The sequence below is a fragment of the Mucilaginibacter gossypiicola genome, from assembly GCF_900110105.1.
Classification (GTDB): domain Bacteria; phylum Bacteroidota; class Bacteroidia; order Sphingobacteriales; family Sphingobacteriaceae; genus Mucilaginibacter; species Mucilaginibacter gossypiicola.
In genome coordinates this window covers 749,731-865,073 of the sequence record NZ_FOCL01000001.1, presented here as the reverse complement: position 1 = coordinate 865,073, position 115,343 = coordinate 749,731, and the positions used below count along the sequence as shown (strand labels likewise).

Below are 115,343 nucleotides of genomic sequence, written 5' to 3'. Positions count from 1 at the left end.
TTTACATAGCGTCCCGTGAATTCAGCCGCGATATGTTGTGCATCGCTTGCGCTACCTCCATTACCAAAGAGCAGTAATTTTTTTCCGTTCTTAATGGTTTCAATAATCAATTCCGCAGCTTTTTCAAGCTTATTTAAAAACTCAGGATCTTTTAGCGTTGCAGCCGCCTCCAGGTGTTCCTGAATTTCGGCCTTCATGTGTTGGTGATTTTCCATAAGTAAGCTTTATTTGGTGGTTATTTTTGAACAATGCCTGCGATAACATTAATACTCAGCGCTACAATAATTGTGTTAAAGGAAAATGCCAGTAACCCGTGCAAAAGGGCAAGCCGGCGAATACGCCGGGAAGTTACTTGTACATCAGATACCTGGAAAGTCATACCGATCACAAAAGAGAAATAGGCAAAATCCAGATAATCAGGTTTTGGCTCATTCGGAAACTCTAAACCTCCTGGCTTAAATGCTTTGTTGTCCGAACCATCTTCTACATCACAGTAGTAAAAGTGGGCATAACGAAAAGTAAAAATGGTGTGAACTAATATCCACGAAGTAACAACGCAGGCTAATGACAAAAGCACATGAAAGGTTAGTTGTCGCAGATCGTTCTCTGTACCATTTTTTAATAATAATACAATGGCAAATAAACTCGCTACAGATGCAAATATGGCAAATAGGAAAACGAGGGTTTTACTCGAATCCTGGGCATGTGCATCATGGTGCATGGTAGACGGGTGAACTTTAAAGATCGTCAACGCAGAAAGTGTCAGTGATACCAGCGAATATGTCAGCCAGGTTAATAAGTACTGGTTCGAGATGGATACTGCCCCACGAACAGCAATCCAGCATATTGCTGCCAAAGTCAGCGCTACATATAATTTATGGTGGGCATCGAGCCGGGTAATATTTAATTTTATTGGTTTGGTCATTATTTTAATTGATGTGGTAATAATTTAATCGTCATCCCGATGGCCGCTGAAAGATTGGTAGGGTATAATAATTGGTCTCCTCGCAATTTAAGATCACTAAGGCCGGTAGAAGCATAAAGGGATAAGCGGTTGCTTAATGACAGGTTATAATTCAAACCGCCAATCAGGTAATTAGAGCTTCCTTTTAATGCTTTAGCAGGCTGATGGAATCTGAAGAAATTGACACCCAGGTATGGTGTTAAAATCAATGCATCAGGCGCTCGCTTGTTATGAATATCATAGGCTAAATGCAGACCGTACTGCCTATAATAGGTATTATTCGTCCCAAAATTCTTTGCAGCTTCTGCTTGCAAAAAACATTCCCGGTGTAACCGCACAGAAACGCCGAACTGCAAGCCGTAATTAATCCACGATAGGCGGCCGTCAGACTTCATTGTTGTTCTAACCGGAAATGCATTTAAAGCATAGGAAATACGGAAACGTTCTTCCCGTAAAGTATCTACTGATTGATGTTTTGCGGGATATTTTGTATGATCATTGGCTTGCGCCTGGGCATTTAAAGAAAAGCCAAGGAACACGAGCAAAATAAATGGGCTTACCCCGCCCCATAGCCTGGCTATGGGGTTCCGGGGATCTGCCTGAGCTCTAAACGTATGTGTTACCATTGACGGTGGTATTATCTTTCATATTTTGATTTCAACTGTACGATCATTTGCTGCTGCATCTTTAGACGCTGCCATACCTGGTCTTTTTCTTTAGTTGAGAGACCTACCTGCAAAAAACCGGCATTGATCTGATTCAAGTTTTCAAATACCTGAATCATCACCCACAGGTACAATCTTTCCCGATCCAAACCTTTGGGTTGCTGATACCTACTAAAATTTCGCATTGCAGCATCAACGGTCCGCTGAAACAAATCGGGTATTGGGGTGGCAGTTTGTTTGCAGGACGAAGGAAAAAGATCCGCCCGAAGCTGGTATTGTAATTGAACCATAGCTCGCGTAAATCCTGAATTTCCTGTACCGCTCTGTATTGCCGATTCCGTCATCGTAATCTTTAAAGCCCGGTCATAAATGGATCGGGTGATTTTAATGTAGTAGCTACGTGCGTTGTTGGGTGAAAATTTCAGCACCGAATCTGCTGTTCGCTGAATTTGTGTCAGGTAGTCCGGCAATGCTTTTTTGGACGTTAGGGGTTGCGCCAGCAAAGGATGGACTCCTAAAAACACAATGAGGAGGAACATTAATACAGTTTGGCAAACGTTGCTTGATTTAATTTGATTGATCTCCATCGGAAAAGTCGTTTTGTACCTGGTCTGTAAGCCATGATTTTAATTGACTGATATTCCTTTGTTTTACAGGTTCCCAATGCTTCTTCGCGTGAGCGGTAAAATAGGTATGATCGCTCAAGAATTGCAGATTTTGACGAACCCAATCCGAATTGCTATATTCTTTATCTAATACATTCGCCCATTCCATTCGGAGGCGTTCAGAATGAATCGCAAAATCAGGGAGTGCCAGATGACGCATGTCTGCATCACACATAATCGCCTGGAAATGGGTTTTAGGCTCTTGTGGCATCTGTGTGGCCCGTATACATTCATTAACCGGGTTAATGAACAAATCTTTTTTGCCCATACTCCGCAGAAAATCACCGGCAATTGTCATGCTAATTGCTTCATGCCCCTGATAGGTATAACAATATCCGCTATCATGAAACCAGGCCGAAACCATTAATATTTCCTGTTCCCATTCATTGAGGTGCATTTCGGTGCATAGGTCATTTACTGCAGCTACCATCAGCTGGGTATGATCGAGATTATGATAGACCATGCCGACAGCCAGCTTTTGTCCTAAAAGATTGATTATATATTCTTCAGTTTTTTTGATGAGTTCATTCATGGATGCATTGTGTTTAGTGTGCGGATGTCATTAAAAAGTACATAGCCGGATAATAAAAGGATTATCACTAATCCGCTGAGGGAGAAAAAGGCCCAAAATGTCCGGCTGACAGGTTTACGGGTAAATCCCTCGTAAATGAGTAATAACAAGATCCCGCCGTCCATCGGTGGTAGCGGAATTACATTGAACAGTGCAAGCGCAGTGGAAAGAAGTGCTACAAGCTCCCAAAACCTTTTGGGTTCAAAATTTCCGCTGAAAAGTGTGGCGATACGTACGGGTCCTACAAGTCCTTCGTTGGCTTTTACCTCACCTGATACCAGTTGGCTTAATCCGCTGGAGTTTTCAGATATGGTGTTCCAAACTTTATTAGTCCCTGCGGAGAGGGATTGACTTAATGTAATCCTTTGGGGTTTAACCAGAGGCAGTTTGTTATCCACGCTAAAGCCGATATGGCCGTCTTTCTCCTGATGGGCCAGCATAGTACTGGTTTTGCCGTCATGAATAACCGTCAGATAAAGCTGTCGCTGTTTATTCTCCTTTAATCGAATGATAAAATCATTATATGATTGTACGTAATCCCCATTAAGAGCGACGATATGCGATTTTTTAAAAGTCTGATTGTGGCGCAGATCGATGTTCGTGTAAATAGAATCTACCTGAAATCCTGCTTTTATCGAAAAAAATTGAGTTAACCCTTTATCTGCGACAAGCTGCATGATCTTTGGCGAGACGGCAACGTGCATGTGTATTTTTTCCTTGCCCTGATGACGGACAATGGATAAAACAGTATTACCCCGCATCAGGTGAGTACTCAGCAACTCGTCTTCATATAGAGAAGAGTCGGCATTGATCGATGTAACTTCATCGCCTGGCTGTAAACCGGCCTGTAACCCTAACTCACCAGGAAGTATGATTAAATCCCGGCCAATAGCAGTGACCTGGTTCCGGCCATAATAAAGAAAAATCCCGCAGTAAATAATCAGCGCCAGACAGAGGTTCATTGCGATACCGGCAGACATAACGATCAGGCGCTGCCAAACTGGTTTATCTCCATACCGCTGACCTTGTGGAACCTCCGCATCTTCATCGGCCTCATCCTCATCCACGGCTGTAAGACTTCCGGCCATCCGAACGTAGCCGCCAACAGGCAGCCAGCCTATACCAAACTCCGTTCCCTTATAATTGTATCGATACAATCGCTTATCGAAAGCATCGAAGAAAAGGTAAAACTTTTTGATCCTGATACCGAAAGCTCTGGCCGCAAGAAAATGCCCCAGCTCGTGGATGAAGACGAGCAGGCTCAGCCCAGCCAGAAATTGCGTGATCATGATCAGGATGTTCATAGGAGATCGCCAGTTTGTGTTAATTGAATTGCTCCATTAATTTGCTGGCTCACATCGGTTAACGACCGGATCAAAATTCCATCGTAATATCCTTGTGCCTTACCGCAGGTTAAATGGATGAATAATTCATTATTTTGAAGGAATCGCGGCATGAAAGGTGCCACCTCTGCCCGTAACAGGTTAGTAAGCGCTAATAAGCGTCCCGGGTGTAACAGGAAGATGGATACCTCGGAGGCATACTCACCCAAGCTATCTTCCGAAATACTACGGAGGGTCTTCAGATCTTTGAGGGCAACAAGGGCCATTTCAGGTGTGTTATTATTAACCGGTTGAAACCCTCGGTCGATACCCATTCCATTGAAATCATCTACCAATAACCGGTACCGGTAACTCACCTTGACAGATTGGGGCCATAACTCAACAATGATTGGTGAATAAGGAACCAGGGCATAGCAGTTCAGCCCCAGTGAAAGTCTGCGCGCCAGCGTCAGGTAAACCTGCAATTGCAGGTTACTATCCGTTATAGCCCGGTTATCCGGGTTGACTTTAATATGCAGGAATTGGTATGTACCCGCATCCTGGGTTACTTTAAACGGAAAATCCATATTTACCCCTCCAAATCTAAAAACCATTGTTGGGCCTGTTTAACGGCCTCCTTCTCCCTGGTACTTCCTTCCGGGATGTCGCTTTCTTTCAAATTCGCCTCAATCTCCAGTGCTTTAGATTTTACTTCAGGCTCCAGGTCTTTCAGTGGCGTTTGCATGTTTTTCGATTGATCTTGTTCCATTAGTTTTTATAATATTATGCCCAGAATTAGAAATATCAGGAAGCCTCCAAAGAACAATGCCGTATAAAAAGGCGAATCCTTTTCCTCATGTGCCTCGACTAAAAGTTCCTCGGTCACCAGGTACATCAGTGCCGCCGCTCCGAACGAAAGGATAAATTCCATTACCTTATCGGGAGCATTGTGCAACAGGAATAAGCCAGCTACCGCGCCAATCAAAAACACAATTCCAAGGCCTATCAATACCTGGTACATTTTACCCCTGCTTACTGCGGATGATTGAATGGTGGTAATGACTGCAATACCCAATGAAAAACATTCCAGCGCCAGCGCGAATGCCAGCAAAGTACCTTCCTTTTGGCCGGCAGCAAAGCCGATACCCAGTAAGATCCCATCGATGAGCAAGTCGATACCGATAGCGCTAAGTGCCGCCCATGGCAATTTGCCCGTCTTATCTTTGTTAGCCGCTTTTTCTTCCATTTTTTCAGTTACCTGCTTGACGATCAGCATTGATGCAATACCAAATACGAAACCAACCACGATCAGCAACGGGTCATGGATCTTGATCATATCCGGCAGCAACTCTACAGCTACGACCGAGAAAACTACACCTGCCGCGAAATGTAACGTCATACTTTTAAAGGCACTGCTGGCTGTGCGGAAGATGCCCAGGATTCCCCCAGCGATTAGCAGAACAACTGGGATTAAGGTAAACAGGATCTCTTTTTCTAATTGGCTCATAATTTTATATACTTATATAGTTCCGGAAACTGTTCTTCACTGGCCAGGCTGATCCGCACATAGGTAATACCCGCTGCTCCAGCGGCAATTGCTAAAGCAATTAATAATTGTAATGGGAAAAATTTCCTTTCCATTAACGCGGCCAGGTTAAGTCCGAGGCTGCATAGGGTCAGCATCACTTTTACCATCCAATGCCGTTTGCGCAAACAGAAATAGGCCAACAGGCACATACCTGTTACGACCGACCCGGTAACAAAGAGAATTTGACAACTTTCATAGGGTTTGGGATGGGCAAAGTTCAGTGACCTGCCGCATAATTCTGGCCAGAACCAACGCATAGCCTGGTTAAACAAAAGCAAAACAGCCGTAAGCAACAATCCAAACATGGAAAACCTGTTCAGCCAAAACATAAATCGCACGCGTTCTTTGTAGAGGAACATGAGAATAATTGCGCACCAATACGGAATCCAGTAGGGGACATTAATTAAATGAGGTGCCATGCTCCGAACCTGCTGCCATCTGACATACTGTACTGTTGTTTCCAACCAGCCATTTACTGCGCCAAGGTTTACATGAAAAACCGTAAAAATTACAGCGATCAGAAAACAGCTCATTGCTGCGATAGTAGCCCAGCAAACGATCTGAAATGTTTTTGAATCATATTTACTGAACTTCATTTGCTAAAAAATTCGAGGTAAATCAAAAAAAATGCTCCTGCTGTCATCACCAGCAAACAGAGTGTTCCCAAGACATTGGATAATGTTTTATTCGTGTACTCGCCCATGATTGTTTTGTTATTGGCGATGTGCAGCACAATTCCAATAATTACGGGACAAGTAACCCCATAAAGTATGGCTGTATATAGCAATGCATCTACCGGGTTGATACCGAAATAATTAATACCCAGACCCAGTAACACGGAAATAATCAGAATTACATAAAAGGCTTTTGCCTGATGAAATTTCTTATCAAGGCTGCCTTTTAAACCAAAAGTTTCCGTGACGATATAGGAAAGCGAACCACTTAACACAGGAATAGCAAGAAAACCTGTACCGATGATACCTACTGCAAACAACAGATACGACAGCCTTCCGGCAACAGGGGCTAATGCTTTTGCAGCTTGCTCGACTGTATCGATATTTCTTACACCATGCGAATAAAGCGCCGTGCCTGTTGCCAGGATGGTGAAGAACATGATCAGGTTGGACAAAAACATGCCGAGGTTAACATCAACGCTCATCTTTTGGATAAGCAAACCAAGTAATTTTCGCTCCCGTTTCTCACCATTATCTGGATGAGCCTCGCTCAGCGTTAACCTTCGTTTGTTAACGATCAATTGCCGTTTTACAGTTTTTACGTCCTCGGCTTCCATTGCCGTCTGCCAGAAAAAGAGATATGGTGAAATGGTGGTTCCCAATATCGCAACCAGCACGCCGATAAAATCTTTATCCCAACGAAAAGTCGGTATGACGGTTTGTTTAAGCACCTGCCACCAGTCCGGTTTTGTAAAAAACGGTACCGCTATGTAAAGCAGTAGGGTAAGACATAGGTATTTTAATACCGCAACGAACTTTTGGTATGGCAGATAAACAATAAAAAAAAGCAACAGACCTGTAAAAGCAATGCTGAAGTAAATGGGTGGCACTGATGGAATAAGCAAATTAGCGACAGCACCCATTGCAGCAATATCCGCTCCGATGTTCAGAATGATGGCAGGTACACTAAAAATCAACATCAGGTACAAAACAGGTTTGCCATAATGAGCCTTCAGCGTAGTCGTTAAACCCGCTGAGGTGATCAGGCCAATCCTGGCGCACATTTCCTGAATTGCCGCCATTAACGGGAAGGTGATGATAACAGTCCATAAGGTTGTTAAACCATATTTAGCTCCGGCCTGCGAATAAGTCGCTATACCCGAAGGGTCATCATCACTGGCCCCGGTCACGATACCTGGCCCCAGCGCCCCCAAAAACTTCCTGATCTTTTTGAGCATCTTATTTCTTTTTTCCTTTCGCCGAATTATTATGACCACTATCGTAAGCCAGCAAGCGAAGTGCGTTAAAAACCACCAGGAGTGTTGAGCCTTCGTGAGCGACAACCGCCGGGCCAATAGATGCAATTCCTAATATGGTCAGCGGGATCAGTACAGCGACCATTCCAAGGCTGATACACAAGTTCTGTTTAATAATGCCCCGCGATTTACGGCTAAGGCCTATGGCGAATGGCAGGCTTTCGAGTTTATCCCCCATTAATGCGATATCTGCTGTTTCCAACGCTACATCGGAACCGGCTGCACCCATAGCTATCCCCACAGTACTTTTGGCCATAGCCGGAGCGTCATTAACGCCATCACCAACCATCGCCACTTTTTTCTCTGATTTATCGAGTTTTTGAACAGCTGCAACCTTATCTTCCGGCATCAGGTTACCCCAGGCATCGGTTACGCCAACTTCTTTGGCGACGGCTTCAGCAACCTGCTGGTTATCGCCGGTTAGCATGACCATTTTTTTAATGCCCAGCTCTTTTAACTGGCTGATCACGTTTTTGGCCTCTTTTCTCGGGGTATCCATCAGGGCGATAATGCCCAGGAAGTTTTTTCCGGATTTCACTGTCATAGAGGTGTTGCCACCTTTCTCCAGTTCCTCAACCTGTTTCTTCAATTCCTCGGGCAGCGTTTTGCCAAAAAGTGCCAAATTGCCGATCAATATTTCGTGACTGCCGATCTTAGCCTCTACACCTTTGCCAACAATACCTTTTACACTGCTGGCTTCCGGGATTTTGTGGTTTTTCTTCAACCGCTCCATACCGCCCTTAACAATTGCCTCGGCAAGGGGGTGATCACTCAGGCGTTCCACTGCGATAGCAGTTTCCAGGAGTTCTTCTTCTGTAATGCCTTCAAATGGAATAACCTGTGTAAGTTTGGGTTTGCCTTCGGTTAGCGTTCCTGTTTTATCGAACGCGATGGCTTGCAGTTCACCCAAATCTTCCAGCGGACGTCCGCCTTTGATCAACACCCCTCCGCGCGCGGCACGGGCTACTCCGCTTAACACGGCACTGGGCGTACTAATAGCCAAAGCGCAGGGACTTGCTGCAACAAGCACAGACATAGCCCGGTAAAAGCTTTTGCTGAAAGGTTCGTCGATGACAAGGAAAGCAAAACACAGCGCTGTTACCAGTACCAGTACAGCAGGTACAAAATATTTCTCGAACTTATCCGTGAACAACTGCGTAGGGGATTTCTGCTTTTCTGCCTCATTCACCATTTTTACCAGGCGACTGATGGTTGAATCTTTAGCCTCACGAATCACTCTAACCTCTAATGCTGAACCACCGTTGATGGTGCCGGCAAATACGCGGTGCTCAGGTTTGATTGATTTCTCTGCACTGTAATCCTTATCTGGATCAGTCACGGGCCGTTTGTCTACCGGTACACTTTCCCCGGTTATCGGGGCTTGATTCACGCTGCCTTCTCCTTTGATCACGACACCGTCCGCAGGAATTTTGCTGTTTGGTTTGATCAAAATGATCTCGCCCAATTGCAGGTCTTCTATCAGGATTTCGGTTTGTTTCCCGTCTTTGATAACAAGCGCGGTTGGCGGTGCCAAACTGGTGAGCGCTTCTATGGATTTCCGGGCTTTGCCCATGGCATAATGTTCCAATGAATGGCCCAGGCTGAATAAAAATAACAGCAATGCACCTTCCAGCCAGGAACCGAGAATTGCGGCACCAACTGCTGCCACCAGCATCAGGAAATCGATCTCAAAGCCACCTTTCAATACGGTTTCTACAGCTTCTTTGGCTGTAAAGTACCCGCCGAAGAAGTAAGCGACGATGTAACAGGAAAGACTTACCCAATCCGGCAGGCTCTTAATGAAATGCAATCCCCAGCCTGTCCCCAGCGCCACACCGCAAAGGATCGCGAAAATGAGTTCGGTATTTTTTCCAAAAACACCACCATGTTCATGATCATGGCCTTCTTCATGTTCATGGTCTTTCTCGTTATGCTTATGACCCTTTTTTTCCTCTTTATCCTCTGGCCGACTGATATCTACCCTCGGAGTTTCGTGCTTGTGGCCATTTCGCTGGGCCGCATTTTTGCTTTCCTGTTTTTTCATCGTTTTTTAGGATTTTATTCTTCTTCGCTATTTTTAAGCTTACTCAAAAGGTCATAAGCACCTTTTGTAACTATTTGGCTATTAGCAGGTACTTCGGCCGGCAATTGCACCGCGATATAACCTCCTTCATTTACGCCGGTCGTAACCGGCGTCATTTTAAATCGGTATACTTTGGTATCACCATCTTTACGTTTTTCATTGGCGGTCCCTGTACTCAAAAACACATATTGCTTCCCTTCAAAATTCACAACGGCAGTTTCCGGAAGTGCAGGGGTCGCGTTTTTCCCGGTTTCAATAAATGCCTTTACGTAAGTTCCCGGCAAGAAATTAAAGCTGCCTTTGGCAATACTGTGAATGCGTATCGTCTTGTCCGCATTGATTTCTTTACCTACAAGGGAAACGATTGCCTGGCGCTCTGTTGAGTCGTTGGTTAAAGTAAAGCGTACGGTTTGGCCGGTTTTTACTTTTTCGGCATCCCGCTCGAATACATTTAATTCCACGTGGAGGTTATTGCTGTTTACTATTTCCAGCATGATATCATTTGGATTAACAAATTTACCTACGTTGGTATTCACCTTGGTCACGTAGCCGCCTATAGGTGCATAGATATTTACCGTACTACGTATGCCTGCCGGTGTCAGCTTTTCAGGGTCGATATTGATCAGGCGCAAACGTTGGCGCAAGGCCGCTTCGCGCGCCATTGAACTCTCATAACTGGCCTTGGCCTGTTGTAAAACCTTTGTAGCCGTTACATTTTGCGAGGCCAGGGTTTGCTGACGCTTGTACTCGGCTGAATTAAGATCATGCTGGCTTTTGCTATCGAGGTAGTCTTGTTGTAATTGTACATAATCCTGGTTTTCCAGTATGGCGATCACTTGCCCTTTCTTAACTACAGAACCTTGAAGCACCGGTATCGATTTTACAATACCACCCATTTGGGTGCTGATGCTCACTAAATCCTGTGGTGGTACGTCTATAAATCCGTTAACTTTCAGAACACCACTTAGCGCTTTCTGGCTTACTGTTTCCAGTTTAACACCCAAAGTATTATACTGCGCGTCGCTGATCTCAGCGACATTACTTTCTTCTTTCTTTTTCGTGGTATCTGCCGTAGCAGCAGTTTCTTTATTGCCACCACCACTGCAGCTGCTCATCGATAAGGCCAGTGAAACGATGATCATCAGGCCCGAAAATTTTATTATTAATTGCTTTTTCATTTCTTTTATTATAAACCGGTCAGGTATTGCAAGTCGTAAACAGATTGATTGTATTGATTAAGGGCTTGTAAGTAAGCCAAACGAATGTCCGATGCCGTTTTCAGCGCCTGCACAAATTCTACATAACTGATCTCCCCGTTTCGGAAGGCGATCTGCGCCTGTTTCAGGATCAGCTCTGCATTGGGCAGGGCGCTGCTTTCATAGTAGGATACCGAACGGTCACTTTTCAGTAACTGGTGGTAAGACTGCTCATATTGGCTGGAGAGGTTTTTCTCATACAGTTGCAATTGCGTCTGCGATACCTCCTTTTGAATGCGGGCCGCTTTTACGCGTGCTGCGAAAGGTTTAAAGAACAAAGGAATTGAAATTCCCGCCTGAAAGCCCTGGAAGCGGTTGGCACCGGTGAAATTTTGATCAGTTCCGTTAACATTTTGAATACCCATGATCGACTGGTTGAAATAGCCTACGGTAAAATCCGGCCCGGATTTCGCTTTCTCCAGGCTGATCGTACGGTCTGCTAAAATTACCTGCTGGCGCTGATACGCCAGTTGGGGATTTTGGTTAATGGCACTGTCCAAATGTTTAAACTCAGCGCTCGCCCTTTTCAGCGAACCGCTTACCAGCGATACGGAATCGCTTGTATTCATTAACCGTTGCAGTTCTGCACTTGCTGCGGCAATATCTCCGCTGTTCTTGCTGCGTTGGTTACGTACCTCATTTAACTGAGTTTCCGCGGTGGTCTTTTCCAGTAAATTGCTTTCACCTGCTTTAAAACGTACCGAGGCGGCGCGGAAGAACTCGTTATAAATCGAATCCTGGCGCAAATAAAGGTCGCTCAGTGCAGTAAAATAAGCGAGTTGCCCGAAGGCCTGCCGCACCTGGTAACGCAATTGCGATTGGGTAACATTCAGTCCGATCCTGGCGTTCTGCTCCTGCGCCTCATAAACCTGGCGCTGGCTTTTAAATAAACCGGGGAAAGGGATACTTTGCGTGATATTGATCTGATTATCCCGCTTGATACTGTTGAACTGACCGTATTGGAAGTTGAAATTAGTTTTGCCCAGGTCAACGGAACTACCTTTTAGTGCCGTTTGCTGGCTGATCTCCAGTTGTGAGGCCTTAACACCAAAGTTATTGGCAGATGCAGTTGAAATAGCCTGCTCCAGCGTAAGCGGTTGTCCGGGGGCAGGACGGTTTTGTGCTTTGGCTGAAGGCAGGCAAAATCCTAATAGCAATAATAGTGAGGCTACAACCTTTGCGGCTTTGCCACCTTTACGGTTTTTTCCGAAATTCTCGAAATACGTATATAACACGGGTAATACAATTAAAGTCAATATCGTCGAAGTGATCAAACCACCGATAACTACGGTTGCCAGCGGTTTTTGCACCTCAGCCCCGGCAGCAGATGAAATTGCCATCGGCATAAAGCCTAACGAGGCAACCGTTGCTGTCATCAGTACCGGACGGAGCCGTTCAGCAGTACCTTCGAGCACGATCTTTTTAAGATCGGTAAGGCCACTTTTCTTTAACCTGTTAAACTCAGTGATCAATACGATACCGTTCAATACCGCTACACCGAATAGCGCGATGAAGCCCACGCCAGCTGATATACTGAATGGCATACCGCGTAACAGTAAGGCAAATACGCCGCCAATAGCTGCCATTGGTATTGCGGAAAAGATCAGGACGGATTGCTTGATCGAGCCAAAAGAGAAGTACAATAATAGCAAGATGAGCAACAAGGCCACCGGTACCGCAACGCTTAATCTTGCAGTCGCTTCTTTCAGGTTTTCAAACTGTCCACCATAGGTGACATAATAACCGGCAGGCATTTTTATCTGTTGATTAACCTTGGCCTGTATTTCAGTTACTACAGATTGAATATCACGGCCACGTACATTCAGGCCTACCACGATACGACGTTTGGTATCCTCGCGCTGGATCTGGTTAGGGCCAACCTGGAACTGCACACTGGCCAGTTGTTCCAGTGGTACCTGGTTACCGTTTGGCGCTGTTACATAAAGGTTCTTCACGTCATCAATATTCTGACGGTTCTGATCCGAAAGGCGCACGACCATATCATAACGGCGCTCACCCTCGTAAACAAGCCCTGCGGATTGACCGGCAAAGGCGGCATTAATGGCCTGGTTAACGGTTGACACACTCAAGCCGTATTGGGCCACTTTATCCCGGTCAATTTTCACAACGATCTGTGGAAGACCTGTTGCCTGCTCAATATATAAATCTTTGGCACCTGAAACGCTGCTCACAATTTTGCCAACCTTTTGTGATAGCTCGGCTAATGTTTGCAGGTCGTCACCAAATATTTTGATACCAATATCCTGTCTAACGCCGGAGATCAGCTCATTGGAACGAAGCTGGATGGGCTGGGAAAATCCGAAGGTTACACCTGGTACGCTCTCCAGTTCCTTGGCCATCAGATTGGCCAGTTCTTCGCGATCCTGGGTGGTTGTCCATTCTTTTTTATCTTTCAGGATCACCGTTAAATCGCATGCGTCCATTGGCATAGGGTCTGTGGGAATCTCCGCTGCACCGATCTTACCGATCACTTCTTTTACTTCAGGGAATTTTTTTACCAGTATTTGTGAGGCCTGGTTTACCTTATCAATAGTTTGGGAAAGGGAACTGCCGGTCAGCAATCTCGTTTCAACGGCGAAATCGCCTTCTTCCAGCGTTGGGATGAACTCACCGCCCATGCGGGTAAACGTGAACACTGCTGCGACCAATAGTACAACAGAAACGATGATGATCGGCATGCGGTGATTTAAGGCACCTTTGATCATCGGCTCGTAGCGTTTATGCACCGCGTCCATCATTTTGTCTGAGAAGTTCTTGCCTTTTTTTGGTTTTTTACTCAGGAACATCGATGAAATCATTGGCACATAGGTCAAAGACAAAAGGAATGCACCAATAATGGCAAACGCAACGGTTTCAGCCATCGGCCGGAACATTTTACCTTCTATACCTACCAAGGCCAATATTGGAAAATATACAATCAGGATAATGATCTGCCCAAATGCTGCAGCACTCATCATACGCACAGCCGACGTTTCTACCTGGTCATTCATCTCCTGTTGCGTATAAGCTTTTGCGCGTTCTTTTGCATAAAGCAAATGCATCGTAGCTTCCACGATAATCACAGCGCCATCCACGATCAAACCAAAATCTATCGCTCCAAGGGACATCAGGTTACCGGATACCCCAAAAAGGTTCATCATACAGATGGCGAAAAGCATCGCTAACGGGATTACCGAGGCAACTACCAAACCGGCCCGAAGATTACCCAGGAAGATAACCAACACGAAGATTACAATAAGCGCACCCTCGATCAGGTTCTTTTCTACTGTACCTATAGCTCTTCCCACCAGGGCACTACGGTCAAGGAATGATTCTACAACTACGCCCTGCGGTAATGAGGTATTGATGCGGGCGATCTTTTCTTTCACCGCTTTTACAACGTTATTAGCATTAGCGCCCTTTAACATCATCACGATACCGCCAACCGCCTCACCACTGTTCTCTTTAGAAGCGCGGGTAAGCGCACCATAACGGATAGAATTGCCAATTTTAACAACCGAGATATCTCGGATCAGAACCGGTGTACCGTCCGTATTGTTCTTCACGACGATTTTGCCGATATCATCGGTAGATCCTACCAAACCTTCGCTCCTGATAAAGTAGGCATTGGGCTTTTTATCTATATAAGCGCCACCGGTATTTTGGTTATTCTGCTCCAGGGCATCAAATACATTGGTAATGCTGAGGTTGAAGCTGCGCAGTTTATCGGGATCAAGCGCGATTTCATATTGTTTTAATAGGCCGCCAAAGCTATTTACCTCGGCAATACCAGGTGTGCCTAATAGCTGCCGACGAACGATCCAATCCTGGATGCTCCGCAGCTCACGGGCGTTAAATTTAGTTTCATATCCCGGTTTGGCGTGAATCACATATTGATAGATCTCGCCAAGACCAGTTGAAATAGGGGAAATTTCAGGGTTGCCTAAACCGGCCGGAATATTGTTTTTGGCCTCTGCAAGTTTTTCGTTAACCTGCTGGCGTGCCCAATAGATATCCACATCATCGTGGAATACAATAGTCACCACCGAGAGACCGAAACGAGAGATAGAACGCACCTGTTCAATCTCAGGAATGGTGGCCATCGTTTGTTCGACCGGATAGGAAATAAGCCTTTCAACCTCCTGGGTCGCCAGGGAGGGGCTCAATGTAATAACCTGAACCTGATTATTAGTAATATCAGGAACGGCATCTATGGGTAATTTTTTGAGTGACCAGATACCCCAGGCAATCAGCCCGAGCGTAAATAACCCAATTACCAATTTATTGTTGATGGAAAAATGAATGATCTTATTCAGCATAAAATTAATCTAATGCTTGGATAAGATATGACAGTACCTCTGTATCATCCCTATGATCGCCAGTAACAAAACAATAGTAACGATGATTAGCGATATGGTGCGGATAATGCGCATCCATAGTGGCTTACGGGATTTTTTCTTCTTTTTATTTTTGTTGGTTACAGAGGTACGCTTAGCAGGTGTTAACCTGTTTGTTGCCATACCGGTACAAGTAAAACATAAAAAAATAAACTTGCCGCAGGAATACGTCAGTTATGACGCAAGCGGCTAACTCGAAATGTTTATGCGTTTAGCTTGGGCGGTTGCCAAATATTAGCTGGTCGGGTAACCGGCTTTTCCGGGATCATGTAAACAGTAATAGGTGTATACTTGCCTGCAACTGGCCTGAAGACCATTTTACCTTGTATAACTACCTGCATATTGCAGCAGCTACAATGGCACATCGGCGGGCATTGATCCTGAGTAGTATTAGATTGATGGTGTTTTGTGAAAATAGTTGAAACGAAAGAATCAGGCGCAGCACCGACCTTATCCTTGCATGGCTCTAAGTCCAGGGCAAGAAAAAAGATCGCAAATATGAAGCACATCCATTTCATTTCGATGCAAAGATATTAAAACAGTTTTTAAAAATATAATTAATAAGTTTGACTATTGTCATAACCAGATACGTAACAACTATTTATACGGTTTGTTTATAAGACTTTACCCTATAGATCTTGTTACATTTTTAACATCTTTTAACACTTCTCCATGACCTACCAGGCGGAACTGATAATTTTAGGCAAGATTTTACTGGCGGCGATCCTTGGTGCGGTCATCGGGTACGACCGTGAAAAACATGGCCGCGATGCTGGTATCCGCACTTACGCTGCCGTTTGTGTCGGTGCCGCTATATTTACGTCGATTGCTGCCCATCTTGGCGATACTGCCGCAGCCTCCCGTATTGTTGCCAATATCGTTGTTGGAGTTGGTTTTCTTGGTGCGGGTATTATTTCCCGAGATGCGTCCGGCAAAGGTTCACAGGGATTAACAACTGCGGCGACAACCTGGTGTACCGCCGCAGTTGGTGTTACGCTTGGCCTGAATGAATTTTTGATTGCGATAGGTACGGCTGCCTTATTATACTTTCTGCTGGCTCTTCATCATCATAAATGGTACGTTAATTGGAAGAGATCATTACATGAAAATGAACGCAAGGAAGAATAATAACAGTTGTTCATTCGATCTAATTATGATGTATGACAACAGATAATCAACAAAAGATCAATGCCAGTGACCATTTGGCCAATGAGCGTACCTTTTTAGCCTGGATACGTACAAGCATTGCCCTTATGGGTTTCGGGTTTGTGGTGGTCAAATTTTCGCTTTTTTTAAAGCAACTCACCATTGTTGTAAATGACAAGATGCCAGCTCCTTCCAGAGGTTTTTCGGTAATTATCGGAATTTCTATGGTTGCAATTGGGGCGATAACCGCGTTGATCGGTTACCTGCGTTATCAAAGGATTGAACAGCAATTGTTGAATGGCAAATTTAATCCCACCTCCAGGCTTTTATTTCTGCTGACCACGCTTCTTATTGCCGCCTCCATAGTTTTGTTATATTACCTCTTGTCAAACTTGTAATGTTCGCAATTGCATTCATTTTATGAGCCTAAACCGAGTTTGCTTAATTTAACCTCCAATAAAAATTTGCTACGAATCGCAAATTTTTATGATGTTTGTTCTGCTACCGGAAGACAATGAAATATAAAAATACAATTCGTGGCAAATTCTTCTCTGTGCTTGCGCTGACATTAATCTATTCGTTAGTCGCAATCACGCATATTTTCCTGCTTCCTTTACAGCATCAGCCAGTATTCCATACCAAAACTGTAAAAGGCAATTCCATATTTAAGAGAAAGCAAGAACAGGTCAGCGGTATTTTACCATCTAATAGCCTGGTCAAGCGCCTCGATAAATCCGTATTAGAAGATCGCAAGCTGGCTCATGGCCTCCCTTTTGTCTTACTTCATAAGTTTAAGGCCTTTCTGATCGTTGCGCAATTAAAACAGTTCCTAACACAATCACCAGATTGTTTTTTTTCTGCTTTAAGGACTCGTCAATTATTTCTCTCGCTCTGTACGATCCGTATCTGATCAACCTATAAGGTTGCCAATGCATCCTTCCAAAAATCTTACCTAAAACAATCTGATGATGGGAAAAAGCACCTATTGCTTGCTATCGTTTGTTAACTGTTACTCGCATTTTTGAGTCATCTAAGTCTATAGGTAGTCAATCAATCAGGGGAAAAATTAATCAACCAATTCAAGGTATGCAATTGATGATTTCTAAACAACTGCGTAAATTAAAGAACCGCTACGCACAATCCGTTCTAAAAGAAATTCCCGGTAAACCTGGGGAGTATTTGATCGACATCATTACTATACTATCATCAGCCACTCAACCGCAAACACAAAAAATGATTGCGGAACTTCTTGAGCTGGACAAGTCTCGTATAGCCGTTATTATCGATGCACTCAACACAAAGGGTTATACCTACACGTCTTTAAACCCGGCAGACCGTCGGGAGCATTTCGTTTTCCTTACCAAAAAAGGTCAGGCAATGCAGCCATTAGTTCAGGCAGCCATAGATAAAGTAAATGAAACGCTTTATAAAGGGATGACAACTGACCAGATCCTTCAATTTGAAGGTTTGCTGGTCAGGTTAAATAATAATTTAGTATAAATGAATCAAAGGGCTGGATAAAAATTCAGCCCTTTTTGTTTTATTCAATTTAGGAAACTCAGAGATAGTTTACCGTATCATAAATCCTCTTTGCGATTTAGTCTGTCCCCTGGCGATAAAATCTTTAACCGCACATTAACTACTGATTTAGTCAGTGGAATAATCCGGTAATTACAATTCCCGTTGTATCCGGATTTTATTTAAATAAGGCTCCCGAAACTTTATATCCAGATAAAAATATTTATAGGTAGTACCTGAAAGCTCCTGATATGCACCTTCCCGTTAACCTCACTTTTGGCTCCATGGAGCTGGAAGTGAGGTTTCGTTGTTTTGGAAAGTGTTCGTTATCTGTGGTGTAGTTCATCCACTTTAACCAGTTAACCTTTCTCAAGCAACTTCCCTAAACAGTAGCCTGCAATGGCGACGGTCGAATTAATATTCGGCATCATAACCTTGTAGGGTAGCTGAAATCTCCATCGAAAATTGATTGGGCTTCGCTGAATGCCATTGTCGCATCCAGCAAACGAAGCTCCTATCTGCCAACCGCAGATAGCACTGACGGCACTGTCCGCAGTTCTTTGACGTATGGGGATGAAGCATTATCCGGCCACTAACCGGAAATCAGGCGAAGGTGCGCGTAAAGCCGCAATAATCCGAAAACGCCTGGGCAGTTTAAAGACCGTGTTGTAGAACACGACGTGAGTAATCCCGAAAAAATACCGGTAGAAATGAATTTTCGGGTTCGTTACCCGCTGCCGGTACAAATAAGGTCGTTCGACATATATCATTTAGGATCGAACCAACTTTATCGTTCGCTGTGGCTTGAGTTACTCAACAATTATTCCGATCCACAGCCTTTCTGAAATAACAATTACGCAATTAATAATCATTACCATGAATGAACTGCATGAACTCTCATCAGCAGGGCCAGGTATTTCTATATCCCAAATCCTCAAATATGCCGGATTTAGGCAGGTTGAAACCTGTGGCCGAATTGTAATCTATGAAAATTGGTCACCATTGGCTGGCGCAAGTATAAAAATAGCTTGTGATGATCAATTGGAAGTATGGTACGATCAACATTATAAAAAAGGCGGTACGCTGGTTGATCTGGTCAAGCACTGGTGGCATGTAGACGAACAGGCCGCAAATCATAAAATTGCCCTGCTACAGCAAGATGCTACAAAGGTCAAACGTCCCCGTATTCAAGTTCCCGTAAAAATCCCCAATTATGTTATTGAAGATGTTAAGGATTTAGGTACGAACGACCTGATAACCAATTTCCTTAACCAAAATGGCCTGTTTGACACAGCCAGGCAATATTTTAAGGAGCTGTATTACTATACTGTCGATTTTTATGGCAATAAAAAAGATTTTTGCGCAGCCGCATGTCAGAACTCAAAATATGGCTGGCAGGTCATCAGCAAACACTTTAACGGTTGCATCGGAAAAGTAGGAATCACCATTCTTAAAAATGACCTTCGAAGGCTTGTCGTTTTTGAAAATCAATTCCGCTACCTGATTTGGAAGAAAGAAAATAGCTCAGTAAATCACTCGGCAGTGATCCTAAACACAAATGAAGGCCTTAACGAGGCCATCAGGATGGCAGCCTCATTCCCCGAGATCGGGCTATACTTTTCAACAACTGCCGCCGGTGTTGAAGCAGCAAATAACTTCGCCAGGGCATTGCCTTATGCGAACAATCATCTTGTTTACTAATATATTGTATCTGGATACAATTTGGTTTTTATCCTTGCAAGATGTCTTCGTGTCCGACAAAAACCTCCGGTATTTTGCCAGACACTCAGAATCTTGCCCCGGCCATTCACTTCGTTCGTTCCTCTCTGCGTGAAAGACCGGGGAGTATCGGAATTTCGCAACCTCAATTCCTCTTATGAAGGCAAAGCTGAAACTCGGGGGACGGCCACCAATGACCGATGGTAAAAGATCAAAAAAAATCGATGTCCGCTTTACAGAAGAAGAATACCGTATGATTCTTCAATGGGAAGAAACCATGGGCATCACTAAAACCGATTTGATACGCGGTCGCGTTTTACAGAAAACAAAGGAAGCCATTGTGAATGCAAAAGCATTGATTGAAGAAATTGATGCTATCGGAACTGAGTTAGGCCGTTGTGGTAATAATATCAATCAACTGGCGCGTCATGCCAATACTCTCAATAAAGCCGGTCGGTTAAATCCTTCGGTTATCAATGAGTTCAACCGGCTTTTTACGGATTATCTAAAACGGATAGAAACATTGGAAACCACCTTTCGGAAACTGATCCGCATCGCGCGATAATATATCCGGGGATAAAATACTCAGGTGGATTTTACCTGGAGACAATCGCCAATGTATCCCGATACACCGGCACAATGTATCTGGCTATCCAGAGACAAAGTTTAAAGGTATCAGGCTACAATATACCGGGGTATCTTGTACCCGGCTTGAATTTACCTGGAGATAAAAACAGAGATATGATGTAGCTGGAGATCATTCACTTTGTAACCGGATATGATCAATCCCGTATCTGGAAATTTTGTATCCGGATCTTTTATCTCTGGTTCTTAATGATCCCGGTACGATATAGCCAGCTCTCCAGGGGTAAACAAGCTAACTATGATCGTTAAGATATTGTCTTCAGCCGCCTCTTTTCCCGGTGTTGATTATAACACCAGTAAAATGGATAGGAATAAAGGTGAATTGATGGCCGTTCGGAATTTCGGGGCATTGCAAGGCCTGACGAACCTGCGCCCCGAAGATTATATCAATTACCTGAAAATGGTTTCTGCTACCAATAAGGCGGTATCTAAACCACAATTTCATGTGACGATTTCAACCGAGGGGCGACTTCATAATAAACATGAATTAACCGGCATTGCCGAACAATGGTTGGATAAAATGGGGTATGCTGCCCAGCCTTATTTGATCGTCTTTCATAAAGATACCGACAATAACCATATCCATTTGGTATCGACAAGGATTGATAAAAATGGTAAAAAAATCAATAGCGGCTTTGAGAAAAATCGCGCCATTCAACAACTCAATGAGGTTGTGGGTATTGCCCCCGTGCTTAACGCGAAATCAGATATTGAAAACGCTTTAAATTATAGTTATTCGACCAAAGCACAATTTATGATGATCCTGGAAGCACAGGGTTACAAATTCAGCGAGAATGAGGGGCTTCTTAATATCATCAAATATGGGAAAGTTCAGGCGCAGGTTAACACGCAGCAGGTATTGGCCCATATGGGTACAGAGCCGGATAAAAAACGTACAGCTCAGCTTAAGGCGATATTATATAAATACACACCACAACATGATCTGTCATCACTAACCCAATACCTGAAAAGCAAACATGGCCTCATATTGCTCCTTCACGCTAAAGGGGATCAGCCGCCTTATGGATATTCAGTTATCGATCATGCGGGTAAAAATGTATTCAAGGGCAGCGAAATATTAGCCTTAAAGAACTTGTTATCAATGATCAGCAATCCTCCGGTTGATCAGCGTGTTCTGGCCGAACCCGTCAAGTACCAGTTGGCGGACGACGACCCGGGACGCCGCACCTATTATAAGGCCATGCTCAAAGTGGCTACCAATAATTACCCTGACATCAGGCAGGGGCTCCATCAGGTAGGTATCGATATCTACGAACGCGACAATCGCTATTTTCTCATAAATCATAAAGACGGGGCTTTTATCCCCCTCGATCAGCTGCTTGAACCTGCTGATTATCACCGTACCCTTGAGGCGTTTGATGCCTCCGGTGAACTTGAATCGGAACTATCTCCCGAACATCTCTTTATTCCTCCGCCAATCATCGCGGAGTCCATCGACGACGAGGCCATTAACGGCCGTAACAGACGTCGCAAAAAACACCCGCGCACCAACAGCAGGTAGGACAAAAAAATCCCACACATCATGATTATAATTATCGGCAACCAAAAAGGTGGTGCCGGCAAAAGTACGCTTACTCTTTTGCTGGCCAATTACCTCACCATGGTCAAAAAAAGAAAAGTGACCGTCATTGATATGGACTATCAGCAGTCCATCGCACAGAAGTACGAAAAAGCCAAAGTGCTTGAAAATGAAGAGCCTTATGAGGTGGTAGCGGCCTCACTCGAAGACTACCCGGATTTACTGGAACTGATAAAATCCGACCCCGAAACCCTTGTATTGATCGACCTCCCTGGAAAACTGGATGATGATGGCTTGTTGCCGGTTTTCAAATCCGCAGATCTCGTGATTTGCCCATTTGCCTATGATGAGTTCAGCTTTGAATCGACCATACTGTTTTCCGTCGTTTTCAAAAAATTGTGCCCGGACTGCGAAATGATGTTCGTTCCAAACCGCATCAAAGCCAACGTCCGCTATGACACCCAATCCGACGTGGACGAGCAATTGAAAAAATTCGGTATGGTCACCGCTGCTATACCTGATCGGATCGATTTTCAGCGGACGAGTACATTTCAAACACCTATATCTGTGTTCCCCGCCGTCCGGCCGGTTTTCGATGGCTTGTATAAACAACACCTCAAAATGGAGCCAAATGCATGAAATTAAATCACTGGCTGATCAGCTCCGCAATCGCATTAACAAACCGGATGCGCCAGCGGTGGAAAAATCACCACCTCAAAAAAAGAAGGGGAAAAAGCAGCAGGTAGCAGCGCCGGTTCTTGAGCTGCTACGGGCTTATGATCTTGCCGACCACAAAAGCATGATCCATGTGCGGTTTGAAACACCTACAGCACAACTACTGCATCATCTCAAAATGGCCTCGGGTATCGAGGTCAATAAAGTGGTCGGCTATGCGGTGAAGCAGTTTTTAGAACAGCATCCCGAATTGAAAATTATCGTCAAGCAATACCTCCAAACTATTGAATTATGAACTGGACAACTTTTTTACTCTGGTTGGGGGCGATTTATGCCCTCTATTACACCGCAATCATTCTTTTTGAATCATTAAACCATAAAGATCCGGCTGCCACAAAGACTGCCGTGCACGAGCTCACCTTTTCTGAGCCGGTTGTACCGCTAAATGCGGTCGAACTGTTTGGAGGCAATACCGCCCCGTCAAGCCCGATATCGCAAGGGCCGAAATTAAGTGCCCCGGAAATGATTGCCTCGGGTGGGGTACTGCTGAAAGACGTCTTCAGCCTGGCAAGAAAGGAGGCCATCGTTTATCTCAAAGAAGTAAGTTTTTAACCAGCATGAACAAGCGCATCATACTGGTATCAGTATTGGTCGCGTCAGCTCTATCAACCTCCGCACAGCCCGGTATCGACGAAATCAACCAGGCCAAACAGCAACTAAGCTCAACTTTTTTTTCCGCTCTCGACTGTAGTCTTGTCCTTGCCGGAATCTTCGGCATCTTAGGCGCGGTGCGTATTTACCACAACTGGCAAATGGGACATCCTCGCATAGATCAGGCTGTGGCCGGTTGGTTCTTCGCGGCCATTTTTATGATACTGGCAGGCGGCTTTTTGCAGGCCCTGTTCGGTATCTGAATCTATCATTTTTCTAATCTAAACAACCCTGAAAGCGGCTCCGGTTCACCGGGCCGCTTTCTTTTTTTCCAACCCTTAATAACCTCATTTTCATGAATAAAATGAAACGTCTATGGGCCACCTTAACAGTGCTGGCCCTTGGCTCAGCTTCCGCTTTTGCCCAAAGTGGTGTAACTGGTATAAATACAGCAACCTCAACACTTAAAACCTATGTAGATCCTGCCAGCAATATCGCGCTCGTCATCGGCGGTATTATCGGTATCGTGGGCGCTATTCGCGTTTACTCGAAATGGAATTCAGGAGATCAAGATATCAATAAAGAGATTATGGGATGGGGAGGGTCATGTGTCTTTCTCGTGGTTTCTGCGCTGATTGTCAAGGCCTTCTTCGGCCTTAACTAATGGCTAAGCGATTCGCCGTTTACAAGGGGCTTCAAAAGCCCCTTGTATTTAAAGGCTTCCAGGGCAAATTTATTTACTGGGGTATTGCCATCCTGTTAATCGGCCTCGTACTCGGTGCCTTGACCATTGCCCTGATCAATATGTGGCTCGGTACAGCCGTGCTTGCCGGAAGCGTAACCGGTGGATTATTCTACATCGCTGGCAAGCAGAAGAAAGGATTACACTCCAAAACGCAATCCAGGCAAATCCTCATTCATCCCTCAAATCTTAAAAAACTCAAAATTTATGGCAGCAAAAACAGAGTTTAAGCTACCCTATATTGGTGTGGCCCGCGAGTCCGGCATCGACCTGCTTTATGGCGCGGATGGTGATTTTTCAGCAATCCTTACCGTTTCAAATCCTGTCCTGCAATACGGTGCGCAGTCCGAGGCCTACGATGATTATCACAACCTCTTACTGAACATCGTCAAAATATTAGGTGATGGCTACCTATTGCAAAAATTAGATGTCTTTTCAAAAGCCATTTATCCAAACAAACCTGCAAAGGAGTTTTTACAGCAAAAATTTAACGAACACTTCGCCGGCCGAAGGTATATCAAACTTGAAACACACCTCGTCATTACCCGGCAGATTAAACGCGGTGCCTTTTATGTTTTCGATCAGCGTGCGCTCATCGACTTCAGCCAATCGGTAATTAAAGTGTACGATCTTTTACTCGGCGCGGGTATGCAGCCCAAGATCCTCGAAGAAAGCCAGATCAATAAACTGGTTATGCAAATCCTTAGCATGAGTTTCAGTGAGCCAACTACAGTGCTTAACAATATTGCACCGAATGATACCGAATTGCTGATGGGTGACCGTGCTGTCAGGAGTATCAGCCTAATCAATATCGACAGTATGGATTTACCATCTGAGGTTGCCACCCATGTGGAATGGAATGAAAAAGATACCATTAAAGGGTTTCCGGTGGATGCGCTCCAATTCCTTTTTAAAGCTCCCGGCTGTGATTGCCTCGTTTATAACCAGGTGATCGAAATTCCGGGGCAAACGGCTACACTCCGTAAACTGGAGCTGAAAAAGAAAAGGCATTCCGGCATCCCAGACCCGGCCAATCAAACCTGCGTGGAGGATATTGACCACCTTTTGACGGACGTCGCCCGTGAAAACCAGCTCTTGGTAAACTGCCATTTTAATATCCTGATCGCGGCCGATAAAAGCGAAATACAAAAGGCGGCAAATTATATTGAAAGCAGCCTGTTTGGGTTGGGAATTATTGCCAGCAAAAACGCCTATAACCAGCTGGAGCTTTTCAGAACGGTATTACCCGGTAATGCAGTTGAACTGAAAAACTATGACTGGTTCCTGACCACCTGCGACGCTGCTTTATGTTTCTTTTTTAAAGAATCACTGCCAAAAGATGAGCCGTCAGATTATACCGTCCGCTTCACTGACCGGCAAGGCATCCCAATCGCTATCGATCCTTCTGATCTTCCCATGCGAACAGGGCGTATCAATAACAGAAACTCCTTTACATTGGGCCCATCAGGTTCGGGTAAATCTTTTTATCAAAATTCGCTGATAGAACAAAAAATGCTCTATAACACCGATATGGTGATCGTTGATACCGGTCACTCATATTCCGGGCTATGTTCATATTATAACGGCAAATACATTACCTATACCGATAAGAAGCCGATCACGATGAACCCTTTTGCGATTTCGCCGGAGGAATATAATATCGAAAAGAAGGAGTTTCTGGTTACACTGATCTGCCTGCTTTGGAAAGGTGCTGAGGGCATTATCAGCCAGGTTGAACGTGATGTCATCGCGCATACCATTAGCGCTTATTTTAACTATTGGTTCGACGACCACGAAGATGACCGTCTTTTGAACTTCAACACTTTCTATGAATTTGCCCTTAAAAAAATACCGGAAATCAAAGCCGAGGAGCAGATCGCGTTCGATCATGACGAGTTTAAATATGTACTTAAAAAGTTTTATCGGGGTGGTGAGTTTGAAACCATACTGAACGAGCAAACGGACAAATCGCTATTTAATGAGCGGTTTATTGTTTATGAAATTGATTCCATAAAGGAGAACAAGATTTTATTTCCGATAGTCACGCTCTCCATCATGGATTTGTTCATCCAGAAAATGCGCTATCGTTCCGACCGGCGCAAATGCCTGATTGTGGAAGAGGCCTGGAAAGCCATCGCCAGTCCGCTGATGGCGGGGTATCTTTTATATCTCTATAAAACGGTAAGAAAGTTTTGGGGTGAAGTCATCGTAGTCACCCAGGAACTGGCTGACATCATTGGCAATGCGGTAGTTAAAGATAGTATCATCAGTAATTCTGATACCATTACGCTGCTTGATCAGAATAAGTTTAAGGATAACTATAATGAAATTGCCGCTTTGCTTTCCATCAACGAGGTGGAACGCAAAAAAATCTTTAGCATACATCAACTGAACAATCAGGAAGGACGCGGCCGGTTTAAGGAAGTGTACATCCGGCGTGGTTCGACCGGCGAAGTTTATGGCGTTGAAGTTTCCTTATACCAGTATCTCGCCTATACCACTGAAAAGCCGGAAAAATCTGCGGTTGAAATCTATGTCAACCATTTTGGTACTTATCCGAAAGCACTTGAAGCGTTCGTGGAAGCCCTTAAAAGCAGCGGGCTTCAGCTTCAGCAATTTGTTAGCCGGGTCAACAATACCGGTGTGCCCTTAGCTGCTTAACCATTCCATTAAATTAAAACGACGACCATGAAACTGATGATTGTACTTTTTCCGCTGCTTTTTATGCTTTTGCATAAAGTTTGGGCCCAGGAATTGGTGGTTGATCCCACAACTTCTGCCGCCGTCGCGGTAAATGCCGGGGTGATCAACGGCCAGCTCAATACCACCAACAACAACCTCAGCCTTATCTCAAAGGGTCAATTGGCACTCACCGGCCAGTTGACCGTTGCCAATGACCTGCAAAACAATATTTATAAAGGGCTTAGCCAGGTAGCTTCCGTAATCTCCAATCTCTATACCATTAAGGACATCGCCGATTGCGGTAGTGACATTGTAACCGACGTGCAACAGGCTTTAACCTACGCAAAATCAAACCCCGTATTGCTGCTTTTTGCGGAGCAGGGTGCCCGCGACTTTGAATCAAGGGCCGTTGCCTTAGCAGCAGATGTAAGCGCGTATGTCATGAAAGGAGGCAATGCCAACCTCATGGACTCCGGTGAACGCGGGCGGCTGCTTAATCACATTGCTACCAACATGCAGGTTTTGCGTGGTATTGCTTATGGTATGTCCCGCGCCATGTACTGGGCCAGAATGAACGGGATATTTAGATCACTCAACCCATGGGCGACATGGCAGAATCAGGATGTCCGCATCGCTACAGACGTAATCAATAACGCTAAATACCTGAAGCAATGAAAAATCTCATCATGATCATCTGCCTCTTTTCCCTTAGCCTGCCGGTAATGGCGCAAAAGAATGCACTCGACTTGCCAGGTATGTACCAGCTGATTAACGAATCTCAGGATGAGCATAGCAGGCAGGTGGCCGCAAAAAATCAACAGGCTTTAAATACCGCTAATGAACAAGCCAACGAAACCCTACTGGACAAACTGAAGGGGGTTTACAGAACCATCCAGAACCGCTACAATGCCTTGGGTACGCTTATCAGCGCTGCTGATGTAGGCATATATGCTGTACCCGTCATCAATCGAATAGTCAATAATCAGCAGCAGATTATTGTGCTCGCACAAAAGAACCCGGCTATCATTCCATTGAGCTATCATACGGAAGTTGAATTTGCTGAAAAAGCGGAAGCCCTGTCGGGATATGTCGCTGGCCTGATCTTGTCCTATGGTGATGTAAACCAGATGAAACAATCCGACCGCAAATTGCTGTTCGACTACATCATTCAACAGCTCAGCCGAATACAGGAATTGTCCGGCAACCTTCTCAACCTGTTGCAATATTCTAACCTGGCATCAGTACTTAAATCACTTAACCCGTTTCAAACCTGGGTAGATCAGGATAAAAACATGGTTAACAACATTCTCCAAAACGCCAAATACCTCAAATAATGAAAAGTTTCTTAGTGTTTGCCCTATGCCTTGGCCTGTTACAGGCCAGGGCGCAGGAAATCGTTTTCGATCCGCAGCATTTTGCAGCGGTCATCGAAAATGGGCTGGTGCGCAGCTCGGCAGAATCCACCCACAATCAGTATTTAGGAAAAATCAACGGCAACCTGAATACGATGAATACAAACGTCAGTTCCGTCGTTCTGGCACAGAACATTATTTACAATGGATTGGCGAATGTAAACTCCGCATTGAAGGACGGGCTTGCATTCAAAAATCTCAGTGTCATCGTTGCCGACATGGTTGGTAACCTAAATCAATGCCTGGAAATGGCAAAAGCACAGCCAGAGCTTTTGCTCTTTACCCAAAATATCCAGCAGCAGATGCAGGCCCGGGCAATTGCGCTCGTCACTGATGTGTCCGGCTATGTTTTGAAGGAAGGCAATAATGTACTTGCGGACTACAACAGCCGGGATCAGTTATTACGCAAGGTTACGCAACAATTACAAATCATCGATGCGCTTGCCTATGGTGCTTATCGCGCGATGTTCTGGGCGAAAACCCGTGGATTGATCGCTTCTGTTAATCCCTATCAGGCCTGGGTCAACAAGGATCTGAACCTCGCCAGCCAAATTATTACCAAATCCAAATACCTGCAACAATGAAACAAATATTTATACTGTCAATCCTCTGTTGCTTATTCATTTTTAAAGCAAACGCACAGGAAGAGATCAACGATAAAGCGATCATTCATCAGGAACAGCGGATGGTGTACCTGCAATGGGATCAGAACAAATTCGATCCGAAAGCTGGCTTTCTAAGTCTCAACCCTTATTACTGGCTGATATGGGGGTTCTTTTATCCCAATTATCACAAAACTGATCTCAGGCCCCTGTCAGCCACCGGGCCGCAAACACAACGCCTCGCCCTGGTAGGTACGCAAAACAGCATCGATAACAAATACAAACTGCAATCCGACACCGTACGCAACACGGCACTTTCACAAATCGCCAGTCAATCCGGCCTGCTATCAGATACTGATCCGCTTTGGTTGCTCTACTATAACCAGCAGTTTAAGCCATTACTGAACTATTCAGCAGCATCGCTGCTCGGTGCGCTTCCCACGGAAGTCAGCGCCAAGCTGGTCACCGAGGGTACTTATAACTGGTATACCAACGAGCTGTCCATGCTCCAGCAAAGGTTAAACGGTGCCAGAGCGACCGACATGGATCGCGGGTCCCGTATTATGGCTTATTACCGGATGCTGAAAGATTATGAGCGCCTTGCAGGGGTTTGGAACATTCGCATCTCGGCCGCACAGAAGGATATCCAAATGGCAAGCCAGCAGCACCGTATCAAAACAGCAGCCGTAAACCCCGGCCCATGGTCGCCGCAAACGGATGTACAGATTGCCAATAAAGTATTACAGCACGCAAAATACTAACTCATGAAAAAGAAAATCATTCTACTATCCATGCTCTTCCTGGTCATGGCCACCGGAAGTTTTGCGCAGAATACCATCGACACAGCCAATTATAAACAATCAATTCAATTCCTTCAGGGTGACGGTATCTATGAAAACGGTATGATGACCTTTTTAGGTGGCCTTAAAGATTCCATTTGGTCGCACTTCGGTTTGTTCATCGGCGACGCGCAGGCGCTTGCAGCCATATTTATGATCATCTTCTTTTCTGTAAAATCTTACGAAATGATGGTCGGCGATAAAAAAATGGAGATCATGCCGCTGTTACGACCCTTCGCATTGGCCATGGTCATCATCTGGTGGGGCGCTTTCGTAAAAATGATCGCTTTTCCTACAGACCTCGTGCAGGCGCAAACAGATCAGATGTTCGAGAGTGAACAGCAAAATGTGGAAGGTTTACGGTTTCAACGTGCCAACCTCATCTTAGCGGTAGCCAATTCGCTCATCACTTACCAGGCACAAACCGAGGTTGCTGAAAAAGAAAGTGATACATGGTACGGACAGGCTTGGGATTCTGTTACCAGCACTGTAAAACAGGGTATCTCTGATGTGGTTTCGCCATTATTGGAGTTGAAAAACCGGCTGCAAGTGGGGATGCAATTACTCGTCACGGAGCTGCTCGAACTGCTCGCGATCTGGATTCTTAGGATAGCAGTCTACATCATCTTTATGATTCAGATTATCTATTCATCGATATTGGTGATACTCGGGCCGTTCTCCGTCGCAGCCAGCATACTTCCTGCTTTCCGTGACAGTTTCAGTACCTGGATCGCCCGTTTTATATCCGTGAACCTGTACTCCGGAATTGGTTACCTCATCATGTATCTCTGCGCCCTGATGCAGGAATACGGTATGCAATCGGAAATCAGTCGCTACCAGGTATTGGTTGGCCAGAATGGTGCCAGCGCCGACCTTGAAAAGCTTGCGTGGTTTGCAGGTAACGGCATCCTGTCCTTTGGAACGGTAATTATCGTTTTCCTGATCGGTGCCATCTGCATGTTTACCGTTCCGAGTATATCCACCTGGATCATCTCTACCTCCGGTATCAGCTCGGCCACCTCCAGCGCCAGCCGTGGTGCCGCTACCGTTTTCGCTGTCGGCCGCAGGGTCTCCGGCAGTTTTATTTAACCCAACTCCAATTTTATGATCATCAAGAACATTGAAGCCAAAATAAAGTTGGCCACTTTTTTAGCGTGGGGTAGTTTCCTGACTGCCATCATTATCGCTGTCACCGCGCTGGCATTCGCCAGCCGGCAGGCGGCCGATGCCCGCAAGAGTATATACATATTGGCCGGTAACATCCCCATCATGGCGAATCAAACGGATGTCGCCGTTAACCGCCCAGTGGAATACCGGGCAGATATCGAACGCTTTCATAGCCTGTTCTTTTCCCTTACACCGGATGATAAATACATCGATTACCAGCTGAAAAAAGCAATGTACCTGGTTGACGAATCCGGCGTGCAGGAATACAATAATCTCAAGGAAAACGGGTATTTCAACTCCATACTGTCTTCCAGTTCGGTACTAACGCTCACTACGGATTCGATCAGCCTTGACCTCAACCGTAAATATTTCAGGTACTATGGTAAACTTAAAATCGACCGCCGCAGCTCCACCGTGATTCGCTCACTGATAACCGAAGGCTACCTGAAAGATATCCCCCGAAGCGACAACAACCCTCATGGGGTTCTCATCTGTGGCTGGAAAACACTTGAAAATAAAGACTTGCAGGATGTTCAAAAAAATACGCTCTGACCGTGATCCCAGGGATACGGCCTATTCCGAACTTAAAAAAGAGTTCGCACCTTATCTGGACAGGGCAAAAAGTACAGCCAGCCAGTTCGCTGCTAAAAACACGAAAGCCATCTTTTGGGTAATGGTGGCCAGTATGCTGCTTTCGGTGATCATCATTCTAACGTCTCACAGATCGCCTCATATAACCTTACGCCCACATAAAACGGTTATTGCAAAATCGCCCGTTACCGGTGGATTTCAGCAAATCATGGCTACCGGTAACGCCATTCAGGAAATGCTTGCCCTCCGCAAAATGATCGACAGCCTATCAGAAAAGAAACAGCTAACCAGCGCGGACAGTGCCAGGCTCGATACCGCCCTTGACAGTTTTCAAAAACTCAACCACAAATTCAATCAAAGAAAATGAAAATCAATCTCCGACAACCCAAGTACATTCTTCCGTTGCTGGCGCTGCCTTTCCTTTGCCTGTTTTTCTACGTCTATCATAGCAGCGCTTCGAAAAACAAAAAGCAGGTGAAACACGAAGCTGGCTTCAACAGCACGGTGGCGGACGTTTCCCCCGACATCAAAAAACGCAACCTCGAAAACAAGCTCGACGCATACCGGGACAGGTACAAGAATGCGGATGGTAATTCGGCCGTATCGCCAATACCATCTGAAGCACCAGGCAATGGCGGTATGAGCACCGCCACCCGCCAGAAAAGACAACTGGATTCCATCGACAGCGTGATGAAACAACGCTTCATCATGCCGACATCAAAAACACAAATTCCCAAAAGCACCTATAATAGTCACGACCAGCAAATGGCCGATGCTTTAAACCTGATCTCACATCAGCAAAAATCCCTGCCACCGCTTAATAGTGGCACTGCGCAGCCCGGCGAGAAAGACCCGATGGAACTGTTCAAAAAGCAAATGGCCTACATGGATAGCATCAAGAAGTTAGGCGATCCAAATTACCAGAAGGAACAGCAGGAAGCCAAATTAAAAGCAGCGCAGAAAAAGGCCGAAGACCAAACGCTAAGTGTCGTCAAATTCAGCGAATCGACCGATGAGTTTAACACCATCAAACCGCAAAAGGATCAATCTTTTATCACGGCCATGATCGATGAAAGTATAACGGGTTACGCTGGTTCACGCATCCGGCTACGGTTATTAGAACCCATTGTAGCCGGAAAGGTGACCGTACCTAAAGACAGTTACCTTTATGCGCTCATCAGTGGCTTTTCCGGTCAGCGCGTGGTGCTCACGGTGAGGTCAATTCTGTATAATGGCCAGTTGCTCCCTGTTAAGCTGGATATTTATGACCAGGATGGGTTGCCGGGCCTTTATGTGCCCGATTCTCAATTCAGGGATTTTACCAAAGATCTCGGCACTAATTCCATACAAGGGGTATCCATCGACAACGGTTCCGGTTCCGGCAGCCAGTTTTTAATGAGCACCGCCAGCAAACTCTTTCAATCGACATCGACCGCCATCGCCTCGGCCATTCGCAAAAACAAGGCGAAAATCAAATACAACAGTTACATCTACCTCATTGACACTAAAAACTTAAATCAGTAATGAAAAATTTCCTGTTTACGCTCGCTGCTATCTTCATAGCGGCCCTGCATTCCTATGCCCAAAAAATCAATTTGCCCGAGGGCACCCGTAAATCAGACTTACCCGTAGTTTATTTACCCGACAGCCTTTCGGTACACTTTATTTCCCCTGAACCTATTCAATACGTGGATATTTCCTCTAAAAGTATTGTCGGAGATCTGCCGGTAAAAAACGTGCTGCGTATCCGTTATCGTTCGGATTCGTCAAAAATTGCTGGTCGTGAAGCCATAGTAACCATCGCCGGTGAAAAGTTTTTGGCGCAATACCGTATTGAATGGTCTGCGTCGGATGGGGGGGCCATCCAATCTGAAATAGAAATTCAACCCTCGGAGACGAGGCCGCTCGATATCGGGGTTAGTCTATCTCAGCCAGAACTTAAAAGGTTAAGCACGAACCTGCTTTGTTTTCGCCCGGAAGCCAACCTACGGCACGCCAAAGCATTCGATATCAAAGCCAGGCTTAATCATGTATACACGTTCGGCGATTATATCTTTCTTGATCTGGGCTATGTCAACCGAAGCAAGCTGAGCTATGAAATTGATAATTTTCGATTTACCATCGAAGATCAGAAAGTTACCAAAGCATCAACTGTGCAGGCCCTCGAAATAAAACCGGAGTTTATTCTTTTTGAGCAGACCCAATTCGCGCGTCATTACCGGAACATTTTTGTATTCAAGAAATTCACCTTCCCTGGCAATAAGCTATTGCGGGTTGAACTTAATGAAAAGCAGTTATCAGGCAGGGTTATTTCTCTACATATCCCTTATAAAGATATACTTAACGCTGACATCATCCCATCGGTCAGATAAAGGATATGCATTGCCAATTATCTACTGAAGTCCATTACCTCCTAAACAAAACAATATGCTAAACCCTCAATCATTTAGCGAAAAGGATTTACCATTAAAGAGCCTCGCAGCCGTAGACCTTGTTCAAGGTGACCTCATCTTTCTTGAACCCACCGATAAAAATGCCTTGTTAGGCGGACGACGGACACGCCTCGTTGAACTCCGAAACCTTGAATTTGCAGAAATGAAGATCGCTTCACTCCAGGCAAAGCTATCGCTCATCAGGAATCAACAAGGGGTACCCGTTTTATTGATTAGCCCCGTGTATTTACAAAGCACCGGCCCAAATCACCTGTCAAAGGAAGAAATGAATCTGTTGGAATCGCGCCGGCAACTGGTCATCGAAAAGCAGGTGACCGCTATTGACGGTTCACCCAAACACGTACTGATAGAATATGACCGGGAAACCAATCAGTTTTTGGAAACTGACGTGAACGATCTCATTGCACCGGAAAAGGTTAACGGCTATCAGTTATCCAAAGAACAGCAGGAGGATTATAAGCGGGGCAAGATCATTGAAATACCGGATAGCACCAGGCTGCAATTTACCGCCACAGATTCCCAGGGCATGCGGGCCAATAAAATGGAGCTGATCGCTACCATAACAATCAATGGCCAGGAAATTTATAATTCCTTTTATAACCTGAAGACGCTAAGGGATTACTCGCACGACTATCAGGAACACCCGCCAACTAATGCATATTTAAATGCCCTTGCTAACCTGCAGACGATTGAAATGGAACAACCCATAGTTCCTGATATTCAACCGGACGTTGAAACACCATCCAATACCTACCATAGGTCACGATGAACCTCTAAACGGAGTTAAGCAGGCTAATACCAGAAGATCGCCCTTCATAGCGATCAAATATCCTTCAATCCAAACCCCTGTTAGGGTGCGTTCAGCAGGTTACATTTCCCGGTAACAGTGCCCCGGCATCTGCTTTTCAAATTCTCAAATACTACAATTTCATGGAAGAAACACGTGAGCAACAACGCCTGCACGGCTTTTTGCAATGCCTGATCTATGTCTCTATCGCACTGGAATTTTGTGTGTTCGTTTATCCCCAAGCCCCATTCTGGGGCATCCTTGCGCATGCGCTCGATAAGATCAGCCAAATACCGATTTACCAGCAATTGCTTTACAGTAAACTCTCAACGCTACTGCTCATCTGCCTGGTCAGCGTGGGCACTTTAGCAAAGAAACAAACAGACCTCAATCCCAAATCCCAGATCCTTTATCCATTAGCTATCGGCCTGTTGCTATTTTTTGGTAGCACGATCTGCTACAACCGGGACTCTGCCGATGCATTCGGCCATACCAGCTGGTTTAATCTCATTTATATGGCCGCCTCTCTAACGGGAGCCATCATGATTAGCCTTAGCTGCGACAACATCTCCAAATTTATTCGCACCGGCCTCGGTAAGGATAAATGGAATGTGGAAGGCGAAAGCTTTATGCAGCCGCTCAAGCCGGTGGAAACGCCTTATTCGGTCAACATCCCGATGCAGTTCTACTACAATAAGAAAGTGCATAACGGGTACATACCTATAGCAAACCCCTTTAAAGGTGTGCTTCTTATAGGCGTACCTGGATCTGGAAAATCCTTTGGCATTGTTTGCCCATACCTGCGGCAAATTATCGCTAAAGAGTTTTGCGTCTGTCTATATGATTACAAGTACCCTGATTTAGGCAAGGTTGCATACTACCATTACCTGCTCGCCAAACAGCACGGCAAATGCCTGAAGCATAGTTTCCACGTCATCAACCTGACCGATCCCGAGCGAAGCAGGCGTATTAATCCCTGGCGAAGCGATTACCTTCAATCTCTCGCCGATGCATCTGAAAGCGCCGAAGGTTTGGTAGAGGCGATGAAAAAAGGTGATAAATCAGGCGGCAGCGACCAGTTTTTTACGCAATCGGCCATCAACTTTTTGTCTGCCTGCATTTACTTTTTCAGTAAGCACCAGACCGGTAAGTTTTCGAGCTTGCCGCATGTGTTATCGTTTTTAAATCATTCCTACGAGGATATTTTCAATACCCTCTTTTCTGAACCGGAGTTAGTATCGTTACTGTCGCCATTTAAGAGCGCTTTTATGGCAAAAGCTTTCGACCAGTTGGAGGGCCAAGTCGGCACACTCAAAATCTTCATCAGCCGGTTAGCGACAAAGGAAACTTTTTGGGTATTCTCCGGGGACGATTTTAACCTCAAAATATCCGAACCGGAAACACCTGGAATGTTGGTGATCGCGAATGATCCTAATACGCAAAATATCAATTCGGCCTGTTATTCAGTAGTCATTAACCGATTGACCAAACTACTTAATAACAAAGGCAATCTCCCGTCAGCGCTGGTCATCGATGAAATTCCCACCCTGTATACTCACCGCATCGAGAATATTTTGGCAGTTGCGAGATCCAATAAGGTGGCCATTTTAATGGGGTTGCAAGAGTTGCCGCAATTTAACCAGCAGTATGGCAAAGAAACAGCGGCAACAATTACCTCCGTAGTGGGTAACGTACTGGCCGGTGCGGTACGAAATAAAGAAACATTGGATTGGCTCGAACGCCTGTTTGGTAAATCCAAACAGATCGGCGAAAGCCTTTCCATTGACCGTAACAAAACATCTACATCGCTACAGGAAAAACTGGAAGCCTTGATACCAGCAGGTAAAATGGCATCCTTAAATACCGGCGAAATGGTCGGCCTCCTGGCGGCGGACGTTCAGCAGACCTACACTGGTCAGTTTGAAACTTCGGCAATTAATTGCCGCGTTAACCTGAATGCGGAAGAAATAGCACTCGAAGAAAAGAACTATCGTGACCTTCCGGTTTATTATCATTTCGGCGATAAAAAGGATGAAATCCTCCGCCAGAACTTCAACCGCATAAACAGCGAAACAGAAGCAATTGTCAAACAGTTCCGCCAAAAAAGTGCGCCTCCGGCTACAGCGCCCGAGAAAGAAACTCAATCAGTCATTCAGAAAAAATAACCATGAAGCGAACCTGTTACCTGGTCTTAGCTGCTTGCTTAGCTATGACTGGCCCCGCTTATGCGCAAGTGAGTTTACCATTGAAACACCTCCGCGTAACCTCATCCTTCGGTAACCGCATTCATCCATTAACTGGCAAAGATTGCTTTCATGAGGGTGTAGACCTCCGTGCCCATAGCGACACCGTTTATGCAGCCATCCCAGGTCGGGTAGCTTCAGTCGGTTATCATCCTTTTATCGGCATTTTTATTAAAATACAAAATGGCCCGCTATGCGCCATCTATGGGCACCTTTCGATGTGCCTGGTTGCCACCGGTGATTCATTAGCCTGCGGCATACCCATCGCCATCAGCGGTGCCACGGGCAGGATCACCGCTGAACACCTTCATTTTTCCATCCGGTACTATAACGGGTATATCAACCCGCTGACTTTTCTATCGGCGGCATTAAAAAATCAAGAAACAATTAATCATTAATCCCATGAGCGAAAATCAAAAACCGCTATCAGAACAGGTTGCCGAAAAAATGGCTGGCCTGTTAAATGAAGACAGATCGATCTTCACTAAAGCCATCAGAGAAGATGGTACATCTCAGTTTAACACGCCGATCAATGCGCGTACAAAGCAACCTTACCGGGGTGCGGCAGCACTTGTATTGATGATGCAGAACCGTCGCGATCCCCGTTGGCTTACCTATGACCAGGCAAAATTCAATCGCACTCCGGTAAAGCGCGGTGCCTACGGAGTCGATATTGAGTTTAACTCAACGCGTGAACTACGCCAAAAGACTGAAAACGGCCAGCCCGTAGTTAAAGAAAACGGCGCACCAAAGATGGAGCGGGTCAAATTGGATGAACCGGTCGCGGTAACAGCGAGGATGTTCAACGGCAAAGACCTGATGAACCTCAAATCCGGCGAGGTGAAACCGCATGAAAAGACCCCGATGGAGCGGGCACAGGTCATTATCGATAACAGCCAGATCAAAATTGAACCGGCGGGCCTCATGACCACTTACGACCGGGAGAAGGATGCTATTCAAATTTCATCGATGGAAGATTTCGACAGACCAGAGTTATATTATGCCGCCGCTTTACGCGAAGTTGCCGCAGCAACCTCCCATGAAACCAGGCTTAACCGTCCGGAAACAGATCTGCCGCAATCAGATCAGATCGTCAGAGAATCACTCCGCACCAACATCGCCGCAGTTTTCATGAGCGCACAGCTTAACCTGCCTTACGAGCTTGGCGAACATGCCAACATGACAAAGGATTGGGCCAAACTGATTGCCGAAGAACCGGGTGAGTTATTTAACGCGGCAAACGACGCCCAGAAAATCGCCGATTACGTCATGCTCTACGAGCGTCAGCCAGCCCAAAAGCAGGAAGTTAGTCAGGATCAAAAGCAAAACCAATCCCAATCGGGTAAACTGGAAGTAGGCCTGGAAATCCCCTACAATAACACCACTTACAGAATCATCGAAAAACAATCGAAAAATGCGGTCAAGATTGAAGACTTGACCAGCCATCAGAAAATCAGGATCACTCCTTCGATGGGGCTTTATAAATCCTTGCTTAAAGAGTTAAATAGTCCTGGTAGCGCCGAAACGCTCGACCTCAAACAAGATCAGCAGCAGGGCGAAAAACGAGAGGAACAAACTAAGCAGGAAGGCAATAAAGAAGGCCAGCAACAGGAAAATGAACCTGTGGTTGCTCAGGATATCGAACACAATGCCGGAAACCGTTTTAAAAGATAAGCTAAATGAAACAACAACTTTATGAAGCGCAACAGCTTCCATACAATGAACTGGAAAAGGTAGGTCTGGCCAGGGAAGGAAAGTTAACCATTGACCAGGATAACCTGATGACTTTATTATCCGGCAGGCGCACGGAAATGCTGCGCCTTAAAAATCAGTTCGCGCCGGAACTTAACCTGCCCGAGTTTGATGCCAAACTCTCTGTTAGGCCTGCTAAGGAAGGCGGCCTGGAACTCATGGTTCATCCAATTTATAAAGAAGCGCCACAGCTGCCTTATCTGACGGATACCGAAGCCCTGAACCTCGAAGAAGGGCACGTACCCAACATTGAGAAAATGATTTTTGACGATGAAGGTGATCCACAGGATATCCTCATTGAGTTTGATGAAGAAACCAATGAGTTTATCGTAACTGATCAGAGCCGTATCCTGGTACCTGACCGCATTAATGGCGAGGATCTGTCACTCGATCAAAAGGAACGGTACCGCAAGGGTAAAGAAGTCGAATTGCAGGACGGCACAAAGGTTCAGTTTTCAGCGAAAGAAAAGGAAGGTTTGCGCTCCAACAAAATGTTGCTGATCGCCTCGGTCATTATGGATGGCGGGTTGACGTATGCCGTCTATCATGGCCTGAAAGCACTGTTCGGGCACAAAGAACATGATGCCAAAGCTACAGAGAACAGCAAAGGCTATTACAGCGATCTTGAACAGTTTCAAAAACAAGATCGCCGGGAAACCATGGCGCAAAAGCCTGAAAGTAACAACAAGGAGTACGAACGCTCGTACTCCCGAACCGGCTCCCGATAATGCATCCTTACCTCGACTGGCTTGGAATAAACCCGCAAATTCAAGCCTGGCTGGCACCATCTTTTCAGTCTGATGCTGCCGGAAATATCCTGTTTAAATATGGTAACGAGGCCGAAACTTACGGTATCGGCTTTCACCGGGTCCCGGTGACCGATGAATTTTGGCAGGCTGGCGCTCCAAACATTGCTACCATAAAAAAAATAGTGGTAAGCACGTCGGCAATGGAAGCCATTGCCTGGCTGCACTTCCATGCACCGGCATTTAACGACCTCGACAGTCTCCTGCTATTATCTACCGGCAGTGCTTTATCACTGATTCAGCGTGCCAGGCTAAGCACACTCGGTAAACACAAATCATATGTACTTGCAACCGAAAACAGCCTTTTAGGGTCGGTAATGGATTTAAGTATCGCTGCCGCGATCCGAAGAAAGCCGATTTCTATTCGTCATGAAGCGGGGCAACTCGACATATTTTTCAGGAACCAGGCTTACCGCGTTCAGGCTGATGTATTCAGCCTGAACGCTTTCAGTAAACAGGCAGGTTTTCGCTTTCGGTGTGGCACATCGAAACCAACAGAACATCTCAACTGGCTGCAACTTTTGCTTGCCGAAAAAAATCATTAACGGCTTAATTATGGAAACATCTGATTTTACACCACCCGAAACGCTGCTGATCCGACCGGCCGCGACCTTCGCTTTTATGCGGATATTTGGTTATCTGGTAACTGCCATCGTTATCTTGCTACTGGCCTGGCGCTTTTGGCCCGGATTGACCTGGTTCAGTCTGACTGCCATTCTTATGGCTGCCTATCGGTACTGGTACATCCGTCATATCAAATACCTGATCACCGCTGAATACCTTCAGATTTGCCAGGGCCTGATTTTTAAAAGAGTGGATACGGTCGAACTATTCAGGATAAAAGATTATGTGCTTATCCAACCTGTTTGGCTCCAAATCATGCGACTGATGGATTTGAACCTAAAGACCACCGATCCCGAAAACCGAAACCTCTGGTTACGTGGTATTCCGTGCTCTGACCTGGTAGAAACACTGCGCGAACTGGTGTTAGCAACACGGCGAAACAATGGCGTTTATGAGTTAAACTAATAAAAAAAAGCTTGCAATAGACTAATAAAATTAGTATTTTTAAGTATTGAAGCTATGAAAACATTTGTCTATTTTATCTTTACCATCTGTATTTCATGCGGCCTGATGATGGCCGCAACGAATACTAAGCAGTTCTCTGCCAAAGCCATATTTTTTTTAATTGCTTTTGGAATCTGGGTGCCTTTTTTCAGAGGTTGGAACAACCGCATGAAGAGATACCAGCAGCGTAAATCCGAAGAACGCGGGTTCCAGGAATACATGCGTAATAAAATGCGAAACCAGCGTTATTAAGGATTTTATAAATTTTTATAACTTGCAAGTTCTTAAATGTCATTTGAGACATTTATTGTGATAAGGTTTAGGTTTAAAGCCCCATGCAGCGAGTGCTATGGGGCTTTATATTTTCTAACCTTAGTCATTACCCATTTCCTTACAATGGTATCGCAAGTCTGCGAAACCTCTCTCTCCAAATAAGCGATATATTTTCCCGCAAGAATTAATATGACTTTCTACAGCTTATAAATAGTCATGCAAGATTCTACCTCCGATTATTAAATCTAAATTCGGGTAACCCCAAAAAATCAGCTTAATTTTGCAAACTCAATTTATACCATGCCAGAATCAAATAATAAGTTTGTTTTAGATCTTACTAAATTAGAACCAGGAGATATTTTATTAACGATTTCAAGTCGTGAGCTAAGCGCGCTGATGAATCGTGTAACCGGATGCAAATATCATCACGCCATTTTATATGTAGGTGACTCCAGCTATATCCATTCTTACGATTTAGGAGTGCAGGCAGATAACCCAATGCGCGACCTGTATGAATTAGAAGACGATGTAATAGCGCTTCGGCTCAAAAGTAGCGACGATAAAGTTATTCAAAATGCGATGAACAGCGTGCGTAAAAAAGTCGGTACCCAATACTCATTAGCTGAAGCCAAAGCGGTACTGAAAAAACCTGATATTGATGCTACTGAAGCAAATCGGCAATTTTGCTCGCGTTTAGTTGCACAAGCATACGCTGATGCCGGTGTAGAGTTGGTTCCTAATTCTGACTATTGCTCTCTGAACGATCTGATGACATCCGATAAAGTAGAGATCATTGCGAATGTTTTAAGGGAAGGAACTGCAGCAGAGATAGCTCATGCACTTGAAGGAAGCCCTGAGCTTGAAGAGCAAAAACATATTCAGAATTCAATATTGGAAAACGCCAGAAATATAACTGGCAAGGATATCCAAACATTTGATCAGATAGAGCAAATAATCATCAGTTATCCTGAATTTGATGTACCGATAACCGATGTTATAAAGGCCTCTGGGTACTTAGATCACTGGAAAAAGGAAATGGCGAAAAATCCGCAAAACTATAGTTTCAAGGATTTTGCCAATCATTACCCGAAGCACGTATGGCCAGGAGTCATCCAAGCCTACTATAGCACTGGTTATAGGCATTATCATAGCTATAGAATACAACTTGAAGTGTTAGAAAGTGCTTATAAAAAGCAGCCATTAGAGTATAGCAAAGTCCATATCGAACTACTCAAAAATTTGATGATCATGTTTGGTAAAATGATGGAAACTATGAACGAGGCAACCATTGAGTTATTAGTGGATAACAAATAGTATTCGTTCCATTATATTACCTGCTGTCTTAAGCTATCGCCAATAACACGTAAATCATCAACGTTAAAATAAGGTACGCCTAAAGTTTGATAAGCGCCATCTTTTTTCCTGGAGATATAACCTTTGAAACAACCTCCTTCAGAAATCATGAAACATGGGCCGATTTCGCCTGGCATAGCCTTTTTATCGAATTGCAACTCTATTTCCTGACCGGCAATCAGGCATTTAATGATTATTCTATCCATTGTTATATTGCGTTTAAGAAATTACGGGATTTGGGAAGATTGGCAGTTTGGCAAATTTGAGCACTTCTAAACTGGCAAACCCAAACTCTGCAACAACTTTCCCAAGTATCAAATAACATCCGGCCCCACGAAATGGATAAGTAGGGGTATTGTTAGGAAAGTGTACCGTGTCGAATGTGTTGCCTTCTACATCGAGAAAGTTACCAAACCACATTTTTTGATTGTATTTCGTATGAACTGTTTTTTCACATACGTACAGGCCTACCATTTTTACCTGCTGGCCAACATGATTGATCAGATCATTCGCACAGATTTCACCTCTGTAATCTGTTTGCAAAAGTTCAAACATGGTCATGCTAACGGGAAAACCCAGCAACTCCAGTTCATGATACGCATTCTCTAACCGCGTATTGACCAAAACAGGAAGGGAGTAATTCTTAGTTTCAACCTTAAATAACTCCGCATTATTATTAGGCTTTGTTTTCGCACCTAATAACAGGTGTATCGCCCAAAGCAGTTCCTTTTTACTTTTTCCTGTAAATCGTAGCGCACCAACACGAATCAGCGTGATCGTTTGCTCTAAACCAATCCCCGTTCTTTTTACAAAATCTTCTAAGCTTTGATATGACCCATTTTGACGGCGTTCTGCCGGGATCATTTCAATAAGTTCCTCATTTAGGCCGTGAATACCGACAAATCCCAGATAAACATCGACTCCTGAAATATTCACCAGGCTGTCACTGTTATTCACGCATGGCAAATGAACAATGCCTCCCGACCTTTGCAACTCCTGCACGTACAACGCCCGGTCATAAAATCCCCCGTAATTATTCAGCACTGCAACCATGAACTCCCGCGGAAAATAGGTCTTCAGGTGAAGGCTTTGATAGCTTTCTACAGCAAAGCTGGCCGAATGTGCTTTGGAAAAACTGTAACCCGCAAAAGAGGCAACCTGCCGCCACACCTCTTTAACTACTGCCTCCGGACGGCCCAAATTCAACGCACCTTCATGGAAACGCTCCACCAACCGGTCAAATTCTTTGTTTGAACGGTATTTGCCGCTCATGCCGCGCCGGAGGATATCCGCATCCGTTCCGTCCATGCCTGCGAAATGAATACAAACTTTAATTACATCCTCCTGGTACACCATCACACCATAGGTCTCTTCAAGCTGTTCTTTCATCACCGGATGCAGGTATTTCACTTGGTCCGGTGCGTGATGATTTTTAATATACTCGCCCATCATTCCGGAACTGGCTACGCCTGGCCGGATAATCGAACTTGCGGCGACCAACACGAGATAACTATCACACCCCAGCTTACGGTTTAGCTGGATCATTGCCGGAGACTCGATATAAAAACAACCTTTCGTGTTTCCAACCCGCAAATTGGCGTTGACCACCGGATCTTTCATGAAATTTTTGACCTGGTGAATGTCAATCTTACGTTGTTGATTTTCCTCAACCAGTTGAACCGCCATTTTAATATGTCCGATTCCCCGCTGACTGAGGATATCATATTTGTCAAATCCAATCTTCTCCGCTTCGTACATATCCCACTGTACGGTAGCCATCCCTTTTGGAGGCAGATCAAGCGCGGTATAATAAGTAATGGGTTCTTCTGTAATCAGCACGCCACCGGCATGAATCGAGCGCTGGTTAGGCATATTGGCCATCCGCTCATAAATGGCGGTGATCTTTTTAAAGGCATCGTTATCACGATTGAAAGCCAGCCTGGTTGGATCAGTAAAACCATCAATTTCAGCTTTGGGCAGGCCCATTACTTTGCCAATTTCGCGGATAATGCTCCGATCTTTGAAAGTTGACATCGTGCCTAATAAGGCAGTATGCTGACTGCCGTAGCGCTTAAATATATAATCCTGCACATCTTCCCGTTCATCCCAGGAATAGTCGATATCAAAATCAGGCGGTGAGGTCCGTTGCGCATTCAGGAACCGTTCAAAATAAAGGTTCAGCTCAATCGGGTCCACATCAGTTATTTTCAGGCAATACGCGACAATGCTGTTAGCGCCAGAACCCCGGCCAACATGGTAATAGCCCTGAGAACTGGAATACCGGATAATATCCCAGGTGATGAGGAAGTAGGCGCAAAAGTCCAATTCATAAATAACCTTCAATTCATGCCTAACCCGGCGCAACGCCTCTTTGTCAGATTTACCATAACGGTATTCCATACCGCTCAAGGCCAGCTTCTCCAGCAACTCCCGGTCGTTTTTTTTGTTACCGGTGAATGTTCTCCGATTTAAATTGATGCGACCTTTGGGATAATCCATCACACAGCTGTTCATGAGGTTGCGTGTATTATCCAGTATAAAAGCATACCGGGCAAACTTAGCCTCTAACTGTCCTGGCGGAAGAAACATATCAGTTGGCGCACATTTATCGTCCGGTGTAACCTCGGTCAGTACGACGTTCAGATCAATACCCCGCAAATATTCATGTAAGCGATATTCGATCTTATCGTTTACGAACACCGGCTGTAGAGCCAGGAGTTTCTGTTTGATGCCTGTCAGATCAGTGTTAAACAACCGGTTAAGCTGATGGTAACGAATGCCCAGGTATTCATTTTCTTTCAGCGGTTCCTGGTGGCCGTATGGGTAAACGATATAAGCATTTGTAAACGCTGGTGCGAGGTCAGGTAGGGGCTTCTGCTCCAGGTTGTGTTCGGTCAGGTAATCATTCAACTCCTTCATTCCTTCCTTGTTCCGCGCAATGCCGAAATATAGCAGCTTTTTATCCCGCCTGAACTCCATGCCGGCAATGGGCTTAATGCCTTTCTCATCGCACTCCCGCATAAACTCCATAATACCCGTTGAATTGTTAATATCCGTGAGCACCATTTGCGTTACACCACGCGCAATAGCTTCCTCCACTAATGCCGGGATCGACATTGTGCCGTAGCGTAAGCTATATTGGGAGTGGACATTCAGATACATGGCTCACTATAAATTAAGATTGATACCTGACGCCAGCTTGATGGCATCGGGGCCAAACCGGCGACGGATTTTATCCATCGCCTGGCAAAGACTGTATTGTTCTTCTGATTCCGTGTATAAATCTATCTGTTCAAAGCCATTGACCAGATTGGATAACCGCACACCAACCAGACGTATAAGCAATCGCTTTTGATAAGCCTGTTTAAAAAGCTCTTTAACCTTTTTGATGAGCGGAGCATCCAAAGCAGTATAAGGGATAGTGGCCTGTTTCGTCACATCTTCCCGCGTCGAATAACGCACTGTCACGGTTACACAAGCGGCCTGTTTTTGCTTTTGGCGCAGCTCGAAAGCCAGATCCATCACCATAGAGGTTAGTAAATAATTAATCGATACCAGGTCGATACTATCATTTTTGAATGTGGATTGCGTACCGATGGATTTTTGCTCCTGGTAAGGAATGATCGGCGATTCATCGATACCCTGCGCTTTCTGTAACAGCCAAATACCATTCTTTCCCAGTATGCTGTTCATGTATTCGGGATGTACCTGCGCCAGTTCGTGAATCCGCTTGATACCCATATCACTCAGTTTCACAAAGGTTTTCTCGCCCAAACCGGGGATTTTCCGAATGGACAAAGGGTTTAAGAAAGGCTGTACAACAGCCTTTTCTATATTCAGTTCCCCATTTGGCTTACATTCGTTGGTGGCCATTTTGGAAACTATTTTATTGACCGATAACCCGAATGATATGGGCAACGCCGTTTCTTTCATGACCATGGCGCGCAATTCTTTAGCATAACGCAGGGTTCCGAAATGCTTGTCCATGCCGGTCATATCGATATAATGCTCGTCAATACTGGCTTTTTCAATCAGCGGCACATTTGCTTTAAGGATATCCGTGATCTCATGGGATGCTTTGGAATACTCATCCATATTGCCTCTGATCCAGATGCCATGAGGACAAAGCATACGGGCCATCCTTGCGGGCATGGCGGAGTGAATACCAAATTTTCGTGCTTCATAGCTACACGAGGCCACTACACCGCGATCCGACAAACTACCGATGATTACCGGCTTGCCTATCAGTTCAGGATTTTTGCGAACTTCGACGGATACGAAAAATGCATCCTGGTCCATGTGAATGATTTGGCGGTCTGTGCTCATTTATGCCCTTGAATTATTATTACACGATCAGTTTTTAATCACATCATGATTGATTTTGTTCGTTTAGAAAACGGAGAACAAAACTAATACTAAAAATATTAGCAAATTGTTTATATTTGAAAATAATTTTGGAGGATAGGCTAAATGGCTGATAACTTGTTTTATAATCCATTTTTACGCATCAAGGAGGATACGATCCGGAAACTGATGGCGATGGGTAAACCGCATGTGGTCATCCAGCGTTTTCAATGGCCTGGACAGCCCTTACAGAAAACGTTTCTGCTTTCCGCTTATGAACAGGAATATGAAGCGCATTTGCATGAACGTGAATTGCGTTCTAATGAAGGTAAAGCACAAAACCTGCTCGATCTCACTCAATATCAAAATATAATCAAACTGCTCAAGCCGGCTGAAGGTATCGGCGTTTTTTTTGCCGGTACCATTGATGCGAAACATGAAGCACGTTTGCAAAAAGCCTATGCCAAAGCCGTTTCAGCGTATATCCATCATATCCGCATGAAAAAGGAAGATCACTACGATGTGCGTATATTTGTTGAATACGGGCGATTAAAAGCGGAGATCAGTTCAGGCGATCAAAGTCACACGGCGCTCTTTTATGATATGATTAAATAAATTCTCATGTGCAGGGATATTAGCTTTCATTCAGAAATACAAATAGTCACCAAGGATTTCCAAGGAATCAAACTGTCGCCCGATCTGGCGCATTATCCAAATGATATGATCCATGTGACATGCGAGAGCTTTCCCACTCATCCAATAGTAGTTAACCGGCAGATGCTGGCATTGGCTAATATGAGTTGGGGTGTTGTGCCGATATTTGTTGACGATCCCAAGCAACGGCAAATACAACGAAGAAACTACGTAAATGCACGCTCCGAGCGTGTCATTGAAGATAAAAGATCCTATTGGTATAAGTTACGCAAGAACCGCTGCCTTATTCCGGCAACCGGTATCTATGAACATCGTAAAGTTCAAGGCTTTAAAAACAAAATCCCATATCATGTCAGCCTCGTTGGTCGTGAACAGTTTTATGTTCCGGCATTGTACCAGGTAAGTCAGGAGGTCGATCATTCTACGGGCGAAATATACAGTTTTGCTTCATTCGCCATGCTCACTCGCGGGGCTAACGAGAAGATGAGCTGGATTCATAACGATGGCGACAACAAACACCGCATGCCTTTATTTCTGACTAAAGAAATGGAACAGGCATGGGTATTGGATGACTTAAGCGATGATGATATTGATGAAATCTTTCACTATAGCATTCCATCGGATCAAATTAAGCACTATCCGGTATTCTCGATTCGGGGAGGTAAAGCACAGCCGGAGGGTAAAGAGCGGGACGCGTTCTACGATTGGGGTGGAAAGTTGCCTGTTTACGACCAGGATGAACCTCCTCAAGTGCAATCCAATTTGTTCTGATCACGTGCAACCCGAAGACTAAGCCCCATATTTTTTAAAATCATTACATAACTTCGACCTATGAACTTTGGGAAAGAAAATATAGATATTTCAAGCTTCGATTATCATTTACCGGCAGATACTAACCTGACCACGGCCACATTAGCAAGCGAAGAGAATGCCAACCCGTTTGTAGCGCATGTTGGGGCACCTAAGTGGGGGTATAAAAATTGGTCAGGAGTCATCTATCCCCATTACACCAAAGACAAGGATTTCCTACAATATTACGTCAGGCACTTTAATGCCATCGAACTCAACGCCACTTTTTATCAGACGATGCCGCCGGAACGAATGGCCGCCTGGAAAGAGTTGGTCAGGGACAGGGCAGATTTTAAATTTTGCCCGAAGTTCCCGCAGAGCATTACCCATATCCGCAGGTTCAAAAATGTAGAACAGCAAACGGACGAATTTTACACGAGCATCGCGGTGTTAAGGGAAAATCTTGGTCCTGTATTTCTTCAAATGGCCGAAGGTACTTCACCAAAAACCTTTTCCGACCTCAAAGCATACTTAGTTACTTTGCCAACCGACGTTCCGCTATTTGTTGAGGTCAGAAATAAAAACTGGATTGATCCCCGGCATAGAGGTGATCTTTTTAGTTTTTTGAAAGAAACAAACATAGGCGCGGTTATCACTGATACCCTGGGTAGAAGGGATTGCCTGCACATGGAATTACCTACGCCACATGCGTTTATCCGTTTTGTCGCCTGTGGTGATGATCGTATAGATTATCTAAGATTGGAAGAGTGGGCCAAACGTCTGAAAATATGGAAGGAAAAGGGACTTCAGTCACTATACTTTTTTATTCATGCCGGTGACGCACCTTCGCTATCCTTGTATCAATTTTTTATAACAACGCTCAATAACCAACTGGGCCTAAATATCAATCTGCCAGGAAACACCCTTGATTAAATAATAATGGAAGAGCAAAACCCAGCATTTAATTTTGATTTGGTTTATGCTGGAAAAGTCGTGAACTGTAAGGTAGTCATGCAGCCACAAGGTTATGAGGTGATTTTCGATGGCCGGTTTATGGCGACGATCGCTCATACGGATGATTGGACGTGGATACAGGAATCCGGGGTTATATTGCCGGACTCAATCATCGAAGAAATCGGCTTGCACGTCGAAAGTGAATACAAATAATTAAAGCAAATTCTTATGCCTGAAATTCCAGATTTGAACGTATTTAGCGCGAACCTGACCAAACGCCTTGTTGGTAAATCGCTTACCGCTATCCATATACTTGTTTCCCGCAAAATCAAAACGACTGAAGCCGATTTTGATGCAGCCCTTACAGGCCAAGTATTAACGGCAGTGAAACGAATCGGCAAACAGCTATTCTTTGAGTTCGGGCAAAATCACCTATTGGGACTACATCTGATGCTTTATGGCTCAATGCACTGGTATGAAGGCAAGAATGAAAACAAGTTTACTATCGTGGAATTGCTGTTTTCTGATGGTACCGGGTTAGCAATAACAGACTGGCAAAAATCAGTAATGTTAACCCTTGATCCGGTTATCTCCCCAGTGCCCGATGCCATGCAAATGCCGGATGGCTATCTGCAATCTGCTTTGAAAAAAAGTGCAAAGCCGATCAAAACGGTATTGACCGATGGTAAAACAGTTCAGGGTATAGGTAACGCTTATGTGGATGAAATCCTTTACGCCGCAAAAATATCGCCTTTTTCAAAAGCCAATAAAATTCCTGAGAGCAATATTGAAATCCTTAGTCAGGCAATCAGAGGAGTATTAACAGATGCTGAAAATCACATTCTTTTTCTTTTCCCGGACACCATCACTGAAAAAGAGCGCGATTTTTTACAGGTACACCGCCCGAAACAAACACTTACGCTTAACGGTGAACCTATTCTTAAAGCAGAACTTGATAAACGTAAGACATATTATACTGGAAGTCAGCAATTATTTGAGTAAAACGCGGTCAATACGATATACCTCAAACTAAGGCTTTTTAAGCATATCAGTTTCTTAACATAATACATAGTTGACGCCATCTCTTTGAGTGGTAAACGACCGTTTTATGGTAAGGGATGAATTGTCAAAACAACCTTAGAGTTTGTTTTGATTTTACTGCGCAGATAGACTGCGCATCTATTTACGTAATTTGTTCTATAATTTCAATCACCATGGAACAAGTTCAGTTAACCGTGCCTGACGGCATTTTTAAAGGTAAATTACATGCTGCGATTTGGCAGCTTCAAAATAAAAGTGATTTCGATAAGCAATTGATCGACGATTTGCTGCTAATCCTGAAAATGGATCTCAGACAGATTAGCGAAGAAATGCTCAGGGAAAATTATAAACCCGAAACGGTAGAGCGCTTTACTAAAATCGACATCATACCAATTACTAATAATAAAGAATTACTTGCCAGAGTACTGGATATACAAATAGTACTTAATCGCACACTGATTGGCAAACATCTCAAAAATGTCGCTGGCTACTATTATGATATTTTTTCGATCAAAGAAGATTTCGAGTATTTGGTTAGATACCTGGCAGTTATCAAACAAGCAAAGGCAATATTTAGTGGGCAGTTAACCGATATTTTTGACCGCCTTAAACCTATCCTTGTGAGCAAACCTTCTCCTTATTGGCTTTCCCGGATTTGTTTTGAGTTAACAATTGTTTTTGGCAAGGAAGAAAGCCAGAATCTGCTTAAAAATCTGTTAGAGAAACGTAAAGCTGAATATTTGTCAAAAAGGGAATATCAATCTGCAATTTGGTGTGTAGATGGGTTACAGGGCATAGGCGTGTTTAATGAGCAAGAACGCCATGTTCAAGCTGCACTTGTTTTGGAGCAGGAAGCTGATCAGATTGTTGCCGAACGTCAGCCCAATACATATTATCCAACACTTTCAAATAAATTGTCTGCTGCGCTGAATTTGGTTTTCGATGTTCAGGAAGGCCAGGAAGTAAAAAAACGTTTAATCGCGAAATTGGAAGCTGCACGATTGGATGACATCAAAATGGTAGCGGTTGGTGGTGCTAAAATAAGCCCGGAAATTGATTACGACAAACTTCTTGAAACCGTTAACCAGATGAATATTAATAGTTTTCAAGATGGTTGGCGAACGTTGTTAGGCATACCTGTTTTAACAGAAAGTCTTTTTAATCCTTCTGGCGCAAAGCCGGAACCCACATTTTTCGATCAATTTTTTGATACTTATATCCGATTGTCCACTAAAGGCAAGCCAATCGGTACAACTAAGGGCGACGCTGCTAAAATGAATGAAGCACGGTTAAATGCCAGAGAAATATTGATTATCCTCTTGAAAATGATCAAAAATAAGATGGATATTTTTGGTATCCCACCGGAAGAATTTATGCTACAGAATCTGGTGGATATAAAAAGTTCCTTTATACCCAATAGCCGGCTTAGGATTTATGCACGTGGTTTGGCTGCAGGTTTTGAAAACGATTTTTTATTGTCGGCTCACTTATTAGTTCCTCAGCTTGAGAATAGCTTTCGGCATGTGGCTGAGCTAAAAAAAATATCGGTAACGAACTACAACCAAGACGAAGAGTTTGAAAACACATTTGGCGGGGTACTGCAAAAGTTAACCGGCGTATTTGGCGAGGAGGTTATAGTGGAGTTACAAAGTTTTTTCCTTGATAGCTCCAATGTTAATTTTAGAAATGAATTGATGCATGGCTTCATGGATGAACGCCGTATCGAGCATTATGCCATCTATGCGTGGTGGTTGACTTTAAAATTTGTCTATCAAACCGAAGGGTATTTTAAAGAGGAATAATCAGTGAATTGAGACAATTGTTTTTACAACTGGTCAAACCTTTGCTATCGCTTGCGCTGGAAGAAAGGTTGGCCAGTTATACAAAGACGTACTAATCATTAGCAAAATTTTACATTTACGGCTGTAGTTCGGTTGCCAATATTGAAGCCTTGTAACACGCTTTTTAAAATGATGTGCGGATTCTTTTGAATATATGCCGCCAAACGATCCAATCTATCTGCATTGGGCACCTGGTTAATTACCTCAAATTTGTTTTTTGATGAACGGGTTACGGTAATGCTGAAATCAAACGATTTTGGTTCATCCTCTCCATCATTAATGACAGTTGCTTTGATCTTTTTCCCTTTATCTACTTCAATGATAGTTGTACTTTCTACCCGTATTTCTCTACCCACAAAGCCAGCAGCATATTTTAACCGCTCCGCAATCGGCTGATGATTGAGATGTTCATCAGCCAGCCAAAATAATTCATTAAAAAATTCCCGAATCAGCTTGTAAAACGGCTGTAAGAACTCGATGTTTTTGATACGCAAAACGTAGTAACGTTTAACCTCATCAACGGTCTCTGTCCATAAAGCAGCTTCGTCAAATTCCTGCTCCCAGTCAAGCATATGATTAGAGTCTTTAACGAATTTAGACAATTCGGTACCCTCAATATCCGGAAACTCGCCATTGTTGTGCATGATCTTATTTCTCAAAAGCCTTAAAGGTTGTAGTTTTTCTATGTAAGGTTTAATAGTCGTTACGTTCAGTCCGATCACTTTTTCAAGATACTTTACGATTCCATCCAGGTAGTTCTTTTGTACCAGATCTTCTACCGTCAAAATATGATTCCCTAACAGCCTCAATAACTCCGCAAATCTCCTGAACTGCCCCTCCAGTATAGAATACAGCATAGCAGTGGCAGATTTGTTATAATGGTCGATCATTTCTCGATGATTTCTATCGACAAATTCTTCAGCTGATTGCTCTTCTCCTTCAATATAGGCGAAATTGGCTTTGTGCGCTGCCCAAGCGTTCTTTTCGCTATCATCACCCGAGATTTCTTCATATGCTTCCTTGTAAACTTCATTAGCTGCTTTCCATTGCACTCTAAAAGTATTTTTAATCTTTTCTTTCTCACTTAGATATGACTGGCCATAAAGCGTCATTGTTGCTTCCACATTCCTTTCAAACGTATCAATCATGTCTTCGAGGTGGATCAATAAAGCATCAAAATCAGATTGAGGTTTTCCGTATAGGTATCGTAATGTTAATTCAAAATCCATGAGGTGTGCGATGATAGTTTACGAAGTTCGGTAGAATTCTTAATGTAGATAACGCAAATTTTAAGATTTAGCATTACCTAAAATCTTCGCGCATGCACCTGCTTCGAATTAAGGAAGACGAGAAAAGTGTTAGAGTGAAAAATAAATAAGGAAAAATAGAGCCAAGAAAATGTAATTAATTCACAACCGACTATCGGTTTTCAACGACACAATTAAAAATCCATTAATTCTTTAAGAGGTATGCCAAGTCCCTTAGCCAACTCACTCAAGCTGATAAAAGTCATATTGAACTCGCCCTTCTCATATTTTTTGATCGTAGAAAACTCCAATTCGCACTGCTGTGCAACCTTGCGATAAGACAACTTTTTCTTTTTGCGCAGCGAAGCAACATGCTTTCCAAAGCTTGTAAGAAGTAATTTATGTGCTTCGCTCTCCACTTAAAAAATTAAGAAAAGCGAAAATTGACTTTTTACTGCTTAAAAGTGTTGTAATATATTACAACACTTTTAATAATTTTGTAGGTATATTTAGAGACCAATTGATTAAACCCGGTATTCTAAAAACAACTGAATGCCATTCATTTAGCAAGGAATGAGGACTAAGGACGACAAAAAATTGCCGCCGACAATTGCCACAAAAACTGGCAATAAAAATCGTAGACAGCTATATTTTGGTATAGCTTTATTGTTATTATGGGGGCTAATATATATGGTTATTCATTTAGGTTGGATTAAAACCTAAATAGTGAAATTGAGTAATTCCTTCGGATCTACTTCAAGAGCCTTAGCAAGAAGTATTATTCGTGACAATTGCAAATCATACAATCCTCGTTCCCATTGAGAAATTTGGGAACCGTCTGCAAAACCACATTTGATGCCAAGAGTGTCCTGAGTTAATTTCTTCTTTTTCCGGACTGAAGCAAGGTTTTTTGCAAACTCTTTTTTTATGTTTTCGATGTCTAAATCCATCACCAATAATATGATGGGAAGTTCAGAAGTTTATTTCAATTAAAATTGGAGGTATAACTCCACTTTTAATTGAAATTATTATATTTGTTTTGCAATTCTTCTCGTAATAATTGAAGCAATTGCTTTTGTCTCGGAACAGAAACCCGCGAAATTTCTACCCGCGAGACGTAAGTGATAGCCCATACCATAGGTATATGCCATAGGTGTGGGCTCGCTTATCGTGGGTGGGTCCTTCGCGGGTACCTTGTTTCGGTAAGTTGAGTCCGCCCTATGGCATTTACATTCGACAAAACATTAACTGTTTAGTATGGGAGCAATAAATTTCGATAACAGTCCTTCCTTAGAAACACCTTTTAAAGATGTATTGGCTAATTTTTTTGTAGTCAATACTCCTGAAACCATGAAGGTGTTCGCCTGGAAAATCTTTCAATGCTGGACATTAAAAGATTGCAACCAGAAAGCGGAAATCTCCGACGAAAAGCTTGCCCTGTTCTTAGATCAGTTAATTGGCCTGGTGGCTGCTGCGTACAACGTTCACCAGGCTAACAATGCAGCCGAAACTAAGGAAGGGTTAACTAATCCCACGTAAAGCACAATCCGAACCTGGACGCTAATTATATATGAGTGGATAGTCAAGGCAGTTATGGTACTCAACGATGAAGAATTAAAGGTTTTAGTCATCGCGATAAAAAATGGCGACGAAATTGCCTTTGAAAAATTTTACGATATACATAGCCGCAATCTTTACAGCAGAATTCTGCGCATCATTAAGGATGAAGAAATCGTTCAGGAGATTCTTCAAGATGTTTTCCTAAAAATCTGGACAAAACGCGATACACTCGACCCCGAGAAACCAATAAAAGCCTATCTTTTTAAAATCGCCGAAAACTTAGTATATAAACATTTTAGAAAAATTGCTCAGGATCAAAGACTTATTGAGCAGTTAATAGAGAATAATATCGACTACGTATTACCAGTAGAAGATAAAATAATCGAAAGCGAAACCAAAATACTCATCAATAAAGCGATAGAAAGCTTGCCCCCTCAACGCAAGATTGTTTTCACCTTATGTCGCTTAGAAGAAAAGAGCTACAAAGAAGTAAGTGAACTGCTCGGGATCTCCGTTTATACCATCAACGACCACCTGGTAAAAGCCAACAAATCAATAAAGCAGTATTTTCTTGCCAATCAACATTTGGCTCTCCTGGTAATAATCCCTAAAATTTTCAACCATCTAAAATAATTTTTAATTCACAGCAGTGAGAATTAATTCAATTCGGATAATAGCATTAAACGACATTGAATAAAGTGGATTTAAAAGCCCTCCTTGATAAATATTTAAACGATCAATGCACCGCAGTTGAAGCAGCATTATTATTTAGTGAAATTCAAAAGCCCGAGAACGAATTATTAATAAGAAATTTCATAGCGGATGAATTAAAGGGTGATTCGGCTGCGGCTGACCGCCTATTTGTAAATGAGAAAGCTATCGAAACTGTAAAAATGTCGCTTTTGGCCTCGGTTAAAGATGTCAGCGGGAAGAGCAATAAGAACAATGATTTCAGTACCAGGTTTATTAAAATCTTTTTATCTGCGGCGGCAGTATTTATTTTGATGGCCAGCGCTACGATTTATCTCATTTACCGCTCTGAACTCACAGTAAATAAAACGATCAGAGCAGATTTCAAAATGCTGGCGACAAATATTGGTGAGAAAAAAAGAATACAACTTTACGATGGAACTACGATATGGCTTTGTCCATCCAGCAAACTTAAATACCGGGATCAGTTAATAGGTAAATTTCGTGAGGTTAGTTTGGATGGCGAAGCTTTTTTTCAGGTTGCAAAAGATAAGGCACATCCATTTATCATACATAGCGGAAACATGAAAACGGAGGTAGTTGGCACTTCCTTCGATATTACCTCTTATAGTAATCTCAAGATATTTTCAGTTTCTGTAGTTACCGGCATAGTGAAGGTAAGTTCCAATCAACCTCAATCTGCTCTTACTAAAAATGTTATCCTAAAACCTGGGCAAAAAGTCCTCTTTAACCGAAGCGATTTAGAGCTAACTGTTAGTTCGTCTAAAGTCCAGTCTGTTTTAAATAGAAAATCAGGTATACTATCATATAATGGCACACCTATTCAAGAGGTCATAACAGATTTACGACGATATTATGACGCGTCGATCAAACTTGGCGACAATACTTCAAGTTGCCTGTGTTTCGGAGACTTCGATACATCACAACCATTATCCGTCATTCTCAAGCAAATTTCCGTTTCTATCAATGGAAATGTCATTGAAGAGAACGGGGGATTTGTCATTAATGGTGGTTGTAAAGAGCCTTAAATAAAACGAAACCATAAGCTGCAATAGCCAGCACAGTACCACTTTTCCAGTCAAGAATTTAAAAACTAAAAAGAAATGAAAATTTACTTCATGGGAAAGCTATTGCCTTTCCATCCCTATGTGAGGCGGCCTCCGGCAGCCCTAAATCAAGTTCCCTATGCAATTTTCAAAACACTATTTAAACGCAACTTTAAAATGCCTATTAGACCTTTTTTACAATTAGCTTTTAAACGAATATGTCTTATTGCTCTATGTCTATTCGTTTTAATCCCTCTGACTCAGACTAACAAAGCTTTTGGTCAGGATCTCAGTAAATTAATTTCGGTTGATGTAACCGATAAACCACTCAAGGATGTTTTAACGATAATCGGAAAGAAAGCCAAAGTGGGTATTATTTATAGTAATGTAAGTGGAAACCTAAATGCGAAGTTAAGCCTGCATGAAACAAATCAACCATTAAAAAAAGTACTTACCGACTTACTTGTTCCACTTGATTTAGACTTCGACATAATTGGAAATCGAATTGTGATTAAGTCGAAAATTATAAATACTGAAAAACGTGATCTGTCTTCACAAAATTCTTCGCCAACAGATGGCCGGAACTTAAAACTTGTTCATGGCACTATAATAAGCGCAGAAACAAAGCTCCCACTGAACGGGGCATCCATTTATCTCGACAATAAGATAATCGCTCAAACAGATCCGTCAGGTGTATTTTACTTTCGTACCAGTGATACCACCGGAACTTTTCGAATTGTATTTATTGGCTACGCTTCACAAGAAATAAGTTTTGATCAACGGAAAACAGGGCCTTTCAATATTACTTTAATTCCTGATCAAACCTCCCTTAACGAGGTGGTTATTTCAACTGGCTATCAAAATATCCCAAAAGAAAGATCATCCGGATCATACGATCTAATTGATAACAAATTATTAAATAGAAACCCTGGCGATAATATTCTCAACCGCCTCTCTGGTATTGCAAGTGGCCTGCGTTTTAATGGTGAAGCTAATACCAATATCGCCACAGGTTCGGACTCCAGGTTTCTCGGCATTAATATTCGGGGAGTTAGTACACTCTCTGGTAATGTTAGTAGAGATCCACTCATCGTAGTAGATAACTTTCCTTATGAAGGAAATTTAAGTAATATCAACCCCAACGATGTAGAAAATATAACGATCCTTAAAGATGCCGCAGCAGCAAGCATTTGGGGCGCGAGATCAGGTAATGGCGTAATTGTAATTACTACTAAAAAGGGCCGTAAAAATCAGAAGATGTCAGTTGAGGTGAATGGAACACTGACATTTCAGAATAAACCAAATTTATACTACGATAGGAATTTTCTGCCATCATCGGATTATATAGCCTTGGAAACTGATCTTTTTAAGCAAGGCTATTTTAATACCGCCATAAATGATGTTTCTTATTGGACTCCCGTTTCTCCTGTAGTTGATTTACTCGCCGCAAGCCAGGCCGGCACCATTTCACAAGCAGATGCAGCAGCAAGGATTAATTCTTTAATGAATCAGGATGTTAGAAGGGATTACGAAAAATACATCTATCGAAAATCGGTTAATCAGCAATATTCCATTGGAATGCGAGGAGGCAGTGAGCAGAATGCATATACAATGTCTTTGGGCTATGTAAATAATCAAAACCCGTTGATCAGAAATGGATTTAACAGGTTGACGGTAAATGCACAGAACGTTTATACCCCAATTACAAATTTATCGATTACGACTGGTCTAAATTATAGCAGAAATGTCACTGCTCTAAACAATGCGCTAAATTATGGTACTGGAATCTCCGTCGGAGGCAATATTGCGGGAATATATCCTTATGCTCAATTTGCCGACAACGATGGAAATCACTTGGCCATTACGAAAGATTATCGGGCAAGCTATGCAACTAAAGCAACGTCCAGCGGTTTGCTTAATTGGCTTTATAAACCCCTTGATGAGTTAGGCTTCGGTGATAACACCACGACAGTAAATGATCTGGTACTCAATATAGCTGCTACCTACCGCTTTTTGAAGCATTGGAATATCAACCTCCAGTACCAAAATGAAAATCAACAAGTTGGTGGAAGGAATTATCAAAACAAGGATACATATGCCGCACGTACCTTGATCAATCAATTTACAAAATTGAATCCCGGCGCTTCACCAACATATCAGGTACCCGTTGGCGGTATATTGAATCTCTCCAATAATCAATTAATAGCCAATAATGGGCGTGCTCAACTAAACTATGATCAAACTTTTGATAATAAACATGAAATTACTGGTTTAGCCGGTGCAGAGATAAAACAGCTCCAAAATATTGGATATAATAGAAATTTACTGGGTTACGACGACGAATTTGGTACAGCTGTTCAAAATCTCAATTATAGCGACTATGTGCTGATCAATCCATCTGGTTACGGTGTTATACCATCTCCTGGCGGGAACATTTATGGCTCAACAAATCGGTATTTGTCCTATTTTGCAAACCTCGCATATACCTATGATAGTAAATACACGCTGACCGCAAGTGGTCGTAAAGATGGCTCAAACATCTTCGGGGTTAAAACAAATGACCGGGTGACGCCCTTGTGGTCAATAGGTGCAACTTATGATATCGCAAGAGAAAAGTTCTACAAAATAGATTGGTTGCCAAGCTTGCGTTTAAGAGCGAGTTATGGTTTTAACGGCAATGTTTACAATGGCTCAGCTTATGTTACAGGTAGGTACGGGGCAAGCCAAATTACGGGTGCAACAGCGATCTTAAACCTTACAGCACCGAACCCTGAATTACGATGGGAAAAAGTGAAGAATATAAATTGGGGCATTGATTTTGGGACAATCAATAACCGCGTTACAGGAACAATTGAATATTATATCAAAGATGGCAAAGACCTGATAGAAAGAATTCCGCTTTTTAGTTCAAGTGGCTTTTTAGCTTTTAACGGCAATGCGGCGTCAACAACAACAAAAGGGTTTGATATTACGCTAAACAGTAAAAATATTACTGGCAAGTTTCAGTGGATTACCAGTCTCTTATTTAGCACCTTAAAAGATAAGGTAGTCAGCTATGACCAATCGTTAACCAATACCTCTATTCAATCTGTATCCGGCATGCCCGTTGTTGGCCGGTCTATCTATGGACTATACAGCTACAAGTGGGCCGGACTCGATCCGACAAATGGCGATCCGCAAGGCTATTTAAATGGTAAGATTAGTAAAGACTATACAACTATCATTAATAACTTCAATTCCGATAGTTTAAAATACAATGGATCATTACGCCCAACTGTATATGGCTCTATTAGAAATGAATTTTCATACGGTCCATTATCCTTATCTGCGAACATCGGTTTTGAATTTGGCTATTTCTTTCGAAGACCTTCAACAAGCATCAATGCTGCAGATATCATCTCGGCAACCGGTTCTCAAAATATTGATTATCAACAACGATGGAAAAAGCCCGGAGACGAAGCCTTAACAAACGTACCATCAGTAATATATCCGTCAAATAACAATAGAAATACATTTTATAGATACAGCAGTGTATTGGTGGATAAAGCAGATAATATTCGACTGCTGGATGTTCGGTTTGCCTATGTATTAGATAAGAATACCTTAAAAACATTACCATTTAAAAAAATAGAGGTGTTCGCTTATGCAAGCAATCTTGGAATTATTTGGCGTGCAAATAAATATGGCATAGATCCCGATATCTCTGCTTTAGGATTCAATTCAATTCCTACACCATTTACTATGGCCATAGGATTCAATGCAAATTTTTAATCTTTTTTAAAATGACAATCTTATATACCTCAAAATATAAGCGGATACTTTTCAGTATATGCGTACTATCCCTTATTATAAATGCTTGTAAAAAGCAAGATGACTGGTTAAATGTAAAAAGCATAAAGTCTGATGTAACCCCAAAAACGATGGCAGACTTCCAAGCTATACTTGATAATGCTACCCAATTTAATACTTATGGTTCTATAATTGGCCTGATGGGTACTGATAACTTATATGTGCCTGATGTGAACCTGGATGCGGAACCTCAGTTGGAAAGAAATACATATTTATGGGCCAAAGATATTTATCAGGGAGCCACAGCGTATGATTGGTATTACTTATATCAATCTGTCGAATATGCAAACGTAGTATTGGATGGGCTCTCCAAACTTAAAAACCTCGACGGCAACCAGGTACAGGCAGACAATATCAAAGGACAGGCGCTGTTTTTTAGGTCTTTTGCATTTTACCAGCTATCTCAACTTTACTGCAAACCATACAATAAAGCAACAGCCACAGTTGACGCGGGCATTCCTGTTAGATTAACATTAGACGTAAATGTCAAAGTATCTCGTGGCAATGTTCAGCAATGCTACGACCAAATGATCGGTGATCTAAAACTCGCTATATCATTGTTGGCTACCTCACCGCTATATAAAACACGGCCAGCCAAACCAGTTGCCAACGGATTATTGGCAAAAGTTTATTTATCGATGGGCGATTATCTGAACGCGTTCAATTACGCTGATGCTGCCCTGAAACTCAATGGTGATTTATTAGATTTCAACACGCTTAGCCAAACGTCAACTGCACCATTCCCAACGTTTGCTCAAGGTAATGGGGAAATAGGCTTTTATGCTTATTGCTATGGCACCTCGATGACGGTCAATGCAAGTTATGCTTTAGGTAAAATTGATCCTAACTTTTATAACACCTACGACGATTCAGACTTACGAAGAGGCTTGTTTTTTACAACTGATGGAAAAGGCTTTTACAGACCCAAAGCCGGTTTCGCTGCGAGAGCAAACAACTTCTGCGGTATCGCTAACGATGAAATTTATCTGATCAGGTCCGAATCGGCTGCACGAACTGCCAATACTGTTTCTGCACTCGCTGATTTGAACCTGTTACTTCAAAAAAGGATTACTACAGCTGCATTTAAACCATTTACAGATACTGATCCCGAGGCATTACTTTCCAAAATTCTTTCTGAACGACGAAAAGAATTACCTCTTACAGGTAATATCCGATGGGAAGACCTAAGACGGTTAAATCAAGATCCCCGTTTTGCAAAAACATTACAACGAACTTATAAAGGTGTCACCTATACTTTAGCACCGAACGATAACCGCTATGTATTACCCTTACCAGTAGATGAAATTCTGCTTCAAGGGCTTCAACAAAACCCACGCTAAATGAAAAGGATATCAAATAAATGCAGACTTACACTGTTAATCATTATAACCGTCCTTTTATTGCCATTGTCGGCATTCTCTATTGACATTTGTAATGCTAAGAAAAGACAACTGGTTGAAATATCTGTGAAGTATCCGGAGGCGGAAAACGGCAATCAATTACGCTTAAGTATTTCGACTAATACGCCTATATTCAACTTAGCCGGAACAACAGAGTTTAAGGATATTGTTGCTGATGCCGATTATAAAGGACATTATAGATTTTATATAGATCTGACTCAAAAACAAAAAGAAGCCGGGCTATACATCTCAATCGTTGACTTGAATAATGGTACCGGCAAAAAAATTAAAGGCAATCGTACCTTCGCAATATTGTCGAATTATTATGCGCAATCGAGGGACTCAATAACCATAAAAATTGCCAGGAAACCAAAATACGGAAGTGGCTCAGCTGTAGTAGATAATTACCAGATTCGGTTCAAGGGAAAAGGAGCATTAAAGTATGAGTTGCGGGCCGGTATTGATTCAATTAAACAAAGTAAAGATTTAGCAAACGATTATTTGAATGCTGACTTGACCTACAATATGCGGAATGGGTTTAATGCGATTAGAGATGAATTAAGCACTAAACTTTCTCATTTTTCCAAACAAATTGATGATCAAGCCTTGGAAGAATTAAGGTTGCACGCATTCTATTCCGTTAAATCAACGGAGTTGGCTATAATAAACAATGCAGTAAGTAGACAGTTTCGGCAAGCCTCAGTTGCATCAAGATTAAAATTTGCTGAACAATTGGATAGGTGCGATACAGTAAAATGGTCATCTTTTCGAAGGAAATCCTTATATAACAGTTACGATTTTTGGGTTGCAGAATTAGAAAAATATCGTACTGTATCCCTTTTATGCTCGGGCAAATCTACACCCGACAGTACAGCAAAATATTTTAGAAGCATATCCGATAAAATGATTAAAGAACGGATAGCGTTAATCTCTGCAAATTATTTTTCAGCTTCTATGATGGACAGAGAAGCTTATTTACGAAGTATTTCTCCGCTGATTACAACAGCAGAGGGGAAGGAACAGCTTGACAAATTATGGAAAATTTCAATCGGTCAAGTGGCGTACAACTTCTCCTTGAAAGATATGAATGGTAAAAATGTAACGCTCAATCAATTTAAAGGGAAAATCGTATTTATGGATTTTTGGTACACGGGATGCGCGAACTGTATAAATTACTTCAATAATGCTTTAGCCAATGTGGAGGAGGAATTTAAAGGTCGATCTGACGTGATTTTTGTCTCCGTGTCCATCGATAAGAATGAAATACAGTGGAAGAAAAGTGTAAGATCAAATAAGTACACTTCAGCCAATGTGGTTAATCTTTACACTAACGGTCAAGGTATGTCAAATGAGACTATCCGATATTACGATATACATAGTTTTCCTTCGATCTTTATCATCGATAAAAATCAAAAGATTTTTAAAACAGGTGATAGCTTAAGGGACAAATCTGCCTTAATTACGGCAATTAATATGGCTGCTAATCAATAATGAAAAACCGGGATCAATTTAAACAACCGATCCCGGTTTTTTTTACCTCACAAACGTACCTTCGATTTCAGTTACCTGAGTGGGGCTTTTAGGAATCATTTTGCTTGCGTTCGGCTGCAATTCTGTTTGTATCTCGCAAACAGTGCTGCCAGAATTACAATGTGAGTTAGCAGTTAGCGCCGTAACCTGATAAGAGTTGGCGGTTGTTGCAACTACACCCCAGGTAGTACCGGCCTGGTGTTTAGGCGCATTCATAGCGTAAGCACCACCAACACTCATAATGGTTACGATAGCAACCATCGCAATTCTTGCTTTTTGTAAAAAGCTTTTTTTGTTGTTTAACATAACTTAGAAATTTAGATAAATTGTAATGCCTACTCTTTTCGCAGGTTTTCAGCTTTGCCCTGATTCGTTGCGCAGTGAATATCTTATAAAGCCGCTTTACTATAGGAGGCTTGGTTGGTTTGCTCATGTTTATGATAAATCCAAATGCCGAGAATGGCGAGTAGTAAAAAGAAAAGATTGAAAACCAGGTGCGCAGTCCAACTCATTTGTTGGAACACACCTGCACAGCCGCAGGGGACTCTCTCAAAAACGTTAAAAACCGCCAGGCTAACGTATATAGTAAAACTTAACATAAGAATGGCGGAGGCATATAAACCGAATTTCCTGGATTTAATGCGTAGTAGCGATACTCCGGTTATGATTTCCACCAATGGAACCCCGACAACAAGAGAAGGGTCAACTATTTTTGGAAATGGTTGGTTTCTGATCGCCTTGGTAAAATGATGCATGTCTACTAACTTGCTGAATGCTGTATAAAGGAACATTAGCGCCAGAAAATAAATGATAATTTCATACAGCCATTGAGATCGTTTCATGGTTCAGGTTTTTAATGTTGGATATTCTGTTTAGAACAGTAGCATGTACGGTTTGAATTGAAGGCCTGTCAGTTCTGTTATAGCTCAGGCATTTTAGGATGAGCTCCGTGAGTTCTTTTTCGTCAGTTAATCGAACCAATTTTGATTTTAGCTGATGATGGTTGGTGGTGATAAAGTCCCAGGTTTTGCAACCGGTCAACACAAAACATAATAAGGCTCCGAGGGAGTAAATGTCCTCTTTAGGATCAGGAACAGCATGCTGAACTTGCTCAGGTGCCACATACCCGAATGTGCCGAGTAGAAAAGGCGGGTTAGGTTCGCCTTTTTCAAGCGAGTAACTTAGCTCAAAGTCGATCACACATAACTTTCCATCATCCAATAGTATAAAATTACTGTCAGTTACATCGCGGTGAACAAAACCCGCTTCGTGGATGCTTTTAATCAATTCAATTGCCTGAAGAAAATAACCGAGTATCTTGATTTGGGTAGGATAATTAAGTTCTGTCCACTGCTTGCCAGCTAAAAAAGACCTGATAACGTTGCCGAGAGAATCACCGTCAGCGTAATTGAATACCAGGTAATGGTAATCGTTTGAGGTAAAATAGTCAATTACGTCAGGCGTATAAACTTTGCCTTTTAAATTTGCATGAACTTCTTTTTGCCATTCCAGCCGATCTTTCATATCTCGGTCGAAATGATCGTCCAGGGCAACGGGATTACCCTGCTTGATAAGGCACCAGTCAAACTTTAGTCCTTTTAGGTTAATAGCTTTGTAAATATTGCCTTTGGCTGCACTTCTTAATAACTGTATCGGCAGATAGGCTTTGCCAATCAAGCCCAGGCGATTTTTCTTTTTTCGGTATTGTTTTTTGTATTCAAAGGGGAACTTTTTAAGATCGGGTGCTGACAACACAAGTTCCTTGTTGTCATTGCGTACAACTTTTTGAATATAAATTACTTCACCGACGCGTTGCGCTTGTATAACTTCAGGTCCTTTATGAAATGCGGTTACAGTTTTTAACTCTTCTACCAATCCTATGGCCTCATTGAGGTTGTTCGGAAAAATAGTGATCACTTTACCGACTTCTTCATCACCGTAGGCTCCGGCATTTAACCGATATTGGTCATGCTGACCTTTTATAATCCGATAAGCGGCTTTGCTTTTCTTAAGTAACTGTAGGATGGCTTGTATAAAGGTTGGGGCATCCACAGTTCTCGAACTGATATGGATGACATAACCAGAGTCAGCCAACGGTTTACCAACTAACAGGGTTTTCTCATCCTCCTTAAATTTAATACCTGCGCTTTTTAATATCGGCACATAAGAAACGAGATGTACGGTAAATGCCTTTTCCATAGTAGCGATTCGTTTATGAATTCAAAACTATTCCGGCTGCGGGACAGAGATTGTCACTCTGTATTTTTGATGAAATATTTTTTTATTTTCTTATCATATAATATATCATGGCCCTTATCACGGAGGTTCTGAAGCATACGCTTAACAGTACGTGTACTGACATCAAATCGCTTGGCGACTTTTTCAATTGATCCAAAACGGCCTTTTTCGATAAGTTCTAAAATATATTCCAGGCGTTTTTCATAGGTTCTGTAATCCATAACCAATCCCTTTTTACAGTCGGTTTAGAACCGTAAAGATGAATCGCAATGGCCTAATGCGCAATAATTCAGGTTTTTAATTTATTAGTCCAGGTTTTTTGAAATGTCCCTGTAAACAATACCCTTAGCTAATGCCGATTCATGTTTTCCTTTTAACCGCTTGTTATTAGGTTTAAGTAGTTTGAAGAGCGTGTTTACATAACGCCCCAAATTGATACCTGACCCATACTTTGAAGGAGGCATTAACACGAAAATGGAGATTTCCAGTATTTCGGCAATTTCATATAACCTGGGAACCGTCAATACTGAGGTGCCGCGTTCGATATTGGAATAGGCGGGTTGTGATATTTCCAGCATAAACGACATATAGGTCTGCGAGTAATTCTTGATTTCCCTTTGGATGCGGATTCTTTCTCCTACACTATCTTTATGATGGGGCGTATTATCCTTATTAAAGCCGGTTGGTTCCATAATATTGTTTTATCCTATAAGCAAAAGTAATAAATCATAAGTTAAGCTTTTAGCTTCCCGGCGCACATCTGTCCAATTTTAGCCCGGTTCCTAATAGGGGGAATCACTAAAATTTTCAACGTATGAAAGACTTGACAGATGAACATGCTGATGAATTAAAGGGCGGCGCTGCCTCTGGTATGAGTTGTGGATACAACATCGTTGTATCTGCTTCTTTAGGTGGCTTATTTGGTGGCGCTGGTGCTGTAGTTGGTGCAGTGGTAGCAGCTACCGGGCCTTCGTGTCTTGGTTTGTGGTAACCAGCACGTGGTAAGTATTTAATACCCTGCCTGATCGCCGGCCAGAATATACTTTTGGCCGGCTTTATTTTTAGGATAATTTAGCAGGCCTTTTAAGATCATATAATCTACCAGTGAACTAACTGGTCATGAAATAATAGCAGGGTGAAAATTGCACCCGTGATGGCCGAATAAAAATGTAGCTCATTGTTAACCATCGGATTCTTTGTCCTGAACTGGTAAATAATAAACCCGGCGACGAACAAAAATGCACCATAAATATTTTGAATACTTCCGAACATCGGTAAGTAAAAAGCGGCAACATGGGGCTGAAGGATCATATATCCAAACATACTCCCAATGGCGCTGCCTGATGCACCGGAACTGGAATAATCGAAATCCTTATGATATCGAATAGCTATAATTACGGCTCCTCCTAACATACTGATGAGGTAAATCGATAGAAAAAGAAAGCTCCCTCGGGCATAATGGCCGTGTAAATAGGTTTCCAAAGTACCACAGGCAAAGAAGATAACCGTTTCATTGATAATCAGATGTATAGGGTCATTATGTACGAAGTCGGCTGTAATTAGCCGGTAAACTTGCTTGTGGTGAAAAATACTAAAAGGGTGAAGCATGAGGTTGAACTTGACTATCGGGTTAATAAACCCAATAACGCTCGTTACCATGATGAGGGTCATGATGGCTATTGTTATCGGCATAGGTAGTAGATAAGGTACGACTAATATTATAATAATGATTTATTTAAACCATAAGTTTAATTTATAACTTATAATTCATACAAATAGGACATTTCCCGCTGTAATCAGAATTTTACCAAAAAATGTTATAACGTGCATTGCAAAGGTAAAACGATTTTAATAGCATTCATCGCACTTTTATCAACCTCATTCGCTTTGATTGCTTTGACTAACCGCCTGATCCTCACACCGGATTTTTATAAAAGAAGCGGCGATCTCCTGGGTTATGATGACAATGCCTTAACCACCTATGTTAATGCGCAAAAATGGCTTTACTTTTTTGAGATCATCTATCTCGGAATAAAACTAAGCCTGATCTCCCTGGTGCTTTACACGACTTTATATATTGCCAGACAGCCAATCCGCTTCTCAAGTATACTCTGCGTGGTGATTATTGCTGAATTTACTTTTGTATTGTCGGCATTGGGAAAACTGTTATGGTTCCATTATTTTATACCTGATGGTTCGTTGAGCGACTGGCACAACACTTATCTGTTATCCGCACTTTCATTATTTCCTGATGCTCCCGTCGCTTGGTACTATCCGCTGCAAACCTTAAATGTATTTGAAATCGCCTATTGGTTCATTCTGGCCATGGGAATGACAAAAATTACCAGACTCAATTTTGATAATTCATTACTAATCGTCCTGAAGGGATATGTCCCGGCGCTGGTCGTCTGGATGGCCTGCGTAGTGTTTACTACAATGGTATTTTTCCCATCGCAGGCCTAATAAGAAACAACTTATGACCCCAATCGCTTTAATTAAAAGAATCTTTGTAAGGCAAACCACAGATCAGAATTGTGGCTTAGCCTGCCTCAAAATGATTTTTACTTGCTACAATCAAGTCCCCCTAATTGATTGCGATTTACCAGGGCCGAATGAAGCGCTTTCACTGGCACAAATGAAAAAAATATGTGTGCAGGCATCCTTTCCGGCAAGGGCTGTAGAAATGGATATGGATACCCTCATATCTGTCAATAAACCGCTAATACTACATACCAGGAATGAGTATGGCCTTGATCATTTTATAGTTTGTTTCAGTTGCCGGAAAATTAAGGGTAAGCTTTATTTTCTGATTGCTGATCCCGCCCAACAGGTGACCTACTTAACATTAGACGAAATCAACAGGATATGGATATCAAAAGCGGCTCTTTATTTTGAAAATGAACCGAATTTTAAATCTGATAATTATCCTTCGCCCTGGAAGCTATTGCAGGGTATTCGTGCTTTTCCACTAATTCTGATCCCTGTTTTTGGATTGCTTTCAATGATCGCTGCTGCTTTTGGTGTAGGTTTAACCTGGCTATTACAACGGGGACAGATCTACAATAATTTGATGCAGGGCACTCGCATGGTTAGTCTAATTGTATTATTGGTGATCATTTATTTCGCCCGCGCCCTGGCAAATTATCTGAAGCAATTTTTGCTTATTCGCATCAATATAGGCATGAATGCTAAAATGATGCAGGCTATCATCTCTCGCCTTTTTATTAAGCCGCAACAATATAAAGGTCAAAGCTATAATATCTCCAACACCCTTGCCGATATTCAAAGAGTTCAGGCTGCTATTTCTGCCTTTATTGCTGGTTTGTGCTGTGATGGTACCTTTATATTCGCCATGCTCGGGGCAATTTTTTATATGATGCCATACGCCGGGATGATTGATTTGGTATGCCTCATCATCTCGCTTATTTATATTTATAGGTTTTCGTCTAAATATTCTTTTGAAATGGCGAAGCTGAATGATTTCTCCAGGAAAGCAGAAAGTTCATTAAAGGATGTTTCCGGCCTGAGAACGCAAATTTCAAATCAGCAAATGAGCGATGAGATCGCTGGCCAACAACTGGATAATTTCCGGCGTACCATGGGTTATGCAGAAATCCACGGCATGAAAACGGCGCGATTAACACTTTGGCTGGAGATATTGCAAACCCTCAATATGGCCATCATTTTCTTTACCTGTTATCAAACTTTCAATAATGGAGGCACATCCTACGATACCCTAATGATCGTTGTGATCCTCAGTTACATTATGTCCTCATTATTGCCGAAGATATTGAATGCTTTGACAGTTTTAGCCGAAGGTGCTGATGCTGCCATTCAAATCAATACCGTCTACGGCAATTAACTATTTTTTATTCGATTCATTACCTCCGTGAAACACCGGAGGTGGCAACGCCATGCCCTTCACAAGCTTTTTATGTCATCTTACTTTGAACATCATCATATGAATTTAACGTTTGAAACCATCGAAGCCCAGCTGAGAGAGGAACTCCTCAGCTTGCAAAATTATCCGCCAGTGGAGCGTTACAATGCCTCCGTCATCCTGGTAAATAAGGCCATTGCAGACCTGAAAGAACACTTGAAAAAAAATGAGTTTACCAGTCCGCAAGAGGAGATCATCTTCTTCAAGGAGATAAGGCCTAAAATACTGGCTCATAAGCTGCAGGTTTCTGTCGAGTATAACATCAGTGTCAACGAACCAATAGGAACAAGTGATGTGCTGATTAATTACTTCGAGGAAGCGATAAAAGGTTTTCAGTCTCTCTTTAAGCTAAACTCCTTTTATTATCAATACTACAGAAATCATTTCAGCGAACTCGACCACCTTTACTTTATCCGGAACGCAGACCATTCGCAAATACCACTCCCCGAAATAACAGATCCTGAACACACCGATACCACACCAATGAGTGATCTGTTCGCCAAGTTTATCGCTTTTGAACAGGTAAACCAGGTAATTATTTACCGCATTGCCGCACTAATGAACAACTCACCAGTTATTCGCGCGGAAAGTGAATTTGAATTGCGGTGGACTGGCGATGTAATAAATGCAGTTGAACTGGCCTACGGTATTTGGCTGACTGGCCAGGTAAATGACGGCAACGCCAGCCTAAACCAGATAGTCCGATGGATTGAAGCAAACCTCAAAATTTCAATAGGCATTGCGCAACGGAAATTCACGGAAATATCCAGGAGGAAAAGATTGAGCATTACTAAGTTCATTGATCAAATGCGCGCTGCCATACTGGGCAAAGCCGATGAACATAATAGCTGAATTGCTAAAGGGTTGCCGGTAGCAAGGCAACCCTTTTTTTATAATCCATTGCACTCATTAAATTCTGTATGGATTGACTCCACTATAATTTATTTAGCGAATTCTTCAACTTATTATTTAGAGATACTTTATTAATTATTCAGTTTAATGATATTTGCATAAACGCCCTTATCATTATGCCTAAAGCAATACTCGAAATTCAAATATTTATATCTTGCCCAGGTGATGTAGAAGCAGAAAAAAACCGGTTAATTGAGTTTTTTGCAAGCACCGAAATTTCATTGACTAAAAAGGGCATTCCCGCCCATCTTAAGCCACTGTACTGGAAAAGTATTACACATCAATATGATGGTGTTCGCGGACAGACGATCATCAATAATGAATTTGATGGTTATGACCATTATATCGGTATACTGGCGACGCGTTTTGGAACGCCGACAACTGCTGAAGATGGTACCGTATATGGTTCAGGAACAGAGGAAGAATTTAGGGTAGCTGTAAAAGCAAAAAAAGAAAATCCCGACCTGGGCTTGTATGTGTTTTTTAAAAATGTAGAAGAGCCCACTGACCCCAAGCAGAAGGAAGAGTATGATAAAGTGGTTAAATTTAAACATGAATTATATAAAGATGGCTGGGTAAACCACTTTACGACTCCGACAAATTTAAGTGATAAGCTTAACGAAGATCTGATACCGATAATTGAAGAGACTATTCGCAGGCATAAAGTCGTAATTGTAAGTACCTTCAAAGCTGAAGCCGAAGCTAAGTTTGTGGTTACTCCAGAAGGCGTGGCAACAGCATTGGTAACGCTTACTGATGAAATCACCGTCGTTAAAATTGACCACCCTATTCCAAGGACGGTGACATTGGAGGAAGGTGACGAAATCAGCCGAATGTTCTTCAGTGATGATTATAAAAAAGAGCTGACGCAATTATTAACTGACCGAAACCATCTTGTTTTATTAGGTGACGCCGGTTCAGGTAAGTCAACTGAACTTGCAAAACTCGTCGATTTTTACAAGGCCCCAGGATCACTTTATATTCCAGTATTTAGCAAACTGAAGACTTATAAGGGAGGGCCAATAGCTGATTTGCTTCCTGAAGAATTTCAGCATGTTCCGGAGAATACTGCGCTTATAATATTGGATGGCCTCGACGAGGTGGAAACAGAATATTTTAATGATGCGCTGGAAGAGATAAAGAATTTCAGTGAAGCCTATCCATTATGCAAAATTGTCATATCCTGCCGGACAAATTTTTTCGAACTTTCCATCGGAGCAAATAAGGGCTACTTAGAAGACTTTACCATAACCCGTATAAATGAAATCACGCCGTTTGCTATCGTTCAGACAATGAATGAATATGGCATTGATGGTGAAGCATTTTATAATGAGGTAATAGATTGTGAGTATAAGGAGATTGTAACCAAACCTTTTTTCCTGAATATTCTTTCGTCAGTATACCAAAAGCAAGGCAACCTGCGCGGTGGCCGGGCTAAAGTATTTGCGGAAGCGATCAAACTTCGATTGGAGGCCGCTGCTGTAAAGGAGAATTTATCAGAGGCAGATTTAATACGTTGTGAACAATTGTTAACGCGCCTTGCATTAACAATGGAATATATGGGCAGGAATTACTTGACCAATGACGAGTTTGAACGGGTTGTTGCCGCTGAAGCTGATCGTATAATCATTACCAAGTGCTCAATTGTGGCCATTTTTAGAGGCAATTGGTCATTTGAGCATAATAATATTCAGGAGTATTATGCCGCCCGTGCCTTGAGCACGCTGCCTGTTAATTCTGTAAAATCGTTTGTCGCTTTTGCACCTGATTTTAAACTGATCAAACCAAGCTGGTTGAATACGATGTCATTTTTGATTAGTATTTCATCAGATGATCAACGTCAGCCGTTATTGGATTGGCTCATAGCAAATGAACCTGATACACTAATTAGGTTTGAACCTGATCGTATTGACGACGAAACCCGCAACCGAATTTTTTCGGCAATTTTTAAGGAATTTCAGGAAAATGGCTTAATCATCAGGTCTAATAAATTTACTGAAGCAGAATTAGGTCACTTCGCGGATACCCCTGAATCAATGGCCATTGTGAAAGAAGCAATCGGCCGAATTGGTAATAGCATATCTAATAAAATCACGGCACTTCGACTTCTGGAGTACTTTACCCTTAATAGTGAAGAAGAAAAACAGGATGTAAGGAAACTTATTTTGAATTTTATCGATCAGCATCAGGATAAGCCTGATGTAGTATATTCTGCTGTCCATATACTTGCACGATGTGAGCTGGCAGATTCAGAAACAGTTGACAATTTTGTCGCAAAACACAGAACACGTGAGGAAGATTATTACCGTGCAGCACTTTACACCATAATCACCAAAACAGGAAACGTTGACCGATATATTGACGTTTTTTTGGAAGGCATCATGATGATGGGTAAACGCGATCATCAGGCACACAAAAGCAGTTTATGGGATGAGACTGCACAATTGAAAAGAGCATTTGAGGCAATTAGAGAGCCGAGAGCAATTGACACGGCTTTAAGTTTTTTTGAAGAGCCTTATGACCAGCGTTATCGCTTCTATGGCGAAAAAAAGGACGTAATGGAAAGTTTAATAAAACAGGCTATTACGCTTTACCCGGAAGCAAATCAGTTTTACGATAGGATATTGAACATATTTATTAATTATGGCAAAACAAGCGACCGCGATATACTTCAACTTTGCAGAGAATTTTTTGAAAAAACTGGTACCTTGACAAAAGCCTACGATACTGTCTTTCATTTACAAGGTTTACACCAAATTCAAAAAAACCAATTATTGTCTTTAGCCCTTAACGCAGAAACGATTGATTTCATTATCAACGAAATTGAGTCTGGCCGGGTTAAACCTGAAGATATCGTTAGGTTTGCGGAGGAGGCCTACCACCATACCAGAAATACCAATTATGCTCCCGGAGCAAAAGAACTTAAAGAGCAACTGGAACAACGATTAAATATAACTTTTGATGATGCCCAGCTATTGGCGCGTCAGGATAAACGCCGGCAGTATGAACAGGATAGTTTCGATTTGTTGTTTGACGAACCGGCTTTTAAGGCGGAAGCCGACCGCTTTTGGAAAGCTTTAGGTAAGGATGCTGCATCCTGGTCAGATATTTGGGAATTTGCCAACAGCAAAGAATATCATCTTGACGAATATTTTCCGCGATCAGTCACAACCATTATTGGTGAACTTAGCCGGGATACAGGATATATAACAAAGGCTGACGCTGACGCCTTCATGAATAGTGGAATTTCATTTGAAATAGAACGAATCGACAGCATCTATAACCTCCTTAAAAATTCGGGATTAAAAGCAACAGACGAACAAATTGCGTATTTGGAGGATTGGGCCAACCGTACCGCAGCCAGACTTGATATTAAAAGGAGCATCGATGAACATGGCCGGTTTAATGGCTTGTCCTTGATGATCTGGTATTTTGTTAAAAATCAGCACATAAAATTACCGGATGACAAACTGCTTGATTTTACTTTGTTTTACGATTTTATTCAAGGTGATATTGAGAGTTGGTATACGCCCATGGTAGAACAGGTAGGTGAAGAGGCCTTTAATGCCCGTATCATTGAAAACCTGAAGTCAGGACTCAAAGTAGAGCATGTATGGTCGCTAAACGCTGAGTATGCTATTAAAAAAGGTTTGAAAGAATCTTTCGATGCAATAAAATCTGATTTGGTACGGATCAATGAAGTTACTTCTGTCAAGGAAAATATTGCTAAATTATACCTTGAGTCCACCAACGATCACGGGGGCCTTTTTGAAGTGTTGCAACAACTTTCTCCCCAGGACTTCCGATGGGAATTGGTAGATCTGCTATTTAACGGATTGAAGGAGAAAATACACGCTTACCTGTTAGAGATTTTACATTCGGACACCAGTAAGGAATATAAAATCGCCGCCGCCAAACGACTGACCGCTTTGGCTGATGAGGAAGGTTTTAACTATTATGCGGATCACGGTTTTAATAATCCGGATGTCGCTTATCGCGACGACCTATGGCTTAGCTATCTAACAGGTCTGAAAACATTGAACTTCCTGCCACGGTTAACCGCTTTGTTAGAACAAAGCCTGCGGCCCGAAAACATGAATGATGTGTTTAGAAGATATGACGGTAAAGTGCTGGAAGCTTTATTTAATATGGGCCTTCAATCGGAAAAAAACTTAAACGCGGTTACGGCCGCCGTCGGAAATGTAATTGCTAAACGTGCTCCGGAATTAAATTACCTGCTTAACTGGTTGAAACAACTGGACTTTCAGTATAAATTAAATCGTTCTCAGGATGTTAGCCTGGAGGCTGCAATTGTTGCGGTTAATGTTCTCGGTTACCTGTAGAACTATTTATTATTTAGGGATTTTGTCGTAATAATCATTAAGACACTGATCCCGGTAAATGTAAAACTTATGCATATGAGGCTGAAGGATAGCAAAATCTTTCAGCTTCGTTTCTGCTCTATCCCAGGCATCACTTTCCCTTTGATGTGTTAAGAGTGGATTTAGCCTGATTTCATTCGTGAGCGTTGGTTGTGATAAGTGGCCCCATTCATGAAATGAAGACCAAATGATCTCCATATAATCTTTACGATATTTTACACCAATGACCAAGTTTGCAGACCGCCCACCCAAGAGTGGAAAAGGTTCAAAGTGAGAAGATATAAGATGATCATCATATCTTACATGACCTCCACCTTTGTAGAAGGCAAAGAAGGGAAACCTTAAGACTTCCGCAAACGCTTTCAATAAAGCGTACCTTTTAAAAGTTTCTATAAAAAAATGATCGACCTTTTCGATGGCCTGCTCATCGGTCAAAATCTCCATTCCTAAAAATACAAAATCTACATATAAAAGCAATTTTCAGGCGCTGGGCATCCCCTGCGGGCCGGGTGTTCCGCTATATCTCCTCCGGAGGATGCCGCTGCCCCCCCTGATGCGGCTATCGCTGTAGCAAGTTCGCATTCCGCAATGCTCCATTGCTCACCCGCTTCGCTCGCACGGGAAATAGCCATTACAGCGACCGCTTTGCTCTGCACAATACTCGTCATTCCGCTGCCGCTATATTCCTCCCTTTGTGCAGCCGCCGTAAAGGCAATTCCCTTTTCCCTGACCGTGATATGATTTTGCAACGCTTGTTGTGTATTGCAGCGCAATATACACTGCGATGACCTGCCCGGCCTTTCGCTTACGGACGGTAACGGTAACCGTCAGGCGCTCGTGCCGTTCAGGTCGGTTTTCATGACCGCCGCAGCGCTGGTATTCTTCAGACGGCTATCGCCTCATTTGCCTTTTGTTACGCAAAGGAATCCCTCGCCGCGAGCCAAGGCCATGCGGAGTGCCGTCAAAAAAATCTTCCTGCAATTTCAAAGGCTGCGGCTGCGCCGCGATGTGTTGGCAGCGTATTTTTTAGCGTCAGCCTTGTCTCTTTTCCCCGCGCGCAAATAATGGGGTGCTTAACAAAAGGCAAATGAGGCGATAGCCGAATGAGCCAGGCGAAAAAAAAGTATCAAACAAATTTTTAACCCTTTAAAGCGCAGAAAATGAGCACAACAACCAAAAACAGCGGAACTACACAAGGTGCAGCAACCGCAAAAAACGACAGCAAAAAAATCGAAACCACCAACCGCCCGAGCATCCCCGGCAAAGACAATGAAAAAAACGATGGACTTGTTAAAAACGACCCCGCCAAAATTGAACCCGCTGCCCAGGCTGCGCAAGCTGCGCCCACACCGGCAACAGAAACTAAGGCCTCCGCTAATGAGCAACCGGCAACAGGCCATGAGCAACCTAAAACCGAAGAGGTGAAAGAACAGCCCGCAGGAGAAATTAAATTTCTTAAACCTGCCTTGAATTTGGAGCAGACCGTAAAATACGTTGAGGGCCTGCACCGCAAAAATATTCAGCGTTTAGCCTTAATCGCCCGGATCAAAACTTTAGAAGATTTTCAGATCAAACTGGCCGAAAATGCCGACCAACTGGAAAGCAATTTTTATCAGGGGTTGCAAACTGATCATTGAGGATGACAAGGGTAACAAGTTTACCACAAACACACCAAACCTCATTGCGATGACTGCACAGTTTGTTTACGATGCCTGTGTGTCTAAACTTTCAGAAATCGAGGCAGAAATCGTTTTTCCTAACTAATTAACTCTTGCCTCCCGGAACTACCGGGAGGCTTTTTTTTAACCAACCCATTAAATAGGAATTAAGATGTACGAGCTATTTATCGAGTTAACAAACCAGCTTTTTTGGGACGGCTACGCCGAACAGTTAGCAAAGGAAAACCCCGCAGTTTTCCAGTTTGAATTTGCCGAGTTCATAAACTCCTATCAATTATGAATAAGCATAACGACACCTTGTATTTGCTCATTAAAGTAACGGTAAACACGCCCTACAAGCACATACATAACGCCATTAGCGAACTGCAAAGGGAAACCAATTTGAGCATTACCAGCACCGAAAATGTGCAGGTGCTGAAAACCGAAATAATGGAATTGAAAACCAAATAACATTTACAATCATGCCAGATAATATAAATTTCAATCAACTAACAGGTAAACACGCTTTTATGAGCGTTAAGGAAAGAGCATGGCACGGCCTCGGGCAGGTCGTTGACCGTTACCTGACCAGTGCCGAAGCTATACAGGTAGCCGGACTGGACTATGAAGTAGAAAAATGGTCATTATACGCATACGATCAGCAGGGGCGGTATTCCGATGATCTTTTTGTGCCTGAAAAATTTGCTACCGTTCGCACAGATACAAATCAGGTTTTGGGGGTAATCGGTAGTGAATACGAAATTGTACAAAACCGGGATGCCTTTAAATTTTTTGATGCCATTGTAGGCGGTGGCGATGGCGTTTTATATGAAACAGCCGGAGCATTGGGTAACGGTGAACGTATTTTTATTACCGCCAAATTGCCGGGTTACATTCGTGTTGGTAATGACGACCTGATCGAAAAATATTTGTTCCTCACCACCTCGCACGATGGTTTTGGCAGTATCACTATTGCATTTACCCCAATTCGTATAGTATGTAACAACACGCTTAACGCAGCATTGCGAAATATGACCAATTGCCACAAAATCCGCCATACGGAAAGTGCCAAAGAACGTTTGGAAGAGGCACACAAAATTATGGGCTTCACCAACACCTTAGCCGACCAGTTGAGCGATGTATTTAACCGTTGGTCACAAATCCGCATCCGTGATAAGGAAGTGCTTAAACTGGTGCAATTGGCAATGGCACCAAGCAAAGAGGTGCTAAATAAAATATTGACAGACGAAGCACCTGACGAGTTTTCAAGCAGGTTTAAAAATACCGTTGAACGTATTTGTACCTATGCCTTCACCAATCCAACCCAACAAATGGACACCACCCGCGGAACTTTATTTGGTGCATACAATGCGATCACAGGGTATTTTCAAAATGTATTGGACTACAAAAGCGAAGAGCAAAAACTAAAGTCCGTCATGTTTGGCAATGGCCTGACAAAAACACAAACTGCATTTAATCTCTGCCATGACTTTGAAAAGTTTGGAGGCGGTGATTTTATACTCAATTAATAACAAGGCGGGGGCATTTGCCCCCGCCAAAATTCTACAATCATGAAACACGATTTTGAAGAACGTAAAGAAAACCGCATAATAAACGCTCACCGCTTAGCTAAAAAGAACACCCAGGAAGCGGAAAGCCTGTATACAACAGCCTCAGAAATGGCAAGCGTTATACCTATGGGGCAGCCTATTTTAATTGGCCATCACTCAGAAAAACGAGATCGTAATTACCGAAACCGCATCAGCAATAAATTTCAACAGGCAAATATCAAATTGGATAAAGCTGCCTATTATCAGGACAAAGCAAAAACTATTGAAAATAATGACGCCATATTTTCGGATGACCCTAAAGCCCTGGAAAAGCTGAACGCCAAATTAAATGAATTAAAAAAGGCACAGGAGTTTATGAAGTCTTCTAACAAATGTCTTAGGAAAGGCGATAAAGAATGTTTTTTAAAATTAGAGGCTGCAAGTGAAAACCTTTGGGATGAATTAAATAAAACCAGCCCCGGTTATGGCAAAGGATTTGCACATTTTAGCCTCTCCAATAATAACGCCAATATACGCCGTATTCAGCAGCGTATCGACCAACTTAAAAAGCTGGAGGTTAAAACAGCAATCGACGAGACAATAAACGATATACGCATTTTTGAAAACAAAGAGGCGAACCACTTGCAAATCATATTCCCCGGTAAGCCTGATGAAATCACCCGCAAAAAACTGAAATCTGCGGGTTTCCGCTGGTCACCAAGAGAGGGTGCATGGCAACGACACATCAGCCGGAGCGCTTATTTAGATGCTCAGATTATAGTTAAGAATATAACTTCAAAATGAGACATGACAATTTGTTATGAATTTGCATTCAGGTTAGCCGTCCGTAAGAAAAACGGACGGCTATTTAAAAATCACTCCGTTAACGGTATCGGATTCACTTTTCAAAATGCGCTTTGGGATGTTTACCATACCTTGAAAAAACGGAAAGCTGAAATTGTTACTATTTTAAGTGTGAGGCCTTTGCGGGTGGCATTTGCCTTTAATAGTCAACAACAATCAATTAAAATAAATATTGCAGATCACCCACCGGACATACCAGGCGATTTAAACCGGGAATTGGAAATGCTGCCCAAAAAACGCATAGAAGAACCCGTTAAAGCCTTCATTTGGGAGGAGGAACCAACCTTCTATTTTATTTTAAAAAGGCCGTATAACGGCTAATATAGGGGCTGAGGCCCCTTTTTTGATAGGGTTAGACTTCTTTTCTTTGTGATCAAAGAAAAGAAGCAAAAGAAATTATTTTAAGGTAACCTATACGTTCTACTTATAAATTACAACTATATATTGGTATTACCAGATAAGGATTTTGAATCAATTATACCTACCTTAGAAATACTAAACAGAACCGATATGATAGATGTCAAATTTAAATTCAATGATCAAAATCGCGATTTTGGCCTGACAACATTTGTCAACTATGAAAAGGAACGATTGGTTTTTTTCGTACAGTTGGATAATAGCGGCATACTGGTAATTGAAAAACTATCAGGTACTTCCTGGAAGCAAATCTCCGGAGGTACATTTGACGATGGTTTTAGGGATGTTATTATTGAGGCTATCAACAAAATCCACTTATCTAAAATTTGGGATGATGCCCGCCCACTTGAAGAATTGCCAGCACATTATTTAAATTAATTAGTTAGCACTTTAATCTTCTACTGATTCAATATTTAGCGGATTATAAAGATCAATGTAAAGCCGCTCCATCCGGTTATCCCGTTTAGATTTTAAATAAGTTTCTAATGTTGATTTTATGACCGGATGCTTTCTAAATGCGGCAAAGTAAAATTTAGTGGCATAGAGTCCAATCCATCTGACCTTAAATTTAGAATAATCAAAATTGGCAATGTCAAGTAACCAATCGTAATAATCACCGTAACCAAAGAAATTCAAATCGGTAATTTTTTTTAGGTCTATCTCCATTTTAAAGCAGAGATTAAGTAGCATATCAAACATCGGGTATTTATTTTCAGTCTCGCTACCGAGCATGGCCTGAAAATTTGGCCGGTTAGGATCTGGAACAGCCTGAGCAATGAACTTATCCAAATATTTAAGATCTAAGGGCAGATCATAAATACTTGCATAGTAATACTGATAGGCATCAAATTTATGATCAAGTCTCTTTTCCAGTTTATTGATAATCTTCTTTTGAAGGGTTGCAGGTAATATTGGATAAACATATACGCCAATATTATTTTCTCTTCTTTCGTCGTCCTTAGCATTACTATTCATTAAAACCTTTTCCTCAGCTTTTGAAACCTGCAATTTTATACCACGGAATTTTATGGCATTGGACACTATACTAATCCTCGCTTGCGCATAAGCATCTTTTTGGAGCAGTGAAAACCAGAAAAGTCGTTCAAGTGTCGATGAAGCTAACTGAGGATGTTTTTTGACGATAAATGAGTTGACATTTACGTAACAATCAGGTGAATGTAATGGCCCATTGTTAATACAACAAATGATTTGAGATATAACCGTTTCTGCTTCCAGATCGCTCATTTCTACAATCGAAGCTATACAAAGTGTGTTAGCGAATAAGGAGGGGTATTTGTTTCTCCAAAAAAAACCATCATCCGGGCTGTAATTTTTAAAGGCTTCATCTACCAAATGATTGTTTGCGAGAAGATTTTTAATTAACAAATGAAGGTTATCATCTTTTTCCCATGGTTCGTAGGCTATAGATGTAAGCCGGTACTTATTGAAATATCGCCAGATCATTTCCTGACTTCCGTCAAAAATCATCCGATGCAGATGATAATCGTTAATTTTCTGTGGTAGATTGGGGTTTTCGTCTTTCATAGCATAAGCAGCGAAAAGCCCTTCAGTCATTGCATCAATTAGTTGCTTGTATTCACCCCATCTATCAAAAACAATATAATTGCCATTTACAAAAGAATTAAGTTGAGCAACTGAATCAATCAGTTCATTGAAATGCCTGTTTCTGCCAACATTGCCGTCAATAAAAGATTGGTAGTTGTCCCTGATCTTACCAACCGCTTCGTGAATTTCATAAGCTGGCTCATTGATGAAATTTTGATTTTTTATCCATTTTGCAAGCTTCAGATTATGCCCTTTGGTGGCAGATCTTAAAACTACCTTATCCAAATCAATATTCTGATCCGAAGCAGCAGTATTTATAATATCGATATCATAATACCCCCCCTTTATCAATCTTCCCAGTTTAATCAGGTTAAACTGTGTAATGGCATAAATAACCGGCTTTTTCGCGATTTTTGCTTCTTTAGCAATTGTTTTTTGCATTTCAGCTGCTTTAACAAAATTACCTAATTGGTAATGCATGTAGGCAACCTTCATTTTATCAAGTAACCCTTCAGTAGGTTGATTATCAATTGATTTAATTGAACCTGGAATATCTAACTTGTAATACCGGCAAGCGACACAATCACATTCCTGATCCGGGAAATACCTCAATGATACATCCGATTTCCTGGAATCATTTCCAAGCCAATAAATATGATTTTCAGTAAATTTCTTTAAAACCAGCTTTGCTTTATTTTCCGCATCAACAACACCACTGATTAGTGATGGATTTTTAAATGTAATGGAATGGTCATCATTAACCTGAAAAGAGTCGAACAATTCTATCAATTCTTTATTATCAGTGGTTGCTTTGAAAGAATTAATGTATGGAATGAAACCATCAGCCTTTTTAAAAGGTTTATTTCGGATTAACAGGTGCCTTGGGAGATACCTGATCTCGTCATATAGGTATTCAAATAAATCATAAACCTGGTCTAATAATGGTTTCTTTTCGTCTACCTCAAAATCAGCTCCATTGGAAAAAATGGGGCTATCTTTATCTGTGGTTTTATAAAACTGTGTTGATTTAGATTCCCCGATCTGATCTAAAAACTTTTCAAAATTTTGTGCATTGAGTTGATGAGCCGGATTAATATAGATTTGCACACTTTCCTGATCATCACCAGCTTGATCAACTCTATCATCGACACTATCATCGAGTTGGATGGCGTGCCAAAAAACCTTTTGGTTAGGCACGTCGCACAACATAAACATGGTAGCAAAAGGTATCTCCTGCCGGTAATAACGAACATGCCGTAAAGAAATTTGAAATGATATTAAGCCTTTATTTTCCGTTTTAATTAAAGGTTTTACCGGGTCAAGGGTACCTTTATTTTGCAACTTAAATATCTCAAGAGTTTCGTTTTTAGCTTTTCCAATAATTTCAACCTGAAAATCGATTCCTCGGTCATCCTGGTTTTCCTCACTCACAACAGAAATATGAATTCCGGAATAGATATTTCCTATTTCATCGAAAGTCTTTTGGAGCAACAAATTGCCCTTTTTTCTTCCATCTATTGCTTTAAAGTCATCCGTGTAGTCCGTTTTCTTTTTTCCTGAAGTTTTCTTGCCCATAAATTGATAAAGTTTCTGGCGATTACTAAATTAACGATTTTCAAATATTAAAACACGCGTTGTCCATCTGCTAACACAGTTTAATTGCCTATTTAATGGAAACAACTGTTAACATTGTTTAGGATGTATTATTTTAGAATTTATATAACACCTTATTCCAATGGTAAATAAGCTCTTTGATGATTTTGAAAGAACTGACATCAACCGTGATAATTTCGTAGTTGAACATTATACATTTTTAAATACCTCAGCTATTGACGAGGCCGAAAGAGCAAGAAAAAAGATTAATTTATGGAGTGATGGATTTCCGGTTACTACTGAATTTCTGAAGCGGTTCCGGTCAAAAAATAACAAGCAGCATACCGCTGCCTTATTTGAGTTGTATATATTTCATTACTTTAGAAATAAAGGATTTCCTATTGAAGCATTGGATAGAGGTAAAGTTGCTACTCCAGATTTTAAGGTTAGTATTGATGGTAAAACCGTATATGTTGAATGTACATGTTCAAGCAACTCCGGAATAACTGATACTATAGAGGAATTACAATCAGTTATCCTGGATTCATTCAAAAAAATAGATAAACAGGAGTATTTTATCAATATAGAGTGGCTTACTTGCGCCCCAAATACTCCCTCTTTAAAAAAGATTCGTCATCATATACGGAACTATATAAACGATCAGCATCGAGCCAGGCAACTATTTATAGAAGATGGTGGCTGGAAAATCAACATCACCTTATTGTCAGCTTCGTCATCCGTTAAGCGAGGGATCGGATTTATGCAGAACCCTGCACAGGTTGTTACACCTCATTTAAATGTTCTCACAGCTTTAAACGATAAACGTCCGTCAAAATATGATTTAAATGGTCCTTACATTATTGCATTGAATAGTGAGGATATGTTTCTTGGCCATTTAGATATGGAACTGGCATTATTTGAGGGCGCAAGGTTTCAGGATAAGTTACCCTTGAAACTTTGTAGGGATTTCGGATTTTTTATCGCAAAGCAGCACTTGGTCAATTCATCGGTTTCTGCGGTTTTGCTGGTTCAAAGACTTTCACCATATAGTGATGAATCGCCTAAAATGATGTTGTATAATCATCCAGAACCAAAATACACCTTTGCAAAAGAAAAATTACCAATAAATCAACAATGGTTTGAAAAGATTGATGAAGAAAATTATCAGGTAATAAATACTCCTGAATTATTTTAATCCTTCGAGATATAAAATCGGATACTGTAATTGAATCTGATTAATTTTACCCAAAATCTTATGGTATGCCTGTTTCACCTTCACCTACCAAACATATAATTACTGAAGCAGAATGGCTCTCATGCCAGGCGTTAGGTTTTGTGTTATATGCGCCAGGAAGTAAAACATCATTAGTTGACTTTTTAAATGCCAACTTTGATGGTTTTGAATTGCTTCAATTCTTATCAGAGATTAACAATATGCTTAGTCCGATGACTTCAAAGAAACTTACCAAAGTGATTAGTTTTGACGAAAAAGATCCCCAGGAGCTAATTATTCAATATTTTTCGGAGGATCATGACGATCCCCAAAATGGCCTTGTTTTTTCCAGAACCTTTATAAAGGACAATAATGAAAAAACGGTAATGCACGATTTTTTCAGAATTCCAAAGACAGCTCGAAATCAGGGCCATGGTAAAACAATGCTGAAAATCGGTTTACAACAATATTTAAATATCGGCGTTGATTTGATTAAAGTTCACGCGGCATTAGAAGATGGTGGTTTTGTTTGGGCTAAAGCACATTTTACAGCGGTTAACAAACCTGAAATGAGCCTTATTCTGGCAAATGCAAAATTATCTTTGAAAGCAGAAGAATTTAAAAAGGTTAAAGAGGTATTTGACAATTATTACAATCAGGAACCAGACGGTAAAGCATTTCCAATTAATAAATGGAGTAGTATGCCTGAAATGGTGTCAATCCTGCGTAATAGTGACTGGCACGGTGAAATAAATTTGAATAATCAGGAACTTTTAACTAATTTTAATGATTATGTTACTGGATAGAAACAAATATACAGAGGCTGGTTACATCGGAGAAGAGTTGATTGGTGATACAAACAAACAGCTTGATCAACGTTGTTTAGCTGTTCAGCATAGTATGAAAGACAAAGACTTTTCAACTTATGAAGAGACGCTGGCTGCATATCATGTTACTGACGCTGAGTATAAATTGTTTATAGGTAAAACTGCTATTAAAAATATCTTCGTTAGCTTTTCTGGCAGCACTTCACCAATTTTTAAAAAGGATTTTCTTGAAATCTATGAAAATATGTTGTTCACATATTTTCCGAGCCCATCTAACCGGGTTATATCTATTGCAAAGGGGATCGAAGAGGAAGCGAACGAGGTAGCTTAATTAAATTTTCTAAATTTTATTACTCCACAATAAGGATTCAATAGATTATATTGAACCGTATTCTTGTATTTTCTGCTTTCTGCAATCATTTAAAATCCAAACTCATCCAATTTTCCTGATTTAGTTTTAGGTACTTCCTAAGTACTCCTGATAAAATTGTGTTCGATAACTCAATATTCGGGCTTAGAAAATTGCCTATGAAAGCTAAAAAAACAGGTACACTTTCTGTTGATGAAGCCATCATACAGAATATTGAAGAGGTTGAACAGCAAAAAGAACTAAAGCTGATCAATCTGATATCAGAAATAATTGTCAACGCAACTTTAAGAGAATTAAATGAAACGAGCGATCAGGTATCTGAGATTTAGTAATCTTGGACAAAGTAACGGATCGATAGAACGCCAGGAACTTTATACGGACCAATATATTGAATATAATAAAATCCTGCTTGTAGATAGTTTTATTGACCGTGGCCACAGCGCCAAAACTTTTGACAGGCCAGATTTTTTAAAACTTCAGCAATTTATAAAAAAGCATCAGGGCAATGTTGACTATCTCATTGTCGATCAGTTAGACCGGTTTAGCCGTGACGCCGGAGAGGCTATGACTTTGGTGAAAAAATTACAGCGCCAATATAGCATCCAAATAGTCAGCGTCACAGAAGGGATAGTTTTTGATTATGATACTCCAGGTAGCTATTTCAGAACGGGCTTGCAATTACTATTAGCAGAAGAAGACAATATCAATCGAAGCATAAAAATTCGTGGTGGGAATTATACTGCCAGAGCTAAAGAGGGGCGGTTCATGAGTAATCTTCCACCATTTGGCTACAAAAAAGAAGGCGAAGGAAAAGAACGAACCTTAATTATTGATGAGGAAAAGGCCAAAATTGTTCATTTTATCTACGAATCTTATCTAAGGGATATTCCCTTGAATGTTATTAAAGAGCAGGTCAGAAAAATGGGCTTCGACAGAGGGGGTAATATGGCCGTAGAACGAGTACTAAGTAATCCTGCATACGCTGGCATGGTTAGGGCAAAAGCGTTTAAAGAACATCCAGGCGGACTATTTCCGGCAAGGCACGAACCAATTATTGACATGACAACTTGGAACGTGGTTCAAAATAAAATGATGAAGCCTGATAGAAGCAAGAAAACCCTTGATGATGAAATACCATTAAGGGGAATCTTAAAATGTCATTGTGGTCAACCATTATCCGGTGCTCCATCGAAAGGCAAGGCTGGTACGTGGTACTATTACTATAAATGCAAACATTCGCGGCATAATAATATAAGTGCCACCAAAGCACATGAACAGCTGCTACAGGTTTGCCAGCTTATGAGTCTTAGCATACAGCAAGTTCAAGCCATCAAAAACAAGGCAGAGGCATCTTTAAACGAAAAGTTTAAAGAAAATCAAGCAATTGCTAAAGAGAAAAAAGAAGAATTATTAAAGATTCAGGAAAAGCTTTACGCAGTGGAAGAAAAATGGATTAGTAATCAGATTAACCGAGAGACATACAATCGCTGGTACGCTAACTATAATTCAGAGATTCTCACCTTAAACGCAACAATAGAAAGATATAGTAAAGATCCGAAATCTGGCTATAAACTCGTGTCGAACCATTTAACCATGCTTACAGATATGGAATACGTTTATAATCAGGCAACTACAATTGAAAAAAGAGAGTTTATTTCTATGGTGTTCGACAGCAACTTGTACTATGAAAATGGTATCTATCGAACACCAACAATGATGCCATCGCTATCTCATAACTACCTGATAATGAAAGAAAAAGGATTGCTTGAATTGACAAAAAAAAGGGATTTCCAATTGGAAATCCCTTCGGGTGGAGCCGGAGGGATTCGAACCCTCGTCCAAACATGGTATAAGGTAAGCTTTCTACATGCTTAGCTTCTGTTTAATTGTAGGGAAGGGGAAGGTCAGTCGCTTACCTATACCGTCTTCCTTAGGTGCTTTATCTCGTTCGCTATGCACACCTTAAGCAAACCAGTTTCATCTTTCGATGCCCCGATTGCCGATCCGATGAAACGGAAAACCGGCGGGACAAAAGCTATGCTAATTCTAAATTAGGCAGCTAAGGCGTAGTTATTTTCGCCATTTGTAAGTTTGAGCGTTCAGATTAAAGCGCTAATTCACCCAACGCGCTGCATGCTTACCTACTTATCTCCATCCTGTCAATTCCGGTCGACCCCATTTTTGAGTTTGCAGTTGCCGGTGGGCAGTTTGCAGTTATAAGCGGTTACAAATATACGGATTTAGTTTGCAGTTGCGACGAATAGTTCATGGATTTTAATTGTCATTGCGCCGAAATTTTATCCGGCAACATACTTTAGCAGCGGTAGTTTGCTCATCACAAATATCAGAAGACTGGATAACGAAAAAGTTAATAGCGCGACTAATGGAATACTGAAGACCGGGTTGAATATCTTATATGTAATATCATTAAGTTCAAGGACGTTTAAAATTAAAGCATGGCTAAGGTATAAGCCTAAGGTATACTTGCCTATATTACTTATAATGTTATTTACAACCGGATTTAAATTGACTTTAATAAATCTTGCCATTAAAAACGCGCCCGACGATAGTATAATTATAAAAGGACTAATCGGCTCGTAAAAGAAAGTGTTTAAGTCTTTGTTTTTCAGTAATATAAAATACGTACCTAAAGTTATTAGTAGAGCACATAATACAAATACCAATGCCGCAATTAAAGCTATGTTTTTAAATTTAAATGGCTTATAAGCAAGATAATAGCCAAGTACGAGGTATCCAATATAGCCGGTAAAGTTGTGGAGATCAATGCCCGGATCGAACATCGTTAAATAAGGCCGGCTTAAAATTACTGTCAAGAACCAGATGCCTAAAAAGTACAGCAACTCTTTTTCTGTTGCGTTGCGAACAAACTTGCTTATTACGGGTATAAACAGGTAAAGCCCCATTAAAAGATAAACATACCATAAATGATAGTAGCTGCCGGTTTGAAGTTGCTGTAATATGAGTTTTATATTGGGCCATATATTGTTTGATAATTCTATCTCTTCGTTGTAAAGTTTATAACCGATATAAGTCAAACTCCAAAAAATAAAAGGGGGAATGAGCCGGCCAAATCGCCTTTTTAAAAAGTCGCCAAGTTCATACTCGCGCTGTAATAGCAAAGCTCCGGTTATCATCACAAAAACAGGTACCGAAAAACGCACCACAGCATTGTAAACGTCGGCAGCAAGCCAATCGTTAATGGAGGCATCTTTAACCCGGAATAATAAGGGGGAGGCTGTATGTAGCACTACAACGGCAAACATCGCTATCAACCTTAAATTATTTATCCAGTTAATGTTTTGATGTTTGCCAGGGCTAATTGTTTGGCTAAATTTCATTGAAATAATGTGGGCTATTCTTTTGTGCGATTGATCGGTTAGGGTAAAAAACAGCAAAACCCGTTTTAGGAGCGGGCTTTGCGTTATGTAAAAATGGTTGAAATGAATTTAATTGCCAACTGCTAACTGCTCACTGGCAACTGTCCTGCCCGGGTAAACTTTTAATGCTTCTTCCAGGCATGCCATGGCTTTCGTCAGGTCGTTATTGTTTAAAACATAGGCCATGCGCACTTCATTTAAGCCGGCTCCAGGTGTGCTATAAAAGCCGGTGGCTGGGGCCATCATTACAGTTTCGTTATTGAAGCTAAATATTTCGAGCATCCACTGGCAAAACTTGTCGGCATTATCAATGGGGAGTTTGGCAACCACATAAAATGCGCCGCCAGGGTTAGGGCAATAAACACCATCCATTTTGTTCAGTGCACTTACCAGTGTATTGCGCCTGCTTGTATATTCCTTATTTACTGCTTCAAAATAGCTATCCGGTGTATCAACGGCTGCTTCGCCGGCAATTTGTTCAACCATACCGGCACTTAAGCGTGCCTGGGCAAATTTCAAAGCTGTTGTATGTAATTCCTTGTTTTTGGTGATCAAGCACCCTAAGCGGGCGCCGCATGCGCTGTAGCGTTTGCTTACGGTATCCATTATTACCACGTTTTCCTCAAGCCCGTCCATATGCATTGGCGATATAAATGAGCGGCCATCATAGCAAAATTCACGATAAGCCTCGTCCGAAAATAGGTAGAGGTCATGCTTTAAAACCAGTTGTTTCAATGCTTCCATCTCTTCTTTCGAATACAAATAGCCGGTAGGGTTATTTGGATTGCAAATCATGATGGCTTTGGTTTTATCCGTTATCAGTTTTTCAAACTCGCTGATAGGAGGAAGTGCAAAACCATTGTCTATATACGATAATATAGGTTTAACTACAATGTCGCTTTGGCTGGTAAAACCGTTATAGTTGGCATAAAAAGGTTCCGGGATAATCACTTCATCGCCAGGGTCAAGGCAAGCCATTAACGCTATGCTAATAGCTTCAGATCCTCCGGTGGTAACAATAATATCTTCGGGAGTTATGTTATAGCTCAGTTTATTGTAGTACTCAGTAAGCTTTTTACGGTAGCTCAATGTACCCTCGCTTGGGGTATAGGCCCAAACCTTAAAGTCGATGTTTTTAATGGCATTAAGCATGCCATCGGGCGTAGCAATATCGGGCTGACCGATGTTCAGATGATACACCTTTTTCCCATCCTGCTTAGCTTTATCAGCGTAAGGTGTTAATTTACGAATCGGTGATGCGGGCATTCGTTGCCCTTTTTCAGATATTTTTGGCATCCTGCAAAATTACTAAAAATGAAAATATTGTTTGTAAATCCTTTGTAAACGAAAAAAGACCCGGTTTCGGGTCTTTTAAATATTATTTAAATATCCCGGTTGATATACGGGATATATCAAGCATGCAATATTTATTTGCTCGCCGCGGGTTTAGCTACAACTTCACCAACAATGTTCAAATATTTTTCGGGTGTTACCGCGTTTGATTTAACAACTATAGTTTTGTTAAAAGGGGCAGCAGCAGCAGCATTGTAAGTAATTTTGATTGTGCCTTTATCTCCACTTTTTACTGGAGTTTTGGTGTAATCTGCAATGGTACAGCCGCAGGTTGGCCTTACTTCTGTTAAAATAAGTGGCTCTTTGCCAACGTTGGTAAATTCAAACACGGTAGTAACCGGAGTGCCTTGTGGTATTTTACCGAAGTCATGCTTTTCTTCGTTAAATTTAAACTCAGCTTTTCCGCTATCTTGTGCTGATGCGGTAAAGGCAAAGCCTAATATTACCGCGCAAATCATTAATATCTTTTTCATACGTTATATTTGATTATTACAAATATAAAAGGTTTAATGTAATTACAAAACTATTACTCAAACTCCGGGTTTTATCTGTTAGTTTGCCTAATACAGAATAGAATTTTATACTTTTACCGTCTAAACAAAATTTTATATGCCTGAAACTACAACACGCGCTACCAGTAAATTTAATACTGCCGAGCTAAGTTTTGATGATTTCAAGAAGATTGTTATTGATGATTATCGTATTGGTTATGAGAGCCGCCAGGCCAGTTTAATAGGCCGCAGGGAAGTACTTACGGGCAAGGCAAAGTTCGGTATTTTTGGCGATGGCAAAGAGGTTGCACAACTGGCAATGGCCAAAGCTTTTCGCGCAGGCGACTGGCGCGCGGGCTACTACCGTGATCAAACTTTTATGTTTGCTACAGGCATGAGCAACATGAAAGAGTTTTTTGCTCAACTATATGCTAACCCCGATATAGAAAAAGATCCCGCTTCGGGTGGCCGGCAAATGAACTGTCATTACGCTACCCGTTTTGTGAATACCGATGGCAGCTGGGTTAACCAGGTTGAAACGATGAACAGTTCGTCGGATATTTCAACAACTGCTGGCCAGATTCCGCGTTTATTAGGGTTAGCGTATGCTTCAAAATTATACCGTCAAAATAAAGAGCTGGATTACCTTAAACAGTTTTCAATTAACGGTAACGAAGTAGCATTTGGCAGTGTAGGAAACGGAGCAACTTCCGAAGGCTCATTTTTTGAAACTTTTAACGCTGCCGGCGTATTGCAGGTGCCTATGGCTATTTCAATTTGGGATGATGCTTATGCTATCTCGGTTCCGGCCAGTTTGCAAACTACTAAAGAAGATATTTCGGAAGTATTAAAAGGCTTTCAGCGCGAAAATGGAAGTAACGGTTATGAGATATTTAAAGTTCGAGGTTGGGACTATATTGCCCTTTGCGAAACTTATGAACGGGCTATCAGCATTTGCCGTGAAGAACATGTACCTGTATTGATCCACGTTACCGAAATGACCCAACCACAGGGGCATTCAACATCAGGCTCGCATGAACGCTACAAAAGTAAAGAGCGCCTGACCTGGGAAGATGAACACGATTGTCTGCTTAAAATGCGTGAATGGATGATTGCTTCTGCCATCACTACCGAAATAGAACTTGAGGAACTTGAGGCTGAAGCAAAAAGATACGTGCGCGAGTGCCAGCGGGAGGCAGCTAACGAACTGGCTGTTGTTATAAAGGCCGAAATAGAGGAAGCTGCTGATCTGATAGACGCTTTTGCCGAATCATTACCTTCACAAAAGGAAACTATATTAGCTTTATCAGAAAGCTTGCGTTCAAGTATAGATGCCGGAAGGCGTGAAATCTTTACGGCTATTCGTAAAGCACTGCGGTTAACGGTTCATGAAGATAATGCAGCTCGTAGAGCATTGTCGGATTGGTTAAAAACAGAAGGCGAGAAGAATGCCGAGCGCTACAACTCAAAACTGTTTACAGGAACTCCAGAATCGCCTCTTTATGTGCCTGTTGTAGCTGCTATTTATAGCGATGATGCAAAGGTAATGGATGGTAGGGAAGTACTGAATGCCGCATTTGATGCCAATTTTGCACGTGATAAAAGCATAGTAGCGTTTGGTGAAGATTTGGGCGCTATCGGCGATGTTAACCAGGGTTTTGCCGGTTTGCAGGCCAAATATGGTGAAATCCGCATCAGCGATACCGGTATCCGTGAAACAAGTATTATAGGGCAGGGTATGGGGCTGGCGATGCGTGGCTTAAGGCCAATAGCAGAAATCCAATATCTTGATTACCTGATTTATGCGATAACCATCATCAGTGATGATATTGCCAGTTTAAGTTACCGCACTATGGGCGGGCAAAAAGCACCGTTAATAATCCGTACCCGTGGTCACCGGTTAGAAGGGATCTGGCATTCAGGCTCGCCAATGAGTGTTATTTTAGGTTCGATGCGTGGGTTTCATATTTGTGTGCCCCGTAATATGACCCAGGCAGCTGGCATGTACAACACGCTGCTAAGGGGCGATGAGCCGGCTTTGGTAATTGAATGCCTTAATGGGTATCGCCTAAAAGAAAAATTGCCAGCCAATGTAGGCGACTTTACAGTACCACTTGGCAAGGCCGAAGTTTTAAAAGAAGGCAACGATGTTACTGTAGTTTCATACGGGTCAACATTGAGGATTGTACAAGAGGCCGCGGTTGAGCTCGAAAGCATGGGAGTTCACATCGAAGTAATAGATCCTCAGACTTTATATCCGTTTGATACAGAGAATGTTTGTGGTACTTCGTTAAAGAAAACCAGTAAGTTGCTGGTTGTTGATGAAGACTTGCCCGGTGCCGGTTCTGCTTATATCCTTCAAAAGATATTGGAGGCTCAAAATGGGTATTATGCACTCGATGCGCAGCCTAAAACGCTGACTGCTAAAGAGCATAGGCCACCTTACGGCTCAGATGGCGATTACTTCAGCAAACCATCAGTTGATGATGTAGTTGAAACCGTTTATGCCATGATGAACGAGGCTAATCCTTCAAAATACCCTGCTATTTATTAATAACTCATAATTACATGTTGGTGAAATTGGTGATTCATAAATTACTAATTTTGCCAACGGTTTTTTAATCTATTTATGGATAATACTTTTTTAACCGTCGCCGAAAATATCAAAACCCGCCGTACAGTAAAGCCAGCTATGATGAATGGTCATAAAGCTCCCAATGGCCATATTGCGGCATTACTTGAACTTGCTGACTGGGCTCCAACTCACGGGTTTACCGAACCCTGGCGCTTTATTGTTTATGAAAATCCGGAGCAATTTTGTGCCGAACATGCCGAAGTTTATAAAAAAAGTGTATCAGCCGAAGATTTTAACGAGGCTACTTATAATAACCTGAAAACGCTTGGCGACAAGGTTTCGCACGTTATTATTACTGTAATGCAGCGTGGCGATCTGCCTAAGATACCGCCATTTGAAGAGGTTGCTGCTGTATCAAGTGCCATTCAAAATATTCTGCTGGGGGCTACAGCTTTAAATATGGCTTCGTTCTGGAGCACTGGTGGTGCCATCCTGAAACCGGCTTTTAAGGAATTCTTGAATTTGAGAGAGGAAGATAATGTGATGGGTGTATTATACCTTGGCTACGCTGATCAATACCCAGAAGGAAAACGCACCGTTCCGCTTGAAGATAAAATTAAATGGGTTAAGTAAAATTAACCCACAACCTTTCCTTTTTTCGCTCCGTATAACAGTCGAAAATATTGCTTAGTTTTAAACTTATTTTCATTTAAGTAAAAAATTATATTTTACTGATTTGGAATTTACGTTTTAAAGTATATTTTTGTGTTGGCCTGTTAACAGCAGGTTAACACACCGTCCAGAACCTGTTACTATACCCTAATTATTTTAAATTAAATTAAACTCAGGCAAGCGTATGAGGAAACATTTTTTGTGGGTCACTATGTCGATTTTTTTTCTTTCAGCAACAATCTTAAGCTGGAAATCGGATGGTGCAAACAGATCAGTGAGCGTAAGGAAAAAAAATGCAGCGTTTACAACAAAGGAACTATTTGAGCAATACGTCAATAATTTATACGAATCCGCACATCTTAGTGAAACTGGTTTAGCTTTCAATGTATTTGAAAAAGCGGTTACAGGTTACACCAATTTAAAGCTCGCGCATGTGGTACCCCAAAGCAGCGATGTGCTTACCGTGGTTGATTTCAGCAAATCGAGCCGTGAAAAGCGTATGTGGATCGTTAATTTATTTAGCAAACAATTGGTGCTCAATACCTGGGTAGCCCATGGATCGGGTAGTGGCGAAGAAATGGCCAGCCATTTTTCAGACGCTAACGACTCTCACGAAAGCAGTCTCGGTTTTTATGTTACCGATAAAGTTTATAATGGTAAACATGGGCGCTCTTTATACCTTGATGGTATGGACGAAGGCTTTAATGGCAATGCCCGGATGCGCAGTATTGTTGTGCACGGTGCAAAGTATGTTGGTCCGGCCGCTATTAATGAGCAGGGTTATATAGGAAGAAGCTTTGGTTGCCCGGCTGTATCACCAAAAGTAATTAATAAAGTAATTAACACAATTGCCGGAAAAACTGTTATATTTATTAACGGAAACGACGATTCGTATTATTCAAAATACCTGGATGAAGCAGGGCCGCTTAATTTAATGGCGAGCGCTGACACTTCGTTCAATTTTGCTAAGTTTTAAATCCAATCCCAACTATAAACCAAATCATGAGGCCCGGCTTACTATCAAGTTTGCCGGGCTATTTTTTGTTATTTTGCCAGGAAATTTTGCAGGTGTGCGTAAAGCACAATATCCAACCCGTAAACATCAGGGCGATATTGAATAGTTCCATTTTCATCGGCCCAGCAGGTTACGTAGGTGATATAGATAGGCGTTTTCTTTGGTAAGCCAATATTAGTAGGCTCCGGTTTATTCACTATCATGTCATTTGCGATGGTGTCGATATCAGCGCCTTCGCCAAATAAATTCTTTGCCAGGCCAAGGGGATCGCCCAGGCGCACGCAGCCATGACTCACCGCTCTCATCGTTTTACGGAACGCAGCTTTATTAGGTGTATCGTGCAGGTAAACGCTGCTGCGGTTTTTAAACAAGAATTTGATCTTACCTAACGAGTTATCTTCGCCGGGGCGCTGTTTAAATTCGTATTCGAGGTTGTCAGGGGTTACTTGGGTCCAATCTATCGTTTCCGGGTCGGCTATCCTTTTGCCATCTTTAAACACATCGATGTTTTTATTCGCCAGGTAAAAACGGTCGTCTGCAGCTTCAACAATGATTTCTTTGGTAGCGATACTGCGCGGAATGTTCCAAACCGGGTTTACTTCAACGCTATGAATCACACTGTTCAATATCGGCGTTTCGCGCGGGAACGGTTTATCTGCCCTGGCGGTATCGTCAAAATGCTCCAATGTGTTTTGATTTTCCATATTCCGCCCCTGGCCAACACAAACCTTCATGTTTAAAACCGATTTGCCGCTGTCCATAACGTCAAGCCTGAAATCGGGAATATTTACGATAACATATTTCGGCTCGTAAGGCTTATTTCTCCAGCGCAGACGTTCAAGACTAACCAATAAATAGCGTTTGCTTTCTTCTCTTGATAGCCCCTCTATAGTGGTGCTGTCCCTGTATGCCTTTTGTAAGGCTAAATATTGCGGGTTTTTAGGTTGGATACTATCCAGGAATGTTTTATAATCGGCCCTTTCTAAAGTGGCAAGCATGGTTGTACTATCAGGGCGGCGGGTTGCCATAAAGTACCTTGAGTAGATCTTTTTAGGATTAATGACCCCATATTGCAATGCATTTGAATATTTTACCAGTGCCCCGGCTGTTAAAATTTCAAGTTTGGCGACGGTTTCATAGGCTTCATCAAGGCTTGTGATTGCTGTTTTATCTTTCAGTTTTGCAACAAGTCTTTTGATCTCTCCCGATGGGTATACGGTAGGGTCAAGGCCATGTTCATTGATCCTGTCCAGGTATTCGGGTAGGGCCTCAAGGTCGCCGTTGTTCAAGTGGTTTATAACTAAAAACGGTTGGTATTCGTTCTTTTTAAAAAATGATTCAATTACAAGAGGATTGGCGATTTTAGAGCGGTATTTTGTAAATACCCTTTTAAACACGGGAATGTATTCTTCAGTATCGGCCTTTTTAAAAATCTCATTTTGGGTGATCCTGAACATATCTTCAGCAATCATTTCGGGCTTTTTTTTGCAGCTTTGAAACACAAGCGGCAAAATAAAACACGTGGAAAGTATAATTGGGATAAAGTGTTTTTTAAACGGGATAGGTATCATATATACGAAAGATAGTTAAATATTGCATATGAATAGCAATAGCCATACCATAAAGGCCTGTGCTTTTTATTTATTTTTGAACACAGCGCTCTATAACCATTAACCAGGATAATCTGTTTTAATTAAAATGAAAAAACTGCTTCCAATTGCTTTAATCATATCATTGCCTTTCATGGCGTTAGCACAAAGTTTTAAACCAGTAAATAAAGAAGCATCGCCTGAGGTAAATAAGTTGCTCGCTTTCCTTTATAGTATAAAAGGCAAACATATTTTGTCGGGCCAGCAGAATTATAACAGTGACCGTGACGTTTTTTCAGACAGTGCTAAAGCCATTACAGGACATTATCCCGCGGTGTGGGGTTCTGATTTCATGCTTTGGGGAGATAAAGACCTGGGACAGGACCTGGTTAATGAAGCCAAGCAGAAATGGCAGGATGGTTATCTCGTAACATTGATGTGGCACCAAGGCCGGCCAATTGATAACCCTCCCTATGATTGGAAGCAAAGCATCCAGGGGAAATTGACTGATGCGCAATGGAAGGAGTTGACAACACCCAATACCGAACTGAATAAAAAATGGCTGGCGCAGATTGATGTAGTAGCGGGTTATTTAAAACAGCTCAGAGATGCCCATGTGCCTGTTTTATGGCGCCCCTACCACGAAATGAATGGTGTGTGGTTTTGGTGGGGAAACAAAAAAGGTAACGACGGTATCATCAAACTCTGGAAAATGATGTACGACCGCTATACAAATTATCATCATTTAAATAACCTGATTTGGGTATGGGGCCCTAATGGTTTGCGCGACCTGCCATTAGATGAAGCGTATGACTATAAGGACTTTTATCCGGGTGCCGATTATGTAGATATTTTAGGTGCCGATATCTATCATTTCGATTATGAACAACGGGATTATAACGATTTGCTTAAGGTTGCTAATGGCAAGATCATCGCGCTAACAGAAACAGGCGAACTGCCAAAACCCGAAATTCTGGCAGCCCAGCCCGAATGGGCCTGGTTTATGGTATGGACAAGCTGGCTGTGGACTGATAATACACATGAAAGGGTGAAAACTATATATGGTTTACCCCAAACATTAAATCACGAACAGGTGAAAACAATGCTAAATAAAAACTAATGTCTGTTCAAAAATTACCTGAAGTTTGGCTTCGCGGGCCGCTGGACGGTGTACCGGCCCTGCTTCAACCTGTTGCACATGCGCTTTTACAGGCAAGGGAAGAGCTTAATGAATTGATGACCGATTTTCCGGAAAAGCTGTTATGGGAAAAGCTTGCAGGTATGGCTTCACCGGGCTTTCATTTGCAACACCTTACCGGGGTACTTAACCGGCTTCTTACCTACGCAAAAGGAGAGGGACTTAGCGAAACGCAACTAAATTATCTTGCAACCGAAGGCAAACCTGGTGAGCATATCATTGGTGTAGCTGATTTGATAGATGCTTTTAATGTTCAGGTGGACAGTGCTATTGATCAGCTTAAGGCAACCGATACCGGCACTTTAACCAACTGGAGAGGTGTAGGCCGGGCGCAGTTGCCATCAACAGTAATTGGTTTGTATACGCATTCCGCCGAACATACCATGCGCCATCTTGGACAGCTTTTGGTTACAGTAAGGGTGCTTAAGCAACAATAGCGGCCGCGTCTTTAAGATTTTGTGAGCGATAGGTTACCCGGGCGTTTGGATGTTTATTTTCAGGATCGTATAGAAAAGTATCGATACCCAATTCGCTTGCTGCCTTTATTTCAGATTCGGGATCGTCACCAATAATGAGCACGTCTTCGGGTTTGTAATCGTATTTCTCTAATATCGACGCGAAAATATCTTTTTTTGTTAGTCGCGAAAGCTCTGGGTCAACAATGTGGATAGCTTCAAAATCGGCTTCGATATTCAGCATTTTTACCTTGCTCCATTGCAGTTTGGTGAAGCCCGTGGTAACCAAAAATTTGGTGATCTTAGTTTCACGGATATGCTTATAGTCATCAAAAGGCTGCATTGGCCGGTTGTATTCGATGTTATTTAATAGCTCGAGTCCTTTGTTTTTAACGAGATCGCTAAATTGATATTTGTCTGCCACCTTTTGATAGGGAATCCGCTTTAAATCCTCCTTTGCTTTATTAATATGCTCGATACCCTCGCCAGCAATATGCTGATCAAGAAAATTAAATAGCTCATTAAATAAGTGATCGGCAATGGAACTAACCGGATATATGGTATTATCAAGATCTAATATGATGGCTTTTTTCATGACAGCAATTTAAGGCAAAACGGGCACTCTTTTATTGATATGTATCGATCGTTTCATGATGAAATAACCAAAGGCTACAAACAGGCAAACGCCGCCTAATAGCCACCAAAGCATTTCAAATCCGCCATAGGCAATAACCTGGCTGCCTAAAAACGGGGCGATAATTTGTGCGCCCGACCACGACATGCTGTATAAAGCGGCATACTCGCCCCGATTACGTGCATTTGAACGGCTTATCCAAAAGGTATTCATGAAAGGCATAGAGAGCATTTCGCCCAAAGTAACCATACATACAATCAGTATTGCTACTAATGGCACGTGAGGCATGAGGTTAAGTAATACAAAGCCCGCCCCGGTAACTAAAATGCCTGAGATAATATAGGTTAAAGCATGGCGTTTGCCCTCAAGCCAGTTAATCAGGATCATTTCAATTAAAACAATAAGTACACCGTTTAACGCAAGTAGGAAACCGATAAAGCGCTCGTTAAAATGCCATTGTATTTTGTAGAATACAGGTTGCATAATAAAAAACTGGAAAAAGCAGGTCGCAAACAGCGTAGCTAATAAGATGAATAACAGATAAACCCCATCTTTATAAGCCGATGAAACCACTTCATCAAAACCGGCCACCGCTTCTTTAATTGTTTTTGCCACTTTTGAACGAGGCATCAACGTGAGCAATAGCACGCCTGCGGCAATATTGGTACAACCATCTACCCAAAAAAGCAAATGATAATCTATTGACGACAGTAGCCCTCCTAAACCGCCACCAAAAGCCCAGCCCAGATTAGTAGCAAGTCGATTAAGTGAATAGGAACGCGTTTTGTTTTCTTCGGTACTGTAATGGGCAATGGCCGTAGAGTTTGCAGGCCTGAACGATTCATTACAGATGCTTAGCACAAAAGTAAAGATAGCCATGCTGACAAAACTGCGCTGGTAGCCTAATACCAGGAACAGCAATCCGCCGGTAAGTAGTGCGCCAACCTGTAAATCATAAAAGCCTATCTTGTTAATCAGCTTACCGCCAATAAAACCACCAGATACTGCACCTACACCAAAAATGGCCATAATATATCCCGACTGCTCAATTGTAAAGTGCAGTTGCCTGATGGTATAAATGGTCATGAAGGGTACAACCATGGTACCGCTACGGTTAATAAGCATTACGATGCTCAGGTACCAGCTGTTTTTTGAAAGTCCGCTATAGGCTTGTTTGTATAATTGGATAATTGAGGTAAGCATGAGGATGATGTGCAAATGTGCGGATATGCAAATGTGCAAATTATGAAATGAATACAGATGTGCGAATTAAGAGATAATCTGCACATCTGCATATTTGCACATCATTAAATCAATTTGGCGTTTCTATTCCTAAGCCAATGATCGGCTAAAACAAGGGCTGCCATTGCTTCAACAATAGGTACGGCACGCGGAACCACACAAGGATCATGACGGCCTTTGCCTGATATTTCGGCAGCGTTGCCCTCGCTATCAATAGTAGCCTGGTTTTTCATGATGGTAGCTACCGGTTTAAAGGCAACTTTAAACTCGATAGGCATACCATTGCTGATACCACCCTGAATCCCTCCAGAAAAGTTGGTGATTGTTTGTATATCACCTAAATGTGATTTTACAAAAATGTCGTTATGTTCTGAACCACGCATTTCGCTGCCTTCAAAGCCCGAGCCAAACTCAAAACCGTGAACGGCGTTAATGCTTAGCATTGCTTTACCTAAATCGGCATGTAACTTATCAAACACTGGTTCACCAAGGCCAACAGGGCAGTTTTTTACATAACAGCTGATTTTACCACCAACAGTATCACCATCTTTACGTACACTATCAATAAACTCGATCATTTCTTCGGCTGTTGCCGGATCGGCGCAGCGTACAATATTTTTTTCGCGTTCATCAATAAACTCAAGCGGGTCGCTGATAAATACGTTAGGCGCGTTGATTTTGCCTACACTGCTTACATGGGCAACAATTTCGATGCCCTGGGTTTTTAGCAATAATTTTGCTAAAGCGCCTGCAGCAACACGGGCAGCTGTTTCACGAGCCGATGAACGACCGCCGCCACGGTGGTCGCGGATGCCGTATTTGGCTTGATAAGTATAATCGGCATGCGATGGGCGAAATATATCCACATTATGGCTGTAATCTTTTGAACGCTGATCTTCATTGGGGATTAGCATAGCAATAGGTGTACCTGTGGTTTTACCTTCAAAGGTGCCCGAAAGGATTTTTACTGTATCGCTTTCTTTTCGTTGTGTGGTGATCTTTGACTGGCCTGGCTTGCGTTTATCCAGTTCACCCTGTATATAATCAAGGTCAACCTGTAAACCTGCCGGGCATCCGTCAATAATTACGCCGATAGCTTCGCCATGTGATTCGCCAAAAGTAGTTATCCTGAATAATTGCCCGAATGAATTGCCTGCCATAGTTTTAGATATGAGATGTTAGTATTTATAACCGTCATTGCGAGTTACGAAGCAATCGCGAATTATACAGGGCGAACCTGCTAATCGGGGATTGCTTCGTGCCTCGCAATGACGTGGTTTTATGTTTTAGAACCCAGACTTACGAAGTTTTTAAAACTTCGTAAGTCTTACCCATATTTGAGATTACCTCGCAATGACGTGGTGGGTTGTGTTTTTGCTTTGAGCCTTCGGCTTTCTGCTTTAAGCTTCTTTCTCTTCCACTTCAAACCCCTGCTTTTCCAGATCGTTCCAAAAAGCGGGATATGATTTTTCAACTACCGGACCGTTCTCAAATTCCATTTGCGGAAGGGTGAGGGCAAGCGGCGCAAAGGCCATAGCCATACGGTGATCATGGTAAGTATTGATGAAGATATTATCCGGAATAAACTTGCCGCTGCAATCAAGTGTGTAAACTTCATCTTTTTCAATCAGCTTAACACCCATTTTACCAAGCTCCGTTTGAAGGGCGAGGATGCGGTCGGTTTCTTTGATCTTCAAAGTTTCTAAACCGGTAAATGATGCTTCGTGGTTTAGTGCTGCGCAAACAACAATTACGGTTTGTGCCAGATCGGGACATTCTTTCAGATCAAATTCTCGGCGGGAAATTGGTTTATTCTCTTTCTTCAAATGAACACCGCCGTCCTTAAACTGCGAAGTGATACCAAAGTTGGCCATGATCTCGGTGATCACGCTATCTCCCTGTAAGCTATAAGGTGTCAATCCTGTTAAAAACAGTTCGGCCTCATCAGCAAGAGCTGCAATGGCATACCAGTATGAGGCAGCGCTCCAGTCTGGTTCAACGTACAATGATGTTGTTGTAAATTCCTGATTTGAAATTGCAATAACATTACCTTCCCACGTGTGCTTGATACCGGAAGTTTCAAGCATGGCCAAAGTCATTTCAACATAAGGACGAGATGTTAATTCACCTTCAATATGGAGCTCTAAGCCTAAAGGCAGGGCAGGGGCAATAAGTAATAACGCAGTAATGTACTGGCTGCTGATATTGCCTTTAATATTGATCTTACCGGTTTGTTGTTTAAAACCACCTTTTAGTTTGATAGGAGGGTACCCATCATTCTCTTCATAATCAATATTGGCACCCAAGGTCCTCAGTGCATCAACCAATATACCTATCGGTCGTTCTTTCATACGTTTGCTACCGGTTAATATCACCTCATCTTCCTGAATAGCATAGTAAGCTGTTAAAAAGCGCATCGCTGTACCGGCAGGACCGATATCAACGATTTCGGATTTGCAATTTTCGATTTCTGAATTGTTAAGGGAAGAATCTGCTGACACAGCCTCCTGATTCCCCCTTAAAATGCCCGCTAACAAAACAGCATCGGCAGCGTCCGAGATGTTCTCAACCTTTACTTTGCTTTCGCTAAGCGCTTCGATGATCAAAGCACGGTTACACTCACTTTTTGAGCCGGTGAGGTTAACCGTACCATTAACGATCTTGTTGTTTCTTTTAAGAATGATGTTTTGCATCATTATCAAATTAAGCGTGTGTAAGTTTTTCTGCAGCCTGGCCCTGAGCGGCATCGGCGTTCATTACCTCTGTTTGCCTGCGGATAGATTCGTTGTGAACCAGTTCAAGCAATTTTTCAGTGAATTCGGCGCTTAATTTTAATGCTTTACCATAAGTTGTACGTTTTTGCAGGATCTCATCCCAACGGCCAACTTGCAAAATGGTGATGTTGTTATCTTTTTTGTACTGACCGATTTTTTCAGCAATCTGCATACGCTCAGCAATTTTTTGGATCACCAGGTCATCGATTTTGTCGATTTGGTTACGAAGCTCAGCCAGTTTATCGCTCACTTCAGAATTTTTAACTTCTGGCTTGCGTAATGCTAAATGGTCAATGATGTCAGCAAGGGCAGCAGGGGTAACCTGTTGTTTTGCATCTGTCCATGCTACGCTTGGATCGATGTGTGATTCGATCATTAAGCCTTGCATATCCAGGTCTAATGCTTTTTGTGAAATGTAGCCGATCAAATCGCGGTTACCGGTGATGTGGCTTGGATCGTTGATGATAGGAAGCTCAGGAGCTAATGTTTTTAAGCTGATAGCAACATCCCACATTGGTTCGTTACGGAAAGCTGATTTTTCGTAAGATGAGAAACCACGGTGAATTGCAGCTAATTTGGTAATACCTGCGTTGTTGATACGCTCTAAAGCACCAACCCATAATGAAAGATCAGGATTTACCGGGTTTTTAACCATTACAGGCACGTCAACACCTTTTAAAGCATCAGCAATTTCCTGAACTGTGAACGGATTTGCAGTTGAACGTGCGCCTACCCAAAGGATATCAACGCCGGCTTTTAAAGCTTCTTCAACGTGTTTTGCAGTAGCAACTTCAACAGCGGTTGGCAAGCCGGTTTCTTCTTTGGCGCGTTTTAACCACTCCAAACCGATGCTGCCGATACCTTCAAACTCACCCGGACGGGTACGTGGTTTCCAGATACCTGCACGCAATGCAGAGATTTTACCTGTTTGAGCTAATAAATGTGCTGTGGCTACTAATTGTTCTTCGGTTTCAGCGCTGCAAGGGCCTGAAATTACCAGAGGTTCCTTACCTGTTTTAATCCAGGTGTTAAGCGGCTGTATGTTTAAATTTAGTTTCATCTTGTTTTTTGTTTATCCGGTGTTAGCCGGGATTGTTAGTTGATAATTTAAATTATGTTAGTTTTTTTGGTTCCTGTTTAATGTAGAACGTTTCGTTTATACGTTGCGCCTGATGTTGATATACTTGCGAGTGCTCCGTTCGGTTCGATTTGGCTTTGGAGTAGTCGTTGGTTCATCATCATGTCTTTCGTATTCGCCAAGGATATTGAAGTTATGGGTATACTTAAGGATCTGCCTTATGGATGCGTCATATTGTTTTTGCTCCTCCCATTCAACATCTACATAAAAATTGTACTCATTGCGTTTACCCAAAATCGGCATCGACTGAATTTTGCTCATGTTTACACCTTCTTCGGCAAAAATGTTAAGCACTTTAGCTAATGCACCAACTTTGTTACTTACCTGGAAGCATAGCGAAGCTTTGTTAGCAGGTTTCTTTTCAACATTGTCATGCTGGGTCATGATCAGGAAACGGGTGAAATTCCTTTTGTTTGATTCGATACGTCGTTCCAGTACATCCAGGCCGTAAAGCTGGGCGGCCAGGGCATTAGCTACAGCTACAGTATCGGTAAGTTGTTCATCCCTGATGCGTTTGGCACAGGCGGCAGTATCGCTGCTCTCCACAATTTTAAGGTGCGGGTATTCATCAAAAAAATCAACACACTGGCGTAGTGCTATAGGATGGGATGTTACATATTTTACATCCTCAAATTTTACGCCCGGCAAAGCCATCAGATGCAGCTGTATAGGCAGGTAAATTTCACCAACCACGGGAAAGCCGTAATCGAGCAGTAGGGTATAATTTGGCAGAATACTACCGGCGATGCTGTTCTCTATCGCCATTACTACATAATCGGCTTCTCGTTTTTTTAAGCTTTCGAATGTTTGCTTAAAAGAGTTGCACTCAATGGTTTCGATGTTCTCGCCAAAGTACCTTATTGCAGCTTCCTCGTGAAAGGAAGCCCGAATACCCTGAATTGCAACTTTTGGTCTTTCTATTTTCATAAACCCTGTTAAAGCAAAAAGTCCCGACTGTTGGGCCGGGACTTTTTGTGTTTTTTATATGTTTTGTTTAGTACATATTAGTCCCGGCTCTCACTGGTAAAGTAAAAGTAGTAACCAAAAAAGTATGCACCTGTTAATTTCATTTGTTGTTTTTTATTACGCCGTAAATGTACGGTAAAAAAACAGTTTGTCAATAGATAATTTTATTTTTTGTTAAAAATAATAGGTCAACCAAATTTAATTTGGTGTTAAATGCGTTTTGATCGTCGGAAAGTATATTTTGCTTGTAACTTACCTTTATACCCAAATTTTCCGGAAATTTATTAAGAAGGTCATAATCATGAATTAGCATAGTGGGTTGAATGACTACTCCGCTTTTAAACCTGATTCTTACGTTGCCAACGTTGCGATCCCTTATTGCAGTTACGTGCATGATTTCTTCCACATCCGCTTTATTATAGATAACGATGCGTTGCTCGTCAAACCCATACGAAAATACATTATTGCCACGTGAAATTTGCAGATATTGATTGCGCCCTTTTATTGTTACCGATACTGCATAACCAATAAATAAACCTATGGCGATAATGGATAAAAATATAGGCATTGGAAATGGACGGTTGCCGATGTGAAGCATACTCACAACGAATATAGAGACGGCAAATAACAGATATACGGAGATAAAAGCTACAAAAGCAATTACCCTCGCGGGTTTTACCCGATATACAAAATCGTTACTGTTGAAGTGAGGTTGGTTGCCAATATTAAAGAAGTGTTTTTCAAAGGGCATTAAATCAAGCCTCGAGTTAAAGAAGTCCTCTACAAGGTTGCAAGCCTCACTGATGGTGGGCGCATGATATTCAAATAAGTGATTGCTCTTATCAAGATAATAAACACAAAACTTGCCATTAAAGTAAAGCCCTAACTTGATGTAATTCAAATCAGAATCCTGAATAGTTACTGATGGACCGGTTAATTGAATATCGGTTAACGCCCGTTCAGCATCCCAGGGGAAATCTTTAATAAGCTTAATGGTTTCTTCAACGTCACGAGGTTGTTCGTCGGAGTATTCACCCTTTTCGTAGGTGTTATGCTGAAGCTTGGATATTAATTGTAACATGATTTAGCGTGGCACAAAATGCCACGCCAAATATAATATTGTCAGGCTGCAGTTTCGTGCTTTTTATGCGCCTCTTCCATTTCTTTATATTCCTGTTGCAATACACGTGCAGTTTGAGTGCTGCCGTCGTGACTCCATCCCGGTGGATGTATAAAATATCCTATTTTTGATTTAAGATCGGGGGCATTTTTTGCATCATGTAGCAATGCTTTCCATTCATGAAATAAAACGTTCACTGGTCCCATATCGTCTGGCTGTTTAGTTAAGCCATATTTAACCGGTTCAGGCAAATCTTCGTCGCGGAAGGTACCAAATATCCTGTCCCAGATGATCAATACCATACCCATGTTTTTATCCAGGTAAGGAATGTTTGATGCATGGTGTACACGGTGATGGGCGGGGGTTACAAAGATCCATCCATACCATTTTGGCAACGGGATTTTATATTGCGTATGTACCAGGTTACCGTAAAGCTGTGTTATTAAATAAGCGTATAAAATATCTAAAGCAGTAAAACCCATTAAGGCCAGCGGTAAATAAAAGAATACCCTGTAAAGCGGCTCAAAAACTGTAGACCTGAAACCCGTTGTGAAATTGAAATGTTCGGACGAGTGATGGGTAACGTGCATAGCCCAAAACATGCGGCAATAATGGCCGGTGTAATGCAGTACCCAGTACAAAAAGTCCTGAACTATGACCAGTACAAACCAATACCAGAAAATATTCCGGATTTCAAAGAGCCTGTAATGCTGGTAAGTGTAGTCGAGTATAAAAAATGTAAATACCTTAACACAAAGGTTGGTAACAACAGCCAGCGATGTAAGATATATGTTGGTCAGTGTGTCGCGCGTTTCATAATACTTGCGGTCTTCCCAATAGCTTAAAGCCATTTCAACCAGGGTTAAAACAACCAATAAGCCCATTAAAACAAGGGCCGCCTGATTACGCGGATCTATATGCTGCAGCATTTTACAGGTTAATGTAGTATCTCAAACTTTCGCAAAGTTCGTCGGCTGTACACACATTATCAATACTAAACTCACCTATATGTGTCAATAAGGTGCAATTAATTTCGTCGCCCACGTTCTTTTTATCCTTTTTCATATTGAGGAGCAGCTCGTCAAAGCTTGCTTCTTTTATCGTATATTTTGGATAAAGATCGGTTAGTACCATGACAATTTCATGAAGTTCTTCAGAAGGCAACCCTGTTTTTTTATGGGCGAGATATGATTCGCAGATCATACCGATAGCAACCGCCTCACCGTGCGACAGGCTGTCTTTGTCATGAAGTAATGAATATGTCTCGACAGCATGGCCAATGGTGTGTCCAAAATTAAGCGCCTTGCGGATACCCTTTTCGTGAGGGTCCTCAATAGTAATCTCGTTCTTGATCTCTACCGAACGATGCACAAGTTCAACAGATGGGTTTTTGAGGTCGCTGTTTTTAAGTTTGTTCCAATACCCTGAGTCTACAATTAAGCCATGCTTAAGCATTTCGGCCAACCCTGAAAGGATCTGGCGCGGGGGAAGACTTTGTAAAAATTCATGCGCAATAAATACTGCCTTAGGCATGGTGAATGTGCCGATGATGTTTTTGATACCATCAACATCGATACCTGTTTTGCCACCAACAGATGCGTCAACCTGCGAAAGCAGGGTAGTGGGTACCTGCACAAAATCTATCCCTCTTTTATAGGTAGATGCTGCAAAGCCGCCCATATCTGTAATAACACCACCTCCAAGGTTTATCATGAGGCTTTTACGGTCGGCACCAAAATCGATCAGCATTTTCCAAACACCTACACAAAAATCAATGGTCTTGCTTTCTTCACCCGATGAGATCTCGATCAGGTCGTAATTATTGAAGCCGGTAAGTTTGCTTGTAAGTAATGGCAGGCAATGTTCGCCTGTGTTTTCGTCGGTTAAAATAAAAAATTTTGAATAGTTGCCTTTTTTAATAAAATCAACTAATTCATCAAGGCTATTATCAAAATAAACCGAGTAATTATCGCTTAAAATAGTGTTCATTATTATATTACTATAATTTTATTACCATCGAACTCAACCGTATCTCCTCTTTTAACTTTAAGGCGTTTACGGTAATCAACTGCACCGTTATACTTCACGAGTCCCTCAGTTACAACTATTTGCGCTTCGCCGCCGGTTTGTACTAAGTTCGCAGCTTTGAGTAGCTGGATCATGGGGATAAAGTCCCCTTCTAACTTAAATTCGATCATGGGATGGCAAAAATAAACTATTCATGCAATTATGAGTTATCATTTTATAATTTTGCAGATGACCTCTTTTGAAACTAACAATAATCAAGGACGAAATACGCCCTCGTTCGAAAATACAGAAATAGCTTTTCGCCATTCATCCAACGCCGATCTGAACCGGGCATACTGGCTGTTCAGGATGATCAATGTCAACTTTTTAGTAAAGATAGGTCCGCCGGTTACCAACTTTGCTATGAAGATTGGTTTACCTATAAAAAGTATCATCAAAGCTACCATATTTAAACATTTTTGCGGCGGCGAAACTATTGCCGAATGCGATTATACTATCAAAAACCTTTATAGCGGCAGGGTAGGCACAATTTTAGACTACTCGGTAGAGGGTGAAGAGGAAGAAACGGTATTTGATAATACCCGTGATGAGATCATCCGTACCATTGAACGTGCAGCAAAAGATAAAGCCATTCCGCTTACCGTGTTTAAAATAACAGGTGTAGGCCGGTTCGGCTTGCTTGAAAAATTGGACGCACGCCTTAAACTAAACGATACTGAAGAAGAGGAGTGGAGCAGGGTACAGGCCCGGGTGCTGGCCATATGTGATAGGGCATATAAAAACAATGTACCTGTAATGATAGATGCCGAAGAAAGCTGGATCCAGGATACTATTGATCTTTTGGCGCTTACCATGATGACGCAGTTTAACAAGCAAAAGCCTATAGTATATAATACCTATCAAATGTACAGGCATGATAAATTGGCATCAATGTTAAATGATCATGAGATTGCCCAAAGCGAAGGGTTTATATTGGGTGCAAAGATTGTACGTGGTGCTTACATGGAAAAAGAACGTAGACGCGCCGAAGAAAAAGGTTACCCATCGCCAATTCAGCCCGATAAAAAATCGGCCGACCTTGATTATGACTCGGCGCTTGATTATTGCACAAGCCATATTGATCAAATAGCATTTATAGCAGGCACGCATAACGAAGAAAGTTGCCGCCTACTGGCCGAGTTACTGGATAACAAAGGTATCGACCATAAGCACCCCCATGTTTACTTCTCGCAGTTATTGGGCATGAGCGATAACCTGAGCTTTAACCTGGCTCATGCCGATTATAATGTAGCCAAATATGTACCCTACGGGCCTGTAAAGGCAGTGCTGCCATACTTGTTCCGTCGTGCACAGGAAAATACGGCCATAGCCGGACAAATGAGCCGTGAGCTAAGCTTGATAACAAAAGAAAGAAAGCGCCGAAGCGCTTAATTATAAAAGACCAGTAAAAGAGTGCATTTATTAAATTAAATGCGCTCTTTTTGCAAAAGCCTGTATTGTATCAGGAGCTGTCATTAAAAAGGTTTGAATGCCCAGTTTTTTAGCCGCCTCTAAATGCTGCGGGCTATCGTCAATAAATAAAGTCTCCTCCGGTTTCAGATCATTCTCCTTTAATACTTGTTCAAAGATGGCAGGTTCAGGCTTGCGCTTGCCGGTAAGGTGCGAGTAATATGTTTTTTCGAACAAATGATCATTCCCGTCGAAACCGAAATTGGTTTTAAGGTAGTTCATGATATAATCATAGTGGATTGCGTTGATGTTACTCAACAAAAATGTGCGGTATTTATCTTTTAATTTGAGTAACAGATCATGGTTGCCATCGGCAATTCCAACTAAAATACTATTCCATGCAACATCAATTTGCGCGTCGCTGAGCGATGGATTGTTGGTTTTTTCCCTTACATACGCTCTGAATTGTTCCGCAGTAACCTCACCACGATCAAATTTATCAAAAATTTCATCCTGGGTTTTGTGGCCGAAAAACGTTTCAGGGTTGCTTATACCTAACTGATTCCATGCTTGTTGTACACTGGCGAAGCTAAGACTGAAAATAACATTGCCATAATCAAAGATGATATTTTTAATATTTTCCATAAAAAGAGTTTGAGATATGGCCGCAAATATGTAAAATTGCACCCGCAAACAAAAACAAAATAACCGCGCCTATAGCTCAGTCGGTTAGAGTAGAAGACTCATAATCTTCGGAGAAATTAGGCGTAGGATATTAAAAACGGGGTTTTTGCTTCATGAAAAATTGATAATTTTTGAAATTATCAATTTTTGAAAGGAAGAGTAAAAAAGCCTCAATTTCGAATTTGTTCGAAAAAAATAAAAACCATAAGCGCCTATAGCTCAGTTGGTTAGAGCGTCGGACTCATAATCCGCAGGTCCCAGGTTCAAGTCCTGGTGGGCGCACTTAGAGCAGGTCATTTTCATCTGAAAATGGCCTGTTTCTAAAAAAAAGTGCTATACTTGTACTAATTCTTTTTAGGTAACCCGGTCGGGTGTCTTTGCAATTCAGCAAGAAAATTTGTCGAATTCGGTTCAAAAAAATTGATAAATAATTGATAACGGGATTTATCATTTTGTTGAGCCATTAAAGTCAAAATTATGGCTACTGTAAGTGCTGTGATCATTCCAAGCCAAAAAAAGAAAGACGGTACCTGGAATGTAAAAATCAGGGTAAACAAAGATGGGCGTTCCACCTACCTCGAAACCTCTCATTTCGTAAATGCGAAACAGATCTGGAAAAAGAACCAGATTAAAGACCCAAAGCTTCTGGCTATGCTCAACCCTATATTGACCGAATACAGATTAAAGATCGGTGAGCTAGGAACTAAACTTAGCTCATTTACATCATCAAAACTTGCGGTTAACCTTACCAAGGAAGAAGTTAAAGCTGAAGATATTAATGTGGTTGAGTTTGGTCGCAGGCGTGTACAAGAACTAAAAAAGGCTAATCGTTCGGGCAGTGCAAAAAATATGCAAGCTACTATTAATGGCTTAATTGATTTCTTCCGTACAGAAGATATTCGAATAACGGACATCCGAGTCAACATGCTTCAAAGTTATGAACAGTTCATGCGCAGCCCGCGGACACAGATTCGCCCGGATCAATTTAATAGGCCCCGCAAGCGTGAACTTGCCGGCATGACAACGAATGGAGTACATAATAATATGCGAGACTTGCGGATACTATTCAATTGCATCAGGGACTTCTACAATGACGAAGACGAGGGAGTTATGATTGTAAAACACTATCCTTTCAGAAAATATAAGCTTCCCCAGGTTGAGCCAACAAATAAGCCGAAGCTAACAGTTGAACAGGTTATAGCTATCAGAGATTTTGTGGTGGAACCGGATTCGCGCATCGAGCTCGCCCGTGATCTTTTTATGCTTAGTTTTTACTTGTGTGGTATGAACTCGGTCGACATGTATAAGTTGCCACTTCCAGATGCGTCAGATGAACGTGTCAATTATAATCGTTCTAAAACAAAAGGCAGGAGGCGTGATAAAGCTTATATCAGCATATTTATTCCGGATGTTGCCAAGCCTCTTTACATGAAATATGCCGGTACTTTGAAGAATCGGTATGTAAGCCAATATTCTTTGAATTACGCCATTGCCTATGGCATAAAAAAGATCGGCAAAGCTCTGGGTTTTAAGAATCCCGAATTTTACAATGCTCGGCATGCTTTCGGAGATTTGGCAAGGAACCGTTGTCGTTTTAGTATGGATGATGTAGGCCTCGCAATGAATCATAAGGATAATTCAAATCGGGTTACAGATGTTTACGTTTCCAAAAATTGGGATATAATTGATGAGGTACAATCGGCGGTTATTAATTTGCTTACAAACCATGACTTAGCTGTACAGCATAGGCTTTCAAATAATGGCATTCAGATTTCGAGGGAAGTTTAAGCGAGATATTAATAAACGACAAGAGCGCTTCGATTAATATCTAATGAGTGACCTGGCGTTGTTAACGACGCTAGGTCACAAACAAGTCGTCGGTAGGTGAAATATAACATCAGAGTAGTCATTATTATACCACGCTGATTTTATCCGCCGAAGATTCTTTTCGAAACTTTACGCAATAATTCATAGAATTCATCGGCGCTGAATCCACCTAAGAATGCCGCGGTCAATGCAAGGGCACTCATGCCACCAGCCGATTCCCCAGCCAACAACTGCTTACTGTCAATTAGTAAAAACACTACTCCGCCGGTAATAAACCCAAGCAGAGGCCTAACTAAATACCATGGCCACCAGGTGTGAAAGTCGAAAGTCTTCTTATAACAAGCTATCCCTATAAAATTATTGATAGTTCTCAACTGAACACCTAACAACCCGGCAATCGCGTATAGCAAGGTTAACCAGAAATAAATATCGCTGTCTTTAGGTTGGTTAGATGCGAACGCCAATTGATCGACAGCTAGGCTGTAGGATTGAAATACTTTGTCATCATCGTTAATCAAGGAAGCCAATTGGGTTTTGTCATTCTCGTTAATAGCGTGGAGCGTGTTGAGTGTGCCATTTTTTTTATTATAGTAAAACCATACGGGGCCAGGTTTCATTTTTAAAGTGTCCGATTTTATCCAGCTTACCGTTACCGGCTTAACTTTTTTGTCGACAATTTGGTGGGCCGAGTAAAACGCCATCAATGAAATTAACGAGCTGAATATGATATATACGACCGTCCAGACAGTCGTAGTTCTCGTATTCAGTCCTTGTGTCTGTGGAGGAACTTGAGCAGCTAAATTCCGGATTAACAATTGATTTGCGAGACGATTCAAAACTGGCATCCTGTTTTGAAATCGCATTAGCAATACCAACGGCAGTATTAAGATTATAATGACGATGCTTGCAAGGCATACAAATACGGTTGTGGTTTCCATTTATTGATTTTTGAAAAGGTTTAAAATTTTTTGAATACCCGGAAAATAGTTTAATACAGGCTCCCTGATTTTGCCAGTGGGTAATGGACTGCCTAGGTATTTGGAAATTCGCAAAAAGCGGAATAATGCATAAAAATAAATATCCTCATCGGAAAATGACTGGAGGCGACGAAATGCTGCAATGCTGGTCTTATAAAATCTGCTGTCACCTTCTCGTGCAAACAAATAACCAAAGGACAATAAAGGGTCACCTGAAAAACAAGATTCAAAATCTAGCAAGGCCGCAAGGCTACCGTTGCTCACTAATATATTTTCAGATTTCAAATCGCCCCAAACTAAACAGGGCATAACAGTTTCATTCAATAGCCGGTGGCTTAACATAAACTCAGTTAATTTTTGAAGGGATGCTTCCGGAATAAACTTACCTTCTCTAAGAGTAAGCAAGCCTGAATCGATGTTTTGTAAAAGAAATGCAGGCCAACTGGCAAACACCTTTTTCTCTTCCGTTATGTTTCCAAAATATTGAAAAGAAATTTTTGCCAGCTGAGCAATATTCTGCACAAGGTCAGCACAAAAGCGCTGCTGTTCACTAATAGCTAACAGGTCAAAATTTAGGTTAGTTCCTTCAATCTTTTTATAAGCCAAATAGCCTTTACCAGCTTTTTTGCCGAAAAAAAATGGTTCGGGTAATAAAACCCCATTTTTCTTTCCTGATAATAAAATTTCGAACTCTGTTGCTGCAATAGACGACCTGACAGATGGATAAGCCTTCAACATGATCGTTTGGTGACCAAAAATAACTTCATAGACGAAGTTCATCCCCCCAGCATAGATTGTACTGATTTCAATGACGTCTTCGTCAAAGTTTTCTTTAACAATATCACGAATAATCTTCTGCTCAATCATCTGGTAAACAAGGTTCAAAAAAATATTTTGCAAATAGAGCCAGGTCTTTTTTCCGGTAATCATTAGCCACTAACCATTGTGCGGTGAGTGGATCTAACGATAATTGGAGCGCTTTACTATAGTGTTGGTAACGAAACCAAAGTACCGCATTTCTTGATAGCTGTATGGTGGGTGAAACCATCAGTTCCGGATAATCGAAGCGTACTGCTCGGAGTATCCCTTCGCGAATATCCAGCAAGCCGTTTTGTGGATCATGGCAGGTTCCTGTTTTCAGGTCAAATGCAATTGCGTTTGCGGTAATATCGAATTGGTTTAATACATCGGTAATATCCCTGCACGGCCATAAACCATTGTAGAATTTTTCGATAATGATGATGTCATAATAAATGGAGCCGTCGCTTTGTCCGAACCAACGATATGTTCCAAATTGATTAGTTTGAAGCGAACCTTGATCTCGCAGGAATTGTTCTATGGATTTAAAGGCGGCTGCATTTAAAAAAAGGTCCAGATCTTTTGCATCTTGATCTGGTCTTAAAAAGCGTCCCGCACGGCACCACCGGCAATAAATATAGAATTTTCAGGGAGATTTTCAACGATTTTTAATAAGGCAGCGAAAGATGGAGCATGCTGCTGTAATTCGTTGGTTAAACGATCAAAAACATCGTGATAGTGTGTTGGGGGCGTAACCATTGCCGTAAAGGTAAACATCTGAGAATTTCTGACAAATATGTATTATTGCGTATTAACCCTTACCACATGCTTATTACAGCGACGGCAACTTCGATGATCGGCGAATTAGGCCGAAATCTGATGGCTCCAAAAGGGTGTCTTTTCTTCATTTTTAGGCATTCTTATGATTTATCAAACAGAAGAATTTATTGAACCTTTCTGGGCTGAATTCGCTGGTTCGGCTAGCGGCAGAGATCCTTTGGCTATACAAAACAGCAGCGTGGTGATCTATGCTAAAATGATGGTGGGTATTACGAATGTAACTAATCGTATCCGCTATATCGGGTTTTATTGCTGGTTACTGGAACTGATATTAAAACGATCAACGGTGAAGGGTTCTTTGCTGGAGCAACTGCGGTATATCCGCCGGGCCGAATTACTGTTGGCCTATACAATGGTAACGGAATTTCCAGAGGTCACTGGAGTAAGTGGCAGTGCATTTGCGAACCGTAAACTGGAAGACGATATTAACCTAATAGCCGGGGCAGATTGGGACAATCCGGCTGCAGGCCAGTTGTACTGGACATTTCGTGCGGGTGTGTTTGGCCAGTATTATAGCGGCGTAGTTAGGGATTTGGGGCTGATCAATCATCCTAATACCGAATTAAATATCTATTCCCTAACGCAAGAAGGCAGTCAGTTGGGTGATTATTTTGGAGCAAATATCTCAGCGGAAACCCAGGCGCAATTCTGGGAATGTTTAAAGACTGGTCAGGTCCAACGCATAAAGTTGGCCCAATTCCAGTCTTTTGCTTTACATCAAATTCCGGAATCACTGGAAGTGATCTTTTATCGACAACTGTTATTAGCTAGGGACGACCGTGCCCAGGACTCCTCTTACCGAAAACAGACAATTCTATTGTTATTGACCCACCTTGCCGAACATCCCGAGGGAACCACGGAACTGCCACTGAACTTTCTCAGAGAAAATTATTGCCGGCAACGGATACAGAGCGAGCTTGACACATGTGCGGCCGCGGCCTGGTACATTTATGAATTGAATGAATTGACCCACGTTGGGCTGGAGTACTTTCACGCTTGTTTGCTTTGGTGCATCCAGGAATATCCGATGGGATTGGACGAAAGACTGGATTTTTTAGTTGCCCAAACTTCGCTTGCTTTTGCCGATGAAGATCTGGACAGCCTTAAAACAACAATGGTGCAATTAATGAACTGGGTTCAGCAGGGGGACACCGATACCTACGCATATTATGAGGCTATGCAAAGTGCATTCCGGCAAGGGGCGTATGGTCTTTGTCTTTCAAAATCCATCATGTTGCTGATCAGTATTTATCGGGATTTCAAGCCACAATTTAGCCGCATCACACAGTTAGCTGCTATACCTGAATTTAATTTCAATCGCACTGGTTATGTGGTGGAGTTGTTAACCGATTTGGTCAAAAATACGGACAATCAAACCGTTGAAATATACACGAGAAACCTACTGGTTAAAGTGATTAATATGCATATGTTTTCTTCCTTCAGTAAAACGCGGATCGGA

The 115,343-nt window shown here is 42.0% G+C and carries 118 protein-coding genes, 1 tRNA gene, 1 other RNA gene and 1 pseudogene (2 of these 121 only partly in view); 72 read left to right on the top strand and 49 right to left on the bottom strand.

The features are described 5' to 3' along the window. The 14 genes from BMX50_RS03605 to BMX50_RS03540 all read right to left on the bottom strand — a co-directional run. Window positions 1-215 carry the 5' portion of a D-sedoheptulose 7-phosphate isomerase gene (locus BMX50_RS03605; protein ID WP_208864631.1) on the bottom strand. 373 nt of this gene lie to the left of the window's left edge, so 215 of the gene's 588 nt are visible here — the first part of the coding sequence; the start codon lies at window positions 213-215; the stop codon falls past the left edge of the window. A gap of 20 nt (window positions 216-235) precedes the next feature. Continuing rightward, window positions 236-925 (bottom strand): DUF1345 domain-containing protein, encoded by a 690-nt coding sequence (locus BMX50_RS03600; protein ID WP_167667796.1) that lies wholly within the window; start codon window positions 923-925, stop codon window positions 236-238. Beyond that, window positions 925-1,590, bottom strand: a complete 666-nt coding sequence (locus BMX50_RS03595) for a hypothetical protein (RefSeq protein ID WP_091207752.1) — start codon at window positions 1,588-1,590, stop codon at window positions 925-927. Before BMX50_RS03595 ends, BMX50_RS03600 begins: the two co-directional genes overlap by 1 nt. Before the next feature lie 11 nt (window positions 1,591-1,601). After that, window positions 1,602-2,216, bottom strand: coding sequence for a hypothetical protein (locus tag BMX50_RS03590; protein ID WP_143065076.1), 615 nt, complete (start codon window positions 2,214-2,216; stop codon window positions 1,602-1,604). Next, entirely contained in the window at window positions 2,197-2,826 is a 630-nt protein-coding gene (locus tag BMX50_RS03585; protein WP_091207746.1) for an HD domain-containing protein, read from the bottom strand. Before BMX50_RS03585 ends, BMX50_RS03590 begins: the two co-directional genes overlap by 20 nt. After that, window positions 2,823-4,169 carry an RIP metalloprotease RseP gene (rseP, locus tag BMX50_RS03580; protein ID WP_091207743.1) on the bottom strand — a complete coding sequence of 449 codons (1,347 nt, stop codon included), beginning with the start codon at window positions 4,167-4,169 and terminating at the stop codon, window positions 2,823-2,825. Before rseP ends, BMX50_RS03585 begins: the two co-directional genes overlap by 4 nt. Then, window positions 4,166-4,801 carry a hypothetical protein gene (locus BMX50_RS03575; RefSeq protein ID WP_143065075.1) on the bottom strand — a complete coding sequence of 212 codons (636 nt, stop codon included), beginning with the start codon at window positions 4,799-4,801 and terminating at the stop codon, window positions 4,166-4,168. Before BMX50_RS03575 ends, rseP begins: the two co-directional genes overlap by 4 nt. Next, complete coding sequence (locus BMX50_RS03570; protein ID WP_091207738.1) at window positions 4,777-4,956, bottom strand: hypothetical protein; 180 nt, start codon at window positions 4,954-4,956, stop codon at window positions 4,777-4,779. Before BMX50_RS03570 ends, BMX50_RS03575 begins: the two co-directional genes overlap by 25 nt. A gap of 6 nt (window positions 4,957-4,962) precedes the next feature. Then, window positions 4,963-5,694, bottom strand: a complete 732-nt coding sequence (locus BMX50_RS03565; protein ID WP_091207735.1) for a ZIP family metal transporter — start codon at window positions 5,692-5,694, stop codon at window positions 4,963-4,965. Further along, window positions 5,691-6,239, bottom strand: a complete 549-nt coding sequence (locus BMX50_RS03560; protein ID WP_167667795.1) for a hypothetical protein — start codon at window positions 6,237-6,239, stop codon at window positions 5,691-5,693. Before BMX50_RS03560 ends, BMX50_RS03565 begins: the two co-directional genes overlap by 4 nt. A 128-nt stretch (window positions 6,240-6,367) precedes the next feature. Then, complete coding sequence (locus tag BMX50_RS03555; RefSeq protein WP_091207728.1) at window positions 6,368-7,687, bottom strand: Nramp family divalent metal transporter; 1,320 nt, start codon at window positions 7,685-7,687, stop codon at window positions 6,368-6,370. Between the two features lies 1 nt (window position 7,688). Further along, complete coding sequence (locus tag BMX50_RS03550) at window positions 7,689-9,809, bottom strand: heavy metal translocating P-type ATPase (RefSeq protein WP_091207725.1); 2,121 nt, start codon at window positions 9,807-9,809, stop codon at window positions 7,689-7,691. A 14-nt stretch (window positions 9,810-9,823) separates the two neighbouring features. Beyond that, window positions 9,824-11,026, bottom strand: coding sequence for an efflux RND transporter periplasmic adaptor subunit (locus BMX50_RS03545; protein ID WP_091207722.1), 1,203 nt, complete (start codon window positions 11,024-11,026; stop codon window positions 9,824-9,826). Window positions 11,027-11,034: 8 nt separating this feature from the next. Next, window positions 11,035-15,423, bottom strand: a complete 4,389-nt coding sequence (locus BMX50_RS03540; protein WP_091207720.1) for a CusA/CzcA family heavy metal efflux RND transporter — start codon at window positions 15,421-15,423, stop codon at window positions 11,035-11,037. 52 nt (window positions 15,424-15,475) lie between these two features. Here BMX50_RS03540 and BMX50_RS34175 point away from each other — a divergent pair, with 52 nt between their 5' ends. Then, the gene (locus tag BMX50_RS34175; protein WP_143065073.1) at window positions 15,476-15,694 is read left to right on the top strand and encodes a hypothetical protein; all 219 of its coding nucleotides are present in this window, start codon (window positions 15,476-15,478) and stop codon (window positions 15,692-15,694) included. A 10-nt stretch (window positions 15,695-15,704) separates the two neighbouring features. Here BMX50_RS34175 and BMX50_RS35165 read toward each other — a convergent pair whose 3' ends face one another. Beyond that, a complete protein-coding gene (locus tag BMX50_RS35165) occupies window positions 15,705-16,010 on the bottom strand; it encodes a DUF6660 family protein (protein ID WP_394332295.1) in 306 nt (101 codons plus the stop codon). Between the two features lie 163 nt (window positions 16,011-16,173). On the opposite strand from BMX50_RS35165, the gene BMX50_RS03530 reads away from it, so the two are divergent. The 32 genes from BMX50_RS03530 (at window position 16,174) to BMX50_RS03375 (ending at window position 42,126) form a co-directional block, all read left to right on the top strand. Beyond that, window positions 16,174-16,629, top strand: a complete 456-nt coding sequence (locus BMX50_RS03530; protein WP_091207715.1) for an MgtC/SapB family protein — start codon at window positions 16,174-16,176, stop codon at window positions 16,627-16,629. A gap of 32 nt (window positions 16,630-16,661) precedes the next feature. After that, window positions 16,662-17,045 carry a YidH family protein gene (locus BMX50_RS03525; protein ID WP_091207713.1) on the top strand — a complete coding sequence of 128 codons (384 nt, stop codon included), beginning with the start codon at window positions 16,662-16,664 and terminating at the stop codon, window positions 17,043-17,045. A 116-nt stretch (window positions 17,046-17,161) separates the two neighbouring features. Further along, a complete protein-coding gene (locus BMX50_RS03520; protein ID WP_091207710.1) occupies window positions 17,162-17,557 on the top strand; it encodes a hypothetical protein in 396 nt (131 codons plus the stop codon). Window positions 17,558-17,733: 176 nt separating this feature from the next. Beyond that, a complete protein-coding gene (locus BMX50_RS03515) occupies window positions 17,734-18,147 on the top strand; it encodes a MarR family winged helix-turn-helix transcriptional regulator (protein WP_091207708.1) in 414 nt (137 codons plus the stop codon). Between the two features lie 894 nt (window positions 18,148-19,041). Further along, window positions 19,042-19,866, top strand: a complete 825-nt coding sequence (locus tag BMX50_RS03510; RefSeq protein WP_091207706.1) for a hypothetical protein — start codon at window positions 19,042-19,044, stop codon at window positions 19,864-19,866. A 175-nt stretch (window positions 19,867-20,041) separates the two neighbouring features. Then, window positions 20,042-20,449, top strand: coding sequence for a plasmid mobilization protein (locus BMX50_RS03505; protein WP_243487256.1), 408 nt, complete (start codon window positions 20,042-20,044; stop codon window positions 20,447-20,449). A gap of 318 nt (window positions 20,450-20,767) precedes the next feature. Beyond that, on the top strand, window positions 20,768-22,051 hold the full coding sequence (locus BMX50_RS03500) for a relaxase/mobilization nuclease domain-containing protein (RefSeq protein WP_091207700.1): 1,284 nt from the start codon (window positions 20,768-20,770) through the stop codon (window positions 22,049-22,051). Between the two features lie 21 nt (window positions 22,052-22,072). Further along, the gene (locus BMX50_RS03495) at window positions 22,073-22,708 is read left to right on the top strand and encodes a ParA family protein (protein WP_091207698.1); all 636 of its coding nucleotides are present in this window, start codon (window positions 22,073-22,075) and stop codon (window positions 22,706-22,708) included. Then, on the top strand, window positions 22,701-23,039 hold the full coding sequence (locus BMX50_RS03490) for a hypothetical protein (protein WP_091207695.1): 339 nt from the start codon (window positions 22,701-22,703) through the stop codon (window positions 23,037-23,039). The genes BMX50_RS03495 and BMX50_RS03490 overlap by 8 nt, the downstream gene beginning before the upstream one ends. Further along, window positions 23,036-23,356, top strand: a complete 321-nt coding sequence (locus BMX50_RS03485; RefSeq protein WP_091207693.1) for a hypothetical protein — start codon at window positions 23,036-23,038, stop codon at window positions 23,354-23,356. The genes BMX50_RS03490 and BMX50_RS03485 overlap by 4 nt, the downstream gene beginning before the upstream one ends. Before the next feature lie 5 nt (window positions 23,357-23,361). Continuing rightward, window positions 23,362-23,658 (top strand): DUF4134 domain-containing protein, encoded by a 297-nt coding sequence (locus BMX50_RS03480; protein ID WP_091207690.1) that lies wholly within the window; start codon window positions 23,362-23,364, stop codon window positions 23,656-23,658. Between the two features lie 92 nt (window positions 23,659-23,750). Beyond that, window positions 23,751-24,059: a DUF4134 domain-containing protein gene (locus tag BMX50_RS03475; protein ID WP_091207688.1), complete on the top strand. Its 309-nt coding sequence runs from the start codon at window positions 23,751-23,753 to the stop codon at window positions 24,057-24,059. After that, window positions 24,059-24,367, top strand: a complete 309-nt coding sequence (locus BMX50_RS03470; protein ID WP_091207685.1) for a plasmid transfer protein — start codon at window positions 24,059-24,061, stop codon at window positions 24,365-24,367. Before BMX50_RS03475 ends, BMX50_RS03470 begins: the two co-directional genes overlap by 1 nt. Then, window positions 24,345-26,798: a TraG family conjugative transposon ATPase gene (locus BMX50_RS03465; RefSeq protein WP_091207682.1), complete on the top strand. Its 2,454-nt coding sequence runs from the start codon at window positions 24,345-24,347 to the stop codon at window positions 26,796-26,798. The genes BMX50_RS03470 and BMX50_RS03465 overlap by 23 nt, the downstream gene beginning before the upstream one ends. Before the next feature lie 27 nt (window positions 26,799-26,825). Next, on the top strand, window positions 26,826-27,494 hold the full coding sequence (locus BMX50_RS03460; protein ID WP_091207680.1) for a hypothetical protein: 669 nt from the start codon (window positions 26,826-26,828) through the stop codon (window positions 27,492-27,494). Further along, window positions 27,491-28,153, top strand: coding sequence for a hypothetical protein (locus BMX50_RS03455; RefSeq protein ID WP_091207678.1), 663 nt, complete (start codon window positions 27,491-27,493; stop codon window positions 28,151-28,153). Before BMX50_RS03460 ends, BMX50_RS03455 begins: the two co-directional genes overlap by 4 nt. Then, the gene (locus tag BMX50_RS03450) at window positions 28,153-28,815 is read left to right on the top strand and encodes a hypothetical protein (RefSeq protein ID WP_091207675.1); all 663 of its coding nucleotides are present in this window, start codon (window positions 28,153-28,155) and stop codon (window positions 28,813-28,815) included. The genes BMX50_RS03455 and BMX50_RS03450 overlap by 1 nt, the downstream gene beginning before the upstream one ends. Further along, window positions 28,812-29,594, top strand: a complete 783-nt coding sequence (locus BMX50_RS03445) for a hypothetical protein (RefSeq protein ID WP_091207673.1) — start codon at window positions 28,812-28,814, stop codon at window positions 29,592-29,594. The genes BMX50_RS03450 and BMX50_RS03445 overlap by 4 nt, the downstream gene beginning before the upstream one ends. Before the next feature lie 30 nt (window positions 29,595-29,624). Continuing rightward, window positions 29,625-30,761 carry a TraJ family protein gene (locus BMX50_RS03440; RefSeq protein WP_244280836.1) on the top strand — a complete coding sequence of 379 codons (1,137 nt, stop codon included), beginning with the start codon at window positions 29,625-29,627 and terminating at the stop codon, window positions 30,759-30,761. 15 nt (window positions 30,762-30,776) lie between these two features. After that, entirely contained in the window at window positions 30,777-31,391 is a 615-nt protein-coding gene (gene traK / locus BMX50_RS03435) for a conjugative transposon protein TraK (RefSeq protein ID WP_091207667.1), read from the top strand. After that, entirely contained in the window at window positions 31,369-31,797 is a 429-nt protein-coding gene (locus BMX50_RS03430) for a hypothetical protein (RefSeq protein WP_091207665.1), read from the top strand. Before traK ends, BMX50_RS03430 begins: the two co-directional genes overlap by 23 nt. Beyond that, window positions 31,794-32,954 carry a conjugative transposon protein TraM gene (traM, locus tag BMX50_RS03425; protein ID WP_091207662.1) on the top strand — a complete coding sequence of 387 codons (1,161 nt, stop codon included), beginning with the start codon at window positions 31,794-31,796 and terminating at the stop codon, window positions 32,952-32,954. The genes BMX50_RS03430 and traM overlap by 4 nt, the downstream gene beginning before the upstream one ends. Further along, window positions 32,954-33,802 carry a DUF4138 domain-containing protein gene (locus BMX50_RS03420; protein WP_091207659.1) on the top strand — a complete coding sequence of 283 codons (849 nt, stop codon included), beginning with the start codon at window positions 32,954-32,956 and terminating at the stop codon, window positions 33,800-33,802. The genes traM and BMX50_RS03420 overlap by 1 nt, the downstream gene beginning before the upstream one ends. Window positions 33,803-33,857: 55 nt before the next feature. After that, window positions 33,858-34,652: a DUF4099 domain-containing protein gene (locus BMX50_RS03415; protein ID WP_091207654.1), complete on the top strand. Its 795-nt coding sequence runs from the start codon at window positions 33,858-33,860 to the stop codon at window positions 34,650-34,652. Between the two features lie 161 nt (window positions 34,653-34,813). Beyond that, on the top strand, window positions 34,814-36,835 hold the full coding sequence (locus BMX50_RS03410) for a type IV secretory system conjugative DNA transfer family protein (RefSeq protein WP_091207652.1): 2,022 nt from the start codon (window positions 34,814-34,816) through the stop codon (window positions 36,833-36,835). Window positions 36,836-36,837: 2 nt separating this feature from the next. Further along, window positions 36,838-37,311, top strand: coding sequence for a M23 family metallopeptidase (locus BMX50_RS03405; protein ID WP_091207649.1), 474 nt, complete (start codon window positions 36,838-36,840; stop codon window positions 37,309-37,311). 4 nt (window positions 37,312-37,315) lie between these two features. Then, a complete protein-coding gene (locus BMX50_RS03400; protein WP_091207646.1) occupies window positions 37,316-38,587 on the top strand; it encodes a zincin-like metallopeptidase domain-containing protein in 1,272 nt (423 codons plus the stop codon). Window positions 38,588-38,592: 5 nt separating this feature from the next. Continuing rightward, window positions 38,593-39,393, top strand: a complete 801-nt coding sequence (locus BMX50_RS03395) for a DUF4099 domain-containing protein (protein WP_091207643.1) — start codon at window positions 38,593-38,595, stop codon at window positions 39,391-39,393. Continuing rightward, complete coding sequence (locus BMX50_RS03390) at window positions 39,393-40,016, top strand: hypothetical protein (RefSeq protein ID WP_091207639.1); 624 nt, start codon at window positions 39,393-39,395, stop codon at window positions 40,014-40,016. Before BMX50_RS03395 ends, BMX50_RS03390 begins: the two co-directional genes overlap by 1 nt. A 10-nt stretch (window positions 40,017-40,026) precedes the next feature. Further along, window positions 40,027-40,500: a PH domain-containing protein gene (locus tag BMX50_RS03385; RefSeq protein WP_143065072.1), complete on the top strand. Its 474-nt coding sequence runs from the start codon at window positions 40,027-40,029 to the stop codon at window positions 40,498-40,500. 54 nt (window positions 40,501-40,554) lie between these two features. Continuing rightward, window positions 40,555-40,791: a hypothetical protein gene (locus BMX50_RS03380; protein WP_091207635.1), complete on the top strand. Its 237-nt coding sequence runs from the start codon at window positions 40,555-40,557 to the stop codon at window positions 40,789-40,791. Window positions 40,792-41,112: 321 nt separating this feature from the next. Then, on the top strand, window positions 41,113-42,126 hold the full coding sequence (locus BMX50_RS03375; protein WP_091207633.1) for a YiiX/YebB-like N1pC/P60 family cysteine hydrolase: 1,014 nt from the start codon (window positions 41,113-41,115) through the stop codon (window positions 42,124-42,126). An 11-nt stretch (window positions 42,127-42,137) separates the two neighbouring features. On the opposite strand, the gene BMX50_RS03370 is transcribed toward BMX50_RS03375, so the two are convergent. Genes BMX50_RS03370 through dinB form a run of 3 tightly spaced genes read right to left on the bottom strand, consistent with a single transcriptional unit; the run spans window position 42,138 to window position 46,491 of the window. Further along, a complete protein-coding gene (locus tag BMX50_RS03370) occupies window positions 42,138-42,371 on the bottom strand; it encodes a hypothetical protein (protein WP_091207631.1) in 234 nt (77 codons plus the stop codon). A gap of 13 nt (window positions 42,372-42,384) precedes the next feature. Continuing rightward, on the bottom strand, window positions 42,385-45,327 hold the full coding sequence (gene dnaE, locus BMX50_RS03365; RefSeq protein WP_091207628.1) for a DNA polymerase III subunit alpha: 2,943 nt from the start codon (window positions 45,325-45,327) through the stop codon (window positions 42,385-42,387). A gap of 6 nt (window positions 45,328-45,333) precedes the next feature. After that, the gene (dinB, locus tag BMX50_RS03360; RefSeq protein ID WP_091207626.1) at window positions 45,334-46,491 is read right to left on the bottom strand and encodes a DNA polymerase IV; all 1,158 of its coding nucleotides are present in this window, start codon (window positions 46,489-46,491) and stop codon (window positions 45,334-45,336) included. A 144-nt stretch (window positions 46,492-46,635) separates the two neighbouring features. Between dinB and BMX50_RS03355 the strand changes: the two genes are divergently transcribed. From BMX50_RS03355 to BMX50_RS03330, 6 genes are all read left to right on the top strand, one after another. Then, window positions 46,636-47,124, top strand: a complete 489-nt coding sequence (locus BMX50_RS03355; protein ID WP_091207623.1) for a hypothetical protein — start codon at window positions 46,636-46,638, stop codon at window positions 47,122-47,124. Between the two features lie 6 nt (window positions 47,125-47,130). After that, window positions 47,131-47,934 carry an SOS response-associated peptidase gene (locus BMX50_RS03350; RefSeq protein ID WP_091207620.1) on the top strand — a complete coding sequence of 268 codons (804 nt, stop codon included), beginning with the start codon at window positions 47,131-47,133 and terminating at the stop codon, window positions 47,932-47,934. A 60-nt stretch (window positions 47,935-47,994) separates the two neighbouring features. Beyond that, on the top strand, window positions 47,995-48,885 hold the full coding sequence (locus BMX50_RS03345; protein WP_091207616.1) for a DUF72 domain-containing protein: 891 nt from the start codon (window positions 47,995-47,997) through the stop codon (window positions 48,883-48,885). A 6-nt stretch (window positions 48,886-48,891) separates the two neighbouring features. Further along, entirely contained in the window at window positions 48,892-49,119 is a 228-nt protein-coding gene (locus tag BMX50_RS03340) for a hypothetical protein (protein ID WP_091207613.1), read from the top strand. Window positions 49,120-49,134: 15 nt separating this feature from the next. Then, window positions 49,135-49,908, top strand: a complete 774-nt coding sequence (locus BMX50_RS03335; protein WP_091207611.1) for a DNA-formamidopyrimidine glycosylase family protein — start codon at window positions 49,135-49,137, stop codon at window positions 49,906-49,908. Between the two features lie 212 nt (window positions 49,909-50,120). Continuing rightward, window positions 50,121-51,749 (top strand): DUF4209 domain-containing protein, encoded by a 1,629-nt coding sequence (locus BMX50_RS03330; protein WP_167667794.1) that lies wholly within the window; start codon window positions 50,121-50,123, stop codon window positions 51,747-51,749. A 98-nt stretch (window positions 51,750-51,847) separates the two neighbouring features. On the opposite strand, the gene BMX50_RS03325 is transcribed toward BMX50_RS03330, so the two are convergent. The 3 genes from BMX50_RS03325 to BMX50_RS03315 form a co-directional block, all read right to left on the bottom strand. Further along, on the bottom strand, window positions 51,848-53,017 hold the full coding sequence (locus tag BMX50_RS03325; protein WP_143065071.1) for a hypothetical protein: 1,170 nt from the start codon (window positions 53,015-53,017) through the stop codon (window positions 51,848-51,850). Window positions 53,018-53,229: 212 nt separating this feature from the next. After that, on the bottom strand, window positions 53,230-53,454 hold the full coding sequence (locus tag BMX50_RS03320) for a helix-turn-helix domain-containing protein (RefSeq protein WP_091207602.1): 225 nt from the start codon (window positions 53,452-53,454) through the stop codon (window positions 53,230-53,232). A 300-nt stretch (window positions 53,455-53,754) separates the two neighbouring features. Then, on the bottom strand, window positions 53,755-53,985 hold the full coding sequence (locus BMX50_RS03315; RefSeq protein ID WP_091207600.1) for a helix-turn-helix domain-containing protein: 231 nt from the start codon (window positions 53,983-53,985) through the stop codon (window positions 53,755-53,757). Window positions 53,986-54,292: 307 nt separating this feature from the next. On the opposite strand from BMX50_RS03315, the gene BMX50_RS03310 reads away from it, so the two are divergent. The 6 genes from BMX50_RS03310 (at window position 54,293) to BMX50_RS03285 (ending at window position 63,092) form a co-directional block, all read left to right on the top strand. After that, complete coding sequence (locus tag BMX50_RS03310) at window positions 54,293-54,574, top strand: hypothetical protein (protein ID WP_091207597.1); 282 nt, start codon at window positions 54,293-54,295, stop codon at window positions 54,572-54,574. 54 nt (window positions 54,575-54,628) lie between these two features. Next, the gene (locus BMX50_RS03305; RefSeq protein WP_091207595.1) at window positions 54,629-55,228 is read left to right on the top strand and encodes an RNA polymerase sigma factor; all 600 of its coding nucleotides are present in this window, start codon (window positions 54,629-54,631) and stop codon (window positions 55,226-55,228) included. Between the two features lie 65 nt (window positions 55,229-55,293). Next, complete coding sequence (locus BMX50_RS03300; RefSeq protein WP_243487932.1) at window positions 55,294-56,334, top strand: FecR family protein; 1,041 nt, start codon at window positions 55,294-55,296, stop codon at window positions 56,332-56,334. A gap of 75 nt (window positions 56,335-56,409) precedes the next feature. After that, window positions 56,410-60,123 (top strand): SusC/RagA family TonB-linked outer membrane protein, encoded by a 3,714-nt coding sequence (locus BMX50_RS03295; RefSeq protein WP_091207589.1) that lies wholly within the window; start codon window positions 56,410-56,412, stop codon window positions 60,121-60,123. Window positions 60,124-60,134: 11 nt separating this feature from the next. Continuing rightward, complete coding sequence (locus BMX50_RS03290; RefSeq protein ID WP_091207586.1) at window positions 60,135-61,541, top strand: RagB/SusD family nutrient uptake outer membrane protein; 1,407 nt, start codon at window positions 60,135-60,137, stop codon at window positions 61,539-61,541. Then, window positions 61,542-63,092 (top strand): TlpA family protein disulfide reductase, encoded by a 1,551-nt coding sequence (locus tag BMX50_RS03285; protein WP_091207584.1) that lies wholly within the window; start codon window positions 61,542-61,544, stop codon window positions 63,090-63,092. Window positions 63,093-63,134: 42 nt separating this feature from the next. On the opposite strand, the gene BMX50_RS03280 is transcribed toward BMX50_RS03285, so the two are convergent. The 5 genes from BMX50_RS03280 to BMX50_RS03260 form a co-directional block, all read right to left on the bottom strand. Beyond that, on the bottom strand, window positions 63,135-63,437 hold the full coding sequence (locus BMX50_RS03280) for a hypothetical protein (protein WP_091207578.1): 303 nt from the start codon (window positions 63,435-63,437) through the stop codon (window positions 63,135-63,137). Between the two features lie 83 nt (window positions 63,438-63,520). After that, the gene (locus BMX50_RS03275; RefSeq protein ID WP_091207577.1) at window positions 63,521-63,973 is read right to left on the bottom strand and encodes a MauE/DoxX family redox-associated membrane protein; all 453 of its coding nucleotides are present in this window, start codon (window positions 63,971-63,973) and stop codon (window positions 63,521-63,523) included. Next, window positions 63,948-65,330 (bottom strand): serine/threonine protein kinase, encoded by a 1,383-nt coding sequence (locus BMX50_RS03270; protein ID WP_091207574.1) that lies wholly within the window; start codon window positions 65,328-65,330, stop codon window positions 63,948-63,950. Before BMX50_RS03270 ends, BMX50_RS03275 begins: the two co-directional genes overlap by 26 nt. A gap of 53 nt (window positions 65,331-65,383) precedes the next feature. Then, window positions 65,384-65,590, bottom strand: coding sequence for a DeoR family transcriptional regulator (locus BMX50_RS03265; protein WP_091207572.1), 207 nt, complete (start codon window positions 65,588-65,590; stop codon window positions 65,384-65,386). Window positions 65,591-65,674: 84 nt separating this feature from the next. Then, window positions 65,675-66,061: a helix-turn-helix domain-containing protein gene (locus BMX50_RS03260; protein WP_091207570.1), complete on the bottom strand. Its 387-nt coding sequence runs from the start codon at window positions 66,059-66,061 to the stop codon at window positions 65,675-65,677. 122 nt (window positions 66,062-66,183) lie between these two features. Here BMX50_RS03260 and BMX50_RS34415 point away from each other — a divergent pair, with 122 nt between their 5' ends. Beyond that, window positions 66,184-66,360, top strand: a complete 177-nt coding sequence (locus tag BMX50_RS34415; RefSeq protein ID WP_167667793.1) for a hypothetical protein — start codon at window positions 66,184-66,186, stop codon at window positions 66,358-66,360. Between the two features lie 107 nt (window positions 66,361-66,467). Here BMX50_RS34415 and BMX50_RS03255 read toward each other — a convergent pair whose 3' ends face one another. Continuing rightward, the gene (locus tag BMX50_RS03255; protein WP_091207567.1) at window positions 66,468-67,061 is read right to left on the bottom strand and encodes a rhomboid family intramembrane serine protease; all 594 of its coding nucleotides are present in this window, start codon (window positions 67,059-67,061) and stop codon (window positions 66,468-66,470) included. Window positions 67,062-67,256: 195 nt separating this feature from the next. Between BMX50_RS03255 and BMX50_RS03250 the strand changes: the two genes are divergently transcribed. From BMX50_RS03250 to BMX50_RS03235, 4 genes are all read left to right on the top strand, one after another. Continuing rightward, window positions 67,257-67,832: a hypothetical protein gene (locus BMX50_RS03250; RefSeq protein ID WP_143065070.1), complete on the top strand. Its 576-nt coding sequence runs from the start codon at window positions 67,257-67,259 to the stop codon at window positions 67,830-67,832. Window positions 67,833-67,845: 13 nt separating this feature from the next. After that, the gene (locus BMX50_RS03245; RefSeq protein ID WP_091207560.1) at window positions 67,846-69,231 is read left to right on the top strand and encodes a cysteine peptidase family C39 domain-containing protein; all 1,386 of its coding nucleotides are present in this window, start codon (window positions 67,846-67,848) and stop codon (window positions 69,229-69,231) included. 99 nt (window positions 69,232-69,330) lie between these two features. Next, a complete protein-coding gene (locus tag BMX50_RS03240; RefSeq protein WP_167667792.1) occupies window positions 69,331-70,161 on the top strand; it encodes an RteC domain-containing protein in 831 nt (276 codons plus the stop codon). A gap of 176 nt (window positions 70,162-70,337) precedes the next feature. Beyond that, window positions 70,338-74,564: an NACHT domain-containing protein gene (locus BMX50_RS03235; RefSeq protein WP_091207554.1), complete on the top strand. Its 4,227-nt coding sequence runs from the start codon at window positions 70,338-70,340 to the stop codon at window positions 74,562-74,564. Between the two features lie 9 nt (window positions 74,565-74,573). On the opposite strand, the gene BMX50_RS03230 is transcribed toward BMX50_RS03235, so the two are convergent. Further along, window positions 74,574-75,047: a hypothetical protein gene (locus tag BMX50_RS03230; RefSeq protein ID WP_091207551.1), complete on the bottom strand. Its 474-nt coding sequence runs from the start codon at window positions 75,045-75,047 to the stop codon at window positions 74,574-74,576. A 17-nt stretch (window positions 75,048-75,064) separates the two neighbouring features. After that, entirely contained in the window at window positions 75,065-75,352 is a 288-nt protein-coding gene (locus BMX50_RS03225; protein WP_091207548.1) for a hypothetical protein, read from the bottom strand. Between the two features lie 411 nt (window positions 75,353-75,763). Between BMX50_RS03225 and BMX50_RS03215 the strand changes: the two genes are divergently transcribed. From BMX50_RS03215 to BMX50_RS03195, 7 genes are all read left to right on the top strand, one after another. After that, window positions 75,764-76,240, top strand: coding sequence for a hypothetical protein (locus BMX50_RS03215; protein ID WP_244280833.1), 477 nt, complete (start codon window positions 75,764-75,766; stop codon window positions 76,238-76,240). A gap of 193 nt (window positions 76,241-76,433) precedes the next feature. Beyond that, complete coding sequence (locus tag BMX50_RS35030; RefSeq protein ID WP_256464371.1) at window positions 76,434-76,562, top strand: hypothetical protein; 129 nt, start codon at window positions 76,434-76,436, stop codon at window positions 76,560-76,562. Then, a complete protein-coding gene (locus BMX50_RS34410; RefSeq protein WP_167667791.1) occupies window positions 76,559-76,732 on the top strand; it encodes a hypothetical protein in 174 nt (57 codons plus the stop codon). Before BMX50_RS35030 ends, BMX50_RS34410 begins: the two co-directional genes overlap by 4 nt. A gap of 11 nt (window positions 76,733-76,743) precedes the next feature. Continuing rightward, window positions 76,744-77,790: a DUF932 domain-containing protein gene (locus BMX50_RS03210; protein WP_091207542.1), complete on the top strand. Its 1,047-nt coding sequence runs from the start codon at window positions 76,744-76,746 to the stop codon at window positions 77,788-77,790. A gap of 42 nt (window positions 77,791-77,832) precedes the next feature. Further along, entirely contained in the window at window positions 77,833-78,615 is a 783-nt protein-coding gene (locus BMX50_RS03205; protein WP_091207540.1) for a DUF3560 domain-containing protein, read from the top strand. Between the two features lie 3 nt (window positions 78,616-78,618). Further along, window positions 78,619-78,996: a hypothetical protein gene (locus BMX50_RS03200; protein WP_091207537.1), complete on the top strand. Its 378-nt coding sequence runs from the start codon at window positions 78,619-78,621 to the stop codon at window positions 78,994-78,996. A gap of 189 nt (window positions 78,997-79,185) precedes the next feature. Continuing rightward, window positions 79,186-79,470, top strand: a complete 285-nt coding sequence (locus BMX50_RS03195; protein ID WP_143065069.1) for a hypothetical protein — start codon at window positions 79,186-79,188, stop codon at window positions 79,468-79,470. A gap of 12 nt (window positions 79,471-79,482) precedes the next feature. Here the strand turns inward: BMX50_RS03195 and BMX50_RS03190 are convergent, their stop codons facing one another. Further along, on the bottom strand, window positions 79,483-82,233 hold the full coding sequence (locus tag BMX50_RS03190; protein ID WP_091207530.1) for a DUF4365 domain-containing protein: 2,751 nt from the start codon (window positions 82,231-82,233) through the stop codon (window positions 79,483-79,485). Between the two features lie 160 nt (window positions 82,234-82,393). On the opposite strand from BMX50_RS03190, the gene BMX50_RS03185 reads away from it, so the two are divergent. From BMX50_RS03185 to BMX50_RS35160, 5 genes and pseudogenes are all read left to right on the top strand, one after another. Beyond that, window positions 82,394-83,446, top strand: coding sequence for a hypothetical protein (locus tag BMX50_RS03185; protein ID WP_091207527.1), 1,053 nt, complete (start codon window positions 82,394-82,396; stop codon window positions 83,444-83,446). Window positions 83,447-83,511: 65 nt separating this feature from the next. Continuing rightward, a complete protein-coding gene (locus BMX50_RS03180; protein WP_091207524.1) occupies window positions 83,512-84,270 on the top strand; it encodes a hypothetical protein in 759 nt (252 codons plus the stop codon). Continuing rightward, window positions 84,251-84,622 carry a hypothetical protein gene (locus tag BMX50_RS03175; RefSeq protein ID WP_091207521.1) on the top strand — a complete coding sequence of 124 codons (372 nt, stop codon included), beginning with the start codon at window positions 84,251-84,253 and terminating at the stop codon, window positions 84,620-84,622. Before BMX50_RS03180 ends, BMX50_RS03175 begins: the two co-directional genes overlap by 20 nt. Before the next feature lie 197 nt (window positions 84,623-84,819). After that, entirely contained in the window at window positions 84,820-84,990 is a 171-nt protein-coding gene (locus BMX50_RS34405; protein ID WP_167667790.1) for a hypothetical protein, read from the top strand. After that, window positions 84,959-85,741, top strand: a pseudogene (locus tag BMX50_RS35160) (recombinase family protein); the annotation flags it as partial. The gene BMX50_RS34405 and the pseudogene BMX50_RS35160, both read left to right, overlap by 32 nt. Window positions 85,742-86,469: 728 nt before the next feature. Here BMX50_RS35160 and ssrA read toward each other — a convergent pair. From ssrA to BMX50_RS03145, 4 genes are all read right to left on the bottom strand, one after another. Beyond that, window positions 86,470-86,838, bottom strand: a transfer-messenger RNA (tmRNA) gene (gene ssrA, locus BMX50_RS03160). A gap of 120 nt (window positions 86,839-86,958) precedes the next feature. Then, window positions 86,959-88,020, bottom strand: coding sequence for an acyltransferase (locus BMX50_RS03155; RefSeq protein ID WP_143065067.1), 1,062 nt, complete (start codon window positions 88,018-88,020; stop codon window positions 86,959-86,961). A gap of 108 nt (window positions 88,021-88,128) precedes the next feature. Next, window positions 88,129-89,355, bottom strand: a complete 1,227-nt coding sequence (locus BMX50_RS03150) for a pyridoxal phosphate-dependent aminotransferase (RefSeq protein ID WP_091207516.1) — start codon at window positions 89,353-89,355, stop codon at window positions 88,129-88,131. Between the two features lie 131 nt (window positions 89,356-89,486). Next, on the bottom strand, window positions 89,487-89,885 hold the full coding sequence (locus BMX50_RS03145) for a DUF1573 domain-containing protein (protein ID WP_091207513.1): 399 nt from the start codon (window positions 89,883-89,885) through the stop codon (window positions 89,487-89,489). A 136-nt stretch (window positions 89,886-90,021) separates the two neighbouring features. On the opposite strand from BMX50_RS03145, the gene BMX50_RS03140 reads away from it, so the two are divergent. From BMX50_RS03140 to BMX50_RS03130, 3 genes are all read left to right on the top strand, one after another. Further along, on the top strand, window positions 90,022-92,457 hold the full coding sequence (locus BMX50_RS03140) for an alpha-ketoacid dehydrogenase subunit alpha/beta (RefSeq protein WP_091207510.1): 2,436 nt from the start codon (window positions 90,022-90,024) through the stop codon (window positions 92,455-92,457). A gap of 75 nt (window positions 92,458-92,532) precedes the next feature. Continuing rightward, entirely contained in the window at window positions 92,533-93,111 is a 579-nt protein-coding gene (locus BMX50_RS03135; protein ID WP_091207507.1) for a nitroreductase family protein, read from the top strand. A gap of 313 nt (window positions 93,112-93,424) precedes the next feature. Beyond that, window positions 93,425-94,126 (top strand): murein L,D-transpeptidase catalytic domain family protein, encoded by a 702-nt coding sequence (locus tag BMX50_RS03130; RefSeq protein ID WP_244280832.1) that lies wholly within the window; start codon window positions 93,425-93,427, stop codon window positions 94,124-94,126. Between the two features lie 68 nt (window positions 94,127-94,194). On the opposite strand, the gene BMX50_RS03125 is transcribed toward BMX50_RS03130, so the two are convergent. Continuing rightward, complete coding sequence (locus tag BMX50_RS03125; protein ID WP_244280831.1) at window positions 94,195-95,637, bottom strand: L,D-transpeptidase scaffold domain-containing protein; 1,443 nt, start codon at window positions 95,635-95,637, stop codon at window positions 94,195-94,197. Window positions 95,638-95,863: 226 nt separating this feature from the next. Between BMX50_RS03125 and BMX50_RS03120 the strand changes: the two genes are divergently transcribed. Both BMX50_RS03120 and BMX50_RS03115 read left to right on the top strand, forming a co-directional pair. Then, a complete protein-coding gene (locus BMX50_RS03120) occupies window positions 95,864-96,874 on the top strand; it encodes a glycosyl hydrolase (RefSeq protein ID WP_091207498.1) in 1,011 nt (336 codons plus the stop codon). Further along, window positions 96,874-97,389 carry a DinB family protein gene (locus BMX50_RS03115; protein ID WP_091207496.1) on the top strand — a complete coding sequence of 172 codons (516 nt, stop codon included), beginning with the start codon at window positions 96,874-96,876 and terminating at the stop codon, window positions 97,387-97,389. The genes BMX50_RS03120 and BMX50_RS03115 overlap by 1 nt, the downstream gene beginning before the upstream one ends. Here BMX50_RS03115 and BMX50_RS03110 read toward each other — a convergent pair. From BMX50_RS03110 to BMX50_RS03065, 10 genes are all read right to left on the bottom strand, one after another. After that, entirely contained in the window at window positions 97,376-98,002 is a 627-nt protein-coding gene (locus tag BMX50_RS03110; RefSeq protein ID WP_091207494.1) for an HAD family hydrolase, read from the bottom strand. The genes BMX50_RS03115 and BMX50_RS03110 overlap by 14 nt on opposite strands. 9 nt (window positions 98,003-98,011) lie before the next feature. Next, complete coding sequence (locus BMX50_RS03105; protein WP_091207492.1) at window positions 98,012-99,244, bottom strand: MFS transporter; 1,233 nt, start codon at window positions 99,242-99,244, stop codon at window positions 98,012-98,014. Between the two features lie 104 nt (window positions 99,245-99,348). Then, window positions 99,349-100,443: a chorismate synthase gene (gene aroC, locus BMX50_RS03100; protein WP_091207489.1), complete on the bottom strand. Its 1,095-nt coding sequence runs from the start codon at window positions 100,441-100,443 to the stop codon at window positions 99,349-99,351. A gap of 240 nt (window positions 100,444-100,683) precedes the next feature. Further along, a complete protein-coding gene (gene aroA / locus BMX50_RS03095) occupies window positions 100,684-101,979 on the bottom strand; it encodes a 3-phosphoshikimate 1-carboxyvinyltransferase (RefSeq protein WP_091207487.1) in 1,296 nt (431 codons plus the stop codon). Window positions 101,980-101,986: 7 nt separating this feature from the next. After that, window positions 101,987-103,117 (bottom strand): chorismate mutase, encoded by a 1,131-nt coding sequence (locus BMX50_RS03090; protein WP_091207484.1) that lies wholly within the window; start codon window positions 103,115-103,117, stop codon window positions 101,987-101,989. Between the two features lie 96 nt (window positions 103,118-103,213). Beyond that, complete coding sequence (locus BMX50_RS03085) at window positions 103,214-104,122, bottom strand: prephenate dehydratase (protein WP_091207482.1); 909 nt, start codon at window positions 104,120-104,122, stop codon at window positions 103,214-103,216. A gap of 190 nt (window positions 104,123-104,312) precedes the next feature. Beyond that, on the bottom strand, window positions 104,313-105,242 hold the full coding sequence (locus BMX50_RS03080) for a PH domain-containing protein (RefSeq protein ID WP_091207479.1): 930 nt from the start codon (window positions 105,240-105,242) through the stop codon (window positions 104,313-104,315). 41 nt (window positions 105,243-105,283) lie between these two features. Beyond that, a complete protein-coding gene (locus BMX50_RS03075; protein WP_091207476.1) occupies window positions 105,284-106,210 on the bottom strand; it encodes a sterol desaturase family protein in 927 nt (308 codons plus the stop codon). A 1-nt stretch (window position 106,211) separates the two neighbouring features. Next, a complete protein-coding gene (gene aroB, locus BMX50_RS03070; RefSeq protein ID WP_091207473.1) occupies window positions 106,212-107,270 on the bottom strand; it encodes a 3-dehydroquinate synthase in 1,059 nt (352 codons plus the stop codon). Window positions 107,271-107,272: 2 nt separating this feature from the next. Next, a complete protein-coding gene (locus BMX50_RS03065; RefSeq protein ID WP_091207471.1) occupies window positions 107,273-107,479 on the bottom strand; it encodes an RNA-binding S4 domain-containing protein in 207 nt (68 codons plus the stop codon). 58 nt (window positions 107,480-107,537) lie between these two features. On the opposite strand from BMX50_RS03065, the gene BMX50_RS03060 reads away from it, so the two are divergent. Beyond that, a complete protein-coding gene (locus BMX50_RS03060) occupies window positions 107,538-108,740 on the top strand; it encodes a proline dehydrogenase family protein (protein WP_091207468.1) in 1,203 nt (400 codons plus the stop codon). Window positions 108,741-108,770: 30 nt separating this feature from the next. Here the strand turns inward: BMX50_RS03060 and BMX50_RS03055 are convergent, their stop codons facing one another. Then, window positions 108,771-109,403 carry an HAD family hydrolase gene (locus BMX50_RS03055; protein ID WP_208864630.1) on the bottom strand — a complete coding sequence of 211 codons (633 nt, stop codon included), beginning with the start codon at window positions 109,401-109,403 and terminating at the stop codon, window positions 108,771-108,773. Between the two features lie 247 nt (window positions 109,404-109,650). Here BMX50_RS03055 and BMX50_RS03050 point away from each other — a divergent pair. Both BMX50_RS03050 and BMX50_RS03045 read left to right on the top strand, forming a co-directional pair. Then, a tRNA-Ile gene (locus BMX50_RS03050) sits at window positions 109,651-109,724 on the top strand. Window positions 109,725-109,919: 195 nt separating this feature from the next. Continuing rightward, complete coding sequence (locus BMX50_RS03045; protein WP_091207461.1) at window positions 109,920-111,230, top strand: phage integrase SAM-like domain-containing protein; 1,311 nt, start codon at window positions 109,920-109,922, stop codon at window positions 111,228-111,230. A gap of 140 nt (window positions 111,231-111,370) precedes the next feature. Here the strand turns inward: BMX50_RS03045 and BMX50_RS03040 are convergent, their stop codons facing one another. Further along, a complete protein-coding gene (locus BMX50_RS03040; RefSeq protein WP_091207458.1) occupies window positions 111,371-112,207 on the bottom strand; it encodes a hypothetical protein in 837 nt (278 codons plus the stop codon). Further along, window positions 112,208-113,113 (bottom strand): phosphotransferase family protein, encoded by a 906-nt coding sequence (locus tag BMX50_RS03035; RefSeq protein ID WP_167667789.1) that lies wholly within the window; start codon window positions 113,111-113,113, stop codon window positions 112,208-112,210. It lies immediately after the preceding gene. Window positions 113,114-113,200: 87 nt separating this feature from the next. Here BMX50_RS03035 and BMX50_RS34170 point away from each other — a divergent pair, with 87 nt between their 5' ends. Further along, window positions 113,201-113,413, top strand: coding sequence for a hypothetical protein (locus BMX50_RS34170; protein ID WP_143065066.1), 213 nt, complete (start codon window positions 113,201-113,203; stop codon window positions 113,411-113,413). Window positions 113,414-113,644: 231 nt separating this feature from the next. Here the strand turns inward: BMX50_RS34170 and BMX50_RS34400 are convergent, their stop codons facing one another. Continuing rightward, entirely contained in the window at window positions 113,645-113,803 is a 159-nt protein-coding gene (locus BMX50_RS34400) for a hypothetical protein (protein ID WP_167667788.1), read from the bottom strand. Between the two features lie 163 nt (window positions 113,804-113,966). Between BMX50_RS34400 and BMX50_RS03030 the strand changes: the two genes are divergently transcribed. Then, window positions 113,967-115,343 carry the 5' portion of a hypothetical protein gene (locus tag BMX50_RS03030; RefSeq protein WP_091207453.1) on the top strand. The gene runs 192 nt beyond the window's last position, so the window shows 1,377 of its 1,569 coding nt (coding positions 1-1,377); it begins with the start codon at window positions 113,967-113,969; the stop codon falls past the right edge of the window.

Excerpts from the sequence above, each read along its gene's own strand:
- BMX50_RS03520 (WP_091207710.1), top strand. The coding sequence starts at position 17,162 with ATGAAATATAAAAATACAATTCGTGGCAAATTCTTCTCTGTGCTTGCG.
- BMX50_RS34175 (WP_143065073.1), top strand. The coding sequence starts at position 15,476 with ATGATCGCCAGTAACAAAACAATAGTAACGATGATTAGCGATATGGTG.
- BMX50_RS03470 (WP_091207685.1), top strand. The coding sequence starts at position 24,059 with ATGGCTAAGCGATTCGCCGTTTACAAGGGGCTTCAAAAGCCCCTTGTA.
- BMX50_RS03120 (WP_091207498.1), top strand. The coding sequence starts at position 95,864 with ATGAAAAAACTGCTTCCAATTGCTTTAATCATATCATTGCCTTTCATG.
- BMX50_RS03525 (WP_091207713.1), top strand. The coding sequence starts at position 16,662 with ATGACAACAGATAATCAACAAAAGATCAATGCCAGTGACCATTTGGCC.
- BMX50_RS03595 (WP_091207752.1), bottom strand. The coding sequence starts at position 1,590 with ATGGTAACACATACGTTTAGAGCTCAGGCAGATCCCCGGAACCCCATA.
- BMX50_RS03285 (WP_091207584.1), top strand. The coding sequence starts at position 61,542 with ATGAAAAGGATATCAAATAAATGCAGACTTACACTGTTAATCATTATA.
- BMX50_RS03295 (WP_091207589.1), top strand. The coding sequence starts at position 56,410 with ATGAAAATTTACTTCATGGGAAAGCTATTGCCTTTCCATCCCTATGTG.
- BMX50_RS03185 (WP_091207527.1), top strand. The coding sequence starts at position 82,394 with ATGGTAAATAAGCTCTTTGATGATTTTGAAAGAACTGACATCAACCGT.
- BMX50_RS03205 (WP_091207540.1), top strand. The coding sequence starts at position 77,833 with ATGAAACACGATTTTGAAGAACGTAAAGAAAACCGCATAATAAACGCT.
- rseP (WP_091207743.1), bottom strand. The coding sequence starts at position 4,169 with ATGAACATCCTGATCATGATCACGCAATTTCTGGCTGGGCTGAGCCTG.
- BMX50_RS03290 (WP_091207586.1), top strand. The coding sequence starts at position 60,135 with ATGACAATCTTATATACCTCAAAATATAAGCGGATACTTTTCAGTATA.
- BMX50_RS03240 (WP_167667792.1), top strand. The coding sequence starts at position 69,331 with ATGAATTTAACGTTTGAAACCATCGAAGCCCAGCTGAGAGAGGAACTC.
- BMX50_RS03445 (WP_091207673.1), top strand. The coding sequence starts at position 28,812 with ATGAAACAAATATTTATACTGTCAATCCTCTGTTGCTTATTCATTTTT.
- BMX50_RS03515 (WP_091207708.1), top strand. The coding sequence starts at position 17,734 with ATGCAATTGATGATTTCTAAACAACTGCGTAAATTAAAGAACCGCTAC.
- BMX50_RS03255 (WP_091207567.1), bottom strand. The coding sequence starts at position 67,061 with ATGCCGATAACAATAGCCATCATGACCCTCATCATGGTAACGAGCGTT.
- BMX50_RS03175 (WP_091207521.1), top strand. The coding sequence starts at position 84,251 with ATGATTATGTTACTGGATAGAAACAAATATACAGAGGCTGGTTACATC.
- BMX50_RS03545 (WP_091207722.1), bottom strand. The coding sequence starts at position 11,026 with ATGAAAAAGCAATTAATAATAAAATTTTCGGGCCTGATGATCATCGTT.
- BMX50_RS03055 (WP_208864630.1), bottom strand. The coding sequence starts at position 109,403 with ATGGAAAATATTAAAAATATCATCTTTGATTATGGCAATGTTATTTTC.
- BMX50_RS03495 (WP_091207698.1), top strand. The coding sequence starts at position 22,073 with ATGATTATAATTATCGGCAACCAAAAAGGTGGTGCCGGCAAAAGTACG.
- BMX50_RS03570 (WP_091207738.1), bottom strand. The coding sequence starts at position 4,956 with ATGGAACAAGATCAATCGAAAAACATGCAAACGCCACTGAAAGACCTG.
- BMX50_RS03080 (WP_091207479.1), bottom strand. The coding sequence starts at position 105,242 with ATGTTACAATTAATATCCAAGCTTCAGCATAACACCTACGAAAAGGGT.
- BMX50_RS03420 (WP_091207659.1), top strand. The coding sequence starts at position 32,954 with ATGAAAAATTTCCTGTTTACGCTCGCTGCTATCTTCATAGCGGCCCTG.
- BMX50_RS03065 (WP_091207471.1), bottom strand. The coding sequence starts at position 107,479 with ATGATCGAATTTAAGTTAGAAGGGGACTTTATCCCCATGATCCAGCTA.
- BMX50_RS03510 (WP_091207706.1), top strand. The coding sequence starts at position 19,042 with ATGAATGAACTGCATGAACTCTCATCAGCAGGGCCAGGTATTTCTATA.
- BMX50_RS03450 (WP_091207675.1), top strand. The coding sequence starts at position 28,153 with ATGAAAAGTTTCTTAGTGTTTGCCCTATGCCTTGGCCTGTTACAGGCC.
- BMX50_RS34410 (WP_167667791.1), top strand. The coding sequence starts at position 76,559 with ATGAATAAGCATAACGACACCTTGTATTTGCTCATTAAAGTAACGGTA.
- BMX50_RS03040 (WP_091207458.1), bottom strand. The coding sequence starts at position 112,207 with ATGGAAACCACAACCGTATTTGTATGCCTTGCAAGCATCGTCATTATA.
- BMX50_RS03600 (WP_167667796.1), bottom strand. The coding sequence starts at position 925 with ATGACCAAACCAATAAAATTAAATATTACCCGGCTCGATGCCCACCAT.
- BMX50_RS03125 (WP_244280831.1), bottom strand. The coding sequence starts at position 95,637 with ATGATTGCTGAAGATATGTTCAGGATCACCCAAAATGAGATTTTTAAA.
- BMX50_RS03265 (WP_091207572.1), bottom strand. The coding sequence starts at position 65,590 with ATGGATTACAGAACCTATGAAAAACGCCTGGAATATATTTTAGAACTT.
- BMX50_RS03385 (WP_143065072.1), top strand. The coding sequence starts at position 40,027 with ATGGAAACATCTGATTTTACACCACCCGAAACGCTGCTGATCCGACCG.
- BMX50_RS03530 (WP_091207715.1), top strand. The coding sequence starts at position 16,174 with ATGACCTACCAGGCGGAACTGATAATTTTAGGCAAGATTTTACTGGCG.
- BMX50_RS03330 (WP_167667794.1), top strand. The coding sequence starts at position 50,121 with ATGGAACAAGTTCAGTTAACCGTGCCTGACGGCATTTTTAAAGGTAAA.
- BMX50_RS03415 (WP_091207654.1), top strand. The coding sequence starts at position 33,858 with ATGCTAAACCCTCAATCATTTAGCGAAAAGGATTTACCATTAAAGAGC.
- BMX50_RS03550 (WP_091207725.1), bottom strand. The coding sequence starts at position 9,809 with ATGAAAAAACAGGAAAGCAAAAATGCGGCCCAGCGAAATGGCCACAAG.
- BMX50_RS03400 (WP_091207646.1), top strand. The coding sequence starts at position 37,316 with ATGAGCGAAAATCAAAAACCGCTATCAGAACAGGTTGCCGAAAAAATG.
- BMX50_RS03275 (WP_091207577.1), bottom strand. The coding sequence starts at position 63,973 with ATGAAACGATCTCAATGGCTGTATGAAATTATCATTTATTTTCTGGCG.
- BMX50_RS03465 (WP_091207682.1), top strand. The coding sequence starts at position 24,345 with ATGGCAGCAAAAACAGAGTTTAAGCTACCCTATATTGGTGTGGCCCGC.
- BMX50_RS03370 (WP_091207631.1), bottom strand. The coding sequence starts at position 42,371 with ATGGATAGAATAATCATTAAATGCCTGATTGCCGGTCAGGAAATAGAG.
- BMX50_RS03410 (WP_091207652.1), top strand. The coding sequence starts at position 34,814 with ATGGAAGAAACACGTGAGCAACAACGCCTGCACGGCTTTTTGCAATGC.
- traM (WP_091207662.1), top strand. The coding sequence starts at position 31,794 with ATGAAAATCAATCTCCGACAACCCAAGTACATTCTTCCGTTGCTGGCG.
- aroB (WP_091207473.1), bottom strand. The coding sequence starts at position 107,270 with ATGAACACTATTTTAAGCGATAATTACTCGGTTTATTTTGATAATAGC.
- BMX50_RS03045 (WP_091207461.1), top strand. The coding sequence starts at position 109,920 with ATGGCTACTGTAAGTGCTGTGATCATTCCAAGCCAAAAAAAGAAAGAC.
- BMX50_RS03475 (WP_091207688.1), top strand. The coding sequence starts at position 23,751 with ATGAATAAAATGAAACGTCTATGGGCCACCTTAACAGTGCTGGCCCTT.
- BMX50_RS03455 (WP_091207678.1), top strand. The coding sequence starts at position 27,491 with ATGAAAAATCTCATCATGATCATCTGCCTCTTTTCCCTTAGCCTGCCG.
- BMX50_RS03090 (WP_091207484.1), bottom strand. The coding sequence starts at position 103,117 with ATGAAACTAAATTTAAACATACAGCCGCTTAACACCTGGATTAAAACA.
- BMX50_RS03440 (WP_244280836.1), top strand. The coding sequence starts at position 29,625 with ATGCTCTTCCTGGTCATGGCCACCGGAAGTTTTGCGCAGAATACCATC.
- BMX50_RS03060 (WP_091207468.1), top strand. The coding sequence starts at position 107,538 with ATGACCTCTTTTGAAACTAACAATAATCAAGGACGAAATACGCCCTCG.
- BMX50_RS34405 (WP_167667790.1), top strand. The coding sequence starts at position 84,820 with ATGAAAGCTAAAAAAACAGGTACACTTTCTGTTGATGAAGCCATCATA.
- BMX50_RS03490 (WP_091207695.1), top strand. The coding sequence starts at position 22,701 with ATGCATGAAATTAAATCACTGGCTGATCAGCTCCGCAATCGCATTAAC.
- BMX50_RS03245 (WP_091207560.1), top strand. The coding sequence starts at position 67,846 with ATGACCCCAATCGCTTTAATTAAAAGAATCTTTGTAAGGCAAACCACA.
- BMX50_RS03345 (WP_091207616.1), top strand. The coding sequence starts at position 47,995 with ATGAACTTTGGGAAAGAAAATATAGATATTTCAAGCTTCGATTATCAT.
- BMX50_RS03390 (WP_091207639.1), top strand. The coding sequence starts at position 39,393 with ATGCATCCTTACCTCGACTGGCTTGGAATAAACCCGCAAATTCAAGCC.
- BMX50_RS03555 (WP_091207728.1), bottom strand. The coding sequence starts at position 7,687 with ATGCTCAAAAAGATCAGGAAGTTTTTGGGGGCGCTGGGGCCAGGTATC.
- BMX50_RS03380 (WP_091207635.1), top strand. The coding sequence starts at position 40,555 with ATGAAAACATTTGTCTATTTTATCTTTACCATCTGTATTTCATGCGGC.
- BMX50_RS03350 (WP_091207620.1), top strand. The coding sequence starts at position 47,131 with ATGTGCAGGGATATTAGCTTTCATTCAGAAATACAAATAGTCACCAAG.
- BMX50_RS03480 (WP_091207690.1), top strand. The coding sequence starts at position 23,362 with ATGAACAAGCGCATCATACTGGTATCAGTATTGGTCGCGTCAGCTCTA.
- BMX50_RS03195 (WP_143065069.1), top strand. The coding sequence starts at position 79,186 with ATGATAGATGTCAAATTTAAATTCAATGATCAAAATCGCGATTTTGGC.
- BMX50_RS03305 (WP_091207595.1), top strand. The coding sequence starts at position 54,629 with ATGGTACTCAACGATGAAGAATTAAAGGTTTTAGTCATCGCGATAAAA.
- BMX50_RS03085 (WP_091207482.1), bottom strand. The coding sequence starts at position 104,122 with ATGAAAATAGAAAGACCAAAAGTTGCAATTCAGGGTATTCGGGCTTCC.
- BMX50_RS03325 (WP_143065071.1), bottom strand. The coding sequence starts at position 53,017 with ATGGATTTTGAATTAACATTACGATACCTATACGGAAAACCTCAATCT.
- dinB (WP_091207626.1), bottom strand. The coding sequence starts at position 46,491 with ATGAGCACAGACCGCCAAATCATTCACATGGACCAGGATGCATTTTTC.
- BMX50_RS03105 (WP_091207492.1), bottom strand. The coding sequence starts at position 99,244 with ATGCTTACCTCAATTATCCAATTATACAAACAAGCCTATAGCGGACTT.
- BMX50_RS03155 (WP_143065067.1), bottom strand. The coding sequence starts at position 88,020 with ATGAAATTTAGCCAAACAATTAGCCCTGGCAAACATCAAAACATTAAC.
- BMX50_RS03585 (WP_091207746.1), bottom strand. The coding sequence starts at position 2,826 with ATGAATGAACTCATCAAAAAAACTGAAGAATATATAATCAATCTTTTA.
- BMX50_RS03315 (WP_091207600.1), bottom strand. The coding sequence starts at position 53,985 with ATGGATTTAGACATCGAAAACATAAAAAAAGAGTTTGCAAAAAACCTT.
- BMX50_RS03035 (WP_167667789.1), bottom strand. The coding sequence starts at position 113,113 with ATGATTGAGCAGAAGATTATTCGTGATATTGTTAAAGAAAACTTTGAC.
- BMX50_RS03215 (WP_244280833.1), top strand. The coding sequence starts at position 75,764 with ATGAGCACAACAACCAAAAACAGCGGAACTACACAAGGTGCAGCAACC.
- BMX50_RS03310 (WP_091207597.1), top strand. The coding sequence starts at position 54,293 with ATGGGAGCAATAAATTTCGATAACAGTCCTTCCTTAGAAACACCTTTT.
- BMX50_RS03200 (WP_091207537.1), top strand. The coding sequence starts at position 78,619 with ATGACAATTTGTTATGAATTTGCATTCAGGTTAGCCGTCCGTAAGAAA.
- BMX50_RS03280 (WP_091207578.1), bottom strand. The coding sequence starts at position 63,437 with ATGTTAAACAACAAAAAAAGCTTTTTACAAAAAGCAAGAATTGCGATG.
- BMX50_RS03375 (WP_091207633.1), top strand. The coding sequence starts at position 41,113 with ATGCCAGAATCAAATAATAAGTTTGTTTTAGATCTTACTAAATTAGAA.
- BMX50_RS03135 (WP_091207507.1), top strand. The coding sequence starts at position 92,533 with ATGGATAATACTTTTTTAACCGTCGCCGAAAATATCAAAACCCGCCGT.
- BMX50_RS03260 (WP_091207570.1), bottom strand. The coding sequence starts at position 66,061 with ATGGAACCAACCGGCTTTAATAAGGATAATACGCCCCATCATAAAGAT.
- BMX50_RS35165 (WP_394332295.1), bottom strand. The coding sequence starts at position 16,010 with ATGTGCTTCATATTTGCGATCTTTTTTCTTGCCCTGGACTTAGAGCCA.
- BMX50_RS03145 (WP_091207513.1), bottom strand. The coding sequence starts at position 89,885 with ATGAAAAAGATATTAATGATTTGCGCGGTAATATTAGGCTTTGCCTTT.
- BMX50_RS03395 (WP_091207643.1), top strand. The coding sequence starts at position 38,593 with ATGAAACAACAACTTTATGAAGCGCAACAGCTTCCATACAATGAACTG.
- BMX50_RS03565 (WP_091207735.1), bottom strand. The coding sequence starts at position 5,694 with ATGAGCCAATTAGAAAAAGAGATCCTGTTTACCTTAATCCCAGTTGTT.
- BMX50_RS03505 (WP_243487256.1), top strand. The coding sequence starts at position 20,042 with ATGAAGGCAAAGCTGAAACTCGGGGGACGGCCACCAATGACCGATGGT.
- BMX50_RS03235 (WP_091207554.1), top strand. The coding sequence starts at position 70,338 with ATGCCTAAAGCAATACTCGAAATTCAAATATTTATATCTTGCCCAGGT.
- BMX50_RS34415 (WP_167667793.1), top strand. The coding sequence starts at position 66,184 with ATGAAAGACTTGACAGATGAACATGCTGATGAATTAAAGGGCGGCGCT.
- BMX50_RS03180 (WP_091207524.1), top strand. The coding sequence starts at position 83,512 with ATGCCTGTTTCACCTTCACCTACCAAACATATAATTACTGAAGCAGAA.
- BMX50_RS03270 (WP_091207574.1), bottom strand. The coding sequence starts at position 65,330 with ATGGAAAAGGCATTTACCGTACATCTCGTTTCTTATGTGCCGATATTA.
- BMX50_RS03075 (WP_091207476.1), bottom strand. The coding sequence starts at position 106,210 with ATGCTGCAGCATATAGATCCGCGTAATCAGGCGGCCCTTGTTTTAATG.
- aroC (WP_091207489.1), bottom strand. The coding sequence starts at position 100,443 with ATGGCAGGCAATTCATTCGGGCAATTATTCAGGATAACTACTTTTGGC.
- BMX50_RS03335 (WP_091207611.1), top strand. The coding sequence starts at position 49,135 with ATGCCTGAAATTCCAGATTTGAACGTATTTAGCGCGAACCTGACCAAA.
- traK (WP_091207667.1), top strand. The coding sequence starts at position 30,777 with ATGATCATCAAGAACATTGAAGCCAAAATAAAGTTGGCCACTTTTTTA.
- BMX50_RS03405 (WP_091207649.1), top strand. The coding sequence starts at position 36,838 with ATGAAGCGAACCTGTTACCTGGTCTTAGCTGCTTGCTTAGCTATGACT.
- BMX50_RS03190 (WP_091207530.1), bottom strand. The coding sequence starts at position 82,233 with ATGGGCAAGAAAACTTCAGGAAAAAAGAAAACGGACTACACGGATGAC.
- BMX50_RS03485 (WP_091207693.1), top strand. The coding sequence starts at position 23,036 with ATGAACTGGACAACTTTTTTACTCTGGTTGGGGGCGATTTATGCCCTC.
- BMX50_RS03230 (WP_091207551.1), bottom strand. The coding sequence starts at position 75,047 with ATGGAGATTTTGACCGATGAGCAGGCCATCGAAAAGGTCGATCATTTT.
- BMX50_RS34400 (WP_167667788.1), bottom strand. The coding sequence starts at position 113,803 with ATGGTTACGCCCCCAACACACTATCACGATGTTTTTGATCGTTTAACC.
- BMX50_RS03340 (WP_091207613.1), top strand. The coding sequence starts at position 48,892 with ATGGAAGAGCAAAACCCAGCATTTAATTTTGATTTGGTTTATGCTGGA.
- BMX50_RS03150 (WP_091207516.1), bottom strand. The coding sequence starts at position 89,355 with ATGCCAAAAATATCTGAAAAAGGGCAACGAATGCCCGCATCACCGATT.
- BMX50_RS03140 (WP_091207510.1), top strand. The coding sequence starts at position 90,022 with ATGCCTGAAACTACAACACGCGCTACCAGTAAATTTAATACTGCCGAG.
- dnaE (WP_091207628.1), bottom strand. The coding sequence starts at position 45,327 with ATGTATCTGAATGTCCACTCCCAATATAGCTTACGCTACGGCACAATG.
- BMX50_RS03210 (WP_091207542.1), top strand. The coding sequence starts at position 76,744 with ATGCCAGATAATATAAATTTCAATCAACTAACAGGTAAACACGCTTTT.
- BMX50_RS03115 (WP_091207496.1), top strand. The coding sequence starts at position 96,874 with ATGTCTGTTCAAAAATTACCTGAAGTTTGGCTTCGCGGGCCGCTGGAC.
- BMX50_RS03590 (WP_143065076.1), bottom strand. The coding sequence starts at position 2,216 with ATGGAGATCAATCAAATTAAATCAAGCAACGTTTGCCAAACTGTATTA.
- BMX50_RS03575 (WP_143065075.1), bottom strand. The coding sequence starts at position 4,801 with ATGGTTTTTAGATTTGGAGGGGTAAATATGGATTTTCCGTTTAAAGTA.
- BMX50_RS03110 (WP_091207494.1), bottom strand. The coding sequence starts at position 98,002 with ATGAAAAAAGCCATCATATTAGATCTTGATAATACCATATATCCGGTT.
- BMX50_RS03540 (WP_091207720.1), bottom strand. The coding sequence starts at position 15,423 with ATGCTGAATAAGATCATTCATTTTTCCATCAACAATAAATTGGTAATT.
- BMX50_RS03430 (WP_091207665.1), top strand. The coding sequence starts at position 31,369 with ATGTTCAAAAAAATACGCTCTGACCGTGATCCCAGGGATACGGCCTAT.
- BMX50_RS03460 (WP_091207680.1), top strand. The coding sequence starts at position 26,826 with ATGAAACTGATGATTGTACTTTTTCCGCTGCTTTTTATGCTTTTGCAT.
- BMX50_RS03355 (WP_091207623.1), top strand. The coding sequence starts at position 46,636 with ATGGCTGATAACTTGTTTTATAATCCATTTTTACGCATCAAGGAGGAT.
- BMX50_RS03500 (WP_091207700.1), top strand. The coding sequence starts at position 20,768 with ATGATCGTTAAGATATTGTCTTCAGCCGCCTCTTTTCCCGGTGTTGAT.
- BMX50_RS35030 (WP_256464371.1), top strand. The coding sequence starts at position 76,434 with ATGTACGAGCTATTTATCGAGTTAACAAACCAGCTTTTTTGGGACGGC.
- aroA (WP_091207487.1), bottom strand. The coding sequence starts at position 101,979 with ATGATGCAAAACATCATTCTTAAAAGAAACAACAAGATCGTTAATGGT.